The 115,343-nt window shown below is 68.4% G+C and carries 73 protein-coding genes and 1 tRNA gene (2 of these 74 running past the window's edge); 42 read left to right on the forward strand and 32 right to left on the reverse strand.

All coding sequences use genetic code 11. The features are described from left to right. The 3 genes from IEY60_RS23005 to IEY60_RS23015 form a co-directional block, all read left to right on the forward strand. A protein-coding gene (locus IEY60_RS23005) for a serine/threonine-protein kinase (protein WP_189031963.1) crosses the window boundary here: on the forward strand, positions 1-1,408 show its 3' portion. 455 nt of this gene lie to the left of the window's left edge; the window shows 1,408 of its 1,863 coding nt (coding positions 456-1,863); its start codon lies beyond the left edge, outside the window; the stop codon is at positions 1,406-1,408. Continuing rightward, complete coding sequence (locus IEY60_RS23010; protein ID WP_189031972.1) at positions 1,405-3,330, forward strand: protein kinase domain-containing protein; 1,926 nt, start codon at positions 1,405-1,407, stop codon at positions 3,328-3,330. The genes IEY60_RS23005 and IEY60_RS23010 overlap by 4 nt, the downstream gene beginning before the upstream one ends. Positions 3,331-3,397: 67 nt before the next feature. Beyond that, complete coding sequence (locus IEY60_RS23015) at positions 3,398-4,441, forward strand: Gfo/Idh/MocA family protein (RefSeq protein ID WP_189031974.1); 1,044 nt, start codon at positions 3,398-3,400, stop codon at positions 4,439-4,441. A 22-nt stretch (positions 4,442-4,463) separates the two neighbouring features. On the opposite strand, the gene IEY60_RS23020 is transcribed toward IEY60_RS23015, so the two are convergent. Together IEY60_RS23020 and IEY60_RS23025 are read right to left on the reverse strand one after the other, a co-directional pair. After that, on the reverse strand, positions 4,464-5,999 hold the full coding sequence (locus tag IEY60_RS23020; RefSeq protein WP_189031984.1) for a Rieske 2Fe-2S domain-containing protein: 1,536 nt from the start codon (positions 5,997-5,999) through the stop codon (positions 4,464-4,466). Between the two features lie 102 nt (positions 6,000-6,101). Further along, entirely contained in the window at positions 6,102-7,034 is a 933-nt protein-coding gene (locus tag IEY60_RS23025; protein ID WP_229740048.1) for a hypothetical protein, read from the reverse strand. Between the two features lie 199 nt (positions 7,035-7,233). Between IEY60_RS23025 and IEY60_RS23030 the strand changes: the two genes are divergently transcribed. Then, on the forward strand, positions 7,234-7,995 hold the full coding sequence (locus tag IEY60_RS23030; protein WP_189031986.1) for a lysophospholipid acyltransferase family protein: 762 nt from the start codon (positions 7,234-7,236) through the stop codon (positions 7,993-7,995). A gap of 7 nt (positions 7,996-8,002) precedes the next feature. Here IEY60_RS23030 and IEY60_RS23035 read toward each other — a convergent pair whose 3' ends face one another. Further along, positions 8,003-8,800, reverse strand: a complete 798-nt coding sequence (locus tag IEY60_RS23035) for an AraC family transcriptional regulator (protein ID WP_229740049.1) — start codon at positions 8,798-8,800, stop codon at positions 8,003-8,005. 85 nt (positions 8,801-8,885) lie between these two features. On the opposite strand from IEY60_RS23035, the gene IEY60_RS23040 reads away from it, so the two are divergent. Next, positions 8,886-9,749 (forward strand): NAD(P)H-binding protein, encoded by an 864-nt coding sequence (locus IEY60_RS23040; protein WP_189031988.1) that lies wholly within the window; start codon positions 8,886-8,888, stop codon positions 9,747-9,749. Between the two features lie 4 nt (positions 9,750-9,753). Here the strand turns inward: IEY60_RS23040 and IEY60_RS23045 are convergent, their stop codons facing one another. Further along, on the reverse strand, positions 9,754-10,176 hold the full coding sequence (locus tag IEY60_RS23045) for a hypothetical protein (RefSeq protein ID WP_189031990.1): 423 nt from the start codon (positions 10,174-10,176) through the stop codon (positions 9,754-9,756). Between the two features lie 238 nt (positions 10,177-10,414). Here IEY60_RS23045 and IEY60_RS23050 point away from each other — a divergent pair. Continuing rightward, positions 10,415-10,490: transfer RNA gene (locus IEY60_RS23050), tRNA-Gly, on the forward strand. Between the two features lie 43 nt (positions 10,491-10,533). On the opposite strand, the gene IEY60_RS23055 is transcribed toward IEY60_RS23050, so the two are convergent. Further along, the gene (locus IEY60_RS23055) at positions 10,534-11,964 is read right to left on the reverse strand and encodes a lipase maturation factor family protein (RefSeq protein ID WP_189031992.1); all 1,431 of its coding nucleotides are present in this window, start codon (positions 11,962-11,964) and stop codon (positions 10,534-10,536) included. Positions 11,965-12,005: 41 nt separating this feature from the next. Next, on the reverse strand, positions 12,006-12,668 hold the full coding sequence (locus tag IEY60_RS23060; RefSeq protein ID WP_189031994.1) for a histone deacetylase: 663 nt from the start codon (positions 12,666-12,668) through the stop codon (positions 12,006-12,008). Between the two features lie 106 nt (positions 12,669-12,774). Between IEY60_RS23060 and IEY60_RS23065 the strand changes: the two genes are divergently transcribed. Continuing rightward, positions 12,775-13,395: a DUF6636 domain-containing protein gene (locus IEY60_RS23065; protein ID WP_189031996.1), complete on the forward strand. Its 621-nt coding sequence runs from the start codon at positions 12,775-12,777 to the stop codon at positions 13,393-13,395. Here the strand turns inward: IEY60_RS23065 and IEY60_RS23070 are convergent. The 7 genes from IEY60_RS23070 to IEY60_RS23100 all read right to left on the reverse strand — a co-directional run bounded on the left by IEY60_RS23070 (position 13,392) and on the right by IEY60_RS23100 (position 20,715). Continuing rightward, the gene (locus tag IEY60_RS23070) at positions 13,392-14,144 is read right to left on the reverse strand and encodes a hypothetical protein (RefSeq protein WP_189031998.1); all 753 of its coding nucleotides are present in this window, start codon (positions 14,142-14,144) and stop codon (positions 13,392-13,394) included. The genes IEY60_RS23065 and IEY60_RS23070 overlap by 4 nt on opposite strands. A 169-nt stretch (positions 14,145-14,313) precedes the next feature. Next, positions 14,314-14,667 carry a hypothetical protein gene (locus tag IEY60_RS23075; RefSeq protein ID WP_189032000.1) on the reverse strand — a complete coding sequence of 118 codons (354 nt, stop codon included), beginning with the start codon at positions 14,665-14,667 and terminating at the stop codon, positions 14,314-14,316. Positions 14,668-14,869: 202 nt separating this feature from the next. Further along, positions 14,870-17,125, reverse strand: a complete 2,256-nt coding sequence (locus IEY60_RS23080; RefSeq protein WP_189032002.1) for a heavy metal translocating P-type ATPase — start codon at positions 17,123-17,125, stop codon at positions 14,870-14,872. 59 nt (positions 17,126-17,184) lie between these two features. After that, entirely contained in the window at positions 17,185-18,111 is a 927-nt protein-coding gene (locus IEY60_RS23085; protein ID WP_189032004.1) for a DUF8832 domain-containing protein, read from the reverse strand. A 20-nt stretch (positions 18,112-18,131) separates the two neighbouring features. After that, positions 18,132-18,371 carry a heavy-metal-associated domain-containing protein gene (locus tag IEY60_RS23090; RefSeq protein ID WP_229740050.1) on the reverse strand — a complete coding sequence of 80 codons (240 nt, stop codon included), beginning with the start codon at positions 18,369-18,371 and terminating at the stop codon, positions 18,132-18,134. Between the two features lie 19 nt (positions 18,372-18,390). Next, a complete protein-coding gene (locus tag IEY60_RS23095; RefSeq protein WP_189032006.1) occupies positions 18,391-19,806 on the reverse strand; it encodes an MFS transporter in 1,416 nt (471 codons plus the stop codon). Positions 19,807-19,956: 150 nt separating this feature from the next. Next, entirely contained in the window at positions 19,957-20,715 is a 759-nt protein-coding gene (locus IEY60_RS23100; RefSeq protein WP_189032017.1) for a carboxymuconolactone decarboxylase family protein, read from the reverse strand. Between the two features lie 121 nt (positions 20,716-20,836). Between IEY60_RS23100 and IEY60_RS23105 the strand changes: the two genes are divergently transcribed. Beyond that, the gene (locus tag IEY60_RS23105; RefSeq protein WP_189032019.1) at positions 20,837-21,385 is read left to right on the forward strand and encodes a TetR/AcrR family transcriptional regulator; all 549 of its coding nucleotides are present in this window, start codon (positions 20,837-20,839) and stop codon (positions 21,383-21,385) included. Positions 21,386-21,475: 90 nt separating this feature from the next. Here the strand turns inward: IEY60_RS23105 and IEY60_RS23110 are convergent, their stop codons facing one another. The 9 genes from IEY60_RS23110 to IEY60_RS23150 all read right to left on the reverse strand — a co-directional run bounded on the left by IEY60_RS23110 (position 21,476) and on the right by IEY60_RS23150 (position 32,631). Further along, positions 21,476-22,087: a sterol desaturase family protein gene (locus tag IEY60_RS23110; RefSeq protein ID WP_189032520.1), complete on the reverse strand. Its 612-nt coding sequence runs from the start codon at positions 22,085-22,087 to the stop codon at positions 21,476-21,478. Positions 22,088-22,243: 156 nt separating this feature from the next. Next, positions 22,244-22,981 (reverse strand): FadR/GntR family transcriptional regulator, encoded by a 738-nt coding sequence (locus IEY60_RS23115; RefSeq protein ID WP_189032021.1) that lies wholly within the window; start codon positions 22,979-22,981, stop codon positions 22,244-22,246. Positions 22,982-23,077: 96 nt separating this feature from the next. Then, the gene (locus IEY60_RS23120; protein ID WP_189032023.1) at positions 23,078-23,722 is read right to left on the reverse strand and encodes a hypothetical protein; all 645 of its coding nucleotides are present in this window, start codon (positions 23,720-23,722) and stop codon (positions 23,078-23,080) included. Positions 23,723-23,724: 2 nt separating this feature from the next. Then, positions 23,725-25,401, reverse strand: a complete 1,677-nt coding sequence (locus IEY60_RS23125) for an ABC transporter family substrate-binding protein (protein ID WP_189032025.1) — start codon at positions 25,399-25,401, stop codon at positions 23,725-23,727. 49 nt (positions 25,402-25,450) lie between these two features. Then, positions 25,451-27,139 carry an ABC transporter family substrate-binding protein gene (locus IEY60_RS23130; RefSeq protein WP_189032026.1) on the reverse strand — a complete coding sequence of 563 codons (1,689 nt, stop codon included), beginning with the start codon at positions 27,137-27,139 and terminating at the stop codon, positions 25,451-25,453. Continuing rightward, on the reverse strand, positions 27,136-28,830 hold the full coding sequence (locus IEY60_RS23135) for an ABC transporter family substrate-binding protein (protein ID WP_229740051.1): 1,695 nt from the start codon (positions 28,828-28,830) through the stop codon (positions 27,136-27,138). The genes IEY60_RS23130 and IEY60_RS23135 overlap by 4 nt, the downstream gene beginning before the upstream one ends. A gap of 17 nt (positions 28,831-28,847) precedes the next feature. Next, positions 28,848-30,692 (reverse strand): ABC transporter ATP-binding protein, encoded by a 1,845-nt coding sequence (locus IEY60_RS23140; RefSeq protein ID WP_189032028.1) that lies wholly within the window; start codon positions 30,690-30,692, stop codon positions 28,848-28,850. Continuing rightward, a complete protein-coding gene (locus tag IEY60_RS23145) occupies positions 30,689-31,657 on the reverse strand; it encodes an ABC transporter permease subunit (protein ID WP_189032030.1) in 969 nt (322 codons plus the stop codon). The genes IEY60_RS23140 and IEY60_RS23145 overlap by 4 nt, the downstream gene beginning before the upstream one ends. Next, positions 31,654-32,631, reverse strand: coding sequence for an ABC transporter permease (locus IEY60_RS23150; RefSeq protein WP_189032032.1), 978 nt, complete (start codon positions 32,629-32,631; stop codon positions 31,654-31,656). The genes IEY60_RS23145 and IEY60_RS23150 overlap by 4 nt, the downstream gene beginning before the upstream one ends. A 77-nt stretch (positions 32,632-32,708) precedes the next feature. Here IEY60_RS23150 and IEY60_RS23155 point away from each other — a divergent pair, with 77 nt between their 5' ends. Then, positions 32,709-33,545, forward strand: a complete 837-nt coding sequence (locus IEY60_RS23155) for an HAD family hydrolase (protein WP_373291751.1) — start codon at positions 32,709-32,711, stop codon at positions 33,543-33,545. Positions 33,546-33,687: 142 nt separating this feature from the next. Here IEY60_RS23155 and IEY60_RS23160 read toward each other — a convergent pair whose 3' ends face one another. Further along, the gene (locus IEY60_RS23160) at positions 33,688-36,219 is read right to left on the reverse strand and encodes an N-acetylmuramoyl-L-alanine amidase (protein ID WP_229740052.1); all 2,532 of its coding nucleotides are present in this window, start codon (positions 36,217-36,219) and stop codon (positions 33,688-33,690) included. A 238-nt stretch (positions 36,220-36,457) separates the two neighbouring features. On the opposite strand from IEY60_RS23160, the gene IEY60_RS23165 reads away from it, so the two are divergent. Continuing rightward, the gene (locus tag IEY60_RS23165; protein ID WP_189032036.1) at positions 36,458-37,993 is read left to right on the forward strand and encodes a SpoIID/LytB domain-containing protein; all 1,536 of its coding nucleotides are present in this window, start codon (positions 36,458-36,460) and stop codon (positions 37,991-37,993) included. Between the two features lie 5 nt (positions 37,994-37,998). On the opposite strand, the gene IEY60_RS23170 is transcribed toward IEY60_RS23165, so the two are convergent. Continuing rightward, positions 37,999-38,499 carry a MarR family winged helix-turn-helix transcriptional regulator gene (locus tag IEY60_RS23170; RefSeq protein ID WP_189032038.1) on the reverse strand — a complete coding sequence of 167 codons (501 nt, stop codon included), beginning with the start codon at positions 38,497-38,499 and terminating at the stop codon, positions 37,999-38,001. Positions 38,500-38,601: 102 nt separating this feature from the next. On the opposite strand from IEY60_RS23170, the gene IEY60_RS23175 reads away from it, so the two are divergent. Continuing rightward, complete coding sequence (locus tag IEY60_RS23175; protein WP_229740053.1) at positions 38,602-39,600, forward strand: EamA family transporter; 999 nt, start codon at positions 38,602-38,604, stop codon at positions 39,598-39,600. Positions 39,601-39,613: 13 nt separating this feature from the next. On the opposite strand, the gene IEY60_RS35915 is transcribed toward IEY60_RS23175, so the two are convergent. Beyond that, the gene (locus IEY60_RS35915) at positions 39,614-40,120 is read right to left on the reverse strand and encodes an SbtR family transcriptional regulator (protein WP_229740054.1); all 507 of its coding nucleotides are present in this window, start codon (positions 40,118-40,120) and stop codon (positions 39,614-39,616) included. Here IEY60_RS35915 and IEY60_RS23185 point away from each other — a divergent pair. The 23 genes from IEY60_RS23185 to IEY60_RS23295 all read left to right on the forward strand — a co-directional run bounded on the left by IEY60_RS23185 (position 40,092) and on the right by IEY60_RS23295 (position 88,869). Continuing rightward, entirely contained in the window at positions 40,092-40,658 is a 567-nt protein-coding gene (locus IEY60_RS23185) for an SDR family NAD(P)-dependent oxidoreductase (protein ID WP_229740077.1), read from the forward strand. The genes IEY60_RS35915 and IEY60_RS23185 overlap by 29 nt on opposite strands. 68 nt (positions 40,659-40,726) lie before the next feature. After that, entirely contained in the window at positions 40,727-41,485 is a 759-nt protein-coding gene (locus tag IEY60_RS23190; protein ID WP_189032044.1) for a MerR family transcriptional regulator, read from the forward strand. Between the two features lie 138 nt (positions 41,486-41,623). Continuing rightward, complete coding sequence (locus IEY60_RS23195; protein WP_189032046.1) at positions 41,624-42,154, forward strand: hypothetical protein; 531 nt, start codon at positions 41,624-41,626, stop codon at positions 42,152-42,154. A gap of 30 nt (positions 42,155-42,184) precedes the next feature. Continuing rightward, on the forward strand, positions 42,185-42,610 hold the full coding sequence (locus IEY60_RS23200) for a hypothetical protein (protein WP_189032048.1): 426 nt from the start codon (positions 42,185-42,187) through the stop codon (positions 42,608-42,610). A 9-nt stretch (positions 42,611-42,619) separates the two neighbouring features. Continuing rightward, the gene (locus tag IEY60_RS23205; protein ID WP_189032050.1) at positions 42,620-43,165 is read left to right on the forward strand and encodes a hypothetical protein; all 546 of its coding nucleotides are present in this window, start codon (positions 42,620-42,622) and stop codon (positions 43,163-43,165) included. Positions 43,166-43,222: 57 nt separating this feature from the next. Continuing rightward, positions 43,223-43,888, forward strand: a complete 666-nt coding sequence (locus tag IEY60_RS23210; RefSeq protein ID WP_189032052.1) for a hypothetical protein — start codon at positions 43,223-43,225, stop codon at positions 43,886-43,888. A 342-nt stretch (positions 43,889-44,230) separates the two neighbouring features. Further along, positions 44,231-45,469 (forward strand): UDP-galactopyranose mutase, encoded by a 1,239-nt coding sequence (gene glf / locus IEY60_RS23215; protein ID WP_189032054.1) that lies wholly within the window; start codon positions 44,231-44,233, stop codon positions 45,467-45,469. Between the two features lie 76 nt (positions 45,470-45,545). Continuing rightward, positions 45,546-47,480, forward strand: coding sequence for a glycosyltransferase (locus IEY60_RS23220; RefSeq protein ID WP_189032056.1), 1,935 nt, complete (start codon positions 45,546-45,548; stop codon positions 47,478-47,480). Positions 47,481-47,563: 83 nt separating this feature from the next. Further along, positions 47,564-48,076, forward strand: a complete 513-nt coding sequence (locus tag IEY60_RS23225) for a phosphatase PAP2 family protein (protein ID WP_189032526.1) — start codon at positions 47,564-47,566, stop codon at positions 48,074-48,076. Between the two features lie 26 nt (positions 48,077-48,102). Further along, the gene (locus tag IEY60_RS23230; RefSeq protein ID WP_189032058.1) at positions 48,103-49,035 is read left to right on the forward strand and encodes a decaprenyl-phosphate phosphoribosyltransferase; all 933 of its coding nucleotides are present in this window, start codon (positions 48,103-48,105) and stop codon (positions 49,033-49,035) included. Then, complete coding sequence (locus IEY60_RS23235) at positions 49,013-50,944, forward strand: arabinofuranosyltransferase AftB family protein (RefSeq protein WP_308426119.1); 1,932 nt, start codon at positions 49,013-49,015, stop codon at positions 50,942-50,944. Before IEY60_RS23230 ends, IEY60_RS23235 begins: the two co-directional genes overlap by 23 nt. A 239-nt stretch (positions 50,945-51,183) precedes the next feature. Continuing rightward, on the forward strand, positions 51,184-52,254 hold the full coding sequence (locus tag IEY60_RS23240) for an alpha/beta hydrolase (RefSeq protein ID WP_189032060.1): 1,071 nt from the start codon (positions 51,184-51,186) through the stop codon (positions 52,252-52,254). Positions 52,255-52,552: 298 nt separating this feature from the next. Further along, positions 52,553-53,581: an alpha/beta hydrolase gene (locus IEY60_RS23245; protein WP_189032062.1), complete on the forward strand. Its 1,029-nt coding sequence runs from the start codon at positions 52,553-52,555 to the stop codon at positions 53,579-53,581. A 173-nt stretch (positions 53,582-53,754) separates the two neighbouring features. Continuing rightward, positions 53,755-54,771: an alpha/beta hydrolase gene (locus IEY60_RS23250; RefSeq protein WP_189032065.1), complete on the forward strand. Its 1,017-nt coding sequence runs from the start codon at positions 53,755-53,757 to the stop codon at positions 54,769-54,771. A 95-nt stretch (positions 54,772-54,866) separates the two neighbouring features. Further along, complete coding sequence (locus IEY60_RS23255; protein ID WP_189032067.1) at positions 54,867-55,682, forward strand: cupin-like domain-containing protein; 816 nt, start codon at positions 54,867-54,869, stop codon at positions 55,680-55,682. Positions 55,683-55,694: 12 nt separating this feature from the next. Continuing rightward, complete coding sequence (locus IEY60_RS23260) at positions 55,695-56,879, forward strand: FAD-dependent monooxygenase (RefSeq protein ID WP_189032069.1); 1,185 nt, start codon at positions 55,695-55,697, stop codon at positions 56,877-56,879. Between the two features lie 185 nt (positions 56,880-57,064). Next, a complete protein-coding gene (locus IEY60_RS23265; RefSeq protein ID WP_189032071.1) occupies positions 57,065-58,102 on the forward strand; it encodes a MupA/Atu3671 family FMN-dependent luciferase-like monooxygenase in 1,038 nt (345 codons plus the stop codon). 58 nt (positions 58,103-58,160) lie between these two features. After that, entirely contained in the window at positions 58,161-67,634 is a 9,474-nt protein-coding gene (locus tag IEY60_RS23270) for a non-ribosomal peptide synthetase (protein ID WP_189032074.1), read from the forward strand. Positions 67,635-67,639: 5 nt separating this feature from the next. Next, the gene (locus IEY60_RS23275; protein WP_189032076.1) at positions 67,640-77,317 is read left to right on the forward strand and encodes a non-ribosomal peptide synthetase; all 9,678 of its coding nucleotides are present in this window, start codon (positions 67,640-67,642) and stop codon (positions 77,315-77,317) included. Next, entirely contained in the window at positions 77,314-86,115 is an 8,802-nt protein-coding gene (locus IEY60_RS23280; protein ID WP_189032078.1) for a non-ribosomal peptide synthetase, read from the forward strand. The genes IEY60_RS23275 and IEY60_RS23280 overlap by 4 nt, the downstream gene beginning before the upstream one ends. A gap of 41 nt (positions 86,116-86,156) precedes the next feature. Continuing rightward, entirely contained in the window at positions 86,157-86,417 is a 261-nt protein-coding gene (locus IEY60_RS23285; RefSeq protein ID WP_189032080.1) for an acyl carrier protein, read from the forward strand. A 14-nt stretch (positions 86,418-86,431) separates the two neighbouring features. After that, positions 86,432-88,036, forward strand: coding sequence for an AMP-binding protein (locus IEY60_RS23290; protein WP_189032082.1), 1,605 nt, complete (start codon positions 86,432-86,434; stop codon positions 88,034-88,036). Further along, a complete protein-coding gene (locus IEY60_RS23295; protein WP_189032083.1) occupies positions 88,033-88,869 on the forward strand; it encodes an ABC transporter permease in 837 nt (278 codons plus the stop codon). Before IEY60_RS23290 ends, IEY60_RS23295 begins: the two co-directional genes overlap by 4 nt. 17 nt (positions 88,870-88,886) lie before the next feature. On the opposite strand, the gene IEY60_RS23300 is transcribed toward IEY60_RS23295, so the two are convergent. From IEY60_RS23300 to IEY60_RS23310, 3 genes are read right to left on the reverse strand one after another with little or no spacing between them, the layout of a single operon-like run. Beyond that, positions 88,887-91,502: a non-ribosomal peptide synthetase gene (locus IEY60_RS23300; protein WP_189032084.1), complete on the reverse strand. Its 2,616-nt coding sequence runs from the start codon at positions 91,500-91,502 to the stop codon at positions 88,887-88,889. 20 nt (positions 91,503-91,522) lie between these two features. Further along, positions 91,523-92,347, reverse strand: coding sequence for an SDR family oxidoreductase (locus tag IEY60_RS23305; RefSeq protein WP_189032085.1), 825 nt, complete (start codon positions 92,345-92,347; stop codon positions 91,523-91,525). Next, positions 92,340-93,032: a thioesterase II family protein gene (locus IEY60_RS23310; protein ID WP_189032086.1), complete on the reverse strand. Its 693-nt coding sequence runs from the start codon at positions 93,030-93,032 to the stop codon at positions 92,340-92,342. Before IEY60_RS23310 ends, IEY60_RS23305 begins: the two co-directional genes overlap by 8 nt. 112 nt (positions 93,033-93,144) lie before the next feature. Here IEY60_RS23310 and IEY60_RS23315 point away from each other — a divergent pair, with 112 nt between their 5' ends. The 7 genes from IEY60_RS23315 (at position 93,145) to IEY60_RS23345 (ending at position 106,895) form a co-directional block, all read left to right on the forward strand. Continuing rightward, entirely contained in the window at positions 93,145-95,001 is a 1,857-nt protein-coding gene (locus IEY60_RS23315) for an alpha/beta hydrolase-fold protein (protein ID WP_229740055.1), read from the forward strand. A gap of 113 nt (positions 95,002-95,114) precedes the next feature. Next, positions 95,115-95,630 (forward strand): DUF732 domain-containing protein, encoded by a 516-nt coding sequence (locus IEY60_RS23320; protein ID WP_189032087.1) that lies wholly within the window; start codon positions 95,115-95,117, stop codon positions 95,628-95,630. A gap of 41 nt (positions 95,631-95,671) precedes the next feature. After that, a complete protein-coding gene (locus IEY60_RS23325) occupies positions 95,672-96,619 on the forward strand; it encodes a cutinase family protein (protein WP_189032088.1) in 948 nt (315 codons plus the stop codon). A 300-nt stretch (positions 96,620-96,919) separates the two neighbouring features. Beyond that, positions 96,920-97,939 (forward strand): LLM class F420-dependent oxidoreductase, encoded by a 1,020-nt coding sequence (locus tag IEY60_RS23330; protein WP_189032089.1) that lies wholly within the window; start codon positions 96,920-96,922, stop codon positions 97,937-97,939. 211 nt (positions 97,940-98,150) lie between these two features. Beyond that, complete coding sequence (gene fadD32 / locus IEY60_RS23335) at positions 98,151-100,064, forward strand: long-chain-fatty-acid--AMP ligase FadD32 (protein ID WP_189032091.1); 1,914 nt, start codon at positions 98,151-98,153, stop codon at positions 100,062-100,064. A 97-nt stretch (positions 100,065-100,161) separates the two neighbouring features. Next, positions 100,162-105,354 carry a polyketide synthase Pks13 gene (gene pks13, locus IEY60_RS23340; protein ID WP_189032093.1) on the forward strand — a complete coding sequence of 1,731 codons (5,193 nt, stop codon included), beginning with the start codon at positions 100,162-100,164 and terminating at the stop codon, positions 105,352-105,354. Beyond that, positions 105,351-106,895, forward strand: coding sequence for an acyl-CoA carboxylase subunit beta (locus IEY60_RS23345; RefSeq protein WP_189032095.1), 1,545 nt, complete (start codon positions 105,351-105,353; stop codon positions 106,893-106,895). Before pks13 ends, IEY60_RS23345 begins: the two co-directional genes overlap by 4 nt. 107 nt (positions 106,896-107,002) lie before the next feature. On the opposite strand, the gene IEY60_RS23350 is transcribed toward IEY60_RS23345, so the two are convergent. Both IEY60_RS23350 and IEY60_RS23355 read right to left on the reverse strand, forming a co-directional pair. After that, positions 107,003-107,500 carry a peptidylprolyl isomerase gene (locus IEY60_RS23350; RefSeq protein ID WP_189032097.1) on the reverse strand — a complete coding sequence of 166 codons (498 nt, stop codon included), beginning with the start codon at positions 107,498-107,500 and terminating at the stop codon, positions 107,003-107,005. 232 nt (positions 107,501-107,732) lie between these two features. After that, positions 107,733-108,380, reverse strand: a complete 648-nt coding sequence (locus tag IEY60_RS23355; RefSeq protein ID WP_189032099.1) for a hypothetical protein — start codon at positions 108,378-108,380, stop codon at positions 107,733-107,735. Between the two features lie 463 nt (positions 108,381-108,843). Between IEY60_RS23355 and IEY60_RS23360 the strand changes: the two genes are divergently transcribed. Further along, on the forward strand, positions 108,844-112,176 hold the full coding sequence (locus IEY60_RS23360; RefSeq protein WP_189032101.1) for an arabinosyltransferase domain-containing protein: 3,333 nt from the start codon (positions 108,844-108,846) through the stop codon (positions 112,174-112,176). Between the two features lie 74 nt (positions 112,177-112,250). Here IEY60_RS23360 and IEY60_RS23365 read toward each other — a convergent pair whose 3' ends face one another. Together IEY60_RS23365 and IEY60_RS23370 are read right to left on the reverse strand one after the other, a co-directional pair. Continuing rightward, positions 112,251-112,412: a hypothetical protein gene (locus IEY60_RS23365; RefSeq protein ID WP_189032574.1), complete on the reverse strand. Its 162-nt coding sequence runs from the start codon at positions 112,410-112,412 to the stop codon at positions 112,251-112,253. Between the two features lie 151 nt (positions 112,413-112,563). Next, positions 112,564-115,343 carry the 3' portion of an arabinosyltransferase domain-containing protein gene (locus IEY60_RS23370; RefSeq protein ID WP_229740056.1) on the reverse strand. Its footprint extends 589 nt past the window's final position, so 2,780 of the gene's 3,369 nt are visible here — the last part of the coding sequence; its start codon lies beyond the right edge, outside the window; it ends in the stop codon at positions 112,564-112,566.

The following is a 115,343-nucleotide window of genomic DNA, read 5'->3' on the forward strand; positions in this document are numbered from 1 at the left end:
GATCGACTTCGGTATCGCCAGGGCACTCGAGGACGATGTCACGCTCACCGCCACCGGCGCGGTGATCGGCTCGCCCGCCTACATGTCGCCCGAGCAGGCCGAATGCCGTTCGCTCACACCGGCGTCGGATGTGTTCGCGGTCGGGGCGATCCTGGCGATGGCCGCCACCGGCCGGAGTCCGTTCGATGCCGCGTCGACGCCGCAGGTGCTCTACAACGTGCTCTACACGTCCCCGGACACCACCGCCATCCCCGAGCCGATCCGCGGGATGGTCGAGGCGTGTCTGGCGAAGGATCCGGCGGACCGCCCGTCACCCGAGCAGCTGCTCGACGCGGCGAGCGGGATCGCGGCGGAGCCGGTGTGGCCGGTTCGTATCCGAAGGCGAATCGGCGAATACTCCGCCGAGGCGGCGCGCTGGGCCGACGGCACCGCGATGGCCGAACCGGTGGCCGACGAACAGGCCGGGCGGGTGCGGCCGCGCCTGGTCCCCATCGCCGCCGTGGTGGCGGCGGTGGTGCTCGGCGCCGTCGCGATGGTGGGTTTCGGCGTCGAGGGCAACGCGGTCGCGATGGACGACCCGCCGCTGGCGCTGTCCGCCGAGGAGAGCCGCCGGCTCGATGTCTGCGAGCTGATGAAGCCGCCGGTGCTCGGTGAACTCGGCACGGCGGCAGGCGAACTCGTGCCGAAGGGCGTGAGTGGTTGCAGCATCTTCTATCGCGATCCGGCCGGTAGCAAGGTGTACTTCACCCTCGAGACCGGTACCCCGATCGCCGAGATCAAGCGCGGCAAACAACCCATGGGCAGCACCATCGACTGGATGCCGGTGCTCGGCAGGAACAAGGAGGCCCGCATCTGTGATCGCACGGTCGTGACGCAGAGCGGGCTGCCGATGGCGCTGACGATGAGCGCTCAGTCACCGGATGGCGACGCGTGTCCCGCCGCGGAACGCGCACTCGGCGCGGTGGTCCGGCGGCTGGCGGTCAACCCACCGCAGAAGAAGCTCCCGGCGGACTCGGTGCTGTTGCTCGATGCCTGCGCGCTGATGGATAGGCCGGTCACCGCCTCGGTGGTCGGTGATGCGGTCCGCGCCCGCACGGTGCACGGCTGCACGGCCGACGGGCCGGGCGGCTATGCCGCACTCGGCATCGACGATCGCCTCCGCCCGGACAACGTGACCGGTGGCAAGGTGCGACCGACCAGGAAGATCGGGGAGCACCTCGTGTATGTGCAGACCGAGAACGCGAGCTACTGCGAGCTGGTCGTGATGACCCGGCCGAGCCGGGACAACCAGGCCGAACAGGTGAGCGTCATGTTCTCCCCGTACCGGCCCGAGCCCGAGTCGTCGAAGCTGTGCGACACCGCGGCCACGCTGCTCGCCCCCGTTCTCCCGAAGTTGCCCACCTCATGACGATCCGCCGGCGTGGTCCCGGCGAACCCGAAACCATCGGACGCTATCGCGTCCTGGGGGCCCTCGAATCGGCCGTCGGGTTCCACACGCTGCTCGCGGCCGGGCCCGACGACTCCCTGGTCGTCGTGCGGCAGGCCCAGCCGGAGTTGCTCGACGAGCCCGAGTTCCGGATCAGGATGCGGCACAGTGCAGTTGCCGAGATGCGTGTCCGCGGCGCTACCAACACGACGGTGATCGATGTCGACGCCGATGCCGACAAGCCGTGGCTCGCCTCGGCCTTCGTGCCCGGCGTGCGGCTCGACCGCGCGGTCGCCGAACACGGCCCGCTGCCGGTGCCCGCCGTCCGCGCGCTCGCCGCCGCGTTGGCCGCCGCGCTGCGCACCGTGCATGCCGCGGGCCTGGTGCATCAGCGGCTCCGGGCCGATTCGGTGCTGTTGGCGCGCGACAGCGGTCGGCTCGGCGAAATCGGCATCACGCCGGTCGCCGGACCACCGTCGGCCGGGAGCGTGACCACCCTCGGTACTCCGGACTTCCTGTCGCCCGAACAGGCTCTCGGCCTGTCGATCACCCCGGCGGCCGATGTCTTCGCGCTCGGGTCGGTGCTCGCCTTCGCGGCGTCGGGCAGTGCGCCGTTCGCCGCGCCGTCGGTGCCGTACACCCTGTTCAATATCGCTCAGCGAGAACCGGATCTGAGCCAGGTACCCGAACCGCTGTTCGAGCTGATCGCCGCGTGCCTGCGCAAGGACCCCGCGGCCCGGCCGACGCCGGGGCAGATCCTGGACTACCTCGGCGGCCCGCCCGCGGCGCCCGCACCGTGGCCCGCGCCGGTGCTCGACGACATCGGCCGCCAGCAGGACCAGGTGTCGGCCCTGCTCGCCGCGTTACCGCCGATCGTCGCACCGGAGACTCCACCGGCCCGGCCGTGGACCGAAGTCCTCTCCCGCGTCGGGCATACCGCGCTCGAAACCGGCAGGCGCGCAATGCGATCCGGTCGGCAGCGCTGGCGCGCGGCAACGCCGGGCCGTCGGCGCGGGGTGGCAGGCGGGTTGGCGGCATTGCTGCTCGTCGTCGGTGGCATCACCTTTGCCGCCACGCGACCGGAAACCATCCCGCCCCCGGTGACCGGATTGACCCTCGCCCAACTGCGGCAGATCGATGCCTGCGCCTGGCTCGGCTCGGCCCTCGGCGACGCCGTCCCGGTCGCGCCGACTCCGCTGGCAGCCGACACCTGGAAACTACAGCCGTCCTCTTCCTGGGGCTGCCACGCCAGCTCCAACCGCAACATCCTGAGCCTGGCTCTGGGAGCCGAGGACACGTACCTGACGCCCCACCGGAACATCGTCGACGGTGTGCCGATCATCGACGGCAGTTCGGCATCCTGCACGCGGGCCATCGCCAGTCCGGGGGCGGAAAGCCCGGCGGGCATCGTCATCACTCTCTCGCCGGCGAACGGCGGGAAGGAGTGCGACGGCATCGACTACATCGCCGCCAACATCGCCCGATCGCTGTCGACCGCGCCGCGCGCCGAGAACCGGCAGTCGTCCCTGGCACTGGTCGAGCCGTGCCCCCTGCTCGATCGTGACCTCGTCACGGCCAAGATCGGCGAGCTGCCGCCGGAACCCTCGATCGCGGACGCGCACACCTGCCAGTGGGATGCCCGCGTGCAACTCAGCGTGAAACTGGTCAGCAGCAGCAAATACACCTCGGGCGACGACCTGGTGACGATCTCCGTCGACGGTTTCACGATGTTCGTCGACGAGGGCAATGCGAAGGCCATCTGCACCAGGGCCTACCTCGCCCCGAAATCCGAGAAGGAGACGATCGAGGTGTCCGTGCACGGTACCGAAGGCTTCCGCGAGGATTACTGCGCGATCGCCACCGCGGTGTTGCGCTCGGCGGTGGAGCGGTTGCCCACCCGCTGAGGTCCCCGCTCGCCGTCGGTCCGGGGTGGATACTCGTTCCCGGGGAACCCACCACGAAGGGACGGCGATGGACCAGCTCGGGGTAGCGGTAGTCGGATACGGCCTGGCCGGATCGGTGTTCCACGCACCGCTGATCGCGGCCGATCCGCGGTTGCGGGTGGCGGCGGTGGTGACCTCGTCGCAGGAGCGGGCCGAGCAGGCGCGGGCGGAGCATCCCGGTGTGCGGGTGTGGCCGACCACCGACGAGCTGTTCGCCGCAGCCGACGACATCGACCTCGCGGTGATCGCCACGCCCAACCTTTCACACGCGCCCCTGGCGCTGAAGGCGCTGGCCGCCGGGCTGCCGGTCGTCGTCGACAAGCCGTTCGCGGTGACCTCGGCCGACGCCGACGAAGTCGTCAGGGCGGCCGAGCGCGCGGGCTTGCCGTTGAGCGTCTTCCAGAATCGCCGCTGGGACAACGACTTCCTGACAGTGCGCGGTCTGATCGACGCGGGGGAGCTGGGCGAGGTCCGCCGCTTCGAGTCCCGCTTCGAACGCTGGCGCCCGGTCCCCAAGGGCGGCTGGCGTGAACTGGGCGAGGCCGATGCCGGTGCGGGCATTCTGTTCGACCTGGGCAGTCACCTGGTCGACCAGGCGCTGACCCTGTTCGGCCCGGTCACCGAGCTCTACGCCGAACTCGACCGCCGCCGTCCCGGCGTGCAGGCCGACGACGACGCCTTCATCGCCCTCACCCACGCCTCCGGCACCCGCTCACAACTGTGGATGAGTTCCGTCGCACCGCAATTGGGCCCACGCATGCGAGTTGTCGGTTCCACCAACGCCTACACCGTCTTCGGCCTCGACCCGCAGGAAGACGCGTTGCGCGCGGGCCGCCGCCCGGACGATGGACACCCCTGGGGCACAGTCCGATCCGAGAAGTGGGGAATCTTCGGCGCAGGCGACGACCTGCGCCCGATCCCCACAGCTCCCGGCGACTACCCCGCCTTCTACGCGGGCATGGCCGCCGCCCTGCTCGACGACGCCCCCGTCCCCGTCGACCCACGCGACGCAGTGGAAACCCTGCGCATCCTCGAATACGCCCGCCACGTAGCGGGCCCGGCCGAGCCCTGAACCTCGCTCCTCGCCTCCGGGGTCAGAGCTTGCGTGAGCGCAGTTCGTGGCCCTTGGAGGTCTTGCAGCGGCCCGATTCCAGGTCCCACTGCCAGCCGTGCAGGTTGCAGGTGAGGTTGTTGCCTTCCACCACACCGAATTTCGAGAGGTCGGCCTTGAGGTGGGGGCAGCGGCGCTGGACTTCCCAGCCGTCGAGTTCGGTGACGGCGGAGTCGTCGTGCGCCTCGGCGAACCAGCCGTCGGCGTAGGCGATGCGCTCGTCGGTGAGGCACTTGAAGAAGGTGTAGAGGAACTCGTTGTAGCCGCCGATGCGCCACGCCTGGAACCGGGTGGACAGGAAGATCGTGTTGACCCAGTCCGGTTCGTTGTCGCGCAGCACGGTGCGCACCAGCTCGGGCGCGATCCGGAAGCCGTAGCGGTAGCGGCCCTCGCCCTCGAGCGGCTCGCGCACGGTGCGATGCGGGAAGTCCAGCACCACGGTCTCGTCGCCGATGACCAGGCCGACCGGGTAGCCGATACCGTCGCTGATCAGCGCGGACTGCTTCATGATCGGCTCGAACAGCTCACGCAGCGGTTCGAGCAGCGAACCATCGCCGATCTCCCACGACGCCTTCTCCGCCGCGAGGACCGGAGCGAAACGCTCGGCCATCTCGGCGATGTAGGCGGCCTTGTCGCCGTAGATCCGGTCCGGATCGAACGGGTGCTCGAGGTCGAGTTCCTTGCCGCGCACGTCGGCGACCGAACCCGGGATCATCAGGATGCCGCCGGCGTTGCCGTGGATCTCCATCTGCTCGAGGAACACGATCTGGTCGGGGAAGATGTTGCCTTCCTCGCCGCGATCGTCGTTGAGGTAGCGCAGTTCGGGGTCGAGGAACACCGGCGGACCCGCCGATGGCACGACCCAGGTCGCGCCGACCTGCTCGATGTAGGAGCGGGCGCGGTCCATGCCGCGCTGGCGCTTCTGCTTGCCGAAGTTGGCCTTGGTGCGCGCCGGGATGTCGTACACCGCCGGGTACCAGATGGCGCCCGAGTACTGGAGCAGGTGGATGTCGATGTCACCGAACGCGTCGTGGATGACGTCCATGTCCACCGGGCGCGCGTCGTTCATGTTGAAGCAGGTGGTCTCACCGTCGGAGATGAGAATGCCGGAGTCGCCGATCGGACCGTCGGCGGGCGCGCGCAGCGCCACGATCATGATGTCGAGCGAGCCCTTGGGCCCGGTGACGGTGTGCTTGACCGAGTCCTCGGTCTCGAAGAACTTGGTGAAGCCGAGCGCCTCGAGTTCGCGGCGCAGATCCGGCACCGGGTAGTCGGGCAGCAGGATCGTCGCGTCCTTGTTGACGTACTTGCGCAGGTGCGCGGCGTCGAAGTGGTCGCGGTGCAGGTGCGAGACGTACAGGTAGTCGACATCGCCGAGCGACTCCCAATCGAGCTGGGAGTTGTCCGGGAACGGGAACCACGACGCGAAATAGGCGGGATTGACCCAGGGATCGCACAGGATCGTCCCGGCCGTGGTGCGGATATGGAAGCCGGCGTGTCCGACGCTGGTGATCTGCACGAGCTTGGTTCCTCCTACCAGGATCTGATTCGCCGGATCAAGGGCGAGCTACCGCCGCAGGCCCCCTGGCTGCTTCGGCGTACCAGCCAACCAGGGTAGTGGCTATATCGTTACGTCACCGATGCAATAGCCCTCAGCGGTCGCGACAACCGTGAAAGTGCGCGTCCGAGTGCCCCCGGGGGAGGTGGTCACGGGGACGTGAACTTCCAGGTAGTCGCCACGAACCTGCTCGGATCGTAGCTCGTCTCCGGCGTAGGAGGTGACATTGCCTACTTTGGCCGAGTCGCCTGCCAAGGGGGCTGCTACGGGGTTGCCGGAGCCGGTGGGGTCCCAACTCGCGGGCGAGGCCTTGCAGGTCAGTGGATGGTCTGCTTCGATGTCGGCCGGATCGAGTGGTTTGCCGGAGGTGCGCGCGAGGTAGCGGCGCACGGTGTGCCGGGCGTCGGCCTCGTCGTAACCGGGCTCGACACCCGCCGCGAACACCCGCCCGCACGCGTAGCCGGTGGCGACGGACTCGCGCTCCACGGTGACGGTGGTGGTGCGGTTGCGCCAGGTGACGGTGTCGGTGGTCGCGGTGCCCGGCTGGCTGAGCGCGGCCAGGATCGCCTGCGGGTCGGCGTACATGTCGGCGACCGTGCGCGGCGGGATGGTCCAGCACGTGTCCTGCAACTCGGCGATCGTGCCGGTCTGCAGGTCGGCGGCCCAGCGGCGCACCGCGGTCACGGCGTCGGCGGCGCCGGGCACCGCACCTACTTGTGGCGCGTCGGCGGGCAGCGGGGGCAGGCTGGTCGTCGCCCCGTTCGGGGCGGGTTCGCCGGGCGCGATCGCCTGGGTGGCGGTGGGCGTGGTCGACGGCGCCGCCGTTGTCGTCGCGGCAGTGGTGCTAGCCGGGGCCGGATCGTCGCCGGGGATGCCCGAGACGGAGTCGCATCCGGCGATCAGGGCCGCGGTGACGGTGAGGCCGGCGGCCAGCGCGACGGCGCGGTGCGGGCGGGGACGGGGCAGAGCAAGCGGGGTCGGCTGCGCGCGTTCCACTACGACATTCCTCATTCCTAGGCCTGGCACCCGCGGGTTCGTCGCGGGCGGTGACTGTCGGGGCGAGCGGGCTCGCCGGGATAGACCGGTGCGCGCGAAGCGAATTCGCCCACGCGGTAAACGCCGCGATCCGGCGGGGCGGCGTGCGGAGACGGCAGCCCTGCCGGAAGCGGCGATCTGCGACTACGCTAGCTGAATTGTGGAACCCGTCTACCGGTCGATCATCGGCCTGGCCCGAACCGTCTTCTTCCTCGAAGGTCTGAAGTTCACCGTCAAGGGGGCGGAGAACATCCCCGCCTCCGGTGGTGCCGTGGTGGCGATCAACCACACCGGCTACATGGACTTCACCTACGCGGGACTGCCCGCACGCACCCCTGGTCGCTACATCAGGTTCATGGCCAAGCAGGAGGTGTTCGACAACAACATCTCCGGCCCGATCATGCGCGCCCTGAAGCACATCCCGGTCGACCGCACCGCGGGCGCCGACTCCTACAAGTCGGCGGTGAAATACCTGCGCGACGGCGAGCTCGTCGGCGTCTACCCCGAGGCCACGATCAGCCGCAGCTTCGAGATCAAGGAATTCAAGTCCGGCGCGGCCAGGATGGCGCTGGAAGCCGACGTCCCGATCATCCCGATCGTCATCTGGGGCGCCCAGCGCGTCTGGACCAAGGGCTTCCCCAAGCGCCTCGGCCGCACCAACACCCCCATCTCGATCGCCGTCGGCACCCCCATCCAGCCCTACGAACCCGTCGCCGACCTCACCGCCGAGCTCCGCACCACCATGCAGCGACTACTCGCCGAGCTCCAGGAATCCTACGAACACGAGCCCGGCGCCTACTGGGTCCCGCGTCGCCTCGGCGGCAGCGCCCCGACCCTGGAGGAGGCCACCGCCCTCGACGACGCCGAGGCCGCCGAACGCCTCGCCCGCAAGGCCGCGCAGCAGGAGAAGCCGGAAGCCTGATCTCACCTCAGCGTGGTATCCGGCAGCGGGTCGGGGCGGGTAACCGGCCGTGCAGATAGGCCGCGGGCGGGACGCCCATGATGGTGCGGAAATCGGCGGTGAGGTGGGACTGGTCGTAGTAGCCGGAGTCGGCCGCCAGGTGGGACCACGGTGTATTGCCCGCGTAGGCGAGCACGCGGCGAACGCGGTCGATGCGGGCGAAATGCTTGGGAGACAGGCCGATTCCGGTGGCGAACAGGCTGCGCAGCTGGCGTTCGCTGACGGCGAGCCGGGCGGCGAGATCGGGGATCGCGGGAGCATCACCAGCGGTGAGCGCCGAGATGGCCTCGCGCAGCACGATGCGGTGCGCGCGTTCGGTACCGGATTCGGAGACCTGATGCGGGAGAACGTCTTCCAGGTAGGTGATCGCCTCGTCGGCGGGCAGCCGGGTCAGTTCGCTCGCGGCTGAGCTCAGGGGTCCCGGCAGGTCGTCGAGCCGCACGACCCGGTCGGTGAGCTCGCCCGCGGCCACACCGAGCAGCTGGCGGGTCACTCCGGGCGCCAGCCGCAACCGCACGCATCCGGCGGGCTCGTCGGCGCGGGAGTACGACGCCTTCGTCTGCGCGCCGACGACGAAAGCCGCTCTTCTGCCGGACTGTTCGGTGCGCAGCACCACCGTCGTCGACGCCGCGGGCGGGTGGGCGAACGGCTGGGTGATGTCGTCGTAGACGGGCGTGCTGGTCAGCTCGGCGAGCCACGGCCGCAGGGATTGCGGCATCGGCACCGGTGTCTCGAGCTGTGCCGAGGTCAGATACTGCGTGCTCACCCGGTCAACAGTAGGTGCCCCGGCCCGGCCTGTCTGTGCCGGTTTTTCCTATAGTCGCAGGCAGGAGAGTCGCCATGCTCGTCGCATGATCCTGATCACCGGTGCGACAGGCACCATCGGCAGCGCCGTCGTCCGTCAGCTCGTCGCCGAGGGCGTGCCCGTCCGGGCAGCCACCCGCGACCCGCGGAACGCGGTATTTCCCGACGGCGTCGAGGTGGTCCGCGTGGACTACCGCGAGCCGGACACCTTCGCCCCCGCGATGACGGGCATCGAGGCCGCCTTCCTCAACGGCCTCCCCGGCCCCGACGACACCGGCCCCGACGCCGCCCTGGTCGCGGCCGCCCGCGGAGCCGGAGTGCGCCGGGTCGTGAAACTCTCCGCCGTCGGCACCGGCGACCCGCGCCTTGGCATCCCCGGCTCCTGGCACGTGCCCGGTGAGGAAGCCGTACGGAACTCCGGCCTCGAGTGGACGATCCTGCGCCCCAACACTTTCGCGTCCAACACCTTCAGCTGGATCGAACCGCTGACCACCGGCTCCCCGGTACCGAACCTCACCGGCGACGGCAGGCAAGCGGTGGTCGACCCCCGCGATGTCGCCGAGGTCGCCACCGCCGCCCTGCGCACCGGCGCACACGACGGCCGGATCTACACCCTCACCGGCCCCACCCTGCAGACCGGTCGCGACCAGGCCGCCGTCCTCGCCGAGGTCATCGGCCGCCCGATCACCGTCACCGATATCGCCGAAGCCGACGCCCGCGCGTTCCTGACGTCGGCGGGCCTCCCACCCGCCTTCGTCGAAGGCGCCCTGACCGGCCAGACCTTCATCCGCAACGGTCACAACGAGCTGATCTCCGGCGACATCGCCGAGGTCCTCGGCCGCCCGGCCCGCGGCTACGCCGAGTGGGCAGCCGACCACCGCGCCGCCTTCGTGCCTGTCACCGCGGGGTGACCGATCAGTTCATGGTCAACACCCACGACCCGTTGCAACCCTTGCGGTTGTTCAGGTTGTCGTCGTAGACCCAGTTGAACACGATCGGCGGGTTCGTCCGGACGTTCCAGCGTCCGGACGGCGAGGTCACGACCCGGCCGTCGCGGGTGAGCACGCCCACCTCGTCGTGGGAGAACGTCCACTTGCCCTTGCTGGTCGGGTAGTTCAACCGCAGCGTCACCCTGCCGCCCGTGTGGTTCTGGACCACCAGGCACGATCCCGGGTTGTTCCGGTCGATCGCGTACTCGCCGTACTCGCCCTCCTCCACGTTCTCGCCGCTGTCGGTGTACTCCACCGCGTCGGTGAAGTCGGCGTGCGCCGGACCGGCCCCCATGATGGTCACGGTGGTCACAGCGACGCCCGCCGCTATCAGCCCCAGAGTCTTCATCCCGCTCCTCCTGTAGTGCCGGCGGTGCGTGCCGGCCCGCGAAAGAGCTTTCCGGACAAGGGCTTCCGATTCCTTGTCGCGCGCTTAACGCACGGCCCGCCGACGGGGAGCTCCGGCGACCTCACCGCGGCCGTCGAACGGTTGTGCGCACGGATTTCGTTTTTCCGCGGTGACGCGCTAGTGTTTCTTCTCGCACGCCGAAGCCCCCGGTAATCCCGGATCGGGCCTAGAACTGCACGCGGATGTAGCGCAGCTGGTAGCGCATCACCTTGCCAAGGTGAGGGTCGCGAGTTCGAATCTCGTCATCCGCTCCACGAAAAGCCCGGCCGACACCATGTCGCCGGGCTTTTCTGGTTGTCAGCGCCGGGCGATCCGCTCGAGCGTCAGCGGCGGCAGGAATTCGCCGATCAGGGTGCGGCGCCACCATATTCGCTCGCGGAACAGCTGGCGGGGCGTGCTGAAGTGGTACTCGTACAGGCGGGCGCGCAGGTAGTGCGGCGGTTCGTCGGGGAACGGGCAGTGTCGCAGCAGCCGCAGCGTGTCGGGATCGTTGCAGAGCAATCGCGCGGCCAGCGGCAGCGCCCACGACCGCGCATAAGACGGTGACAGCGCGGCGAACCACATCAGCCAGTCCAGCCGCAGGTGATACGGCGCCCACTGGCCGGGGCGATGCCGTGGATCACCCGGTTTGCCCTTGAACTCGTACTCGCGCCACACCGTGTCCGCGGTGAGGTGGGTATCGTCGGTGCCCTCGATCACGATCTCCTCGCGCACCCGGGTGATGCTCCCGAAGGCGCCATAGGTGTTGACCAGGTGCAACGGGTCGAACGAGGCGTTCATGGCCTGCCGCGAGGACAGCAGGTTGTCGATCGGCCAGAAACTCAGCACGGTGACCAGCGCGACGTAGGCGAGCACCGCCCCGATGAACCACGCCGGTGGCGCAGGCACCGGCGGAGCGTCGGGCAGTACCGGGTAGGTCCGCGCGTCGACGGCGGTGGTGGCGAGCAGCAGCGTCACCCAGTTCAGCCAGGCGAAATTGCCGGAGAACACCAGCCACAGCTGGGTGACGATGATGAGGCAGGCGGCCACGCTCGCCACCGGCTGCGGCATGAACAACCCGAACGGCACCACGAGCTGGGCGAAATGATTGGCCGCGACCTCCACCCGGTGCAGCGGGCGGGGCAGATGGTGGAAGAACCAGCTCAGCGGACCCGGCATCGGCTGGGTCTCGTGGTGGTAATACAGGCAGGTCAGGTCACGCCAGCATCGATCGCCGCGCATCTTGATCAGCCCGGCGCCGAACTCCACCCGGAACAGCAGCCAGCGCGCGGCGAACAGCACCAGCAGCGGCGGCGCGACGGTGTCGTTGCCGAGGAAGATCGCCAGAAATCCCGCCTCGAGCAGCAGCGATTCCCAGCCGAAGGAGTACCACGTCTGCCCGACATTGACGATCGACAGATACAGCACCCACAACACGAACCACAGCAGCATCGAAGCCCACAGCGGCACCAGATCCGCGGCCCCCAGCGCGACCGCCACCGCCAGCGCGGCCCCCGACCAGGCCAGGACGGCGAAGAACCGATCGGAATAGTGCAGGTGGAACAGGCTCGGTGACCGGCGGAACGGGGTCCGCGCCAGGTAGCGCGGGATCGGCAGCATCCCGCGCTCGCCGAGGAGCGCGCGGAACTGCAACACCGCCGCCAGGAACGCGAGCGCGTAGACCACCGCCAGGCCACGCTGGAAAATCAGCCTGCCCTGCCAGTACTCCGGTGCCGGGAACCACTCCATGCATCCGCTCCTGGACGCGTCGAATTCTCCAGTTCGATTGTCTACCCGAGTGGCCGTTCGGCGAAACGGTCCCCGGTCAGCGCGCGGCGCAGCTCGCGAGGGTCCCAGTTCCCGGCGACACCGGGCCGCACCCGCAGATAGTCGACGATGCGGTCGGTGTCCCAGCCGTGTGATTCGCGCAGGCCCGCCCCGATCATGGCGAGGTAGCGAGCCGACGGACGTTGCAGCACAACCGTTTCCGGGTCCCACGGCGCGGTGAAGGCCAGGATCGGGATGCCGTCTCTGGTGCCCGCGTGCAGCACGGTCTCGTAGCGGCCGGACCCGAGCCGCAACACGCCCGCGGCGAGCACCCGCGGCAGGTCGAAGCTCGCACCGGGGGTCCGGTACATCTCCTGAGCCAGCAGGTCGGCGAACTGGCCGACGGTGATCAGGTACCCGCGGGCCGCGACACCGGTCGGCCACCCTGGCGCGGGGTGAGCGGCGTAGAACGCGACGCCGCCGGTCCACACCGGGCTCTGCCAGGCGAAATACAGGCTCCCCGGCAGCGTGAGGGCGGCGACGTCCGCCGGTGCGGTGTGGTCGACGAATCCCGGATAGGTGTGCCCGGTCCCCGGTGGCGTGCCGCCGAGGCGGTAGTAGTCGAACCGCGAGGCATGCATGTTGGAGCCGTATGCGGCGTACCAGACATGCGCAGCTGTGGTCACGGGCTCACCTCGGGTGGGTCACGGTTCCATGAGCGAACGAAACGACATCGCTCGCACCACCGATTGTTCCTTCGATGGGGTCGGGAGGACACAGAGGGGACAGATCATGAGATCAGCAATCGTGGTGGCCGCGCTGATTGCGCTAGCCGGGGGACTCGCCGCATGCGACAGCTCGGCCGACGGACCGGTGAGCATCACCCAGCCCGCCGGGCCCCCTACCACTGCGCCGGGCACAGAACCGACGGTCGTACCCGGCTCCACGGATCCGACGCCTGCCCCCGGCCCCGGCCCCAGCCCGACCGGCCTCCCCTCCCGGGACGACGCCACCGTCGACGCCCGCGACTACCAGCAGCGCGACAGCTACTACTTCCAGTCGCCCACCGGCAACATCATGTGCGGGATCATCAGCCAGAGCACGCTCGGTGTCGGCTGCCAGCTGGGCCACGCGAATGTCATCCCGCCCCAGCTACCCGACTGCACCGACGCCCCCAACCGCAAGGTCGCCGTCCACGTCTACGGCAGCAAAGCCGAGTTCCTGTGCACCAGCCAGGGCATCTTCGTCGGCGAACCAGTCGACGGCTCGCGCAAGGGCGGCGGCAAGATCCTGAACTACGGCGACACGATCGTCGTCCTCGGCGCGGCCTGCACCTCCACCCAGCAAGGCATGCGCTGCGACGCGGGCGGCCACGGCTTCCTGATCTCCGCCGACAGCCAATCCCTGTTCTAGCGAACCGGCCGTGCGGCGTTGACCTCGGTGACGCGGCTGATTCCAGCGCACCAGTCGCGTGTCGGCGGCGAGATATACGCGAGCAGGCTCAGACTGTCACTGAGCCGGGCTGGAACGTTCACCTGCAACAGTGACTCCATATGTGCCACTCGGTTGCGCAGGCTGACAAGCCGTTCCATCCGGTCGTAGACGAGGTTCTCGATGGGAGTTCGCAACGACTGGTTTGCGACCGGACCGCCTTGCTGCGGAAACGCCTGCACTAGCGCGTTCGACCACAATTTCTGTCGCCCGGCGTTACCGGGTGCGGCGGGCGGCAACAGCTTCTTCCAGACGCTGAACGACAACTGCGCGAGCACGTCGTCGTGACTGATCGGCGCGTGCAGCCGCTTATGCCCCGGTTCGCGACTCGCCTTCGCCCGTTTTGCGTGCTCGGTGGCAGGACCCAACGCGGTTCGCAGTAGCCCCGACAGTGGCGGGGCGGGGCGCAGTGTCCAGTCTGTGCTGTAGGGCAGGCCGGCCGGGTCCGTTCCGCGGGTCACGTTCCACGCACGAAGTCTTTCGTCGATGGCGTTACGCACGACTACCTCCACCACCGCGAGAACCTCTTGAAAAGCGCTGCCCAACTGCAAGTTCCAGTGGTACAGCGCGAGTGCGTGCGCGGGGTCGCCGCCGACCTCGGCGAGATACGGCGCCAGACGTGGCACGCTCAGGTAGCGGGTGACCTCGACGGTCACCGTGCGCTCAGACATGAAACCGGCCTCCGAACAGATATCGCTGGTGGTGACAACAGGTGCGATCCGGTGAAGCTTCGGCTAGACTTACATCCGATACAGGAGACTCGAGCTCCTGGTAACACATGGGAACGCCCCGGAGCCGACGCGCTGCGGGGCTTCTCTTTTCCTCGGCGAACAACGTCTTTCAGCAGACCAGCTGGCGTATCGCGTCCAAAGTTGCCTGAGCGTCTGATCCTGCCGTTCGGCGCAGGTTGTCGTCACCTGTTGCGCTGGGGTGAAGCACCGCATCGATCACCCCGGCGATCGAGCTCCCGAGTCGGTACAGGCGTACCGACTCGTGCTGGTATGTAGGTAGTAGTTCGGGCAGAGTGCCGATGCCGCGACTGGCAAGCTCGTTCTTGATCGCTGTTCGGATGTGCACACCCAACTTGTTGACGCCGTGCACGTCACGCAATGTCCCCATGTCGACGAGCAGGATCCCTCCTGCATCGTCGATATCTGCGCCGAAGTCGTCGAAGGTCTCGTAGTAGTCACTCATTGCGGCCTCCGGTCATTCGGGCGATATTCTTGTCGCGCAACACCATTGATCACGGTAGTGAAATAGCTGTCGATTTGTGCCAGATCCCGAAAGAAAACTGGTTGGTACGTCCTGGTGTCTTCCGCTGAACGGGTGACCGGCGTCCGCGTACGCGAAAAGGGCGGGGCGGCAATCGCATTGCCGCCCCGCCCGGTCGGAAGGACTACTGTGCCGTCGACTTGAACCGGCGCAGGCGCAGGCTGTTGCTCACCACGAACACCGAGCTGAACGCCATGGCGGCGCCGGCGAGCATCGGGTTGAGCAGGCCCGCCATGGCCAGCGGGATGGCGGCCACGTTGTAGGCGAAGGCCCAGAACAGGTTGCCCTTGATGGTGGCCAGGGTGCGGCGGGACAGGCGGATGGCGTCGGCGGCGGCGCGCAGGTCGCCGCGGACCAGGGTCAGGTCGCTGGCCTCGATGGCGACATCGGTGCCGGTGCCCATCGACAGGCCGAGGTCGGCCTGGGCCAGGGCGGCCGCGTCGTTGACGCCGTCACCGACCATGGCGACGACCTTGCCCTCGGCTTGCAGCCGCTTGACCGTGTCGACCTTGTCCTGCGGCAGCACCTCGGCGATGACCTCGTCGATGCCGACCTCGTCACCGATGGTGCGGGCCGCGCGGGCATTGTCACCGGTGAGCAGGATCGGGGTCAGGCCGAGCGCCCGGAACTGCGCGATGGCCTGCGCCGAGGTCGGTTTCACCGCGTCGGCGACAACCAGCACGCCGCGCGCCTTGCCGTCCCAGCCGATAGCGACCGCGGTCTTGCCCGCCGACTCCGCTTCCGCCATGGCGGTTTCCAGCTTCTCGTCGAGCGGCTGCGACCAGTCGGCCAGCAGGCGCGCCCGGCCCACGATCACCGCGTGCCCGTCGACGACGCCCTGCACGCCGAGGCCCTCGACATTGGCGAAGCCCTCCACCTGCGGCAGCGTGCCGATCTCGTCGCGCGCACCCTTGGCGATCGCCTGCGCGATCGGGTGCTCCGACGAATCCTCCAGCGCACCGGCCAGTTCCAGCACCCGGGTACCGACCTCGCCCTCGGCGGGGATCACGTCGAGCAGGGTCATCTTGCCGGTGGTGACGGTGCCGGTCTTGTCCAGCACGATGGTGTCGACCTTGCGGGTCGATTCCAGCACCTCGGGACCCTTGATCAGGATGCCGAGCTGGGCGCCGCGCCCGGTGCCGACCATCAGCGCGGTCGGGGTGGCCAGGCCAAGGGCGCACGGGCAGGCGATGATCAGCACCGCGACACCCGCGGTGAACGCCGCCGCGATCGCGCCGCCGGTACCGAGCCAGAAGCCGAGGGTGGCCACGGCCAGCGCGATGACGATCGGCACGAAGATGCCGGAGATCTTGTCGGCCAGCCGCTGGGCCTGCGCCTTGCCGGTCTGCGCGTCCTCGACCAGCTGCGCCATCTGGGCGAGCTGGGTATCGGCGCCGATCCTGGTGGCGCGCACCAGGAGTCGTCCGCCGACATTGACGGTCGCGCCGGTGACGACGTCGTCGACGCCGACCTCCACCGGCACCGACTCGCCGGTGAGCATCGAGGCGTCGACGGCCGAGGAACCCTCGGTCACCACACCGTCGGTGGCGATCTTCTCGCCCGGCCGCACGACGAACTCGTCACCGACGACCAACTGCTCCACCGGAATTCGCGTCTCCACGCCACCCCGTACCACCGCGACATCCTTGGCGCCCAGTTCGAGCAGCGCCCGCAGCGCCGCACCGGCCCGCCGCTTGGAGCGGGCCTCGAAGTAGCGCCCGGCCAGGATGAACGTGGTGACGCCCGCCGCGGCCTCCAGGTAGATGCTGCCGGTGCCGTCCATCCGCGCGATGGTGAGTTCGAACGGGTGCGTCATCCCCGGCGTGCCCGCGGTGCCCCAGAACAGGGCGTACAGCGACCAGCCGAAGGCGGCGAGCGTGCCTATCGACACCAGCGTGTCCATGGTGGCGGTGCCGTGCTTCAGGTTGGTCCACGCCGCCTTGTGGAAGGGCAGCGCGCCCCACACCACGACCGGCGCGGCGAGCGTGAGCGAGAGCCACTGCCAGTTGGTGAACTGCAACGCGGGGATCATCGCCATCGCGATGACCGGGACGGTGAGCACCAGCGAGACCAGCAGGCGGGTCCGCAGCGAGGCGGTCGGGTCGGGCTCGACGGCCGTCTCCTCGGTGGGCTCGGCCTGCTTCGGCGCGGGCAGTGCCGCGGTGTAGCCGGCCTGCTCGACGGTGGCGATCAGTTCCTCGGGGGAGACGTCACCGGTGAAGTCGACCCTGGCCTTCTCGGTCGCGTAGTTGACCGTCGCGGTGACCCCGTCGAGCTTGTTGAGCTTCTTCTCGATCCGGTTCGCGCAGGAAGCGCAGGTCATGCCACCGATCACCAGTTCTACCTGGCCGGTGCCCGGTGGTTGCGTCACGGTGGTCATGGGGTGCTCCGTTTCGTTCCTGGTATCGATTCTTGCTGAGGGATTGCTGGTGGGCTACGTCAGTGCCCGTGGCCGGGGGTGCCCTGGTCGGCCGGTGCAGGCGTGCTCGCCCCGGTGGCGTCCGGCTGGGCGACCCGCACCGTGAACTCGGCCGTGCGCACCACGCCCTGGTGCTGGAAGTCGAGGAACAGGCGGTAGTCGCCCGCGCTCGGCGCGTTCACCACGAAGTCGATGCCGGGACCGGCGGGGGTGACCCCGTCACCGGGCGCGCCCTCGGGATGAACGTGCAGGTAGGCGAGGTCGGCGGCGCGCAGTGCGACCAGGTGACCGTAGGCCCCGAGGTAGGGCTGCAGGTCGGTGACCGGCGCGCCGTTGCGGCTGACCGAGAGCGTGACCTTCGACGCCGCACCCGGGCTGACGGTGCCGTTCAGCGCGACCGTGTACTCGCCGACCTGCGCGGTGGCCGCCGGGGCAGGCAGCGCCTGCACGTCGTAGTTGCCCGCGACGCGCAGATCGGCGCCGAGGGTCAGGTTCGACCCGCCCGCCGGGGTGAAGTCGGCGAAGACCCGGTAGTCACCGGCCCTGCTCAGGTTCAGTGGAACAGACCAGGTCCCGGCCGGGTCCAGCACCGGATGCACGTGCTGGAAACCGGCCATGTCGCGCCGGACCACGATCAGGTGCAGGTCCTTGTCGTGGCTGGTCTCGTACTTGGTGACCGGGGCGCCGGTGGCGTCGAGGATGCGGAAGGCGACCGGCGTCTGCGCCGCGGTCGTGGTGTTCGGCTTGTCCAGTGCCAGCGTGTAGCCCTGATCGGTGACCAGCAGGCCACCGGGCAGATCGGCGGACGGTGCCGCGGCGGTCTCGTGCTCGCCGTGCCCGGCCGGTTCGGAAGGTTCCGGACCGACCAGGGCGCCTGCGGCCAGAGCGATCCCGAAGACCGCCGCGAGGCCGAGGGTGAAACCGGCGAACTTGCCTGTTGCGTTCATCGGGATGCTCCGTTTCGAGTTCAGTCTGCGAGCTGGAAACCGGCCGCGGTGACGGCGTCGGCGAGGGCGGTGCGGTCGGGTTCGGTGCCTTCGATGGTCACCGAGCCCGCGGCCAGGTCGACCTCGACACCGGTGACGCCGGGCAGGGCGCCGACCTTGTCGCGCACCTTGTTGGTGCAGCAACCGCAGGTCATGCCGGTGACGGTGACGGTGGTGCTCATGGTGGTGTTCTCCTCGTCGTCGATCTCAATCATTACCATACCCCCCTAGGGTACATTGTCAAACGGTCGCGTCGGCCGTCGCCGCGGCTGGGGTGCGCATGACCGCCGCGGTGATGCCCGCGCCGGCCAGGGCCAGCAGGCCCGCGCCGAGGAAGGCCGCCGAGTAGCCGTCGGTCAGTGCCGTGGCGTCGCCCAGTTCGCCCGCGCCGAATGCCGCGGCCACGGCTGTCATCGCGGCCAGGCCGAGCGCGGAACCGACCTGGTAGCTGACGTTGACGATGCCCGAGGCCAGGCCGCCCTCCTCCGGTCGCGCCGCCGAGATGGCGGTGCCGAGCGAGGGGATGAAGGCCAGCGACATACCGCCTGCGGCCACCAGGGAGGCGGGCAGCACGTCGACCCAGAAGTTGCCGGTGGGCCGAACCAGCGACATGATCCCGAGGCCGAGGCCGAGCACGATCAGACCGGTGACGATCATCGGCTTGGCGCCGAAACGCTGCATGGCCTTCGGAGCGAGCACCACCATGCCGAGCATGATCAGCGTGGTCATCGGCAGCAGTGCGGCGCCCGACGGGAACGCGCTGTAACCGAGCACCTGCTGCAGGTACAGATTCAGGAAGAACCACATCGGCACCCACGCGGCGGCCAGCGCGAACTGGGCGAAGTTGGCGGCGGCGAGATTCGGCGCGCGGAAGATGCTCAGCCGCATCAGCGGTTCACTGCGACGCGACTGGATGAAGACGAAACCGGCCAGCAACGCGGCGGCCAGCGCCAGCACGCCCCAGGTCTGGCCCGAAGCCCAGCCCGCCTCCGGCGCCTGCACGATGGCGTAGACCGCGGCGGCCAAACCGGCTGTCACAGTGACGGACCCGGCGATGTCGATCGAGCCCCTGCGTGCGGGCGCGGCGGGCATCAGCAGCGGAACGGCGATCAACGCGAGCACCGCGATCGGGATGTTGATGTAGAAAACCCAAGGCCAGCTGATGTATTCGGTGATCACGCCGCCGAGGAACACGCCCGCGGTACCACCGGCCGGAGCGGCAGCGCCGTAGACGGCGAGTGCCTTGGTGAGCTCCTGCGGCGAGCCGCCGAACAACATCATCAGCAGGGTGAGCGCCGACGGTGCGATCAATGCCGCGCCGGCGCCTTGGATCGCCCGGCCCGCGAGCTCGAGCCCGACATTGCCCGCGGCGCCCGCGATCACGGAGCCGACCGCGAGAACCAGCCAGCCCGCGCCGAATACCCGGCGCGCGCCGAGCAGGTCGGAGAGCCGGCCGCCGAGCAGGAGCAGGCCGCCGAAGGCGATCACATAGGCGTTGAACACCCAGGTCAGGTTGCCGGGGGTGAAGCCGAGTTCGGCCTGCATCTTGGGCAGCGCGATCCCGATGATCGAGGTGTCCATGATGACCATGAACTGCGCTGCGGCGATCACCGCCAGCGCCCACCACTTCCGGGTGGATTGCGATTGCTTAGTCACGACTTTCGTCCTTTCGAGCGGAGTGCGTCTCGTGCTCGGTACCATACCCCCCTATGGTATCAATCTGTCAAGCCTCCGGCGGGAAAGGATTCGGATAGACGAACGCCCGGCCTGCATCGTGGCGGGCCGGGCGTGTAGGGCTGTGCTGGATCAGGATTCGGGGCGATAGGTGATCAGTGCGACGGCGGGCGCGGACACCATCTGGACCGGTGCGCTCCCGTCGACGGAGATGTGCGCGAAGCCGCCTTCGATGGCGACGCGCACGTTGCGCACCGTCGACGTCGGCTGCCCGTCGGCATCGGTCAGGGTGTAGCCGGCGACCAATGCGACGGTGTCGGCGGCACGCCATTTCGGGGACATCACAGCCTCTTTCGTGGCGGTGGGGACGAGCGGAAAGTCCAGTTCAGGGCGTGCGACGTGGTTGAAGTAGTTCGACAGCACGTTCAACGCCACATGCCCGACGGCCTCGGCCAGCTCGCCGTCGCTGACGCCGCTGTTCCTGGCTGCGGCCAGCTGCTCGTCGCGCACCCGGCCGCCGGTACGCAGCACCTCGCGCGCGAAGCGCAGCACCCCTTCGGCATGCGGGTTGTCGGCGCCGGCCTCGCGCGTCGCCGCGATCGCCGCCGGTGTGAATCCCATCTTCGCCGCCCGCATCGTGTGCGCGGAGACGCAGTACTCGCAACCGTTGTCGCTCGCGATCAAGAGAGCCAGTTGCTCACGGGTCTTCGCGCCGAGCTTGCCCGCGGTCAGCGCGTCCCGCAGGCTCAGATACCCCCGTAGGGTTGCCGGACTGTTGGCCATCGCGGCATAGAGATTCGGCACCCGGCCCAGCTGACGCTGGACTTCGTCGAGTAGTTCGCCCTGTTCTGTATCGGCCGTGTCGATGGTGACGAGAGGAAGTCGGGACATGTGGAGCTCCAAGGTGGTTCGACGACGGTACTGATCGGTACCGAATTGGGACGGTACTGACCGGTTCCGAATTTGTCGAGCAATTCGGTACCGATCGTTTCCGTTCTGGTACCGTGAGCGCATGGCGACACAGGCCAAGCAGCGCTTGCTCACCACCGCGGAAGAGTTGTTCTACGCCGAGGGCATCCGTGCCGTCGGCATCGACCGGCTGCTCCAGGAGTCCGGCGTCGGCCGCGCCTCCTTCTACCGCCACTTCGCGAGCAAGGACGACCTCGTCGTCGCCGTCCTGGAAGACCGCGACCACCGCTGGCTCGACTGGCTGCGCACCTCGGTCGAATCCGTCGACGACTCCGCGGCCCGCCCGCTGGCCGTCTTCACCGCCCTCGCGGAACGTCTCGCCCGCAACGACTTCCGCGGCTGCGCCTTCATCAACACCATGATCGAAATGGCCGACCCCGCTTCCCCTGCCCACCAGGTAGCCGATCGCCACAAACGCCGCGTCATCACCTACCTCACCGAACTCCTCACCGCCGCAGATCAACCCGACCCGGACATCCTCGCCACCGAACTGGCCCTGCTCATCGACGGCGCCATTGTCACCGCCGTCCGTGAGAACTCCCCGGCCGCCGCCGACCGCGCGGCCGCCATCGCGGCCCGTCTGCTCGCCTGAGGCTCGGGACCCGGAGGGGCACCCGGTTGCGCAGTGTGTGTGCAGGCGGACGAGCCCCCGGCGGTGGCGCCGCCGGGGGCTTTCGCGTAGCTACTGCGCGTGCAGGTGACGCGCAGTCGGTGAGGTCGGCACCGTCGCTGGGTCGGGCGCGGTGCCGAGCAATCGGTCGGCCGTGCCGGAGGTCGTCACGGTGAACCAGTAGTGCTCGTTCTTGTAGTGGTGGTGGCGGTGGTTGCGCCAGATCGCCCGGTAGAGCGCGTGCTTGGGCTTGTAGTCGGTGTGGATGAGGTAGTGGGTCCACTCGTAGAGCAGGCCGAGGGTGGTGATCGTCAGCAGGAAGGTCAGGCCGAGGCCGAGGCGTGGGAACGCCAGCAGGCCGATGGCGACCAGCGCGACGATGGTGAGTGTCAGGGACTTGGGTGGGATGAACACCAAGGGGGTGTCGCGCGGATCCGTATGGTGCGCACGGTGTTTGCGTGCCAGCTCGCTGTCGATGGTGACCGGGCCGAGGTGGCGCGGACGCCAGTGCAGCACCGTCACGTGGATGATCCACTCGGTCACCGGGAAGGTGGCGACGACGATCAGGGGGACGAGAGCGTCGGTGAGCTGCCAGTCGCCGACGGCGATGCGGGCCACCAGCGCGGCAACGAAGACCGCGGCGATCATCCAGGGCGACGGATGCCGGACGAACTCCCGCGCCATCTCGCGCAGCGTCGCGCCGCGGCGGATCGCGCGGGGTGTATCGGCTTCGGTCGCGCGGCCGGGATGTCCCGCCGCGGTTGGGGTTTCCCCTGCCGGGGCGGTCTCGTGCGACGTCGTTGTCGGACGGTCTTTCATCATGGCGATTCCTCGGGTGGATCACGCCCCGTCGAGGGCGTGGATGAGAGCGGTGGTCGCCGGCCCGAGCAGTGCCCTGGCAGATTCGGCGGCCCGTTCCGGCTCGCCGGCGGCGATCGCGGCGGCCAGGTCTCGATACGCGCCACCATTGCCCACCTCGGCGGACATGATCGGCGCGAGCGCCGCCAGCGCGGGTTCATAGGCGGCGCGCAGCATGGAATACATCAGCCGGAACGCGATCGAATCGGCGAGATCGAGGACGTGATCCCAGAATTCGAGGGCGATCCGCTGCTGGGTGAGCGGGTCCGATTCGGCGACAAGGGAATCCACGGATTCGTGCAGCAGCGCCAACTCGCCGTCGATCTGGGCCTCCGCGCCACCGCGCGCCCTGACTCGCGCGGCCGCGAGTTCGGCGATCTTCGGACCGTTGTGCAGCCGCGCCTCGAGAATGCTGCGGGCCACCGCCGGGTCGATGGTGTCCCCCCGAAGCAGCAGCCGGGGCAACACTTCCAGCCCCGCGCTCCGCCGATAGTCGAGCACCGTGGTGGCCTCACCCTGCCGCACCGACACCAGCCCCGCCGCCGCGAGCCGCTGCAAAGCCTCCCGGACAGCAGGCCGCGAAACCCCCAGCGCCTCGGCCAACTGCCGCTCACTCGGCAACGTACTCCCCGCCGGCAACTCCCCGCCCAGCACCTCGGCGGCGATCTGCTCGAACACATCACCGGAAACCGAGCGCTTCACCACAGGAGTCCATGCCATACCTCGAGCATGCACCCAACAGGTCAAGAGGTCAAGTGGTCAGACCAGTTTCGGCGGAGAAGTCCAGTTCCGGGTGATCAAGTGTTGAGCCGGGTGTCAGCTCGGGTCGGAGCCGCGGATGGCGGAGAGCCAGGTGAAGGTGGCTGCGGTGACGGTGGTGGCGCCGACGAAGGCGCCGATGCCGCCGTTCATGACGTAGACCCAGAGGAGGCCGGCGAGGGGGGAACCTACGGCGGGCTGGATGTCGAGGATCAGGCGGCGGGGGATGCCGAACGCGGGTACCTCGGTGGGGCGGCTCGGGTTGTCGATCAGTTTTCCCGCGGGCTCGGTGCTGCGGACCCGGCCGGAGGGGTAGAAGCGGGTCTCGCCTGCGCGGATCGTGCGGCCGGTCAATTCCAGGTCGGTGGGAGTCAGCGCGGACAGGCTCGGTTCGTAGAAGACCGGCTGCCAGACCATCCGGTCACCACTGGTGATCTCCAGCCACGACCGGCTCACCAACCTGTGCTGCTGGCGCACGCGACGGCCACCCACCGTGCCGGTCGCCACGAGCCCGGTCGGGATGAGGCCGAAGGCGAGCCCCAGTTGGTAGGTGGTGAAGGCGAGGATCGCCAGGGTGACCGCGGCGAGCGCGCTCAGCTGATCGAGATCGGCGAACGGCACCCACGCGGCGATGACCGCGAGGGTGCCGGACGTGACGAGCAGCGGGTAGGTGAGCGCGCGCGCCGGGCCTGAATTGGTCACGGCTACTTGACGAAGCCGATCTTGGTGTAGTCGAGCGAAGCCAAGCCTGCGGCACCGTAGTTGGCGAGAGTGTCGCGCACCGCGACATTGCCGGGCGACTGCAGCAGCGGAATGGAATGGCCTTCCTCGAAGACCTTCCGGTCGACCTGGTTCGCCAGTTCGATCGCCTTGGCCGGGTCGAGCTCGGAAATCGTCTGCTCGATCAGCGCATTGAGTTCCGGCGAGCCGATGCGGCCGTAGTTGCCCTGCAGATCATCGGGGTAGTAGCCGTAGATCTGGGTCAGGCTGCTGAGCGGGAACGGATCGCCGACCCAGCTCCACTGTCCGACATCGAAATTGCCCGGCTGGATGTTCTCGGTGAAGAACCCCGCGCCCGGCTTGGTCTCGATGTTCAGCTTCACGCCGATCTGGGCGAGGTTCTGCTGGATGATCTGTGCGATCTGTACCCAGACGTCCTGGTTGTACATCACGTCGCGGATCTCGAGCTTGCGGCCGTCCTTCTCCCGGACGTCCCCGTTGAGCTTCCAACCGAGAGCATCGAGCTCTTGGGCGGCGGCGGTCGGATCGAAGCCGAGGCTGTTGTCCTGGTAGCCCTTCTGGCCGGCCAGGAAGACGTGGTTGTTGAGCGGCTTCGGGTCGGCGACCAGGCCGTTCTGAATGGCGTTGGCGATGCCCTGGCGGTCGATCGCCTTCGAGATGGCAACGCGCACACCCTGTTCAGCCAGGATCGAGCCGGGCGCGCCGTTGAATGTCAGGTGCGACCAGCTGTTGCCCGGTGCTCGGCGAATCGCGATTCCGGGAGTGCTGCGTGCGGTCTTCAGCTCGTCGCGGTTGGCGAGACCGACCGCGTCGATCTCGTTGTTCTGCAGCGCGGGCAGGGTGGCCTCACTGGACAGCACGCTGAAAGTGAAGGTGTCCAGCTTCGGGGTATCGCCCCACCACTTGGGGTTACGCGCGAGCACGACCCGGCCCTGCGCGCGGTCGACCGACTGGACGATGAACGGACCCGCCGACAGCCTCAGCGCGTCGACCTGACTCTTGTTGAACGCCTCGGCCGTCGAGGTGGCCGACTTGGGGAACAGGAACGAATTGCCCGCGAACTGGCCACGCCAATCCGCGTAGTGCTCCTTGAACGTGATGATGGCCTGCTTGTCGTCGACGCCACGCTCGACCTTCTCGACCCGATCGAAGCCGGAATTGTTGGCGATCAGATACGCCTTGTCGGCGCCACTGAGCGCTGTGGCCTGGGACTGGATGTCCTCCCAGGAGATCGGCGTGCCGTCGGACCACACCGCCTTGGGATTGATCGTGTACGTCACCTGCTGTGGGTCGGTCCCGGTCAGCTGGATGTCGGTGAAGAAGTCGGTGTTGACCGAGAGATTGGCCGCCGCATCAGTTTTGAACGCCCGCGGCATCGTCGGCCGTAGCAAAGCAGCTGTTTCGGCGTCGTTGCCGTCGTTGTGCAGCGCGTTCCAGTTCTGCGGCAGCGCGCTGATCGCCAGCCGCAGATTTCCGCCGTCGCGCAGCTCGCTGACATCCTTGGGATTGATGTCGCTGGTGGTACCGATCGCGGCGGAGCCGCCGGTTTCGGCATCCTCGTCCGAGGCACAGCCTGCAGCGATCACGCTGACGATGACCAGTGGTATTGCCAGACGGGTGGTCATTGAACGAATCCGCATGGTTCGCTCCTTTCCAGAGGTTCGCTGCACGAATGCGGCACGGTGGTAGCTACTTGACGAAGCCGACCTTGGTGTAGTCGTACGACGCCAGCCCCGGCGCACCGTAGTTCGCGAGGGTGTCCCGCACCGCGACCGTACCCGCGGACTGCACGATGGGCAGGGAGAAGCCTTCCTCGAAGATCATCCGGTCAGCCTTGTTGGCGAGCTCGATCGCCTTCTCCGGATCGAGCTCGGCGATCACTTCCTCGATCAGGGCATTCAGTTCGGGCGAGCCGATGCGGCCCTTGTTGCTCAGCGGGTTCGCCGGGTCGTAGGCGTAGATCTGCGGGAGCGCGCCGAGCGGGAAGATGCTCTTGGACCAGACGAACTGGGCGATGTCGAAATTGCCCGGGTCGATCACGTCGGTGAAAAGGCCGTTGCCGGGATAGGTCTCGATCTTCAGCTTCACGCCGATCGCCGCGAGGTTCTGCTGAGCGATCTGAGCTATCTGCGTCCAGGTGTCGGCCTGGTACATCACGTCGCGGATCTCGAGTTTGCGGCCGTCCTTCTCGCGGACATCACCGTTGAGCTTCCAGCCCAGCTCATCGAGCATGCGGGCGGCCGCGGCCGGGTCGTAGGAGACCGATTCGGCATTGTCCTGGTAGCCCTTCTGGCCGACGAGGAACAGGTGGTTGTTCAGCGGCTTCGGATCGGCGACGATGCCCTGCTGGGTCGCCGTGGCGATCGCCTGGCGGTCGATGCCCTTGGAGATCGCGATCCGCAGCTTCGGGTCTTCCAGGATCGAACCGGGCGCACCGTTGAAGGTGAAGTGCGAGTACCGGTTCGCGGGCGCACGCCGGACCTTGATACCCGGCGCACCCGTCGCCGTTGTCACCTCTTCGATACCGCTGAGGCCGGTGACGTCGAGTTCGTTGTTCTGCAACGCATTCAGTCGCGCTTCGTTGGCGAGGACGCTGTAGGTGACGGTCTCCAGCTTGGGGGCATCACCCCACCATTTGGGATTGCGGCTCAGCACGATCCGCTGCTGCGCACGGTCTACCGAGGTGATCATGAACGGTCCGGACGACAACGGCATGTCGTTGCGGTACATGTCCTCGAACGCCTGCGTGGACTCGGTCATCTGCCGCGGATACAGCGGGTTGAACAGGCCCTTCCATTCCGCGTAGTGCTCGGCGAAAGTGACGATCGCCTGTCGGTCGTCGACACCGCGTTCGACCTTGTCCACGCTGCTGTAGCCCTGGCTGGCGGCGATCTTGAAACCGTTGTCCCGGCCGCTCAGCGCATTGGCCTGTGCACGCAGGTCTTCCCAGGTGATGGGCGAACCGTCCGACCACACGGCCTTCGGGTTGATCGTGTAGACGATCTGCTGTGGGTTGGTATTGGTGAGTTGGACATCGGTGTAGTAGTTGTGATCGACCGTGAGATCGCCCGCGGCATCGGAATTGATCGACCCCGGCAGGGTCCAGCCGGTGATGTCGCTGACTTCGCCGTCGGAGTCGACATGGAGACTGTTGAATGTCGCGGGGAAACTGGTCAGTGCCAGGCGGAGATTGCCGCCGTCGCGCAAAGCGTCACGTTCCTGCGGGTTGATGTCGTTGATCGCACCGATCGAACTCGACCCCGACTCCACCGTGGTATCGGCCCCACAACCACCAAGAACCAACGTCAACGCGACGACAGGCGCCGCGACGCGGAAACCCGCCCGGCGCAGCCGGGAAGCATAAGTAGTAGCGGTCATTTCGTGAATCCGATCTTCGTGTAGTCGTACGATGCCAAGCCCGGCGAACCGATATTGGCGAGGGTGGTGCGGGCGCCGTAGCTGCCGTCGGACTGCATGAGCGGCAGGGAGTGGCCTTCCTCGAAGACCATGCGGTCCACCTGGTTGGCCAGGTCGATGGACTTCTGGGGGTCGAGTTCGGTGAGGGTGCGTTCGATGAGGGCGTTGAGTTCGGGGGAGCCGATGCGGCCGAAATTGCCCTGGAGGTCGTTGGGGTCGTAGTAGTAGATCTGGCGGAGGCTGGCGAGGGGGAACGGGTCGCCCTGGAAGGTGAATTGGGCGGCGTCGAAATCGCCGGGCTGGATGACGTCGGTGAAAAGGCCTGCGGCGGGTTTGGTGTCGATGGTCAGGGCGACGCCGATCGCGGCCAGGTTCTGCTGGATGATCTGGGCGATCTGGACCCAGGTCGGGTCGTTGTACATGACGTCGCGGATGGCGAGTTTGCGGCCGTCCTTCTCGCGGACATCACCGTTGAGCTTCCAGCCGAGTGCGTCGAGTTCCTGGGCGGCGGCGCTGGGATCGAAGCCGAGGCTGTTGTCCTGGTAGCCCTTCTGACCCTGCAGGAAGACGTGGTTGTTCAGCGGTTTGGGGTTCTCGACGAGGCCGTTCTGGATGGCGGAGACGATGCCCTGGCGGTCGATCGCCTTCGAGATCGCCACGCGCACAGCCGGATCGGCGAGGATCGAGCCTGGTGCCCCGTTGAAGGTGATGTGGCGCCAGCGGTTGCCGGGGGCGCGGCGGACGACCAGTCCTTCGGTGCCGCGCACGGTCTTCACGTCGTCGATGGTGGTGAGCAGTGCGAGGTCGAGTTCGTTGTTCTGCAGTGCCTGTACCCACGACGAGCGGTCGAGCACGCTGTAGGTGATGGTGTCGAGCACCGGCTTGTCGCCCCACCATTTGGGGTTGCGGCCCAGGGTGATCCGGCCCTGAGCGCGGTCGGTCCCCGTGATGACGAAGGGGCCCGCGGTGAGGCTGATCGCGTCGACGAGGCTGGTGTTGAACGCCTCGGGCGTGCTGGTCACCGACTTCGGATACAGGGAGCTGTTGCCCGCGAACTGGCCGCGCCAGTCGGCGAACGGGGTGGTGAAGGTGAGGATCGCCTGGCGGTCGTCGACGCCGCGCTCCACCTTCTCGACGAACTCGAAACCGTTGGTGATCGCGATCAGGTAGCGCTTGTCGCGGCCGCTGAGCGCGTTCGCCTGCGCGGCGATGTCCTCCCAGGTGATCGGTGAACCATCCGACCACACCGCTTTCGGGTTGATCGAGTAGGTGACTTGCATCGGATCGGTGCTGGTCAGCGCGATGTCGGTGAAGTAGTCGGTGTTCACGCTGAGCTGCCCGGCCGCGTCGATCTCGAACGAGCGCGGCATCATCGGCCGCAGGATGTCGGCGATCTCCCCCTCGTTGCCGTCGTTGGACAGCGTGTTCCAGTTCGCCGGATACGAGGTGGTGGCCAGTCGCAGATTCCCGCCCTCGCGCAGCGCCTCCAACCCCTGGGGATTGATATCGCTCGTAGTCCCGAGCGCATCGCTGAGACCGGTCGCCGACTCCTCGCCGGCCCCGCACCCCGCCACGATCATCCCGGCCGCCACCACCACGGCGGCGCAACGCAGCCGACCACGGCGGCGGGACTGCATTCCTCGGGATCTCATGGCGTGCCTCCTGGTGCTCAGCCGCTGACGACGGGTTCCGGGACTGCCGCGATCAGCGCGCGGGTGTACTCGTGCTGAGGATTCGCGAAGATCTGCTCGGCCGGGCCGGATTCGACGATCTTGCCGCGCAACATGACGGCGATGTCGTGGGCGAGATTGCGGACGACGGACAGGTCGTGCGACACGAACAGGTAGGACAGTCCACGCTCGGCTTGCAGGTCACGCAGCAGATTCAGCACGCCGGCCTGGATCGAGACGTCCAGCGAGGAGACGGGTTCGTCGAGGACGAGCAGCTGGGGGTCCAGGGCCAAGGCGCGGGCGATGCTGATGCGCTGTTTCTGGCCGCCGGAGAAGTCCGCGGGGTAGCGCTCGGCGTGTTCGGGGCGCAGGCCGACCTGGCGCAGCAGCTCCGGGACCCGGCGGTTGACCTCCTCGCGGGAGCGGCCGTCGATGCGCAGCGGTTCGGCGAGCGCGTCGAAGATCGGCAGGCGCGGGTCGAGGGAGCTGCTGGGGTCCTGAAAAACGATCTGCATCTTGCGGCGGATCTCGCGGGTGCGGTCCCTGGTGAGGCTCGCGACGTCGTTGCCGAGCACCTCGATGCTGCCCGACTGCGGGCGCACCAGGTCCATGATCTGGGACAGGGTCGTCGACTTGCCCGAACCCGATTCGCCGACCAGCGCCAGGGTGCGGCCCGCGCGCACGGCGAAACTGATGCCGTCGACGGCGCGCACTTCGCCGGTCCTGCGGCGCAGCAGCACGCCGGAGGTGAGCGTGAAGGTCTTCACCAGGTCGGTGACCCGCAGGACCACATCGGAATCGGTGACGTCGGGCTGCGCCGGTTCGGGGATCTCCTTGCGGTAGGCATCGAACAGCTGGGACGTGCCGACCTCGGCGGTGCGGATGCAGGCCGCCGAGTGCCGGGGCGCGACCTTCTCCAGCGGCGGTTCGGCGGCGGTGCAGTCGTCGATGGAGATCGGGCAGCGGGGCGCGAACGAGCAGCCACGCGGCAGATCGTGCATGGCGGGCGGCGTGCCGACGATCGGGATCAGCGGCAGGCGCGGCGGGCCGTCCATGCGCGGGATGGAACCGAGCAGGCCGACCGTGTACGGCATCCGTGGCGCTGTGAAAAGCTCGGCGACCGGCGCGGTTTCGACGACCTTGCCCGCGTACATGACCGCGACCCGGTCGGCGATCGTGGCCGCGATGCCCATGTCGTGGGTGATCATGATGACGCCGGCGCCGGTGATGTCGCGGGCCTTGCGCAGCAGGTCCAGGATCTGGCGCTGCACCGTCACGTCGAGCGCGGTGGTCGGCTCGTCGCAGATGATCAGCGCCGGATCGTTGGCGATGGCCATGGCGATCACCACGCGCTGGCGCATACCGCCGGAGAACTCGTGCGGGAACGCCCGCGAGCGCAGCCGCGCGTCGGGGATGCCGACGAGTTCGAGCAGCTCGATCGCGCGTTCGCCCGCTTCCTTGCGGCTCATCGAGCCGTGCGCGAGCAGCGCCTCCGCCACCTGGTCGCCCACCCGGTACACCGGGGTCAGCGCCGAGAGCGGGTCCTGGAAGACCATGCTGATCGAGGAGCCGCGCAGCTTCGACATCTGCTTGTCGCCGAGGCCGAGCAGCTCACGACCGCGCAGCCGGATCGAACCCTGTACGCGCGCCTGTTCGGGCAGCAGGCCGATCACGGCCAGCGAGGACACCGACTTGCCGGAACCGGACTCGCCGACGATCGCGAGCACCTCGCCGTCGGCGACGGTGTAGTTGACCCCGCGCACGGCGTCGACGCGGCCTTCCTCACCGGGGAAGGAAACCCGCAGGTCGGTTACCTCGAGCAGTGGTGCGGTGGACGTGGTCATCGCTTCTCGGCTTTCTTCAACTCCACCTGCGCCTCGTCCTTCTGCTCGGCGACCTCCTTGCGCGCCTTGCGGGCGCCGCGGGCGCCCGGGTCGAAGGCGTCACGCAGGCCGTCGCCGACGAGGTTGGCGCACAGCACGATCGTGATCAGCAGGCCACCGGCGAACAGGAACAGCCACGGGTAGGTCAGCGCGGACTTGGTGCCTGCGGCGATCAGCGACCCCAGCGACACATCGGGCGGCTGGACACCGAAACCCAGGAAGCTCAAACCTGTTTCGGCGCTGATCGCGGCGCCGACGGCCAGCGTGGTGTCGATGATCAGGATCGAGGCGATGTTCGGGATGATGTGGCTGAGGATGACCTTGTGCGTCGGCGCGCCCATATACCGTGCGGCGCGAATGAATTCGCGTTCCCGCAGGCTCAGGGTGAGACCACGGATGATGCGTGCGGAAATCATCCAGCCGAACACGCTGAGCAGCACGATCAGGATCACGATCGAACCAGAACCCTTGGTGCGCGGCGCGAACAGCGCGATGATGATGAAGGCGGGCACGACCAGGAGCAGGTCGACCAGCCACATGATGGCCCGATCGGTCCAGCCGCCGAGCAGCCCGGCCAGCGCGCCTGCGGTGGAGGCGATGATGCTGGAGAAGATCGCCACGCAGAAGCCGATGATCAGCGACTTCTGCAACCCGCGCATGGTCTGGGCGAGTACGTCCTGGCCGATCTGGGTGGTGCCGAACGGATGCTCGAGGCTCGGCGGCTTCAGCAGCGCCTTGTAGTCCATCTGCTGGTAGTCCCACGGCAGCAGCGGTGGCAGCGCGAAACTGACGATCACCAGCAGGAGCAGGATCACCGCGCCGACCACGGCGGGCTTGTTGCGCAGGAAGCGCCGCCAGACGAGCTTGCGGCGCCCGGCCGCGACCGCCTCGGGGGCGCCGACGACGATGAGTTCGGTTTCGGTCATGAGATACGCACCCTCGGGTCGAGCAGGGCCAGTACGACATCGGAGAGCAGACCCGACACCAGCACCACCAGCCCGGCGAAGGTGGCCACCGTGACGACGACATAGAGGTCCTGGGCGTTGACCCCGTCGATGAACCATTCGCCGACGCCGTGCCAGCCGAAGATTCGCTCGACGAACACCGCGCCGGTGATCAAGCCGCCGAGGCTGTAGGCGAACAGGGTGGCCATCGGGATCAGGGCGGTACGCAGGCCGTGCTTGTAGAGGGCGCGATTGCGCGAGAGGCCCTTCGCTCGCGCGGTGCGGATGAAATCGCTTTGCAGCACGTCGAGCATCGCGTTGCGCTGATAGCGGCTGTAGCCGGCCGCGGCGCCGAGCACCAGCACCAGCGTCGGCAGCACGAGATGCTGTGCGCGGTCGACGAATTGGTTCCACAGGCCGACGACCTGGGTGGCCGAGGTCTCGCCGGTGTAGAGGAAGATCTGCGTGCCGGTCGCCGTATTGACCTGCAGCGCACCGTATTTCAGCAAGGTCGCCAGCAAGAACACGGGCGTGGAGATGATCAGCAGGGAGAACACGGTCGTGAGATAGTCGCTGAACCTGTACTGCCGGATCGCGCCCGCCGCGCCGATCAGCACGCCGAGGATGGTGCCGATGACCGAGCCGAGGATCAGCAGCCGCAGGCTCACCGCCACCCGCCTGCCCAGTTCCTCGCTCACCGGCTGACCGGCCAGCGTCGTCCCGAAATCCCCTTGCACGACGCCGCCGAGCCAGGTGAGATAGCGCTGAGGGATCGGCTCGTCGAGGTGCAACTGCTCGGCTTTGGCATCGATCACCGACTGCGGCGGGCGCGGATTGCGCTGCTCGAGACTGTCGAGCGGGCGGAAGGTGAGCGAGGCCAGGCTGAACGTCAGGAACGAGGCCAGCAGCAATAGCACGACGTAGTTGAGCGCGCGCCGCAACAAGAAGCCGGTCATCAGTCCCCTCTGGATCGGGTATTCAGGCCCTGATCATAAGGACAGTCCGGCGTCCCCGCGTGGCGACGTGCGGCAGGATGGAATGGATGACGCCCCTGCACCCGAAACCGAAGTTGGTGGCCACCGATGTCGATGGCACGCTGATCGACGACGCGGACAAGGTATCGGTCCGCACCAAGTCCGCCGTCAACGCGCTCGTCGCCGACGGCGCCACCTTCGTGCTCGCCACCGGCAGGCCGCCGCGCTGGATCAATCCGGTCGTCAGTGAACTCGGGTACGCACCGCTGGCGGTATGCGGCAACGGTGCTGTCATCTACGACAGTGCCAACGATCGGGTTCTGTCCAGCCACACTCTCGATGTCGAGACTCTCGGCTGGCTGGCCGAACTCGCCGAGCACGCGCTACCCGGCTGCGGGCTGGCCACCGAGCGCGTCGGCGCGAGCGCGCACGACGCCGCCACCCCGCAGTTCGTGAGCTCGCCGAACTACGAGCACGCCTGGCTCAACCCCGACGACACCGTCGTCTCGCATGCCGAGGTCATCGACTCGCCCGCGATCAAGATGCTGATCCGGCTGAGTTCGGCGCGCAGTTCCGCGATGCGCGCCGCGCTCGCGCCGCTGATCGGGGACCGAGCCGAGATCACCTACTCCACCGAGAACGGGCTGATCGAGCTGGCGGTGCCGGGGGTGACGAAGGCGTCCGGGCTGGCGGAGGTGGCGCGGCGGGTCGGCGTGGAGGACGCGTCGATCGTCGCGTTCGGGGATATGCCCAACGACGTGCCGATGCTGACGATGGCCGGGCACGGTGTGGCCATGGGCAACGCGCACCCGGAGGCGCGAGCCGCGGCCGACGAGGTCACCGGGAGCAACATCGACAATGGCGTGGCCATGGTCCTCGAACGCTGGTGGTCCTGAACTGGGCGGTTGATCACCACGCTGTCAGATGAGCATCGGCCGGGAGGCCTGCGCCACGACGGCGTGGTGATCTTGATCGGACGTGCAACGGCCGGTGCCCTCGGGTGGAGGGGCACCGGCCGTTCTTCGCCATGACCGGGGGTTAGCCAGCCGGGGCGGGCTCTGCGGTTACCGGAGGTTGGGCCGGGGCCGGATCGACGAGGCCTGGGTCGGCCGGGGCGGGGGCGGCCGGCGCGGGGGCGGCCGGCGCGGGGGCGGCCGGTTCGGTCGTCGGAGCAGCTGGAGCGGCGGGGGTCGCGGGCACCGTCGATGTGGGTGCCGTGGTGGCCGGCGCCTGTTCGGGCTTGGTGCCGTTCATCCCCTCCATCTCTTCCTCGTAGGTCTCGTTGTAGGTCTTCCAGAACGTGGTGACGATGCCGGTGAGCTCGTTGAGCACCAGCGAACCGTTCTGGAAATCGGTGCGCAGACCGTCCGGCACGAGGTACGCGCTGCCGGTCGGCAGGCCGAGCACGCCCGCGTCGCCGCCGAGGCTCAGGTAGCGATCCAGGATCGCGCCGACCACCTCGAAGACCTGGCCGTCCTCGCCGGAGAAGATGTAGCCGTTGGCGAACTTCGCGTACTGACGACCCTGTGCGCCCGACAGCAGATCCGACTGCGGCGCGCCCAGCGGACCGTCCACGCCGCCGCGGCTCACCCAGTGCCTGGCGATCTCGTTCTCGCCGGACAGGCCGAGCAGCTTGTCGACAAGGGCGCCCAGTTCGGCCATGTTGCCCTGCGGTGCGCGGGCCTGCTGACTCGGCGGTCGGGCAGGCGTCGCGGGTGAGGAGTAGGTGCCCGCGTTGCCCGCGGCGATATTGCGGATCCGGTCCATCAGCGCGTAGGCGGCGTCACCGGGGCAGTCGGTGTTGCCGACGTCGCGGTGGGCGAACACCACCGGCAGGTCGACCGCCTCGTCCATGGCGTACGGGGTGAACTCGGTGCCCTCGGAATACATCGTGGTGTAGCCCTTGGGATTCAGCCCGGCGAGCTTGGTCCGCCAGCCGACGAACTTGCCGATCGCGTTGATCGACGCCTCGCTCGGCGACTCGGACTCGTAGTTGCCCATCAGCGCCACACCCGCGGTGTTCTCGTTGAAGCCGCCCGCGTGCGCGCCCTGCACCGCCCGATCCAGGCCGCCGTAGCGACCCTCGAAGATCTGGCCGTACTGGTCGACCAGGGCGTTGTAGCCGATGTCGCACCAGCCGAGGGTTTCGGCGTGATAGGCGTAGATCGCCCGGACGATGCCCGCCGACTCCGCGCGGCTGTAGTCGTTGCGACCGGCCGTGTGGTGCACGGTGACGCCGCCGACGCCGTCGTCGTAGGTGGGTTCCTGGCAGCGGATCGACTCGTCGGCGCCCCACTGCGCGCGGGTGATGACCTTCGGTCCGCCGCCGGGCAGCGCGGCCGCGACGTCGGTGAGTCCGGCATCGATGGCGGCGCGGCCGGGGTTGATCAGGATCGCCTTGAGCGCGGCCTCGGTGATGTGGGCCGGGTCGTGGTCGGGGCCCGCGGTCGGCTTGCGGGTCACCAGCATCTGCACGGCGGTGGTCTCGCCGACGTAGATCGGCTCGGTGCCGGTCGGCGCGTCGGCGGGGGTGTGGTCGGTGGCCCTGGTGTCGAGCGGATCGGCGTCGTACCAGGGGCCCCAGTTGCCGTCCTGCTGACGGGCGCGCAGCTTGGTCGTGGTGTTCACCAGGTCGCGCGCGGTGACCGCGACCATGCTGAACGGGGTGTCCTGGGTGAGCTCCTTGACCTGGGCGCCGACCTGGTCGACGAGGTCGGGGGCGACCGCGCCGGGGGAGAGCGCGGGGGTGTCGGGGGTGGTGCCGGGTTCCAGGTTGGCCGGGTCGGCGATGAACTTGATCCCGGTCGGACGGTGCGGGGAAACCGGGGCGCCCGCGGGGGGAGTGGTCGCGGGTGCGGCCGGTGCCGGGGCGGAAGAGGTCGGCGCTGCGGGAGCCGGAGCTGGCGGCGCCGCAGGAGCTGGCGCCGCTGGTGCGCCGGGCGCTGCCTGCGCTGGTGCCCCGGGTGCGACCGGGGCTGCCGGAGCTGGTGCTGCCGGTGCCGCGGGTGCGACCGGGGCTGGTGCCGCGGGCGCGCCCGGCGCTGCCGGTGCTGGTGCCCCGGGTGCGGCCGGGGCTGGTGCTGGTGCCGCGGGTGCGGCCGGGGCCGCGGCGGGCGGCTGTGTCGGCGGCGCGGTCGGGACAGCGGTGCTCGGCGCCGGTGGACGCGCGGGCGCGCCACCCTGCTGGGCAGGGGCGGGCGCGGCGGTCGTCGTTGTCGGCTGCGCCTTCGTCGGTAAGGGTGGCAGCACGATCTCGGTCGGTAGCGCCACGCCCGGCGGAACGGGTAATCCCGGCGGCACCGGAATCGAGGTCGGCAGCGGCAGCATCTGCAGATCCGACAGGTGCAGATCGGGTAGGTCGAGACCGGTCAGCTCACGGAGCGGGACCGTGATGTCGGGGGCGGAGGTCAGCGCGACCTCCGCCAGCTGCGTCGGCACCGCCGCGAGCTGGTCGTTGGTGCTGCGGTAATCGGTCGAGTCGCTCAGCGCGAAGGCGCCGACAGGAGCGGCGACGGCGAGCGTGGTGACCACCGGGAGCACGTAGGAACGTTTCGGCTTTCGATATCGCACGTGCCTTCTCCAATCAGGGTCGAGCTCGTAGACCTTGGTGATTCAGGGGCGATCACCGGCAAGTGATGCTTGCTTCCTCTTGCCACACACACCACACTAGTTAACATACGTCACACATCTAAACCTCAACTTGAGGATTATGTGATTGCTCGAATGTAGCCTTCGGAACCCGCTCGGCGGCGACGACATGCCGACGCGAGCTTCGCCGGTCGAACCCCCCAAACCGTGGGAGCGCAGGATGAGAGCCGACACTTTGATCAACCGCAGTACCCGTCGAGGGACCCGGCGCCGCAGCGTGCCGATGCTCAGGACAGTGCCGCTGCCGGCCCTGGTCGGCGGCACCGCACTGGCACTGACCGGCGCGATCGGGCTGTGGCAGATCCTGCCCGGCCAGGTCGCGCCGACGGTCGGAGCCGGTCACGGCCGTGGGATGAGTCAGGTCGGCGCGTTCGACAGCGCCAGGGAAGGCCGGACCGCCGAGGAGATCCTCGGGCACTACTACCCGGGCGCCGCCCTCGGTCAGGTCGGGCCGACCGCCATCGGCGTCAGGCTCCAGGCCCAGGACGACGCCACCCTCGACACCTACGCCGCCGCCGGCGCGCAGGTCGCGGGCCGGATGATCGGGCCGGGCGAGGCCGCGCACCTCACTCCGCTGCCGGACGGCGGCGCGAACGTCGTGGTCACCACGGGCTGCGACGGTGAAGTGCTGTGGCAGGCCGCGACCGACGACCCGTTCGTCTACCCCGTCGATGCCGGGCCGGGCAGGCCCGCCGACGAACATCTCACCCTGTGCGGCGGCACGGCCTATCGCGGCGCGCTCGGCGTCGCGCTGGAGGGCGGCGCGTACCGGACCGTCAATCAGGTGGACCTCGACGACTACCTCGCCGGCGTGCTGCCCGCGGAGATGCAGGCGAACTGGGCCGACCAGGGCGCGTTCGAGGCACTGCGCGCGCAGGCGATCGCCGCGCGTTCCTACGCACTAGCGGAGAACCGCTACCCCTACGCGCAGACCTGCGACACCACCGATTGCCAGGTGTATCCCGGGACGGTGAAGGAGGATTCGCGCACCACCGAAGCCGTCGCGGCGACTGTGGGCACGGTGCTGTTACGCGACGGACTGATCCTGCGCTCGGAGTACTCCGCGGCTCCCGACGGCGGCAGGCCCGCCGATATCGAGACCTTCGCGGTCGGCCCGGCACCCGACGAACTCGTCGAAACCGCCCCCGCGCCAACAGCTCCCACCCTGCCGATCGAGCCTGATCCGACGATCGAGGCGCTGGCGGGCGAGAGCGTCATCGACACCGAGTACCGGCGGATCGGCGGTGCGGAGAGCGCGATCGGCGCGCCGATCGGGCCGGAAATGCAGCTGCCGCAACGGGCGGGCACCTATCGGCTGTACACGAACGGTGTCATCGTGGCGACGAAGACGCTCGGCGCGCAGGTCGTCGATTTCTCGACGTTGCTCCAGCTCGTGCCGGATGTGGGCGATCAGCTGCCGCCGTCGGCGTCGGGCGAGCCGAAGGTGACGACGCCGGAGGGTTCGGCGCCGGCTGATGTCGCACCGGGTGCGGGAATGCAGGTCCCGGCGCAACCCGGCGACCCGATGCCGGGTGCGGTCGCGCCGCCGGCCGGTGCGCCGGCACCGGGTGTGCCGCCTGTCGGTGCGCCGACGCAGGCTGCGAGCGGTGCGCCGGTGGCTGTGGTGCCGCTGGAGGAGCCGGTATACGGCCCGGCGAATCCGGCTACCGCACCGGGCGTTCACGGCGGCGAGTAGCCGGGTCAGTCGAGGGCGGTGTCGTCCAGGCCGACAGCCAGGACGCGCAGCAGACCGGCGAGTTGTTCGCGTTCCTCGGTGCCCAGTGACGCGAGCAGCCGCTGCTCGTTCGCCACATGCAGTGGCAGGAGCCGGTCGACCAGCTCCCGGCCCTCGTCGGTGAGCTGGACGAAGACCGAGCGGCGGTCGTCGGCCGACGGGGCACGCCGGACCAGGTTCTTCGCGGCCAGCCGGTCGATCCGGTTGGTGATCGCGCCGGAAGTGACCATGGCCGCCCGGTTGAGCGAGCCTGCGGTCAGGCCGGTGTCGCCGCCGGAGCGGCGCAGTGTGGCGAGCACGTCGAATTCCCAGAATTCCAGCCCGTGACCTGCGAAGAAGCGCTTGAGATCCTGTTCGAGGACGCGCGAGAGCCGGGTGATCCGGCCGACGATCGCCATCGGTGACACGTCGACATCGGGTCGTTCGGCCCGCCAGTGTTCGGTGATCAGATCGATGGCGTCCCGCATGCGCTTCCCTCTCGATTGAAAATCTTAACGTTCATCTACTTGACGCTGAGCCATCCCGCCGGGTAGATATTTCAATGTTGAGATTATCAATCAGGAGCGAACATGACGACCGCAACCCGCCCGACCGGCTACGCGGGCACCCTCGCACTCACCGCCCTCACTCCGATCGTGTGGGGCTCCACCTACGCCGTCACCACCGAATTCCTGCCGCCGGACCGGCCCCTGTTCACCGCCCTGATGCGCGCCCTGCCTGCGGGTCTGGTGCTGCTGGCGCTGACAAGGGTGCTGCCGCGCGGCATCTGGCTGGGCCGCGCCGCGGTGCTCGGCGTGCTCAATATCGGCGCGTTCTTCCCGCTGCTGTTCCTGGCCGCGTACCGGCTGCCCGGCGGCGTGGCCGGGGTGCTCGGCGCGGTGGCGCCGATGATCGCGCTCGGCTTCGCGGCCGTGCTGCTCGCCGAGGCGCCGACCCGGCGCAAGGTGATCGCCGGGGTGATCGGCGTCTTCGGGGTCGCGCTGGTCGTGCTCCGCGGCAATGCCGAGCTGGACACGATCGGTGTCGTCGCCGGACTGGCCGGCGCGGCGTCGATGTCGGCGGGCACCGTGCTGACCAAGAAGTGGGGACGCCCCGACGGCGTCGGTCCGCTGGCGATGACCGGCTGGCAGCTCACCGCGGGCGGACTGTTCATCCTGCCGCTCGCGCTGGTCCTCGAAGGCGCTCCGCCCGCGCTCGACGGTGCCGCCATCGGTGGCTACCTGTACCTCGGCATCATCGGCACCGCGCTCGCCTACTGGCTGTGGTTCCGCGGAATCTCGCGGGTGCCTGCGACTTCGGTGGCGTTCCTCGGTCTGCTGAGCCCGATGTCGGCCGCGGTGATCGGCTGGATCGCGCTCGGTCAGGCGCTCACTCCGTTGCAGATCATCGGCCTCGTCATCGCCCTCGCGGGCACGGTGCTCGGCCAGCTGCCGCCGAAGCCCGCGCCGGTGGTTGCTGAACCGTTCTCGCCCAAGGAGATTGACGACGTGGCTCTTGTAGCGCCCATCGAGGTCGCGGTTCTGACTGCGCCGGAAGCTGTTTCGGTGGCCGAAGCCGCCCGCCGCTGAGTACGCAGACCGCTCAGCCGCGCATCGCCTGCATCAACTGGTCCTCGATGAGGGCCGGAACCGGCAGGGGGTGCGCGGCTTTCGCGCGTAGGCCGTCCAGGATCAGAGCGAGGTTGCGGCGCCATAGCTCGGGGGCGACGTTCGCGGTCGCGGCGACCACGCTCGTATGCGACCAGGTGATGAACGCGATGTCCTCGAGTGTCCAGTCCGGGCGCAGCGCTCCGGCCTCCTGTGCGCGGACGATGATCCGGCGCATCAGCGCGTGACCGTGCTCGCGGGCCCGCTCCAGCGCGGCGCTCGGCGGATTGCGCAGGGCGAGTTCGCCGAGGATGCGGTCGCCGGCCTGGAGTGCGCAGATCCGCTCGACGAGGAAGGTGAACGACTCCCACGGGTCGGTGAGTTCGAGCGCCTGCTCGGCGATCGCGGCGCCCGCCTCGACCCGGTCGGCGACGGCGGCGGCGGAACGTGCCGCGGCTCTGCGTGCGGACGGGATCGAGGCCGAGCCGTTCGCGGCCGACATCACCGATCCGGCGCAGCCGGCCGAGGTGATCGCGCGGGTCGAGGAGAAGCTGGGGCCGATCGAGGTGGCGGTGCACGCGGCCGCGGCGGGGATGTCGATCCGCAGCGCGTCCACCCGTGAGGTCGACCGGTCGGCGCTGGATCTGCCCTTCGCGCTGAAGGTGTATTCGTCGATCGAGCTCAGCCGTGCGCTGCTGCCCGGCATGGTCGCGCGCGGCAGCGGCGCCCTGCTGTTCTCCTCGGGCGCCTCCGAGGCGAATCGGCAGCCCTACCTGGCGAATATGGGCGTCGCGCTCGGCGCCCAGCGCGCGTATGTCCGCCAGCTGGCCGCCGAACTCGACGGCACCGGGGTCTATGTCGGGTTGCTCGCGATCGGCGCGCTCATCGAGAACAGCGCCGTCCAGCAGCAGGTCGACGCCCATCCCGAGCTGATCCCCGCCGGGCTGGAACTGCCGCGGATCGGCAACGACGAACTCGGCGCGCGGTACTGGCGGATGTACACCGAACGCGACACCGTCGAGGTCGAGATCGGGTTCTGACTTTCGGTGTTGACTTTGACGTAGCGTCAACTTGCAGACTGGGGACACCGACGAGAATGGGAGTGGTCATGGCGGGTGAATGGTCCATCCAGGACCTCGCGAAAGCCGCGGGCACCACCAGCCGGACGCTGCGCCACTACGGGCAGCTCGGGCTGCTGGAGCCGAGCCGGACCGGCGCCAACGGCTACCGCTACTACGACCAGAACTCCCTGATCCGCCTGCAGCGCATCCTGCTGCTGCGCGAACTCGGCCTCGGCCTCCCGGTGATCGCCGAGGTCCTCGCCGGTGAACAGGACACCGCGGGCGCCCTGCGCACCCACCTGGAACTGCTTCGGCAGCAACAGGATCGGATCGCACGCCAGATCGAGTCGGTGTCCACCACGTTGCACAAGACCGAAAGAGGTGAACCACTCATGGCCGCAGAGGTTTTCGACGGCTTCGATCACACCCGGTACAAGGACGAGGTCACCGAACGCTGGGGCAAGGATGCCTACGAAAGCGGCGACCGCTGGTGGCGTTCGCTGACCGAAGACGGCAAGAAGGCATTCCTGCAGACCCAGCTCGACATCGCCGCCGACTTCGGAAAGGCCCATGCCGCCGGCCTTCCCGTCGACGGCGAGACCGTCCAGGCGATCGTCGTCAGGCACCGCGCCTGGCTCGGAGACGGAACGCAGGGCCGCCCGGTGACCGACGAGTACCTGCTCGGACTCGGCGAGATGTATGTCGCCGACCCGCGCTTCCGCAAGAACTACGACGTTCACGGTGACGGGACCGCCGAGTACATCCTCGAGGCGTTCCGCGCCTACGTCGCGGGGCGGTCCGCCTGAAGGGTTGGCGGGTGCGCGGCCGGGTAAAGAGGAGAGAACCGCGCTCGGACAGTTTGTGTCCGGGCGCGGTTTCCGGCGGTCACAGTAGGCTGCCGAGAAGCAGTATGGATGCGATGTACGAGGTCGCAAGGGGGAGCGATGAATAGCCAGCCAGCGCCGCGGGAATACGTGCCGCCGCAGACCAAACCGGTGTGGAGTCCGCTGCTCGCCGTCGTCGTCGCCGGCTTCGGAGCCGTCATCCTCGGACTGTTCGGGCTGGGTCGAGCCGTTGCCGCCCTCTCGGGCCTGCGCAGCGCGTACGACCGTTGGGCCTTCCCGGAACCAGTCGAATGGAAGTTCCTCGTCCTGCAGCATCAAGTCGACCTCGCGGTCGGCGCGGTGCTCGCGGTGCTGCTCGGGCTTGGTGGGGCGCTGGTTCTCGCTCGACGCACACGCGGGCTGACGATGGTGATCATCGGTAGCGGGCTGGCGATCTTCGCGCTCTGGGGCGCAGGCGCGATGTCCATCAGCTCCGGCACGCTGGTGACCTATGTTCTGTATTCGCTGGGACCGTGCGGCGTCTTGATCGCGGCCCTGCTTCCCGCCGGTCAGCGATGGGTCGATTCCAGGACGAACACGCAGCCCGCGCCGCCGAACAACCCGCGCCCCGCGGTTCCGCCGTATAACTGACGGCGACGTCGACAAGTAGCGGGGACAGTGGTGGATCAGGTGCGGCCGGAGCGGCCTTCTGGGGCGGTGACCGCGCTGGTCGCGGGATGGCTCGGGGTGCTGGTCGGTGGGGCGGGGATCATCGTCGGCACGGCGACGGCGGTGGTGCTGGCGTTCGGGCGCGAGATCGAGCTCGATTACACGGCGGCGGGGATCATCGGCGGGCTCGGGGTGGTGTATCTGCTGGGCGCGGTGCTGTTGTTGCGGCGGCGGATGGTGGGCAGGCGGGTGTTGCTCACCATGTCGGCGGTGATGGCCGGGGCGACGTTGCTGGTCATCGTGCTCAACGGGTCGAGTCACGGGTGGCGGTGGGGGCCGCTGGATGTCTGGCTCGCGCTCAATATGGTGATCCTCGCGCTCAGCCTGAGTGAGCCGACGCGGCGCTGGGCCACCACGCGGTGGCACGGTACGGGATAGGTTCTGAGCATGGTCGTGCACGAAGCGAAGTCGACAATCGGTGAGGTGACGGCGATTACCGCCGTATGCTGCGCCGCCATGGCCGCCGCGGCGAATCTGCTCGGGGCCGTGATTCTCGTGCGCGCCTTTCTCGCCGATCCCGACCGGCTCGACGACTCGCTGACCCTGTTCGCCACGCTCGGCGCGCTGGTGGCGGCGTTCGCGTTCGGCTACGGCGGGCTGCTGCTCGCACGGCGCGACCAGACCGGCCGGTGGGTGCTGATCGTCGCGGCGGGCGCGCAGGTCGGCCTCGGTGTACTCGGCCTGCTGGCCACGCTCGTGAACTACGACTCCGAGTACGGCATCCGCTGGTTCGCCGAGGAGCCGGTGCTTCGGTCGATTCTCATCGGCTTCGGCGGGGTACCCGGTGCCGTGACGGCGATCGTGAACCACAGCTGGGCGGCCGCGCTGGCCGCCGTCGTCCTCGGCGCGCTGGTGCTGCTGCCCGCGGCCCTCCCGTGGACGGCCGCGTACACGCTCGCTCGCCCGAAAACGGTTGTCGGACCGAACGTATAGTTTCGGCAGGTCAGCATCCGTCGCGGTGCTGCCGTGCCGACGGAGGAGGGGGACACGATGGGGTATCCGTACGGCCCGCAACAGGGCAACGACCCGTACGCGGGCGGCTACGCGCAACCCGGCTACGGCGCAGATCCTTACGCCCAGCAGCAGGGCTACCCCGCGCAACCGTACGGCGCACCGGCCTATGGCGCCCAGCCCTATCCGGCCCCCGGCTACGAATTCGGCTACGGCGCACCGGGTTACGGTCAGCCCCGGGCCGGCGGCGGAACCGCGATCACTGCCGCGGTGATCGCACTGCTGCTGTCGTTGACCTCCCTGGGCGGCCTCGGCCTCGGCTTGGCGTTTCTGCTGAGCACCGATGCCACGAGTGCTCGGGACGAAGCGGGCCGCGAGGAAGTGGCGATCGCCCTCGCGATCGGCTCAGTCCCAGCTCTGCTGTTGCTGCTCGGCTCCGTCCTGCTGTTCCGGCGCAAGACCGCAGGCCGGGTGCTCCTCATCCTCCTTACTTCGATCAGCCTGATCGGCATCGGATTGTCGGCGGCGGCAGCGATCATGGAAAATCGTGCGGGAACCGGCTACGAAACCACTCCGGCCACACTTGTCGGTGCTGCCATCGTCGGAGCGATTCCCCTGCTGATCCTTGTCATGGCCGCAGCCCCGTCCACCGGCCGCTGGATCCGCGCCGCCCGCCAGCCCGCGTACCCTCCCTACCCGTACTGACAGCACACAGGGGGCGGTGGTGCTCACCGGCTCGGCTGCCCCTTCAACGGGCTCGTCCCCGCGTCACTCCACTACGGGACGCAGGACTTCGGGAACGTCTCCGGCTTCGCCGCCGTGCTCTCCATCCCTGGTACCGGGCCCATCGACGAGGACATAGGTGCACGCCCCGCGTTCGGTTCATGGATCTTCTACCCCGATCGACACTCGTCAGTGTCCGCCGTCCACGGCGGTTCACCGCCACCGCACCACCCCTACCGCTGAGGCGGCGCTATCGGCCCAGCTCAGGACCAGGTCGGTGACTCCGCCGGGACAATCTGCGGTCTTCCGATACGCTGGGCACCCGTGACCGTCGCATCGTCCCCGGGTAACTCCGTCAACGCAGATTCCGCCACTTCGGCAAACCAGTACGACCTGATCGTGGTCGGCTCCGGCTTCTTCGGCCTGACCGTCGCCGAGCGTGCCGCGAACCTGCTCGGCAAGCGGGTGCTGGTGATCGACCGCCGCTACCACCTCGGTGGCAACGCCTACTCGGAGCCGGAGCCGGAAACCGGTATCGAGATCCACAAGTACGGCGCGCATCTGTTCCACACCTCGAACAAGAAGGTGTGGGACTACGTCACCCAGTTCACCGAGTTCACCGGGTACCAGCACCGGGTGTTCGCGCTGCACAAGGGCCAGGCCTACCAGTTCCCGATGGGGCTCGGCCTGATCTCGCAGTTCTTCGGCCGCTACTTCACCCCCGAAGAGGCCAAGGCGCTGATCGCCGAGCAGGCCGCCGAGGTGGACACCGCCGACGCGCAGAACCTCGAGGAGAAGGCGATCTCGCTGATCGGCCGCCCGCTCTACGAGGCGTTCGTGCGCGACTACACCGCCAAGCAGTGGCAGACCGACCCGAAGGAACTGCCCGCGGGCAACATCACCCGCCTGCCGGTGCGCTACACCTTCGACAACCGCTACTTCAACGACACCTACGAGGGCCTGCCCAAGGAGGGGTACACGAAGTGGCTGGAGAACATGGCCGCCTCCGAGCTCATCGAGGTGCGCCTGAACACCGACTGGTTCGACGTGCGTGACGAGGTCGTCGCGGCCAGCCCGGACGCGCCGGTCGTCTACACCGGCCCGCTGGACCACTACTTCGACTACGCCGAGGGCGAGCTCGGCTGGCGCACGATCGACTTCGAGACCGAAGTCCTCGAGATCGGCGATTTCCAGGGCACCTCGGTGATGAACTACAACGACGCCGACGCGCCGTACACCCGCATCATCGAGCCGCGCCATTTCCATCCTGAGCGCGACTACCCGACCGACAAGACGGTCATCATGCGCGAGTTCTCCCGCTTCGCCCAGACCGGTGACGAGCCGTACTACCCGATCAACACCCCCGAGGACCGCGCCAAGCTGCTGGCCTACCGCGAGCTCGCCAAGAAGGAGACCGCCGAGAAGAAGGTCCTCTTCGGCGGCCGCCTCGGCACCTACCAGTACCTGGACATGCACATGGCGATCGGTTCGGCGCTGAGCATGTTCGAGAACGTGCTGCGTCCGCATCTGGAGTCCGGCGCGGCTTTGGTGGACGAGGCATGAGCGAGCGAAGCGAGCGACAGATGAGCACAGCCGCTATCGCGGTCATGCTGGAGCCGAGCGCCAGCGAGGTGGAAGCATGAGCGCGCAGCCGGTGCTCGACGACGTGACGACCGAGACGCGCGCGAAGTCGCTGCTGCAGCGGATCATCCTGCCGCGTCCGGGCGAGCCGCTCGACGTGCGGACCCTCTACCTGGAGGAATCCACCACCAACGCGCGCCGCGCGCACGCCACCAGCCGGACCGCGCTCTCGATCGGCGCCGAGTCCGAGGTGTCGTTCTGCACCTACTTCAACGCGCTGCCCGCCAGCTACTGGCGGCGCTGGAGTGTGCTGAACTCGGTGGTGCTCCGCCTGGAGCTGGCCGGACACGGCCGCGTCGACGTCTACCGCTCCAAGGCCGACGGTTCGCGAATCCATGTGCAGGGCAAGGAATTCGCCGTCGCCCAGGGCGCGGATTCGATCACGGTGGAGTTCGAGACCGATCTCGGCCCGTTCGAGGACGGCGGCTGGATCTGGTTCGACATCACCACCGACACGGCGGTCACGCTGCTCGCCGGCGGCTGGTACGCGCCGCGGGAAGCGCCCGGCGCGGGCACCATCGCGGTCGGCATGCCCACCTTCAACCGGCCCACCGACCTGGTCAAGACGCTGGCCGCGCTCGGTTCGGATCCACTGGTGCTCGGCAATGTCACCAAGGTGATCGTGGCCGATCAGGGCAATCGCAAGGTCGTCGACGAGCCCGGCTTCACCGAGGCCGCCGCAACGCTGGGCGATCGGCTCGCCATCCATGACCAGCCCAATCTCGGCGGGTCCGGCGGCTACAGCCGCGTCATGTACGAGGCGCTCAAGACCGACGCCGAGTTCATCGTCTACATGGACGACGACATCGAGATCGAGCCCGACTCGATCCTGCGCGCGCTGGCGTTCTCCCGGTTCGCCAAGTCGCCGCTGCTGGTCGGCGGGCAGATGCTGAACCTGCAGGAGCGCTCGCACCTGCACAGCATGGGCGAGGTTGTCGACCGCGGGATCTTCATGTGGTCCTCCGCGCCCAACGTCGAGTACGACCACGATTTCTCGAAGTACCCGCTCAAGGATCGCGACAACTCCAAGCTGCTGCACCGGCGCATCGACGTCGACTTCAACGGCTGGTGGACCTGCGTGATCCCGCGTCAGGTGGCCGAGCAGATCGGTCAGCCGCTGCCGCTGTTCCTCAAGTGGGACGACGTCGAGTACGGCCTGCGCGCCCGCGAGGCCGGCTACCCGACGATCACCCTGCCGGGTGCGGCCGTGTGGCACATGGCCTGGTCCGACAAGGACGACGCCATCGACTGGCAGGCGTACTTCCACCTGCGCAACCGCTTGGTCGTCGCCTCCCTGCACCTGCCCGGTGACGGCAAGCCGATGATCGTGAACACGGTCAAGGCCACCCTCAAGCACCTGCTGTGCCTGGAGTACTCGACGGTCGCCATCCAGAACGAGGCGATCCGCGACTTCCTGGCCGGGCCGGAGGGCCTGTTCGACCTGCTGCCGAGCGCGCTGGGCAAGATCCACGCGATGCGCAAGCAGTACCCGGACGCCGTGGTGCTGCCGTCCTCGACGGAGCTGCCGCTGGCCAACCGGCACGGCGTCGGCGCGACCGGCGAGCCGGGCAACCCCATCGCGAAGGTCGCGCGCCTGGCCAAGGGCGTCGTGCACAACTTCCGCAAGGCCGACCCGGCCGCGCACGAGACACCGCAGCTGAACGTGCCGACGCTGGACGCGCGCTGGTTCCTGCTGTCCCAGGTCGACGGCGTCACCGTGACGACCGCGGACGGCCGCGGCGTCGTCTACCGCAAGCGCGACCCGCGCAAGGCCGCCGAGCTGCTCAAGGAAGCGATGCGTCTGCGCAAGGAGCTCACCGCGCGCTTCCCGGAGATGCAGCAGCGCTACCGGGCCGCGCACGCCGAGCTGACCAGCACGGCCGCGTGGGAGAAGACCTTCGGCATCAGCCAGAACGGAACCGAGAAGAAGTGAACGCGATCAACCCCGAACTGCCCGAGCTCGAGCTGGCCGAGGAAGGCTGCTGCGGTGAGTGCGCCTGCGGCGACGGCGAGTACGTGGAGGTGCCGGTCGAGGTCGGCATCATCAACGTCGTGCAGACCACCATCGGCACCAACCCGGCCGTCGTCTCGGCCGCGCGCGGGATGTCGCACTTCGGTGAGCACGCGCTGGGCTGGGTCGGCATCGCCGCCGCGGGCTGGCTGGTCGACAAGCCGCGGCGCAGGCAGTGGGCGGGCGTCGCGGTCGGCGCGGTCGGCGCGCACGCCGCCTCGATCGTGATCAAGCGGATCGTCCGGCGCCCGCGCCCGAACGACCCGACGGTGCAGGTCAACGTGTCGACGCCGAGCAAATTGAGCTTCCCGTCCTCGCACGCGACCTCCACCACGGCGGCGGCGGTGTTGCTCGGCAGGCTGACCGGGCTACCCTTGCCTGCGGTGCTCGTGCCGCCGATGCTCCTTTCCCGGGTCGTGCTCGGTGTGCATTACCCTTCCGACGTGCTCGCCGGTTCCGCCTTGGGTGCCGCGTCGGCAGCTGCCGTGCTAGCCGCCGAAAAGAGACTCCGACAGTGACCGCAACCGAAAGAACCTTGGCTGAGATGAGCGAAGAACCGTCCGCCGCCGTCCTCGACGAAGGTGTTGTGAAGGGCCCGCCGAAGACCCTGGTCGGTGGCGTCGTCAAGGCCATGCGCCCGCGTCAGTGGGTGAAGAACGTCCTGGTGCTCGCCGCACCGCTGGCCGTCGGCCCCGAAGCTGTCGGCGACGCGGGCGTGCTGGTGCACGTCGCGATCGCGTTCGTCGTGTTCTGCATGGCGGCCTCCGGCATCTACCTGGTCAACGACTCGCTCGATGTCGAGGCCGACCGGGCGCATCCGACCAAGCGCTTCCGGCCGATCGCCGCCGGCGTCGTCCCGGTCAACCTGGCATACGGGCTCGCCGCGGTTCTGCTGATCGGCTCGATCGCGGGTTCGTTCCTCGCGTCCTGGCACCTCGCCGTGGTGATGGCCATCTACATCGCCATCCAGCTGGCCTACTGCCTCGGCCTCAAGCACCAGGCCGTTCTCGACATCTGCATCGTTTCGTCGGGCTTCCTGCTGCGCGCCGTCGCCGGTGGCGCGGCGGCGAGCATCGCGCTGTCGCAGTGGTTCCTGCTGATCATGGCGTTCGGTTCGCTGTTCATGGCGGCGGGCAAGCGCTACGCCGAACTGCAGATCGCGCTGGAGACCGGCGCCAAGATCCGCAAGTCGCTGCAGTACTACACGCCGACCTACCTGCGCTTCATCTGGACACTCGCGGCCACCGCCGTCGTGATCTTCTACGGCCTCTGGGCGTTCCAGCAGGACGAGCTGCGCGACACCCAGTGGTACTCGATCTCCATGATCCCGTTTACCATCGCAATCCTGCGTTACGCGGTCGACGTCGACGGTGGCGAGGCCGGTGAACCCGAAGAGATCGCGCTGGGGGACCGCATCCTGCAGTTCCTCGCTATTGCCTGGATCGGAGCGGTAGGTGTCGCTGTCTATCTCACCTGACGAGATCGTGGTAGCGGAGCAGGAGACAACCGAATACGAGCGGCTACGCGACGACGAGCAGTCGGCGCGCCCGGCCGCCCGTTTCGCGATTCTGTCCCGCGCCACCTTCGTCGGTGGGGTTGTGCTCGCCGTCGTGTTGTTCGCGGTCGGCGCCTGGCAGCGGCGATGGATCGCCGACGACGGCCTCATCGTCCTGCGGACGGTGCGCAACCTGCTCGCAGGCAACGGCCCCGTCTTCAACATGGGCGAGCGGGTCGAGGCCAACACCAGCACCGCGTGGACGTATGTGGTCTGGTTCTTCAGCTGGCTCACCCAGGCCCGGCTCGAGTACGTGGTGCTCGGCGTCGCGCTGGTGGCCTCGCTGCTGGCGATCGTGTTCGCCATGCTCGGCACGGCCCGGCTGTGGGGCGGAAGCACCGGTCAGCTGCTGATCCCGGCGGGCGTGCTCGTCTATATCGCGCTCCCGCCCGCCCGTGACTACGCCACCTCCGGCTTGGAGAGCGGCCTTGTCATCTGCTGGGTCGGGTTGCTGTGGTGGCTGCTGATCCGCTGGAGCCAGGCCGCGGTGGTTCGCGTTCCGAGCCTGCTCGGGCTGGTCTTCCTCGCCGGTCTCGCGCCGCTGATCCGGCCGGAGGCCACGCTCATCGGCGCGCTCGCGCTCGGCATGATCTTCCTGACCCCGATGCCGCAGTTCCGGTACGGGCCGATCGTGCTGCGCGCGCTGATCGTGTTCGTCGCCGGGATCGTGCCGGTGGCCTACCAGATCTGGCGGATGGGCTACTACGGCCTGCCCTACCCGAACACCGCGGTCGCCAAGGACGCGGGCGGTGCCAAGTGGGGCCAGGGCATGAAGTACCTCTGGGACCTGGTCGGCCCGTACTACCTGTGGATTCCGCTGCTCGTGCTGCTGATCGCCGGCGCGGTCACCGCGGTGGCGCGCGGGGTCGCGGTGCGGCCGAAGTGGTCGGTGGCCGGGTTCCGCACCTGGCTGCGCTCGCCCAGCGCGGTCGTCGTGCTCGTCCTGGTCAGCGGTCTGCTGCTCACCGTCTACGCGATCCGCGTCGGCGGCGACTTCATGCACGGCCGGATGCTGCTGACCCAGCTGTTTCTGCTGCTGTTGCCGGTGGCCGTCGTGCCGATCCGGCTGCGAGCGTTCAGCCCCCGTGACTGGTCGACGGTCGTCGTGCTCGCCGCGTTGCTCGGCACCGCGGGCTGGTCGCTGTACGCGGCGAGTACCACCGCGATCAAGACCGGCACCAAGATCAGCTCGTCTGGCATCGTCGACGAGCGCGTCTACTACGTGCTCAACACCGGCAAGGACCATCCGATCCTGGCCGAGGACTACCTCGACTATCCGCGCATGCGGGCGATGGTCAACGACATCGCGGCCAACCCCAACGGCGGCCTGCTGCTGAACTCGCCTGCGTTCACGTTCTGGTACCTCGACCCGCCGCCGCAACCGATCCCCGAGGGCGGCGCAGGGCACACGGTCTACTTCCTGAACCTCGGCATGACCAGCATGAACGTGCCGCTGGATGTGCGCGTCATCGATCCGATGGGCCTGTCCTACCCGCTGGCAGCGCATTCGGACCGGCTCGCCGACGGCCGCATCGGGCACGACAAGAGCCTGTACCCGGACTGGGTGGTGGTCGACTCGGGCATGGTCGACATCCATCCGTGGATGCCCTGGTACATGGACGAGGAGTGGGTCACCCAGGCGCGCACCGCGATGTCGTGCCCGGAGACGCAGGCGCTGATGATCTCCACCCGCGACCCGCTCACCTTCGACCGGTTCAAGCACAACCTGCGCCATGCGCTGAGTTTCGCGAAGTACCGGATCGACCGGGTGCCGAAGTACGAAATCCAGCGTTGTGGGCTGGTTGATCCCTTCCCCGAGCCTCCCCGCTGAAGTACTCTCCTTGCGTCACACTGGGCTCATGGGTACCCATGAGCCCAGTGGTTACACCCTCTGCTCAGGCTTTTCTTAGTGGCGAACACCATTAAATCTCTTTTCGGTAACGCCCGGCTATCGATGTAGCGATATGGTCAACGAGGAACTCCGTCGGCGCACTGGTGTGCCGGTAGTAAGTCGGCGGTCATTGCAACCGCGGTTCCGCGCGAACCGCACGAGGAAAGGCCAAAAACAGAATGCGTGGCGGACGTCTAAGAGCCCGGGGAACCGGCTGGCTCAAGCGGTCGGTGTTGGTTTCCCTGGCGGTTGTGCTGCCCCTCGGTGCGGGGGTGGCGGGACCCGCTGGTACCGCGACGGCAGCGTTCAACCCCTCGGGATTCGACTTCTGGGTCGACTCGGAAATGGGCCCGATCAAGTCGCGAATCTTCCGTGCGGCCGACGGCAACACCAGTCGCGTTGTCTACGCGCTCGACGGTATGCGTGCCCAGGACGATCTCAACGGCTGGGAGAAGGACACCGAGGTCGTCCGCGGTCTGACCGCGGCCAACATCAACGTCGTCATGCCGGTCGGCGGCCAGTCCAGCTTCTACGCCGACTGGAACGCACCGAGCAACTTCTTCGGCATCGATGCCGGTTCGGGCGGTAGCTCGACCGGCTCGGCCGCCACCGGCTCCGCGATGACGGGTTCGTCGATCGCGCCGGCGCAGGTCGCAGGCAAGAAGAACACCTACAAGTGGGAAAGCTTCCTCACCAACAACCTGCGCAACGCGCTGTCCAGCCGGCTGGGCTTCAACCCCAACCGCAACGGCGTGTTCGGTCTGTCGATGGGCGGCTCGGCCGCGCTGACGCTGGCCGCCTACCACCCCGACCAGTTCAGCTTCGCCGGCTCGTTCTCCGGCTACCTGAACATCTCGGCGCCGGGTATGCGTGAGGCGATGCGCGTCGCGATGATCTCGGCCGGTGGCTTCAACATCGACGCGATGGCGCCGCCGTGGGGCCCGCAGTGGCTGCGCATGGACCCGTTCGTCTTCGCGCCGCGTCTGGTCGCCAACGGCACCCGCGTGTGGGTGTCCTCGGCCAGCGGTATCCCCGGTGCCGGCGATGTGTCCAACCCGATGGAGATCGTCCAGGGCGTGCCGCTCGAGCTGCTCGCGATGGTGAACACCCGTGCCTTCCAGGTCCGGATGGCCACCCTCGGCGGCGGTAACGCGAACTTCGACTTCCCGATCACCGGCGTGCACAACTGGCGCAACTGGGAGACCGAAGTCAACCGCATGATCCCGGATCTGTCGGCCAACATCGGCTAGCTCCACCTGTTCGACGGGCAAACCGCCCGGTGCACACGCACCGGGCGGTTTTCTTTGTCCACGTCACGATCCGAAGGACGCGGGGTGACGAATCATGTGCGGCAGGTCACCGCCGGTTGTGTTGCGGGTCACTTTCCAGCAACATGGAAGCGTTCGTCAGCGGTTGATACACGGTGAGCATGCGTCGAGGTTGAATCGTCCGTTTTGCCCTGGATCGAGTCATTTCGACGTCCGATGAGGGATCCGGTTGCGTAGCTAATGGTTTGCGCACGGGGTCGTGGCGAGAAAGGTCGATCGAATGCGAACACTGCGCTGGAAGCGTGGGCCCGTCGAGGCCCGAGGATCGTGGGCGAAGCGCTGGGCCGCCGGCGTTTCCCTGGCTCTCCTGGTGCCGCTCGGGACGGTTGTCACCGGGACGAGCGCACCGGCGTCGGCCGGATTCCATCCTGGCGCGTTCGATTTCTGGGTCGACTCCGGCATGGGCCCGATCAAGACCCGCATCCTGCGAGCCGCCGACGGCAACACCCAGCGCGTCGTCTACGCCCTCGACGGCATGCGCGCCCCCGAGTCCCTCAACGGCTGGGAGGAAGCCACCGACGTACCCAACGCGCTGGCCGCCGCGAACATCAATGTCGTGATGCCGGTCGGCGGCATGTCGAGTTTCTACGCCGACTGGAACTCGCCGAGTGAGTTCTTCGGCACCGGGTCCGGCGACACCGGCTCCGCCGCGGGCCCCGGCAAGAGCTACCGCTACCAGTGGGAAACCTTCCTGACCGTCGACCTGCGCAACGCGCTGGCGGACCGGCTCGGGTTCCGTCGCGACCGCAACGGCGTATTCGGTCTGTCCATGGGCGGATCGGCCGCCTTGACGCTGGCTGCCTATCACCCTGATCAGTTCTCCTACGCCGGGGCATTCTCCGGTTACCTGAACATCTCGGCCCCCGGAATGCGGGAGGCCATCCGCCTGGCCATGCTCGATGCGGGCGGATACAACGTGGACTCGATGGCGCCGCCGTGGGGCCCGCAGTGGCTGCGGATGGACCCGTTCGTGTTCGCGCCCAACTTGATCGGCAACAACACCCGCCTGTGGATCGGCGCGGCCTCCGGCTTGCCGACGGGCCAGGACGGCCCGTCCATGGATACCGTCAACGGCATGGGCCTGGAAGCCATGGCACTGGCCAACACCCGGGCATTCGAAGTCCGCATGGCCACGCTCGGAGCACGCAATGTCACCTACTCCTACCCGGCGTACGGAATTCACGCGTGGAATACCTGGGGCGCGGAAGCATTCCGCATGATTCCTGACCTCTCGGCAAATATCGGGTGAAACTCCTGGATAGGTTGCACTGACGTCGGTGTATGACTACCCTTCATCGCGGACAGAAGGCCGCGTGCCCTCGCATGAAAAGCCAAGTTTGCGTGGCCAATTGGATAGACGTGATGGTATGCGGTCGGGCGCCTACCGGCGTCGTCAGAACAACTCGGAAAGAGAGCCGCACCATGCGCTTCGGACGGACGCCAGCTTCAGGGCTGAGCGACGCGAGCAGTGATCCTCGGCTGCACCGGCGGTTGCGTGCGCTTGTCGCGATCGCTGCCGCGGTCGCCATGCCCTTTTCCGCCACCGTCGCCGCTTCGGCCGCGCCCGCGACTCCCGTCCTGCGGGCGCCCGCCGGTGGCTACGAGGAGCTGATGGTCCCCTCGGTGATGGGGCCCGTGAAGGTTCAGGTCCAGTGGGCCAAGAACGGCGGTTCCGCCGCGCTGTACCTGCTCGACGGTATGGCGGCGCGCGATGACAAGAACGCGTGGTCGTTCGAGACCAACGCCATGCAGCAGTTCGCCAACGACGATGTCACCCTGGTGATGCCGGTCGGCGGTATGTCGAGCTTCTACGCCGACTGGGTGTCCCCGAGCAGCCTCAACGGGCAGAAGACCACCTACAAGTGGGAAACCTTCCTGACCGAGGAGCTCCCGAACTTCCTGGCGGGCTACGGCGTCTCCAAGACCAACAACGGCATCATCGGCCTGTCGATGAGTGGCAGCGCGGCGCTGTCGCTGGCCGCCATGCACCGTGACCAGTTCAAGTACGCCGGTTCGTTCTCCGGTGCCCTCAACCTCTCGCAGCCGGGCATGCGCGAAGCCGTGCGTGTGGCCATGCTGCGCTGGGGCGCCTACAGCTCCGACTCGCTGGCTCCGCCGTGGAGCCCGCAGTGGCTGCGGATGGACCCCTTCACGGTGGCCGCGCAGCTCAAGGGTCTGCCGATGCGGATCTCCGCGGGCAGCGGCCTGCCGGGTCAGTACAACAACCCGCGTAACCCCGGCGAGGTCTTCGATACCGGCGTCGGTATGGGCATCGAGGCGGTCACCCTGATCAGCACCCGGTCGTTCGAATCGCGGCTGAAGTCGATCGGCGTTCCCGCCACCTTCGACTTCCCTGCCACCGGCACGCACACCTGGAAGTACTGGGAGGACCAGCTCTGGGCCGGTCGCCCACAGATCCTCGCCGCTCTCGGCGTCTGATCCGTATCAACTTCAATATCGACGAAGGCATGGCTGCGGCGACATCGTTCGCAGCCATGCCTTCGCTGTTTCACCGCTCGACTTAATGGGGAATGATGTCGAATATTGTGAAGGTCGTCGACCTGGTCCCGGGCCAGGTCGCCGAGATTCCGCGCCACTCCGCGGCTGACCTGGACGCCGATACCTTCTGGCGTTCCTATGTTGTCGCGCAGCGGCCGGTGGTGATCACCGGAGCCATCGCGGACTGGCCGGCGTTGCAGCGCTGGCAGGACACCGAGTATCTGGCAGCGCACGCGGGGGACACCGAGGTGACCGTTGCCCGCACCTTCAATCCGGTGCCGGCCAAAGCCTTCTTCGACCGAGCCGAGAAGCTGCCACTGGCCGCGTCATTGCGGAATATGGCCGACAGCGAGCCCACCGACGTGTACTCGATGCCAGCGTTCAAGCTTCCCGAGCGCTGGCTCGCCGACCTCGGGCGCTACAGCTTCCTGCCCGAGCGGTACGACCGCAGGCCGATCCTGTTCCCGCGGAACCGGGTCTTCGTCTACCGCAACGCGGGCACGGAGTGGCACCACCACGGGATCGACGAGACACTGACCACGCAGCTGCGTGGACGCAAGCGGGTGTCGGTGTTCGAGCTGGACGCGCAGACCCGTAAGGAGTTCACCAGGATCATCCGGTCGAACCTGCACCACGTCAACGGGGGCGCAAAGTTCTTCCCGCCGGAGTTGTCGATCGTCAAGTACGAGACGATCATCGAGGCGGGCGACGTCGTGTACATCCCGCCGCGGTACTGGCACGGCATCGACCCGTACGACAACGAAATCGGCATCACGTTCGCGCATTGCTTCCGCTCGCCCGCGGAGGGGATCCGGCAGACGCTCCGGTGGGTCGGCAACGGTTTCAAGTAAGTGGGGGCGAACATGCGAGTGCTGGTTTCCGGGGGCGGCATCGCGGGGAATTCCGTGGCACTCCAGCTGGTCCGCGCCGGTGCCGACGTCACCGTCGTCGAGCGGGCGCGGCAACAGCGGGACGGCGGTCAGGCGGTCGGTCTGCGTGGTTCCAGCCCGCGGATCGCCGAGCGGATGGGGTTGATGCCCGGCATCGACCGGCATCGGCTGCACGTGCGCGGCATGGTGGACGTCGACGGGCGGGGCAGGGAGATCCTGCGCACCTCCTTCCACGACGGCACCGGCCCGCTCACCGATATCGAGATCACCCGTGGCGACCTCAATCAGGTCCTGCTGGAGGCGATTTCCGCGAGCGGCGGCGTCACGGACTACCGCTACGGTGACCACGTCGTTTCGCTGGAACAGGACGACACCGGGGTCGAGGTCGCCTTCGATTCCGGCAGCAGCGGCCGGTTCGATCTGGTGATCGCCGCCGACGGCGTGCGCTCGGCGGTGCGCCGGATGGCGTTCGGTCCGGAGGAACAGTTCGTCCGCTACCTGGGCGGCTACATGTCGTTCTTCACGATGCCGACACCCGAGTCCTGGGAGCCGGGATGGATGATGGCGCACGCGGTCCCGAACGCGTCGATCGCGCTGCGTCCTGATTCCGACCCGGCGGCCTGCAATGTCATGATCACGCTGCGCGCGGCGGCCGATCCCGCGCTGCGGGGTGATGTCGCCGCACAGCAGCGGTTCATCCGCCGTATGTTGGCAGGCGCGGGCTGGCTGGCTCCGGCGGCACTCGAGACCATGTCCACCGCAGCCGATTTCGTCTTCGACGAGCTGGTGCGACTCGACCCGCCGAGCCTCAGCAAGGGCCGGGTCGTGCTGCTCGGTGACTCCGGCTTCTGCGGCTCGCCGATGACCGGTCGTGGCACCGCGATGGCGATCGTCGGAGCCTATGTTCTCGCAGGCGAACTCGCTGCCGCGCCCGGGGATCTCGGCGCGGCGCTGTCGCGGTACGAGGCGACGATGATCCCGTTCCTGCAGCGTGCCAAGCGAATTCCCGGTGGTGGCATCAAGTCCAAGGTGCCCGCGACCCAGTTCGGTCTCGGGCTGGCGCATCTGCGGTTGAAAGCCTTTGCCTCGCCGCCGGTTCGGCAGGTACTGCGCCGGTTGTCGGGCGACCAGGTCGAAGAGTTGCCCGTGTATCGGTAGCGCGCGCATCGGCATTGTGACATCGGCCATAGCCGCGATGTCGGGGGGCAGGTTCACGTGGTGGTCCGTGCAGCGCAGCGTGTGGTTCTGTGTGAAAAACCCAGGGCCAGACCATGATGCACACTTTGCGTGACTGTTTCCCCCCGGTACCGTGGGCGGCAGTCTGTTTTTGAGGTGGGGAAAAAGTGGATCTGAGTCTCTTCTATTTCAGTAGTTCGGCGGGGGACGGCGGCAGCTATTCGCTGCTGCTGGATGGCGCGAAATTCGCTGATGCCGAGGGTCTGTCGGCGGTCTGGACGCCGGAGCGCCACTTTCATCGATTCGGTGGCATGTTCCCGAATTCCGCGGTGACCTCGGCGGCCGTGGCCGCGGTGACCGAGCGGGTTTCCGTGCGAGCGGGCAGTGTCATTGCGCCACTGCATCATCCGCTGCGGATCGTGGAGGACTGGTCGATAGTCGACAATCTATCGGGTGGCCGCGCCGGTGTCGCGTTCGCTTCCGGCTGGAACTCGCAGGACTTCCTGCTCGAGCCAGACGCGTACGCCGACCGCCGCACTATCGTGGTCGAGACCGCCGACGAGGTCAGGGCGCTGTGGCGCGGCAAGCCCGCCACCGGTGCCGACGGACTCGGCAATCAGATCGAGGTCGAGCCGTTTCCGCGTCCCGTACAGGGCGATCTCCCGATCTGGCTGACCAGCGGCGGCAGCCCGGAGACCTTCGCCGCCGCGGGCCGCGGCGGGTACGGAGTACTGACCCATCTCATCGGCCAGGACATGGCCGCGCTCGCCGCGAAGATCGAGCTGTACCGCGCGGAACTCGCGAAATCGAGTGCACCGCAACGCAACGAGCACGTCGCCGTCATGCTGCACACGTTCCTCGGTGAGGATCGCGAGCAGATCAAGGACATTGTTCACGAGCCGTTCAGCGGCTACCTGCGTGACTCCGTCGATCTGCTCGCCAAGGCCGCGGAGCTGGCAGGTGGGCCGAGCCTGGAGGCTCTGTCGGAGCAGGACCGCGCCGGCATCGTCGATTTCGCGTTCGAGCGCTACTTCCGGACCAGCGCGCTGTTCGGCACGCTCGAGGACGCGCTGGAGATCTGCGACCAGCTCGCCGACATCGGAGTGGACGAGGTCGCCTGTCTCGTCGACTTCGGGGTGCCCGCGGACCTGGTCCGCGAATCCTTCAGCCACCTGGGTGATCTCAACAAGATCCTCCAGTCCTGACCACATCGTTGGCGGTGGCCGCGGATTCAGGCCGCCGAAGTTCTGAAAGTGGCACAGCGTGACGAGTACCGAGTTCGCGGGTTCTGATCTCTCGGCGCTGCAGCGAGAGATCTGGCTCCGGCAGTACCTGCATCCCGAACCGACCATCGCTATCGCGCAATACGTCGACATCACCGGCGATTTCGAGATAGCGGTGCTGCGGCAGGCATTGGAGCTCGCGAGTCGCGAGTTCGGATCCCTGCGCGCGGCCTTCCTCCCGCCCGAAGAGGGGCAGGTCTTTCCGCGTGCGGTGACCAGGACGACGACCACCTATCGGTTGCGGGAGTTCGATCTTCGCGACGACGACGATCCGATCGCCGCGGCCGAGCAGCTGATGCGTCGTGCCGTCGGCGCATCCCTCGATGTCGCGAGCGATCCGCCGATCGAGATGGCGGCGATCAGAGTCGGTGCTGCCCGCTGGTTCTGGTTCATGCGCGCCCATCACATCGTTCTCGACGGCTACAGCGGCATGACGGTACTCGGGCGCACCGCCGAGCTGTATCGATCCATCGCGTGCGGCACGCCGGTCGAGGTCGAACCCCGCGACGATCTCGCGGTGCTGCTGAAGGCGGAGAAGACCTATCGGGGCTCGCGCGCCTGGGAGCGGGATCGGCGGTACTGGCGGGAACGGGCCGAAGCCCTGCGCAGCGCGAGCTCGTCGCTCCCGGTGGGGGGTTCGGCCGCGGCCGAGACATCCCGTGCGGTCGCCGAATTCGACGCTGCCGCGGTACCGACCCGGGAGGAAGCGGCCGACCGGGGTGTCGTCCTGTTCTCGACCGAATCCGCCCTGGTTTCGGTGATCGCGCTGTACCTCGCGAGCGTGTCCGGCGAGCCTGCCTTCCGGCTGAGCATTCCGGTGACCACCCGGATGACCAAGGACACCAAGCTCGGCTCGGGTGCGGTGTCGAATGTGGTGCCGGTGCTGGTCGAGCGGGATCCCGCGGCCACGCTCGCCGACATGTTCCGCGGCGTGGAGACCGACCTGTTCTCCGCTCTCATGCACCAGCGTCTCCGGTCGACCGAGATCGCCGCCGAAATCGGTGTCGAGACGACGGAATTCGGCTCGGTATTCGGTCCGGTCGTCAACGCGATGCTCATCGAAGCCGGTGTCGATTTCGGCACCGCGTCCGGACGATTCGAGATCCTGACCGCCGGTCCGACCGACGGCCTGTCGGTGCTGATCGTCTACGGCGATCGCAAGGACACCATCCGGCTGGTGTTCGAGGCCGATCCCGCGGTGATCGGCGCGGCGACCTTGCAGACGCTCGCCGACGGCTGCGCGGCGTTCGCCGTGCGGGTCCTGCACGGACTCGTCGCGGACCCGCAGCAGCGGTTCGCCGGGTTCACGCCGCTGACCTCGGCCGATCTTCGCCGGGTACTCGAAGACTGGAACCGGACCGGGCGGGAGCTCCCGGCCATGACGCTTCCAGGGCTGGTGGCCCGCTCGGTGGCCGCCGACCCGGACGCACCCGCCGTCTCCTCCGGCGACCGGACCCTGTCGTACCGGCAGCTCGCGGGGGCGGCGAACCGGCTGGCGCGGGTGCTGATCGAGCGCGGGGTAGGGCCGGACACGTTCGTCGCGGTGGCATTGCCGCGGTCGACGGATCTCGTTGTCGCGCTGCTCGCGATTCTCGAGGCCGGTGGCGCGTACGTGCCGGTCGATCCCGCGTATCCGGTGGAGCGGATCGGCTTCATGCTGGCCGATGCGGCGCCGCTGCTCGTGCTGTCGGATACGGCGACGGCGAGCACGCTCGAGCTCGCGCGCTCGGCGGTCGAATGGCTCCTGCTGGACGACCCGGCGCTGGCCACCGACCTGGCACAGCGCCCGGACACGCCGGTCACCGATCGGGTCGCGTCGACGCTGCCCGATCACGCGGCGTACATGATCTACACCTCGGGGTCGACCGGCAGGCCCAAGGGCGTCGTGATCACCCATCGCGGCATCGTGAACAACCTCGAATGGGCACGAAACACTTTGGGTACGGCCTTTTTTCGGCGTTCGCTGGCCGCGACATCGATCAGTTTCGACATGTCCTCGTTCGAAATCTGGGGCACGCTCGGCGCGGGCGGCTCGACCCGGATGGTCACGAGCATTCTCGCGCTCGGTGACGGTTCACTCGCCGGCGAACAGTTCAGCTTCGTCAATGCGGTGCCGTCGGTGTTCGCCCGGGTGCTCGGCGACGGTATCCGGGTCGGTGGGATCGAGAATTTCGTGTTCGCCGGCGAGGCGCTACCCCGGTCGCTGAGCACGGAGGTGCTGTGCCGATTCCCGGGAACCCGCATCGTCGATGCCTACGGTCCGACCGAAGCTTTCATCGACACGGCCGCGATCACGACCGAGGTGGACGGTGCCGCGCAGGGCATCGGCAGACCTGTCTGGAACACCCGCGCGTATGTGCTCGACCGATGGTTGTGCCCGGTCGCGCCCGGCGTGATCGGTGAGCTGTACATCGGCGGTGCGCAGGTGGCTCGTGGCTATCACGGTCGTCCGGCGCTCACCGCGGGCCGCTTCGTCGCCGACCCTTTCGGCGGCGCGGGCGAAAGGCTCTATCGCACCGGTGATCTCGTGCGCTGGACGGCCGACGGCACACTCGAGTACGCGGGCAGGGCCGACGATCAGGTGAAGATCCGCGGCTTCCGGGTCGAGCTCGGCGAGGTCGAGTCGGCGCTGGTCGACGTCTCCGGTGCGCGGCGCGCCGTCGCGGTCACCCGGCCGGACCACGCGGGCGCGCAGCAGCTGGTCGGCTATCTGTGGGCGGAGGCGGCGGTCGACGCCGCCCAGGTGCGGCGTGATCTCGGCGCGCTGCTGCCCGCGCACATGGTGCCCGCGGTGGTCGTCGTACTCGATCAGCTGCCGCTGACGCCGAACGGGAAGGTCGACCGGAAGGCGCTGCCCGCACCGGATTTCACCCGTATGGTGTCCGCGCGCGGTCCGCGCGACGGCAGGGAAGAAGTCCTGTGCGGCCTGTTCGCCGAGGTGCTCGGGCTGGACCGGGTCGGCATCGACGACTCGTTCTTCGACCTCGGCGGGCATTCGCTGCTCGGCGCGCGGCTGTTGAGCCGGGTGCACGACGTGCTGGGCGCCGACCTGTCGGTGCGTGATCTGTTCGAGGCGCCGACCGCGGGTGAGCTCGCCGCCAGGGCGGCAGCGGCCGCGGGCAGCGCGCGGCCGCCGCTCGTCGCACGCGAGCGGCCGGAGGTGCTGCCGTTGTCGTTCGGCCAGGCACGGTTGTGGTTCCTGAACCGGTTCGAGGCGGGCTCGGCGAACTACAACCTCCCGGTGGTGCTGCGACTGCGTGGCCGCATCGATCCGGCGGTTCTCGACGACGCGCTGTGGGACGTCGTGTGCAGGCACGAGCCATTGCGCACGGTGTTTCCCGAGGTCGACGGTGCCGCGGTGCAGCGGGTACTCACCCCGGAGCAGGCGCGTGCGCGGTGCTCGGTGACCAGGCTGTCCGGTGCGCCGGACGAGGCGGCGATCGGCGAGTTCGGTCGGCGCGGCTTCGACCTGTCCCGTGAATTGCCGGTGCGGGCAGGAGTTCTCGTTGTAGGTGAGGGCGAGATCGTGCTCGCCACCGTTTTCCATCACATCGCCGCCGACGGTTGGTCGCTGGCGCCGTTCGCCCGTGATCTGAGTCGTGCCGTCGCGGCCCGCAATGCCGGTCGCGCACCGGAGTGGGCACCGCTGCCGGTCCAGTACGCGGACTTCGCGCTGTGGCAGCGCGACTATCTGGGCGACTACGCGACCGGCACCGGGAAACTGGCTGAGCAGCTGGACTATTGGCGAAAGACGCTGGCGGGGGCGCCCGCTGAACTGGTGGTGCCGAGCGATCGCGTCCGCCCCGCCGCTCCCACCTATCGGGGCGGCGCCGTAGCGATCGAGCTGTCCGCCGCGGTGCATCGGGGTGTGACCGCGGTGGCGCGATCGTGCGGTGCGAGCGTGTTCATGGTGCTGCACGCGGCGGTCTCGGTATTGCTGTCGAAGCTCGGTGCGGGCACCGATGTCGTCGTGGGAACGCCGGTCGCAGGCCGGTCGCACGCCGTCCTGGACGATATCGTCGGGTTCTTCCTGAACACGGTCGTGTTGCGGCTCGATGTGTCGGGTGACCCCTCGTTCGCCGCGATCGTCGAGCGGGCTCGGGCGGTGGACCTGGGTGCTTTCGAGCACCAGGATGTGCCGTTCGAGGTGCTCGTCGAGGCAGTGAATCCGGAACGGGTGCTGAACCGGCATCCGCTGTTCCAGGTGCTGGTGGTGTTGCAGAACACCGAGCTTCCGGTTATCGAGATACCCGGTGTCGATGTCGCGGTCGAGCCGGTGGGGACGGAGTCGACCAAGGTTGATCTCGAATTCGACTTCACCGAACGCGGGGACGGGTCGGGGATCACGGGCACCCTGCGGTACTCGGCCGACCTGTTCGACGGGCGGTCGGCGCACACGCTTGTCCGGCGGTTCACCCTGTTGCTCGAGTCGCTGGTTGCCGAGCCCGATCGACGTGTATCGGCCCACTCGCTGCTCTCCACCGTAGAGCGGACACAGATTCTGACGGACTGGCAGAGTCCGGAGAGACCGCTGTCGACGGCCACGCTGCCGGAGCTGTTCGAAGCCCAGGTGGCTCGGACACCTACGGCACCCGCCGTCCTCTTCGGGGGACAGGAAACGACGTTCGCCGAGTTGGATGCCGCCGCGAACCGGCTGGCCCGCCACCTCCTGGCGCGCGGTATCGGCCCGGAGTCGACGGTTGCCCTGCTGCTGCCTCGTGGGACAGAGCTGGTGGTCGCGCTGCTCGCCGTGCTCAGGTCCGGCGCAGCCTACGTGCCGGTCGATCCCGGCTATCCGGCCGAACGCATCGCGTTCATGATCGACGATTCGGCGGCGCGGCTGGTCCTCACCGACACTGCGACCGCTGCGAACGTCGCGGTGGGTGCCGATCGGCTGGTGCTCGACGATCCGGACACCGCGGGTGAGATCGCGGCCCTGGCGTCGCTGCACGTCGGCGCTGGTCTTGCCCCTGCGAATCCCGCCTACGTGATCTACACCTCCGGCTCCACCGGCACGCCGAAAGGAGTGATCATCTCCCATGCGGCGCTGGTGAATTTCCTTGTCCGGATGGCGGATTCCCTGCAACTGGCGCCACGGGATCGATGGCTGGCGGTCACGACGATCTCGTTCGACATCGCTGCTCTGGAGCTCTATCTCCCGCTGATCACCGGTGCGGCGGTAGTCCTCGCCTCCGACCTCGCGGCCAAGGACGCCACCGCGCTGGCGGCCGTGGCACGCGCCGCCGAAGCCACTGTGTTGCAGGCGACCCCGTCGATGTGGTCCTCGCTGCTCGCTGTCGACCCGGAAGCGGTGACGGGGTTGCGCGCACTCGTCGGTGGCGAGGCATTGCCCACGGCATTGGCTCGGTCGCTGGTCGCGACGACTGCCTCGGTGCGGAACATGTACGGCCCCACCGAGGCCACGGTCTGGTGCAGCCAGGCCGAGGTAGACCTCGATTGGCTCGACGCACCGACCATCGGTGTGCCGTTCGCCGACACCCGCGCCTACGTCCTCGACGCCGAGCTCGGACTGGTTCCGCCCGGCGTGCCGGGTGAGCTGTACGTCGGTGGCGTCCAGTTGGCGCGTGGTTATCACCGGCAGCCCGCGCTGACCGCGGCCCGGTTCGTCGCCGATCCGTACGGCAAGCCGGGCGAGCGTCTCTATCGCACCGGTGATGTCGTCCGATGGTCGTCGGCGGGCGAACTGGAGTACGTCGGACGCGCCGATGACCAGGTCAAGATCCGCGGGCACCGGATCGAACCCGGTGAGGTCGAAGCGGTGATCGCGCAGGTGGCCGGTGTCGCCAGGGTTGTTGTCGTCGCTCGGCGCGATCACTCCGGAGCACACCAACTCGTCGCCTACGTCGTCCCCGAGCCCGGCGTGACACTGCGTGGACCGGCAGTCAGGGAATCCGCCGCTGCCACGCTGCCCGTGCAGCTGGTTCCCGCCGTGGTCGTCGTCCTGGCCGAGCTCCCGCTGACGCCGAATGGGAAGGTCGACCGAAAGGCATTGCCCGCACCGGATTTCACCGAACTGGTGAGCGCTCGCGCACCCCGCGATCACCGCGAACAGGTCCTGTGCACGGTCTTCGCCGAGGTACTCGAACTCGAGCGGGTCGGCATCGACGACTCGTTCTTCGACCTCGGCGGCCATTCGCTGCTGGGCACGCGGCTGCTGAGCCGGGTGCGGAGCGTGCTCGGTGCGGAACTCACCGTGCGCGACCTGTTCGAGGCGCCCACGGTGGCAGCGCTGAGCGAGCGGGTGAAGTCGGCGTCGGGTCCGTCGCATCCGCCGCTGGTCGCCGCCGAGCGCCCGGCGGTACTGCCGCTGTCGTTCGGGCAGGCGCGCTTGTGGTTCCTGAACCGCTTCGAAGGTGCCTCGGCCAGCTACAACATGCCGATGGTGCTGCGGGTACACGGTGTCGACCGCGAGGTTCTCGAAGCGGCGCTGGGGGATGTGGTGGAACGCCACGAGGCGTTGCGCACGGTGTTCCCGGAGCTCGACGGGACGGCGGTGCAGCGGGTACTGACACCCGAGGAAGCGCGCACTCGTCGCGAATTCGTTTATCGGCGCACCGATTCGGCACAAGCCGATGTCGCGGTGGTCGAGTTGATCGGCCGTGGATTCGACGTGACCCGCGAATTGCCGATGCGGGTGGGGATATTCGAGATCGGCGACGAACTGCTCGTCGTCATCGTCGTGCACCACATCGCCGCCGACGGCTGGTCGATGGCTCCCTTGGCGCGCGACGTCACCGCCGCCGTGACGGCCCGGCTGTCGGGCGATGCCCCGCGCTGGCCCGCGCTGCCGGTGCAGTACGCCGATTACGCACTGTGGCAGCGAGACCGGCTCGGTGCGGCCACCGACGAGAACAGTGTGCTGGGCACGCAGCTGGACTACTGGCGCCGTGCGCTCGACGGCGCCCCCGCCGAACTGTCATTGCCCACCGACCGGGCGCGCCCGGCCCAGCCGAGCTACCGGGGCGGCTCGGTACCGATCGAGATCTCCGCCGACACCCATCGCGCGGTCCACGCGCTGGCACGGTCCGGCGCGGCCAGCGCCTTCATGGTCTTGCACGCCGCGGTCTCGGTGCTGCTGGCGAAACACGGCGCGGGCACCGACATCGTGATCGGTACACCGGTCGCCGGGCGCGCCGATCAGGCGCTGGAAGAGCTGGTCGGCTTCTTCGTCAACACGATGGCACTGCGCGCCGATCTGTCCGGCGACCCAGGATTCACCGAGGTCATCGACCGTGTGCGGACCGGCGACCTCGCGGCCTACGAACATCAGGATCTGCCTTTCGAACTGCTCGTCGAGGCATTGAGTCCCGAGCGGGCACTGAGCAGACACCCGCTGTTCCAGGTGCTCGTCGTCGTGCAGAACGACGCGGGCCCCGACGTGGCGCTGCCCGGCGCCGGCATCACGGTCGAGCAGGTCGACGCCGGGGCGACGAAGTTCGATCTCGAGTTCGTGTTCACCGAACGGCACGATGCCGACGGCGCCGCCGGGATCACGGGCGCACTGCACTTTTCGCGCGATCTGTTCGACGAAGCCACAGCAGACCAGCTGGCCCGGCGGTTCGAGCGACTGCTCGACCAGATGTCTGCCCGGCCGGAGCTGCCGCTCTCGCGGCTGTCGGTGCTCGAACCCGCTGAGCTCGAACAGATCTGCCACACATGGAACGACACCGAGCACGCCGTCGCCTCGACAACGGTCGTGGAACTGTTCGCCGCGCAGGCGCACCGTGACCCCATCGCCGTGGCAGTCCGTGACCAGCACGGATCGATCGCATACGGCGAGATGTCAGCGGCGGTGAACCGGCTCGCCCGACTGCTGATCGCCCGCGGTGTCGGAGCCGAATCGTTCGTCGCCCTCGTCCTGCCTCGATCAACGGACCTGATGGTCGCGCTGCTCGCGGTACAGACCGCGGGTGCGGCCTACGTACCGGTCGACCCCACCTATCCCGCAGAACGAGTGCGGCACATGCTGAGCGACGCGGGTCCGTGCGTGGTGGTGACGACCAGCGCTACCGCGGCGCTGGTGCACGCGGCCGATCCCGCCGCGGAGCCGATCGTGCTGGACGAGCCGGACACCCGTGCGGCGCTCGCGGCACAGCCGAGCGCCGAGGTGAGCGCGGTCCGCGACCTGGATACTCCCGCCTACATGATCTACACCTCCGGCTCGACCGGGCGGCCGAAGGGCGTCGTCGTCACCCACCGGAGCCTGGTGAATCTCGCGTTGACCCAAGCGGATTCGTTCGACATCGGTGCAGGATCGCGAGTCGTCAATGTGCTGTCGCCGGGATTCGACGTGTTCACCGGCATCGCCGCCAGTGCGCTGGTGCGCGGAGCTACGCTCTGTCCGGTCGACATCCAGGACTACCAGGGCGATCTCGGCAGGGTCGCCGTCGAGCTGGAGCCCACCCATGTGGTCGCGACACCAGGGATTCTCGAGCTCGCAAGCGAGGAGCTCTATGCCGCCTCGCGCACGATCATCGTCGGTGGCGAGGCGCCGTCGCGTGAGCTGATCGCCCGGCGCGACCGGGTGCGGGTGTTCAACGCCTACGGACCGACAGAGTGCACCGTCATGGTGACCGCGTCGGGCGCGGGCGACCGCACCACCGTGATCGGCGCCCCGGTCTGGAACACCCGCGTCTACGTGCTCGACGACGCCCTGCGACCGGTCCCGGCCGGTGTCACCGGTGAGCTGTATGTCGGTGGGGTCCAGCTGGCTCGCGGCTATCACCGGGCTCCCGGACTCACCGCGACGCGGTTCGTCGCCGACCCGTTCGGAACACCCGGCCTGCGGCTCTATCGCACCGGCGACCACGTCCGCTGGACCGCGTCCGGCGAACTCGACTTCCTCGGCCGTGCCGACGACCAGGTCAAGGTGCGCGGTTTCCGGGTGGAGCTGGGCGAGATCGAAGCCGCGGTCGGTGCCAGGCCCGCGGTCGCGCAGGCGGCGGTGGTCGTTCGTGCCGATCGCGCAGGTCGTGACCAGCTGGTGGCCTATGTCGTTGCCGCGCCCGGTATGAGTGTGGACAAGCTGCGCAACGAGCTTCGGGCGAGCCTGCCCGCGCACATGGTGCCGCTGGTCGTCGTCACCGAAGCCCTGCCGCTGACGCCCAACGGCAAGGTGGATCGAAAGGCCTTGCCCGCCCCCGATTTCGCCGCCCTGGTGTCCGCGCGCGGACCACGCACCGAGACCGAGACCGCCCTGTGCGCGCTGTTCGCGGAGGTGCTCGAGCTGGAGCGGGTCGGCATCGACGATTCCTTCTTCGACCTCGGTGGCCACTCGCTGTCGGCGACCCGGCTGGTCAGCCGGGTCCGCACGGTGCTCGGGGCCGAGCTGACCATTCGTGACCTGTTCGAGGCCCCGACCGTCGAGTCGCTGGCGGGGCGTGTCCGCACCACGGCAAGGCCGGCCCGGCCCGCGTTGCGGCGAATGAGATGAGAGACATGGACAAGACGCTGTATCCGCTGTCGTTCGGACAGGCGCGGTTGTGGTTCCTCAACCAGTTCGACAGCGCCTCCCCGGTCTACAACCTGCCGATCGTGCTCCGGCTCACCGGCGACCTCGACGCGGGCGTGCTCGAGCGCGCCCTGCTGGACGTGGTCGGCAGGCACGAGTCGCTGCGGACGATCTTTCCCGAGGTCGACGGCGTGCCGACGCAACAGGTGGTCGACCTCGACGAACTGGCGGATCGCTGGGAATTCACCGCTGAGCGGGTGTCCAGGGAGGCGGTAGATGGCAGGGTCGCGCAGTTCGCGGGCCGCGGGTTCGACGTCTCGCGTGAGCTGCCGTTGCGTGCGGCGGTGTTCGAGCTCGGTGGTGCGGAGTTCCTGCTCGTCGCGGTGCTGCACCACATCGCGGGCGACGGCTGGTCCATGGTGCCGTTCGCGCGGGATGTGGCGCTCGCGGTCTCGGCACGACTCGGCGGCGCGGCGCCCGCCTGGGACGAATTGCCGGTCCAATACATCGATTACACGCTGTGGCAGCAGGAAGTGCTCGGCACCGCGGACGACCCGGACAGTGAGCTGTCGCGCCAATCGGCGTACTGGCGGCGCACGCTGGCGGACGCACCGGCCGAGACCAGGCTGCCGATGGACCGACCCCGCCCGGCCGGCGCGAGCTACGACGGCGGTTCGGTCGGCTTCACCGTCCCGCCCGCCGTGCACGCGGGACTGCTCGAACTCGCCAGGGCCGAAAGCGCGACGCCGTTCATGGTCCTGCACGCCGCGGTGGCGGTCCTGCTGTCGAAGCTCGGCGCGGGCCCCGACATCGTGGTCGGGACACCGGTCGCGGGCCGGACCGACGAGGGCCTGCACGAGCTGATCGGCTTCTTCCTCAACACCCTGGCCTTGCGCACCGACCTGTCGGGTGACCCCGCGTTCGTGGAGGTGGTGCGCCGGGCAGGTGCCGCCGATCTGGCCGCCTACGAGAACCAGGATCTGCCGTTCGAGCTGGTCGTGGAGGCGCTGAACCCCGAACGTTCCGCGGCACGGCACCCGATCTTCCAGGTCATGATGGTGCTGCAGAACAACATTCGGCCCCGGCTGGCGCTACCCGGTGTCGAAGTCGCCGTCGAGCCGCTCGACATGCGCACCACCAGGTTCGACCTGGAGTTCACCTTCACCGAGGACTACGACGAGAACCGCGCCGCGCAGGGCATCACGGGATCGATCCAGTTCGCGACCGACGTGTTCGACCGGCAGACGGCAGCCGGGATCGCGGAAATGCTGGTTCGTGTCCTGGAAACCGTTGTCGCCGTGCCGGATACCAGGTTGTCGCGGTTGTCGCTGCTGTCGAGCGCGCAGCGGAAATCGGCAACGGCTCACGCCCCACTGTCCGCGCCGAACCGGACATTGACCGAGGCCTTCACGCGCTCGGCATCGCGGTCGCCCGATGCTCCCGCGGTGCACTACGGAACGCGCACGCTGACCTACCGCGAACTGGAGGCCTCCGCAAACAGGTTGGCCCGCAACCTGATCGCGCAGGGTGTCGGCCCCGACGCCTTCGTGGCGCTGCTGCTGCCACGGTCGGAACAGATGGTCGTCGCCATGCTCGCGGTGCTCGCGGCCGGTGGCGCGTACGTCCCCGTCGACCCGGGCTACCCCGTCGAGCGGATCGAGTACGTGCTGTCCGACGCCGCGCCGCGCCTGGTGCTGACCGACTCCGCGACGGAGCGGTCGGTGCGGGAACGGGCAGGCGAGCGGCTCGGCGCTGCGCCGTGGGTGGCGCTCGACGCGGAGGCGGTGCAGGCCGGCATCGCGGCCGGAAGCGCCGATCCGATCACCGACGGCGAGCGGTTGTCGCCGCTGTCGACCGCGCACGCGGCCTATATGATCTACACCTCGGGATCCACCGGCCGCCCCAAGGGCGTGGTCACTACGCACGGCGGAATCGTGGCGCTGCTCGACAGCGCGTTGGCCGCGGTTGACGCGACCCCGGCCGACGTCTGGGTCTGCCTGCACTCGATCTCGTTCGACTTCTCGGTGTGGGAGATCTTCGGCACGCTCGTCTCGGGCGGCCGGGTGGTCGTCGCGAGCGTCGATGTCGCCCGCACCGCTGCCGAACTCGCCGCACTGATCCGCGCCGAGGGCGTGACCGTGCTGAATATGACGCCCTCGGCGTTCTACGCCTTCCACGGCTCCTGCGACGTCTTGCCGCCATCGCTGACGACCGTGATCTTCGGCGGCGAGAGCCTGAACGCGGCCGCTGTCGGGGAGCTCGTCCGGTCGGGCGCGGGACCGCGGCTGGTGAACATGTACGGCATCACCGAAACCACCGTGCACGTCACCGCCGGACAGCTCACTGCCGCTGAGGTGCGGAATCCGGTGGGTAGCCCCATCGGGATCGGTCTGCCGACGACGCTGGTGCATGTCCTCGACCCCTGGTTGCAGCTCGTACCGCCGGGCGTGAGCGGTGAGTTGTATGTCGGCGGTGCGCAATTGGCGCGCGGCTATCACGGCAAGGTCGATTTGACCGCCGCCCGTTTCGTCGCCGACCCGTTCGGCTCGGGTGAACGGCTCTATCGCACCGGCGATCTGGCGCGCCAGACCGCGGCGGGCACGCTCGAATACCTCGGCCGCGCCGACGACCAGGTGAAAATCCGCGGCTTCCGGATCGAACTCGGTGAGGTGGAATCGGCGCTGGCCGCGGTGCCTGGTGTCGGTCGCGCGGTCGTGACGGCCCGGCCGGACAATGCGGGTGCGCAGCAGCTGGTCGGCTACATCGTCGCGGACTCGACCGGCCCGATCGACGGCCGGTCGGTACGGGACGCGCTCGGCGCCGTGCTGCCCGCGCACCTGATTCCCGCGGTGGTGGTCGTGCTCGACGACATGCCGCTGACCGCGCACGGCAAGGTCGATCGGCGCGCGCTTCCCGCACCGGAATTCGATGTGCTCGTCGGCGATCGCGCTCCCCGTGATGCCAGGGATGTCGTGCTCGCCGAACTGTTCGCCGAGGTCCTCGGCCTGGACCGGGTCGGCATCGACGACTCCTTCTTCGACCTCGGCGGCCACTCGCTGCTCGGTGCGCGGCTACTGAGCCGGATCCGCGCGGTGCTCGACGCCGAGCTCACCGTGCGCGACCTGTTCGAGGCGCCGACCGTCGCCGCGCTGGCCGACCGCGTCGCCGCCGCCACCGGCGCAACCAGGCCGCTGCTGAGCAGACAGCCGTACCCGGAGCGCATTCCGCTCTCCTTCGGGCAGGCGCGCCTGTGGTTCCTCAACCGGTTCGAAGGCGAGTCGGCCTCGTTCAACATCCCCGTCGTCCTGCGCCTGCGCGGCGCGCTGGATCCGGCGGTGGTGGAGCGCGCGCTGCTGGACGTGGTGGCCAGGCACGAGTCGCTGCGCACTGTGTTCCCCGAACGCGACGGCGTCGCCGTGCAGGAGATCATCGATGCGCGTGCGCTCGACGGACGATGGCAGTTCAGCTCGATCGAGGCGACCGAGCAGACAGTCGGCGCGCAGGTCGCGGAACTGGCGCAGCGCGGATTCGATCTGACGCGGGACCTGCCGTTCCGGGCGGCGATCTTCTCGCTCGGTACCGAGAGCGCGGCGGAATGCGTGCTCGCCACGGTGTTTCACCACATCGCGGCCGACGGCTGGTCGATGGCTCCCTTCGCCAGGGATGTCGCCGTCGCTATTGCCGCACGCCTCGAAGGCGGCGCGCCCGCGACTGATGAATTGCCGGTGCAGTACGCGGACTTCGCCCTGTGGCAGCGGGCGGTGCTCGGGTCGATCGCGGACCCGGACAGTGCGCTCTCGCGCCACGCGAACTACTGGCGCGAGGTGCTGGCCGGTGCGCCCGCGGAGCTGGCCTTGCCAGCGGACCGCCCGCGGCGGGCAGCGCCTTCCTATAGCGGTGCGTCGGTGCCGATCGCGCTGTCGGCCGAGGTGCACCGTGGCGTGCTCGCCGTGGCGCGGTCAGGCGGCGCGAGTGTGTTCATGGTGTTGCACGCGGCGGTGTCGGTGCTGCTGTCCAAGCTGGGGGCGGGTACCGATGTCGTGGTGGGTACCCCGGTCGCCGGTCGTCCCGATATCGCCCTCGACGATGTCGTCGGGTTCTTCCTGAACACCGTCGTCCTGCGGATGGACATCACCGGCGATCCCTCGTTCACCGAGGTCGTCGAGCGGGCGCGGTCGGTGGATCTCGGTGCGTTCGAGCATCAGGAACTGCCGTTCGAATCGCTCGTCGAAATCGTGAACCCCGAGCGGGCGTCGAATCGGCATCCGCTGTTCCAGGTGCTGGTCGTGTTGCAGAACACCGAGCAGCCGCTCTTGTCGTTGCCCGGAGTGGATGTGGCCATCGAGCCCGTCGACACCGCGTCCACCAAGGTGGACCTGGAATTCACCTTCGTCGAGCAGTACGACGCGGCGGGCGAGTGCGCCGGACTCACCGGCAGTCTGCGCTTCGCCACCGATCTGTTCGACCAGGCGACCGGTGCGCTGCTGGCCGAACGACTCACCGGATTGCTGGAATCGCTGGTAGCCGCGCCGGATCAGCACCTTTCGCGGGTCTCGCTCGTGTCGGGTGCCGAGCGCGCCGAGCTGGCGTCGTGGAACGACACGACGCGTGAGGTTTCCGCCCTGCCGGTACCGGATCTGTTCGCGCAACGGGTTCGCAGCACGCCCGACGCCACGGCTGTCGTCTTCGGTGCGCGGTCGCTGTCGTATCGGGAACTGGATGCGTCGTCGAATCGATTGGCGCGGTACCTGATCGGTCGTGGAGTCGGACCGGAGTCGTTCGTCGCCGTGATGGTGCCGCGATCGGAGCGGCTGATTGTCACGTTGCTCGCGGTGCTGAAGGCCGGTGGGGCGTATGTGCCGGTGGACGCGGAGTACCCCGCCGAGCGAATCGCGTTCATGCTGGGCGATTCCGGCGCGCGATGGGTGCTGACGGAATCATCGGTGGCGGAATCTGTTCCGGCGGAGTTCGCGGGTCGGCGGATTGTGCTCGACCGGCCCGATCTCGTCGCCGAGGCCGCCGCGTACGCGCCAGAGCCCGTCGACGATGAGGACCGAGTCGCCCCGCTGCTTTCCGGCTGCGCGGCGTATGTGATCTACACGTCCGGTTCGACCGGAAAACCGAAGGGCGTCATCACTTCCCATGGATCGCTCGTCGCGCACCTGGAATGGATGCGCGAGTACGTCGGTGTCGATGCCGATGATCGGGTGTTGCAGAAGACGCCGGTGAGTTTCGACGTGTCGGTGTGGGAGTTGTTCCTGCCGTTGGTCGTCGGTGCTCGGGTTGTCGTCGCCGAGCCGGGTGGACACCGTGATCCGGGATATCTTGCCGAGCTGATTCGTGGTGCACGGGTGTCGGTAGCGCATTTCGTGCCGTCGATGCTCGAGCAGTTCCTGGCGGCGGAGGTGGAGACCGGGGGAACGCTGAACACTGTCGTGTGTAGTGGCGAGCCGCTGCCGGATTCGACGGCCGCCCGCTTCGCTGATCGTTTCGGCACGGCGGTGCTGCGCAATCTCTATGGCCCGACCGAGGCGTCCATCGACGTCACCGCATCGCTGGTGCGCGCAGGTCACCCGGTGACCATCGGTGCACCGGTGTGGAATACGCGGGCGTATGTGCTGGATTCGGGTCTACAGCTCGTACCGCCGGGAGTTCTCGGTGAGTTGTACGTCGGTGGTGTGCAATTGGCGCGTGGCTATCACGGACGCTGTGGCCTCACCGCCGCGCGGTTTGTGGCCGATCCGTTCGACGGTGCCGGGGAGCGGATCTATCGCACCGGTGACCTGGTGCGATGGAACTCCGCAGGCGAGCTGGAGTACGTGGGGCGCGCCGACGATCAGGTGAAGATCAGAGGCTTCCGGATCGAGCTCGGTGAGGTCGAAGCCGCATTGCGGGCATTGCCCGCTGTCGAACAGGCCGTCGTGATCACGCGGCCCGACGGCGATGGCGGCGATCGACTCGTGGGATATGTCGTCACCGCTGAAGCCGCGAGCACCCAGCTTCGCGCCGACCTCGCCGCCACCCTGCCCGCGCACCTGGTGCCCGCTGTCATCGTCGTGCTGGACGAGCTGCCGTTGACGCCCAACGGCAAGGTCGACCGAAAAGCCCTGCCCGACCCGGACTTCGGCACGCTGGTGTCGGCACGCGGGCCGCGCGACGGCCGCGAGGAAGTCCTGTCCGGCCTGTTCGCCGAGGTGCTCGGCCTGCCGCGAGTGGGCATCGACGACTCCTTCTTCGGACTCGGCGGCCATTCGCTGCTCGGCACACAGTTGCTCAGCCGGGTACGGACGGTGCTCGGTGTCGAGTTGTCGGTGCGCGACCTGTTCGAGGCGCCGACGGTGGCGACTCTGAGCGAGCGTGCCGGTACCGCGGCGGGCCGGGTACGTGCGGCATTGGTCGCGATCGAGCGCCCCGCGGTGCTGCCGTTGTCGTCCGGTCAAGCCCGGCTGTGGTTCCTGAACCGGTTCGACGAGGGATCGGCCGGATACAACATGCCGGTGGTCCTGCGCGTGCGTGGCCGCCTGGATCCCGACGCGCTCGAGGCGGCGCTGTGGGATGTGGTGTGCAGGCATGAATCGCTGCGCACCATGTTTCCGGAACTCAACGGCACCGCCGTGCAGCAGGTGCTCACACCCGACAATGCCCGGGAGCATTGGGAATTCACGACCAGTGCGGTTTCCGCGAAGTCGGTCACCAAAGCGGTCACGGAATTCGTGGCCCGTGGGTTCGATCTGCTGAGTGAATTGCCCCTGCGTGCGGCTGTTCTCGAACACGGCGGTGCCGACTCCGGCGAGCGCGAATTCACGCTGGTCACCGTGCTGCACCACATCGTCGCCGACGGCTGGTCGATGGCACCTTTCGCGCGGGATGTCAGTCTGGCACTGGCGGCCCGTGACGCCGGGCGCGCCCCCGAATGGCCGCCGCTGCCCGTCCAGTACGCGGACTACACGCTGTGGCAGGCCCGGTCGCTCGGATCAGCCACCGACCCTGACAGTGAACTCTCGCGTCAGCGGGACTACTGGACCGCGGCGCTGGCGGGTCTGCCGCCCGAACTCGCCCTTCCCACCGATCGGCACCGGCCAACCGACCCCACCGGCGCCGGCGCCCGCGTCGGCTTCACCGTCGGCGCCGACGCCCACGCCGCGCTCCTGCGCCTGACCAGGGCACAGGGCGCGAGTGTCTTCATGGTGCTGCATACCGCGGTCGCGGTCATGCTGTCGAAACTCGGGGCAGGACACGACATCGTCGTCGGCACGCCGATCGCGGGCCGCACCGACGAGAACCTCGCCGACCTGGTCGGCTTCTTCCTCAACACCCTGGTGCTGCGGACCGACCTGTCCGGTGACCCCACCCTCGGCCAGGTGCTCGACCGCATTCGCGCGACGGACCTGGCCGCCTACGACCATCAGGACATTCCGTTCGAAACGCTGGTCGACATCGTCGACCCCGAACGCGTGGTCGGCAGGCATCCGCTCTTCCAGGTGATGCTGGTGCTCCAGAACACCGCAACACCCGAACTGTCACTGCCCGACCTCGACATCACGGTCGAACCCGTCGAGACCACGCGGACGAAGGTCGACCTGGAGTTCACCTTCGCCGAACAGTACGGCCCCGACCGGGCGCCCGAGGGCCTGACCTGCTCGGTGCAGTACGCCACCGAACTGTTCGACACTGACACCGTCGTGCTGCTGACCGAACGCCTCGTCGACATCCTCAGCACGCTGGCCGCGGAACCGGAGCTGCCGCTGTCGGCGCTGTCACTGGTGTCGGCCACGGAACGGGCCGCGCTGACATCGTGGAACGCCACGACGCGCGATGTCACCGCGTCGCCGGTGCCGGAACAGTTCGCCGAGCGCGTCCGCTGCGCGCCCGACGATGTGGCTGTCGTCTTCGGTGAGCAGGTGCTGTCCTACCGCGAACTCGACGCGGCGTCGAATCGCCTGGCGCGGTATCTGATCGGGTGCGGGGTCGGTCCCGAATCCTTTGTCGCCGTGATGATGCCGCGGTCGGAACGGTTGATCGTCGCCCTGCTCGCGGTGTTGAAGGCCGGTGGCGCGTATGTGCCGGTGGATCCGGGGTATCCGACGGACCGGATCGCGTACCTGCTCGCCGACTCCGGTGCGCGCGTACTGCTGACGGAATCCGCAGTGGCCGAGGTGATTCCCGGGGAGTTCACGGGTCGACGTGTCGTGCTGGACGAGCCGGTGGTGGCGGATGAGATCGCGGCAACTGAGGACGAAGGGATCTCCCGGTCGGCCCCCGAGTATGCGGCGTATGTGATCTACACGTCCGGGTCGACCGGAAAGCCGAAGGGAGTTGTCACCTCGCACGCCGCATTGGCGGCGCATCTGGAGTGGATGCGCGAGTACGTCGGTGTCGATGCCGATGATCGGGTGTTGCAGAAGACGCCGGTGAGTTTCGACGTGTCGGTGTGGGAGTTGTTCCTGCCGTTGGTCGTCGGTGCTCGGGTTGTCGTCGCCGAGCCGGGTGGGCATCGCGATCCCGGCTATCTGGCCGAGCTGATCAACTCCGCCGGGGTAACGGTGACGCATTTCGTCCCGTCGATGCTGGATCAATTCCTCGCCGCCGGTGTGGATGCCGGTCCTTCGCTGACCTGTGTCGTGTGCAGCGGGGAAGCACTGATGGATTCGACCGCCGATCGCTTCGCCGATCGCTTCGGCGCCTCGGTCCAGCTGCGCAATCTCTACGGCCCCACCGAGGCATCGATCGATGTGACGGCGTCGCTGGTGGCCGCGGGCAGTCCGGTGACCATCGGCACACCGGTCTGGAACACCCGGGCGCATGTGCTGGATATCGGATTGCAGCTCGTTCCACCGGGTGTCGTCGGTGAGTTGTATGTCGCCGGTGTGCAGTTGGCTCGTGGGTACCACGGGCGTGCGGGTCTGACCGCGGAGCGGTTTGTCGCCGACCCGTTCGGTGCCTCCGGTGAAAGGCTGTATCGCACCGGCGATCTGGTGCGGTGGGCCCGATCCGGCGAACTCGAGTATGTCGGGCGTACCGATGATCAGGTCAAGATCCGTGGCTTCCGGATCGAGCTCGGTGAAGTCGAGACAGCGCTGCGCGCGCTCGACGGCATCGCGCAGGCTGTCGCCGTCGCCCGCACCGATCGCGGCTCCGCGCCACAGCTGGTCGGATACGTGGTCCCCGACGCCGCGGTCGACGTGACGGCCTGCCGCGCCGCGCTGACCGACCGACTGCCCGCCCACCTGATCCCCACCGTGATCGTCGCGCTGACCGAGCTGCCGCTCACACCGAACGGCAAGGTCGACCGCCGCTCGTTGCCTGCCCCTGACTTCACCGCACTGGTGACCGCACGCGCGCCGCGCGACGAACACGAGCAGATCCTGTGCGAGGTGTTCGCCGAAGTTCTCGGCCTAGACCGGGTCGGCATCGATGACTCGTTCTTCGATCTGGGCGGTGACAGCATCCTGTCCATCCGGCTGGTGGCGGCGGCGAAGGAGCGCGGCGCGCAGCTGACCTTGCGCGACATCTTCGTCCACAAGTCCCCGGTCGAGCTGGCCGCCGTCGTCCAGTGGGGGGCCGTCGAGGCGGAGAACGAGCCCGCCGACGACGAACCGCTCGTCGAACTCAGCCAGGACGAACTCGACGACATCGAGAAGTACCTCGAAGGAGATTTTCTGTGACCGCGACGAATTCGAGGCGGGTCGAGAGCATTCTGCCGCTGTCACCGCTGCAGCGCGGCCTGCTGTTCCACCACGAATATTCCGGTGACACCGATGTCGACGTCTACACCGTGCTGACGGTCGCGACGATCGACGGTCCCCTCGATGCCGACCTGCTGCAGACCTGCGTCGACCGGTTGCTCGCGCGGCACGCGAACCTGCGGGTGTTCTTCCGCAGCCGCAACGACAAGGATCCGGTGCAGGTCGTCCTGTCGGCGATTCCGTCCGAGCTCAGCCGCCGATCGCTGACCGGCTTGACCGGTGCGGAGCAGGAAGCGGCCTGGGACAAGGTGTTCCAGGAGATCCGCAATACCCCGTTCGAGTTGTCGCGGCCGCCGCTGATCCGGTTCACGCTGGTCGAACTCGGCGAGCACGAGCGCAAACTCGTCGTCTCCTGCCATCACATCCTGCTCGACGGCTGGTCGATTCCGTTGCTGATGCAGGACCTGTTCGTGCTGTACCGCAACAACGGCACCGACGTCGCGCCGCCGCCGCCCGCCTTCGCGGACTACCTGCGCTGGATGGCCAAGCAGGACCTGGCCGCCTCGGCCGCCCGCTGGGCCGCCTCGCTCCAGGGCGCGGAACCGAGCCTGCTGGCGCCGGACAGCCGAGCCGCGGATCGGGTGGCGCCGTCGGACATCGTGTTCGAGTTGACCGACGAACTCTCGCGTGGCATCGAGACGGTCGGGCGTGCGCTCGGTGTGACGATGAGCAGCGTGGTGCGTGGCGCCTGGGCGATGACGCTGGGCCTGCAGCTGCAGAGCTCGGATGTGGTCATCGGATCGACGGTGTCCGGCAGGCCACCGCACGTCGCGGGCATCGAGCGGATGATCGGTCTGTTCATCAACACCGTGCCGGTCCGGGTGTCGTGGACCGCGGAGCAGACTCTCGCGGATGTCATCGGGGACGTGCAGGCGGCCAAGGCCGACTTCGTCGACGACGAGTACGTCGGCCTGCCCGACATCTACGCCGCCGGAGCGCGCCGCGACCTGTTCGACTCGCTGGTGATCTTCCAGAACTACCCGATCGAGCTCAACGGTGCGCTCATCTCCGAGGATTCCGCGACGTCGGTGCGTGGGCTCTCGGGTTTCGACGGCACGCACTACGCGGTGACGCTGGTCGTGTTTCCCGGGCCTGTGCTGGAGATCCGATTCGCCTACCGGCCCGAGCTGGTCGGCGCCGCCACGGCGGAGAGTCTGGTGCAGCGGTTCGTGCGCGTCCTCGAAGCGATCGTCGAGAGCCCGCAGCGTCGCGTCTCGGACATTCCGCTGCTGTCGGAGCAGGAACGGCACCTCGTCCTGACCGCATGGAACGCGACCGAGCACCCGGTCGGACCTGACCTGCTGCCCGACCTCTTCGCGCGACAGGCACAGAGCACTCCCTCGGCCGTCGCGGTGCGCAGCGGTGCGACGGCGCTGACCTATGCCGAGCTGGATGAGGCAGCGAACCGGCTGGCCCGCTACCTGACCGTCCGTGGCGCCGGGCCCGAATCCTTTGTCGCGCTGATGCTGCCCCGCTCCGGTCAGCTCGTGGTGGCGATGCTGGCGGTGCTGAAGACCGGCGCCGCCTACGTACCGCTCGATCCGGCCTACCCGCAGGACCGGATCGCGTTCATGCTCGCCGACTCCGGCGCACGCTGGGTCATCACCGATTCGGTGACGGCAGCACCGATGGAATCGGCAGCGGGGGCGTCGGAGGCGGAATGGCTGTGCCTGGATGACGCCGAGCTGCGCGCCGAACTCGACGCGCTCCCGGTGACCGATGTCGACCGCCTGGCGCCGCTGAGACCGGACCATCCCGCGTACGCCATCTACACCTCGGGTTCGACCGGTCTGCCCAAGGGCGTAGTCGTCGGCCATGCGGCGCTGGTGAACTTCCTTGCCCAGATGGTCGATTCGCTCGCACTCGGTGCACAGGACTGCTGGCTGGCAGTAACTACCGTCTCCTTCGACATCGCCGCGCTGGAGCTGTACCTGCCGCTGATCTCCGGCGCGACGGTCCGCATCGCCTCCGACGCCGCCGCCCGCGACGCCGCCCTGCTCGCCGCCGACCTCCGTACCTCCGGCGCGACGATCATGCAGGCCACCCCCGCCATGTGGGCGTCTGTGCACACCGTCGACCCGGACTCGTACCACGGCGTGCGGGTCCTGGTCGGCGGCGAAGCGCTCCCGGCCGCACTGGCGAGCGCGCTCGGCGAGCACGCCGCATCGGTGCTGAACCTCTACGGCCCCACCGAGGCGACCATCTGGTGCACTCAGTCGGAGATCGGTGCCGACACCCCGACGATCGGCAAGCCGTTCCACAACACCCGCACCTATGTGCTGGACCGGCAACTGGCCGCGGTCCCGCCCGGCGTGATCGGTGAGCTCTACATCGGCGGAGCGCAGCTGGCTCGTGGCTACCACGGCCGGGCATCGCTGACCGCCTCGCGTTTCGTCGCCGACCCGTTCGGCGGGGACCGGCTCTACCGGACCGGCGACCTGGTGCGCTGGACCACCACCGGCGAACTCGAATACGCGGGCCGGGCCGACGATCAGGTGAAGATCCGCGGCTTCCGGATCGAACTCGGCGAGGTCGAAGCGGCGCTCGGCGAGGTCGCCGGTGTCGGGCGCGGAGTTGTCGTCGTGCGGCCCGACCGCGCCGGCGCCGCACAGCTGGTCGGGTACGTCGTGGCGAAGCCCGGCGCCACCCTCGACAGCGCGCGGGTGCGGTCGGAGCTGGCCGCGGTCTTGCCCGCTCACATGGTGCCGCTGCTCGTCGTCGTGCTCGACGAGCTCCCGCTGACGCCGAACCGCAAGGTGGACCGGCGGGCACTGCCCGCGCCCGACTTCGGTCAGCTCGTCTCCACCCGTGGTCCTCGCGACGCCCGCGAGGAAGTGCTGGGCGGGCTGTTCGCCGAAGTGCTCGGCCTGGAGCGGGTGGGCATCGACGACTCGTTCTTCGACCTCGGCGGGCACTCGCTGTCCGCGCCGCGGCTGGTGAGCCGGGTGCGCGCGGTGCTCGATGTCGAGATCACCGTGCGCGACCTGTTCGACGCGCCGACGGTGGCCCTGCTCAGCGAGCGTGCCGTGGCCGCGCGCACGGCGAAACGGCCGGTGCTGGCCAAGACCGACCGGCCGACGACGGTGCCGCTGTCGTTCGGCCAGGCGCGCCTGTGGTTCCTGAACCGCTTCGAAGGTGCCTCGGCGATCTACAACATCCCGGTCGTGCTGCGGCTGCGCGGTGCGCTCGAGCCCCGTGTGCTCGAACAGGCGCTGCTGGATGTGGTGACCAGGCACGAATCCCTGCGCACAGTCTTCCCCGACCACGACGGCGTGCCGCGCCAGCAGATCCTCGAGGTCGCGGAACTGGCCGAGCGCTGGGACTTCCGCTCCGCCACGGCGACGGCGGAGGAAGTGTCCGGCGCCGTGACCCGGTTCGGCGCACGCGGGTTCGATGTCTCCCGCGAACTGCCCTTGCGTGTCGCGGTATTCGAACTGCCTGCCGAAAAGGCCACGGCCGAGCGCGAATTCGTGCTCGCGGCGGTGCTGCACCACATCGTCGCCGACGGCTGGTCGATGGTGCCGTTCGCGCGCGATGTGGCCGTCGCGGTCTCGGCCCGGCTCGCCGGCTCCGCCCCGGGCTGGCCGGAGCTGCCGGTGCAGTACGCGGACTTCGCGCTGTGGCAGCGCGCGGTCCTCGGATCGACGTCGGATCCCGACAGTGAACTGTCCCGTCAGCTGGGATATTGGCGCGGCGTGCTGGCCGGCGCGCCGGCGGAACTCGCACTGCCGGTGGATCGGTCACGGCCCGCGGTGCCGTCCTACCGGGGCGGTGCCGTGCCGATCGCGCTGTCGGCGCAGGCGCACCAGGGTGTGCTGCGTGTGGCGCGGTCGTGTGGCGCGAGTGTGTTCATGGTGTTGCACGCGGCGGTGTCGGTGCTGCTGTCCAAGCTCGGCGCCGGCACCGATGTGGTGGTCGGCACGCCGATCGCGGGCAGGCCGGACGCGGCGCTCGACGAGGTCGTCGGGTTCTTCCTGAACACGCTGGTGCTGCGGGTGGACGTGTCGGGCGATCCGTCGTTCGCCGCGGTGGTCGAGCGCGCCCGGTCGGTCGATCTCGGCGCGTTCGAGCATCAGGATGTGCCCTTCGAGGTGCTGGTCGAGGCGCTGAATCCGGAGCGGGTGCTGAACCGCCACCCGCTGTTCCAGGTCGCGGTCGTGCTGCAGAACAACGACCGGCCCGAGATGTCGCTGCCCGGCGTGCACATCGCCGCCGAACGGCTTGAGGAAGCGACCAAGTTCGACCTCGAGTTCAACTTCACCGAGCAGCTCGGCGCGGACCGGGTGGCCGAGGGCATCAGTGGTTCGCTGCGGTACTCGACCGACCTGTACGACGAAGCCACGGCCGTCGCGATCGTGCAGCGGTTGGCGACGATGCTGGAAACTGTTGTCGCCGAGCCGGAGCGACGGCTGTCGCAGCTGTCGTTGGTGACGGGTGCCGAGCGGGAACTGGTTCTGGGTTCGTGGAACGACACCGCGCGTGCGGTGTCCGGGACGTCGGTGCTGGAGCGGTTCGCCGAGCAGGTGCGGCGGGCGCCCGATCAGGTGGCCGTCGTGTTCGGTGACCGCACGCTGTCGTATCGGGAGCTGGACCTGGCGTCGAACCGATTGGCGCGCTTGTTGATCGATCGTGGTGTCGGGCCCGAGTCGTTCGTCGCGGTGATGGTGCCGCGTTCGGAGCGATTGGTTGTCACACTGCTGGCGGTGCTCAAGGCCGGCGGTGCGTATGTGCCGGTGGATCCGGAGTACCCCGCCGAGCGGACAGCGTTCATGCTGGCCGACTCGGGTGCGCGGCTTGTGCTGATCGAATCGTCGGCGTCGGTCGAATATGCAGGTGCCGCAGTTGTTCTCGACGCACCAGAGATCGTCGCCGAGATCGCGGCAGCGGATCAACGGGCGGTCGGCGACGAGGATCGCATCACTCGACTGGCGCCTGATTGCCCGGCGTACGTGATCTACACATCCGGATCGACGGGTACGCCGAAGGGCGTCGTCACCTCGCACGCCGCGTTGGCGGCGCATCTGGAGTGGATGCGCGAGTACATCGGTCTCGACGCTGATGATCGGGTGTTGCAGAAGACGCCGGTGAGTTTCGACGTCTCGGTCTGGGAGTTGTTCCTGCCGTTGGTAGTCGGTGCTCGGGTTGTCGTCGCCGAGCCCGGTGGACATCGTGACCCTGGGTACCTCGCTGAGCTGGTTCGTCGCGCGGCCGTGTCGGTGGCGCACTTCGTGCCGTCGATGCTCGACCAGTTCCTGGCGGTGGGCGCCGAGATCGGCGACTCCTTGACGACGGTGGTGTGCAGTGGCGAGGCGCTGCCGGATTCGACGGCAGGCCGGTTCGCCGATCGATTCGGCGCCGCTGTGCCGCTGCGCAATCTCTACGGCCCGACCGAGGCCTCCATCGATGTGACGGGCGCACTGGTCAAGGCGGGCGCACCGGTGACCATCGGTGTGCCGGTGTGGAATACGCGAGCCTATGTGCTGGACGAGGGCTTGCAGCTCGTGCCACCCGCAGTGGTGGGTGAGCTGTATGTCGGTGGCGTCCAGCTGGCTCGTGGCTACCACGGACGGCCAGGCTTGACCGCCTCGCGATTCGTCGCCGACCCGTTCGGCGGGGACCGGCTGTACCGCACCGGCGACCTGGTGCGGTGGACACCCGCCGGTGAACTGGACTACGTCGGCCGGGCCGACGACCAGGTGAAGATCCGCGGTTTCCGCATCGAGCTCGGCGAGATCGAGGCCGCCCTGCGCGCCCTGCCAGGGGTCTCACAGGCAGTCGTCGTGACCTGGCCGGACAGCACGGGCGCACCGCAGCTGGTCGGCTACGTCGTGCCCGAATCGGGGGACATCGCCGACAGCACACGTCTCCGGCGCGACCTGGCGGCGTCGCTACCAGCGCAGATGATCCCGGCGACGATCGTCGGACTCACCGCGCTGCCCCTGACACCCAACGGCAAGCTCGACCGCCGGGCGCTGCCCGAGCCCGCTTTCCTCGGCCACCTGGACTACCGCGCGCCCCGCGACGGCCGCGAGGACGTGCTTTGCGGCCTGTTCGCCGACATCCTCGGCGTCGACCGGGTCGGTATAGACGACTCGTTCTTCGAACTCGGCGGGCATTCGCTGCTCGGCACGAGGCTGCTGAGCCGGGTGCGGACCGTGCTCGGTGCGGAGCTGACCGTGCGGGATCTGTTCGAGGCGCCGACCGTGTCAGCCCTGGGAGTAAGGGTCGGGGAGGCGTCGGGCCGGGCCAGGTTGCCGCTGGTCAGGGCCGAACGCCCCGCGGTCCTGCCGCTGTCGTTCGGTCAGTCGAGACTGTGGTTCCTGAACCGGTTCGAGGGTGGGTCGGCCAGTTACAACATGCCCGTGGTCCTGCGGGTGCGTGGGCGGTTGGACGATGTCGTGCTGCGTGACGCGCTGCGGGATGTTCTCCGCAGGCACGAGACCCTGCGGACGATCTTCCCCGCCGAGCGGGGTGTCCCGCGGCAGGAGATCGTCGCGCCTGCCGATCTCGATGCCTATCCCGGTTGGTTCAGCTCCGCCGCGGTCGATGCGGACGACGCGCACGATGCGGTGGCCGAACTCGCCGGTCGTGGCTTCGACCTCACGCGCGAATTGCCGGTGCGTATCGGCGTATTCGCTGTCGGCGAGACCGGCGACGCACAGGAATTCGTGCTGGCGGCCATCCTGCACCACATCGCCGCCGACGGTTGGTCGATGGCGCCGTTCGCCCGTGACATCGCGGTGGCCGTGGGTGCCCGCCTCGTCGGGGAATCGCCGAACTTGCCCGAATTACCCGTCCAATACGTCGATTTCGTCCTCTGGCAGCAGCAGTTGCTCGGCTCGGAAGCCGACCCAGGAAGCGAGCTGTCACGCCAGCTCGCGTACTGGCAGGCAACCCTCGACGGCGCCCCACTCGAACTGGCACTGCCCGCCGACCGGCCGCGACCGCCGATCGCGAGCTATCAGGGTGCGGGCACGAGCTTCGCGCTGTCGGCGGAGACCCACCGCGGCGTGCTCGAGCTCGCCCGCTCCAGCGGCGCGAGTGTCTTCATGGTGCTGCACGCGGGACTGTCGGTGCTGCTGTCGAAACTCGGTGCGGGAGAGGACATCGTGCTCGGCACCGCCATCGCGGGTCGAACCGACGAAGCACTCGACGATCTCGTCGGCTTCTTCCTGAACACCCTCGTGCTGCGCGCGGACCTGTCCGGCGATCCCACCTTCGGTGAACTGGTACAGCGCATCCGGACGGTCGACCTCGCGGCCTACGAGCATCAGGACGTCCCGTTCGAGGCGCTCGTCGAAGCGGTGAACCCGCAGCGCGCGTTCAACCGGCACCCGCTGTTCCAGGTGATGCTGGTGCTGCAGAACAACGCCATGCCCGAACTCTCGCTGCCGGGCCTGCACATCGACACCGCGACCCTCGACGCCGTGAGCACCAAGTTCGATCTCGAATTCGGTTTCACCGAGCGGTATTCCGACGGCGTGCCGGACGGCATCGACGCCACCCTCCAGTACTCGACCGATCTGTTCGACGCCGAGACCGCGATCCTGCTTGCCCACCGGCTCGGTGAACTGGTGGCGGCACTGGCCGCCGAGCCGCAGCGGCCGATCTCGCGGTTCACCGTCGCGTGGGATCGTGCGATGGCATCCGCACCCGAGCCGGAACCCGCGGCGGAGATCAGCCAGGGGGAGGCGGACGCGCAAACCGTCGCCGTGCTCACCCGCATCGTGCGCGAAGCCCTCGGCGTCGAGGAGATCGGCGTGCACGATGTGTTCTTCGAACACGGCGGCACCTCGATGAAAGCGATCGCGGCGGCCGAGCACATCCGGGCCGCACTCGACCCCGAATTCGAGCTGCGCACGCTGTTCGAAGCGCCGACGGTGGCCGAGCTCGCGCGTCGGGTGCGATCAGGCACGGTGACCGGCACGCCGGATGCGGGACAGGTCTTCGACCCGATCGTCCGCTGGGGTGAGCCGGGCAGGTCGTCGGTGTTCTGCCTGTATCCCAATAGCGGTTTCGCCTGGAGCTACGCGGAGCTGCGTGCCCAGCTGCCCGCCGAGTTCGGGATCTACGGCGTCCAAGCCGATTTCGCGGCAGGCGAGGACACCAGGAACCTCGACGAGGTCGCAGCAGCCGTCGCCGAGCGGATCCGCGCAGTAGACCCGGCGGGACCGTGGCAACTGGTCGGCTGGTCCTTCGGTGCGGTGCTGGCGCACGCGGTGGCGGTGCGGCTCACCGTGCTCGGCGGAACCGTGCCGCCGCCGATCCTGCTCGACGGCTATCCCGCGCAGGCTTTCGACGCGGCCGAACGGGAGGCGTCGAGCATCGACGATCCCGAGTTCAACCGTGGCTTCGCACTCGCCGTCGGCCTCGACCCGACCACGGCGGAGCTGGCCACGCTCGACGACGCGGGCTTGGCCGAGCTGATGACCCGGGAGCGGGGCTGGGCGGTGCCCGCGGAGCGGATCGCCGGTGTTCGCGCGGTCGCGCGCCGCAATCCCGAGCTGTTGCACGACCACACACCCGGACTGCTGGAGGCCGACCTCGTGCTGTTCCGTGCCGCCCGGCGGGAACGGCCGATCGACCCGGCCGTGTGGCAGCCCCACGTCACCGGCTCGATCACCGTCGTCGAGGTCGACCACGGCCACGACGACATGTGCGAACCGGATGTCCTGGCCCAGGTCGCGGCCCGGATCAGGGCCAACACAGCGGAATGAGGCTCGGCGCGGACCGGGCCGACGACAACGATGGGAACACCATGAAGGTCTCGGAAATCGAAAACGAACTGGAAGCGCTACTGCGCGAAGAACTCTCGGTCGACGTCGCCGAGATCGACTCCTCGTCGCGGCTGATCGACGATCTCGGGCTCGACTCGGTGGCCTTCGCCATCTCGATCGTCGCGATCGAGGACCGCCTCGGCGTGCGGGTCTCCGAGCGCGAGCTGCTCGAGTGCACCACGCTCGGCGACATCGCGGCGGCGGTCCACCGTCGTCGGCCCGCCGCCGCGCGGGCGAAATGACGAAGGGCACAGCGATGCAGGTGTCGACGGGCAATGTGCTGCTCGACGCGATCAAGGCGAATCTGGCGGGCAGCGGCACGCTCAGACTGCTGAACAAGGACACGGGCGAATGGGAAGCGCGCACCTGGGCCGCGCTCTACGAGCGCTCCGAGGCGATCGCGGCGCGCTTGCTCGACGAGGACGAGACGCCCGGTGCGCCGATCGCGGTGCTCGGTGAGCCGCGGTTCGACGGCATCGCCGCGCTGTGCGGTGCCTGGCTGGCGGGCCGGGCGGCCACCGTCATCGCCGGGCCCAACCGGTTTGCCGGAGTGGATATCTGGGCGGGGCGAACCCGCTCGCAGCTCGCGTCACTCGGGATCTCGCACCTGTTCGGGCAGGGAACCGGATTGGCCGCGCTGGCCGATGCCGGTGCCGCCGAGAGTGTCCGGCTGATCGGAGCCGAGACGGTGGGGTCATGGCGATCGGCGAGGTCGTCGTTCCAGCCACGGCCGACCGGGTCGGCCGATGTCGCCGTCTACCAGGGCACAGCGGGGTCGACCGGCTCGTCGAAGACGGTGATCCTGTCCGCCGAATCGACACTGAACCACCTCAACGCCGTGGTCGAGCGGCAGAAGTTCGACCGCGGGTCCGACGTGCTGTGCAGCTGGTTGCCGCTCTACCACGATATGGGCCTGACCATGCTGCTCGGCGGACTGCTCACCGGCGCCGACACCTGGCTCGCGCCGACCTCGGCGTTCGCCAAGGCGCCGTTCGACTGGCTGGACTGGCTGACCGAGAGCCGGGCCACCGTCACCGCGGCGCCGAACTTCGCCTACGCCCTGCTCGGGCGCTATGCCCGCGTCGCCAAGAACGCCGACCTCGGTTCGTTGCGGTTCGCCGTCAACGGCGGTGAGCCGATCGACGTCGAGGCCTCCGAGCGATTCGGCAGCGAGCTGGCACGATTCGGCTTTCCCCGGGAATCGATCGCCGCGTCGTACGGTCTCGCCGAAGCGGCGTGCGGAGTAACCATGCCCGCGCCGTCGTCGGGGCTGCGATTCGATGTGCTGGCGGCGACCGCCACCGCACCCGATCGCAAAGTCGCCCTGCTCGGCGAGCCGCTCGACGGCGTCGAGGTGCGGCTGCGGGATTCCGCGCATGCCGAGGGGATCGAGGCCGACCGTGCGGTGGGTGAGGTCGAATTCCGTTCCACCGGACAGATGTCGGGGTATCTCGGCGATCCGGCGATACCCGCGGACGAGTGGATCAGCACCGGCGACCTCGGCTACCTCGTCGACGGGCAGCTGGTGGTGTGTGGACGAAGCAAGGAATTGATCATGATCGGCGGGCGCAATATCTTCCCGCACGATGTGGAGCGGGCGGTCGACACGGTCGCCGGTGTCCGCGCGGGCAATGTGGTGGCGCTCAGTGCGGCCGGTGGGCGGGTGGGGTCGGATCGGCTGATCGTGGTCGCCGAATTCGCCGGCGCGGACCGGGAGGCCGCGCGCGGTGAGATCGCGGCGCGGACGACGGCGGAGTGCGGGATCACGCCCGCGTTGGTCGAGTTGGTCGAACCCAACTCGCTGCCGAAGACGTCGTCCGGGAAGCTGCGCCGCGTCGAAGTCGCCCAGCGTTACCGATGAGGGCCGATGTCATCACGGCGCCGGTTGCCGGCGCCTGGCGGTACGTGGTGGCCGACACGGTGACCATGGTCAAACGCAACGTCATCCGGCTGTCCCGGGAACCGGATGTCCTGCTGTTCTCGGTGGTCTCGCCGATCATGTTCGTCGTGTTGTTCGCCTACGTGTTCGGCGGCGTGATCGAGGTGTCGGAAGCGGCGGGTGGCTACCGGGAGTACCTGGTGGCAGGCGTTTTCGCGCAGACCGCGGTCTCGGCGACGCCGTACACGGGTGCGGCGCTGGTCGAGGACATGCGCCGCGGCATCATCGATCGATTCCGTACCCTGCCGATGGCGCCGGGGGCGGTCCTGATCGGGCGGACCACCAGCGATGTGGTGATCAATGTCGTCGGCCTGGCGGTGATGTCACTGGCCGGGCTGGTGGTGGGCTGGCGAGTCCGTGGCTCGTGGCTCGACGCGATGGCGGCCTTCGCGCTGCTTGTCGTCTTCGCCTACGCGGTCTCGTGGGTCATGGCGCTCATCGGATTGCTGGTGCGCACCGCGGAGGCGTTCCACGGCGCCAGCCTGTTGCTCGTGTTTCCGCTGACCTTCGTCGCCAATACCTACATCCCGGTTCGCGAGTTGCCGACGATCTTGCGGGTCGTCGCCGAGTGGAATCCGGTGTCGGCGTTGACCCAGGCCATCCGGGTGCTGTTCGGGAACATCGATCCCGCGACGGCTTCGCAGGCGTGGCCGATGCAGCATCCGGTGGCGGCGACGCTGCTCTGGGCCGCGCTGCTGCTGGCGATCAGTGTCCCGGCTGCGGTTCGGTTGTACGCGCGCAGCCTCAGCCGCTGAGGTGGGCCGCGGTCGGTTCAGACCGCGGCCGCCGAGCGCTTAACCGCGGCGACGACGGCGAGCAGGTCGCCGAAGGTGGGGTTCTGATACAGCACGGTCAAGGCGAGTGAGATGCCCGCGTTGCCGAGTTCGTTGCAGAAATGGATTGCCGCCAGCGAGTTTCCGCCGGCGAGGAAGAAGTTGTCGTCGGCGGCGGGCTCGGCATCGAGGACGGTGCGCCACGCGGTGGTCAGCGCCTGCACGGCTGTGTCCTGCTGTGCGTCGTTGCTGTCGGTCACCCTCGACTGGTCGGGTGCGGGCAGCGCCGCCTTGTCGACCTTGCCGTTGGTCGTGAGTGGTACGACGGTGAGCTCGGTGAATGTGCTGGGCTGCATGTAGTGCGGCAGGAACCTGGCGAGCGCGGCGCGCAGGTCGGCCGGGTCGATGTCGGCGCCGACATAGAAGGCATCGATCCGGCTCAACGCGTGCTCGCCGTCGGTGTTCGCGCAGACCACGGCGGCATCCAGGATTCCGGGGTATCGCATGATGCAGTCGCGGATCTCGTCGAGTTCGATCCGGTAGCCGTTGACCTTCACCTGGCCGTCGATGCGGCCGAGATGCTCGAGGGTACCGTCGCCGAGCGTGCGGCCCAGATCGCCGCTGCGGTACCAGCGTCGGCCGTCGGGACCGGCGACGAAGCGCGTGGCCGTGAGAACCGGTTTGCCGATGTAGTACTGCGCGAGACCGGCACCGGCGACATAGATCTCGCCCGGGCAGCCGACCGGCGCGGGCCGCAGATCGGCACCGAGCACGGCGAATTCCCAGCCGGAGATCGCGGCGCCGACCGCACCCGGCCTGCGCATCGCCGAGGACTTGGTGACCCGATGAGCGGTGACGTGCACCGTCGTCTCGGTGATGCCATACATGTCGACCACCTGGCAGCTCCGGCGCGGATGCCGGTCGAGCCAGGAACTCACACTGTGCGACTGCATCGCCTCACCACCGAGCACCACCAGACGGACGGCAGCCAGGCGCTCGGAACGGGCGTCGACCGCGTCGAGATGCGCGAAGGCGGACGGTGTCTGGTTGAGCACGGTCACCCGGTGCTCGCGCAGCAGCGTGTGGAATCGGCCGGGATCGCGGGCGACCGGCTTGTCCACCACGACCACGCGGCCGCCGGTGACGAGCGCACCCCAGATCTCCCACACCGAGAAGTCGAACGCGGGGGAATGGAAGGCGCTCCACACATCGGCCGAGGTGAGGGCGAATTCGGTGCGCAGTGCGTCGAACAGTGCGAGCACACTGCGATGCGAGACCACGGTGCCTTTCGGGACGCCGGTGGTGCCCGAGGTGTAGATCGCATAGGCGGGCAGCAGATCCGACAGAGCGTGGTGGGGTCGTTGTGCCGAGGACGCCGCGAGCAGATCGGATGCGGTGGTGGTGTTGTCGGCGAGTTCGGCGGCGATGCGCGGCTCGGCGACGACCAGGCGTGCGTTCGCGTCGGTGGCCACGTGCCGGATGCGCTCGATGGGGAACTCGACGTCGACCGGGACGTAGGCGGCACCGCATTTCCAGATGCCGAGTGCGACGGCGATCAGTTCAGGGCCCCTGTCTATCGCGAGGACGACGAAGTCGCCGGGGCGGATTCCGGTGGCGTGCAGGTGGGCGGCGACCGTGTCGGACAGCTGATCGAGATCGGCGTAGGAGAGCGAGTTGGATTCGTGGACAACGGCTGTCGCGGTCGGCTGGGTGGTGGCTGCGGCGACGATGCGCAGTTCCAGACGATCGCCGGGGGCGCCATTGCTGGGGGCTTCCGGTTGGTGCCGGGTCATGGCCAGATCGCGCAGCAGGGTGTCCGGCCCCTGAATTCCACTGTGCACAAACGCCATCGACTCGGCCAGCGCTGCGGTGAACTCGCTTTCCAGTGCGTTGCCGGAAATGCGCAGGCGCAGCAGGGCGGGGTCGGATGTGGCGGTGAGCGTCAGGACGACATCGTGGCGCGAATCGTCATCCTGGAAGAATCCGCCCGGGGTCGCCGTCGCATCGATCAGCCGGATGGAGCGCAACGCCGAATCGTCCTGTACGGGAACGAGACCGGCGGCGATCTGGGAGACGGAGTGCCCGGGGGTGAGCTCACAACGCAGGAGCTCGCCGAGCGGAGCGGCGTCATCCGCAGGCCGCGGCGCGTGCAGGCGGACCAGATCCACGGCAATCGCGGCGACATCGAGATAGCGGGCGCACACGGCAGCACAGGCGACGACCACGTACTCCGTACGGAAGGAATCCCTGATCGGCAGGTCGACGATCACCGATCCCGCCACCGAATCCTCGATCGGTTCACCGCCCAGCTCACGCAGCAACCTCAGGGCACCGGTGAGATCGGCACACGCCAGCAACACCACATCGACGACCCCATCGCTGTACTGCGTGCAACTGATCCGAGCCGCTCCCGGCCCAGGCAGCGGGTGGGACATCTGCCCGCGCACAAGCTGTTTCGCCGCCGCCGAACCCGCGGCGAACGGCACCGGTTGCAGCCAGGAACGCATCAGAGTGGGGTCGACACCGATCTCGGTGCGAAGCCGATCGACCAGCTCGGTGGGATCGAGCGGCTGATGCAACCGGACGGCGCCGCCGACGGCCTGATGAATATCCATGTCCTGCACTGCTTCCGGATCTATCGAGAGGTGAAGCCACCGTCGACGGTAACCACCGAGCCCACCACACTGCGGCTTCGCTCGGAGGCCAGCCAGACGACTGTTTCGGCGACGTCCTGCGCGCGGACCAACGCGTTGGACGGCTGGTCCCTGACAAAGGTCTGTTCGTGGTCCCCGGCGAGTTCGAGGGCGGCGGCCACCTCGCCGAGCATGATCGACTCCAGCTCCGGGTCGTCGTGCACCGATCCCGGGCACACCGCATTGACCCGCACCCCGTGCGGCGCCAGATCGAGGGCGGCGGCCTTGGTCAACCCGACGAGGCCGTGCTTGGAGGCCACGTACCCGGCGAAATTCCGGTAGCCGACCAACCCCGCCGTCGACGCGATATTGACGATGCTGCCCGAGCCCTGCCGCTTCATGACACGCGCGGCGGCGGACAAGACGCGGAACGGACCGGTGAGGTTGATGTCGAGCATGGTCGCCCAGTCGTCCTCGCTCACCAGGTCGACACTGCGCCCCGACGGCCGGACGATGCCCGCGCAGTTCACCACCGCGTCGAGCCGGCCGAAACGCTGGATCGCCACCTCGATCGCGGCATCCACATCGGCGGCGCTGCGGACGTCACCGAGCACGATCTCGGTGTTCGCGCCTGACTCCAGGCACAGGTCGCGGGTGTATTCGAGCTGGCTCTCGGAGCCGAGCGGGTAGGGCACCTCGGGGGTGTCGGCACCGATGTCGACCAGCACCAGCGAGAAGCCGGACTCGGCCAGTGCCACCGCGCAGGCGCGGCCGATGCCACGCGCCGCGCCGGTGACCAGCGCTACCCCGGAAAGGTCGTCACGCATGCTGGGTGACAGCGGTATCGGCAACGAGCTGCCAGACCTCGTCGAGGTGATCCGCGATGTACATGTGCCCCCCGGCGAAGGTGTGCAGTGCGAACTCGGCGGAGGTCGCTTCCGCCCAGCCTCGCATATCCGACTCGGCGACGAGGGCGTCGTCGCGTCCGCGCAGCGCGGTGATGGGCGCGGCGATCACGGCCCCCGGTTCGGCGAGGTAGTTCTCGTGCATCGCGACATCGGCCCGCAGCGCGGGCAGGACGATTTGGCGCATCTCCGGATGCGCGAGTGCCGGATGGCTGTAACCGGCGAATGTCTCCACCTGCGCGAGGAATTGCTCGTCGGAAAGCTCGGACGCGCGCTCGGACCGCGGATGCCACGGGTCGGGTGAGCCGCTGACGAAAAGGTGCGAAACCCGCGTTCCGAGCAGCCGGGCGACCTCGAATGCCAGCACCGCGCCGAGGCTGTGGCCGAACAACGCGATCGATGTTTCGGCGTCGACCGTCTTCGCGATCGTTTCGGCAACTCCGGCCCGTGCAAGATTCATTTCGCTGTACGGCTTTTCGCCGAATCGTTCTTCGCGACCCGGAAGCTGGATCGGCACCAGATCGACGGCGGCCGATGGTTGTGAGTTTCGGAAGAAAGAGGCGCCGGAACCGGCGAAGGGAAGGCAGACGAGTTGAACGTTCGGCACGAGGTGATGATTGCACAACCGTGCGTTCGGTCAGGTCACAGACCGAAGTGAACCGGTCCTTACTTCCGCGCGCCTGCCGCCTATCTCGCCCCTGGCGAGGTACAACGACCTGATGAGAGTCGCGCAGAAGGAGAGGGACCGCGGCCCGTCCGCCCGGCGGCGCCTTGCGTGTCGACTTGGCGCCCCACTGGCCATGGCGACGGTGATCGCGCTTCCCTTGGGCCAGTCCGTGTTTCCCGCTGTGGCCGCCGCCCGGCCCGGAGCGCCCTCGGCGATCGAACGCATCGAGTGGCTGTCGGATCGGCGGGTGGCGCTGTGGGTGCACTCCGCGGCGATGAATACCGCTATCCAAGTTCAGATGTTGCTTGCCAGGGATTGGCATCTGCGGCCCGACGCGCGTTTTCCGGTGCTGCTCATGCTCGACGGTCTCCGGGCCACCGACGACGAAAACGGCTGGACCAAAGACGCCGACGCGGAGGGATTCTTCGCCGACAAGAATGTGAATGTCGTGCTGCCCGTCGGTGGACAGTCCAGTTTCTATACCGACTGGCTGCAACCGAACAACGGAAAGCACTATCGGTGGGAAACATTCCTGACCAAGGAACTGCCACCGCTGCTCGAACGCGATTGGCGGACCACCGATGTCCGCGGCGTCGCCGGCCTGTCGATGGGCGGCACCGGCGCGATGAATCTGGCCGCCCGGAACCCGGATTTCGTCAAGTTCGCCGCGTCGTATTCCGGACTGCTGACCACCACCACGCTCGGCATGCCGCAGGCGATCGAGTTCGCGATCCGCACCGTGGGTGGCTACGACTCGACGGCGATGTGGGGGCCGCCCGGCGGACCGGAATGGGCGGCGCACGATCCGGAGCGCATGGCCGACAAGCTGCAGGGGATCAGCGTGTACGTGTCCTCGGGCAGCGGGCTGGCAGGCACGCATGACCAGCCCGGTCCGCTGCCGATGACCAGTGACAACTGGTCGGGCGCCGGGCTCGAGATCCTGTCCAGGCTCTCGACGCAGAACTTCGTCACCAAGCTGGGTGAACTCGCGATTCCGGTACAGGTCAACTACCGGCCCTCCGGGACGCACACCTGGCCGTACTGGGACTTCGAGATGCGCCAGTCCTGGCCGCAGGCCGCGGCCGCTCTCGGCGCCGACCCCGACGGCGCCACCTGCGCGACGGCCGGTGCGATCGCCCCGGTGGCGCAGAGCTGGATCGGCAACTGTGTCACCGGCGAGTACACCCAGGGGCCCGCGGTGGTGCAGGACTTCGTGAACGGCCGTGTCTTCTATTCCGCGGCGACCGGCGCGCACCCGGTCGCGGGCCGCATCGGCGGTGCCTACACGGGCGTCGGCGGTCCGCTCTCACCGCTCGGCCTGCCGACCGGCGACGAGCGTGGCCTGCCCGACGGGCGCGGCCGGATGCAGACCTTCGAGGGCGGCTCGATCTATTGGACCCCCGATACCGGCGCCCAGGTGATGCGCGGCGCGATCCTCGAGGAATGGGGCAAGCAGGGCTACGAGCGTGGCCCGGCCGGCTATCCGGTGGCGGCCGAGGCGCCGACGCCCAGCCGCGACGGCGTGGTGCAGGCCTTCGAACACGGCCCCATGTTCTACAGCGCGGCTACCGGCGCCCACCGTGTGCAGGGGTTCATCCTGGACAAGTACGCCACCCTCGGCTTCGAGAACAGCCCGCTCGGCTTCCCGGTGGCCGAGGAGGCGCCGCTGAAGGATCTCGGGCGCTACAGCAGGTTCGAGGGCGGCAACATCTACTGGAGTCCGCTGTCGGGCGCCTGGTCGGTGCGCAACGGCGCGGTCGCCGACGCCTGGGGTGCGCAGGGGTTCGAGAACGGACGGCTGGGGTATCCGGTGTCCGACGAATTCGCCGTCCCCGGCGGAATCCAGCAGAACTTTCAGACCGGGTTCATCGTCGTGCGCGATGGCAAATCCGAAGTTCACGGGGTGTGAGCTCGGGCTGAGAACTCTCTGAGCATCGTCGCGCGGTACCCGGCGGCGCCGAGTGTGCGGCTAGCCTGGTCTGCGACCGCTTCCCTGACGAACGATCGAGGAAAGACATCTTCATGCATCGGATCCCTGGCAAGGTAGCCGGATCGGTCGCGGCCCTGGCTGCCGTCGCCCTGTTGTCCGCCTGTGGCGGCAACGACTCGACCGCTTCGCAGACGCCCACCCTCTCCACCACCGCGAGCGCTGCCGCTTCGGCCACCCAGGCGCCCGCGGAAGGCGGCCACGGCGACCACGCGCCGTCGGCGACCGCCGCACCGGAGACCAGCGCTGCCCCCGAGCAGCCGCAGGCCGCGCCGGAGACCACCTCGGCCGCGGCGGCGCCCGCTGCCGGTAAGGACAAGGCCTTCCTCGACGAGCTGGCCGAGAACGGGATCACCCCGGCCGACCCGGCCAGCGCGCTGACCGCGGCGAGCTACATCTGCTCGACGAAGGCCACCGGCGCGAGTGAATCCGACATGGCGACCTTCGTTGCCGCGATGGCAGGCACCGATCCGGCCTTCGACCCGGCCAAGATGGACGTCAACAAGGCAGCTCAGATCTACATCGCCGCCGCGACCTCCACCTACTGCTAGTGAACCCCCGACCGACGCGACGCACCCGCAGGCTCTGGCCTGTGGGGTGCCTGACCGTGCTGGCGCTGTTCGTCCTGGCGATCATCGTCATCGTGCTGCTCTGGTACCTGCTCGCAGGCCGGTTGCGCGAGCCGGGCCCCACGCCGCCCGGACCGCCGCCACCGACGTCGCAGTCGGCGGACTGTCCCGATGTGATGCTGCTCTCGATCCCCGGCACCTGGGAGTCGGCGAGCACCGACGATCCGTACAACCCCACCGCCAACCCGATCTCGCTGATGCTCAGCGTCAGCGGGCCGTTGCGCGCGCAGTTCCCGGAGAACCGGCTCGAGGTGTACACGGTGCCCTACGTGGCCCAGTTCTCGAACCCGATCGCGATCCCGCCGGACGGCCAGGCCTCCTACAACAACAGCCGCACCGAGGGCACAGCGCGGGCGACCGACATCCTGGCCCAGCGGCACAAGGAATGCCCGCTGACCACCTATGTCATCTCCGGCTTCTCCCAGGGCGCCGTCATCGCCGGTGACCTGGCCGCGCAGATCGGCGCGGGCAACGGTCCCATCCCGGCCGACAAGGTCCTGGGCGTGACGGTCATCGCCGACGGCCGCCGCACCGGCGACCCCGGTCCGGGCCAGCCCACCGAGATCGGCGATCCGCCGCCGGCGGGCCAGGGCGCGGAGGTCGCGCTCAGGGGCATCAACGTGCCCGGCATCAGCATGACCGGTGCCCGTCCCGGCGGTTTCGGCTCGCTGGCGCCGAAGGTGAACTCCATCTGCGCGCCCGGCGACATGATCTGCGACGCGCCACGCCAGGCCCTCAACCCGGCCAACGCGCTGACCAGCCTGGGCGCCCTGATCCGCTCCGCGGGCAACCCGGTCCACGCGCTGTACGCCACCAACACGGTCGACGCGCAGGGCACCACCGCCACCCAGTGGACAGTGAACTGGGCCGCAGGGCTGATCGAGAACGCGCCGCACCCACCGCATTCCTGAGCGGGCGGTGTTCCCGGCGGGCCCGGAGGCGGTATCGAAGCGTGACCACGCAGGGCCCTCGGGGGACACCGCAGATCGGCCCTGCGAGGGCGGAGTTGTCACAGTCACAGCGGGTGTGCAATTGCCATGGATCATGCCTCGCTGTGACATCCGCACTCCCATTCGCCCGCACGCTGTAAAGTGCGCTGGTGATCGCGCCGTCTACCCCCGCTACCGCGGAGTAGGTGGCGAGCCCGAGTACCGAGCCCGAGTACACCGCCTAGTACGCGAGAGCGTGCAACAGCCAGGAGCGATGAGTTCATGACCGAAGCTGCCGCACCCGTCGGTGAGTTGACCGCGCTGGGTACGCCGCTGCGTCCGTTCCGCTTCGGAGCGGCGGGCGAGGGCAACAAGCAGGAGGGCGGCGCACGCAAGTTCGTCCAGACTGCGCAGCAGGCCGAGGAGTACGGGTACGACACCTTCTTCGTGCCCGACCACCTGGGTGACCAGATCGGGCCGATCGCCGCGCTGGGCGCACTGACCCAGGCGACGGAGAAGATCCGGCTCGGCACGTCGGTGCTGGCCAACGGCTTCCGGCACCCCGTCGTGCTCGCCAAGGACCTGGCCACCATCGATGTGCTGTCCAAGGGCAGGCTCGAGGTCGGCGTCGGCGCGGGCTGGATCAAGGAAGAGTTCGAGAACGCGGGCCTTCCCTACGAACGTCCCGGCGTCCGCCTGGAGAAGCTCGACGAGTCGCTGACCATCCTGGACACGCTGCTGCGCGGCCAGGAATGCAACTTCGAGGGCAAGCACTACCAGGTGCGCGGCATCAAGGGCACGCCGCGACCACGGCAGGGCCCGCGTCCGCCGCTGTGCACCGGTGGCGGCGGGCCGAAGATGCTCGCGCTGGCGGCCAAGCACGCCGACATCGTCTCCGTCGTCCCGCAGACCACCAAGAACGGCAAGGGTCTGCTCTCGGGTATCACGCTCGAGAAGACGATCGAGAAGGTCAATATCGTCAAGGCCGCTGCCGGCGACCGGTTCGCCGACATCGAGCTGAATTGGGCGATCACCGCCATCGTCATCACCGACGATCGGGAGAAGACCGCGGAGATGGCGCTGCGCGCGATCGAACGCGGCCTGCACCCCGACCTCGAGGTCGACGTGGAGCTGTCGGTGGAAGACATCCTGAATTCGCCGTACGTCGCGATCGGCAGCTTCGAAGAGATCGCCGAACAGATCAAGCGTGTGCGCGAACTCACGTCGATGTCGTATGTGGGTATCTTCCCCACCCAGATGGACGCTTTCGCGCCTGTCATTCCGCTGCTGCGGGAGGACTGAGCGGGGGTTCTCTGTAACATGACTCTGGTTTGAGAACATCTAGCCGATAAGCGGTCACCGCGCAGACCGCTCGAAAATCCGCAGGTTGTCAGGATGCACGCACGGCGTCGTCCGGGGGCCGGTGGCGATAGCGAGTCGGGGCCTCACAGGTGTCAGCGCCGAAGTGCGTTGGGAAATTCACCGGTGTCTGGGCCTCGGAGGAGAAGAAGGAATGGAAGAGACTTTCGACGACTACCTGGACGAAACCGGGAACCTCATCATTCCCGAGGGTCGGACCCTGGTCGATCACGTCGAGAAGCACACCCGTAACGATGCGAACACGCTCGCGTACCGCTACATCGACTACTCGCGGGAACGCGACGGCGAGGTGCACGAGCTGACCTGGCAGGAGTTCGGAGTTCGGCTGCGCGCGGTGGCCGCTCGCCTGCAGCAGGTGACCAACCCGGGCGACCGGGTCGCGATCCTCGCGCCGCAGGGCCTGGACTACGTGATCTCCTTCTTCGCGGCGATCTACGCGGGCACCATCTCGGTCCCGCTGTTCGACCCGGACGAGCCGGGCCACACCGACCGGCTGCACGCCGTGCTCGGTGACTGTGAGCCCTCGGCGATCCTCACCGCGACCTCCTCGGCCGCCGGTGTCCGCCAGTTCTTCCGCTCGCTGCCCGCCGCGCAGCGTCCGCGCATCATCGCCGTCGACGCCATCCCGGACACCCTCGGTGATTCCTGGGTCCGCCCCGACACCGCGATCGATGACATCGCCTACCTGCAGTACACCTCGGGCTCGACCCGGGTCCCGGCCGGTGTGGAGATCACCCACCGCGCGGTCGGCACCAACCTGCTGCAGATGATCAACTCGCTGAACATGAACGAGAACTCGCGCGGCGTCACCTGGCTGCCGTTGTTCCACGACATGGGCCTGCTGACGGTCATCCTGCCCGCGGTCGGCGGCAAGTTCATCACCATCATGTCGCCGAGCGCGTTCGTGCGCCGCCCCTCGCGCTGGATCAACGAGCTGGCCGCCGTCTCCGACGGTGCGGGCACGTTCGCGGCCGCGCCGAACTTCGCGTTCGAGCACGCCGCGGCGCGTGGTGTGCCGAAGGCGGGCGAGTCGCTCGACCTGTCGAACGTCATCGGCCTGATCAACGGTTCCGAGCCGGTGACGGTCTCGTCGATGAAGAAGTTCAACGAGGCGTTCGCCCCGTACGGCCTGCCCAAGACCGCGATCAAGCCCTGCTACGGCATGGCGGAGGCGACGCTGTTCGTCTCGGCGACCAAGGCCGAGGACGAGGCCAAGTACATCTACGTCGACCGCGACGAGCTCAACAGGGGCCGGATGGTCCGCGTGGAGCAGTCCGCCGAGAACGCCATCGCGCAGGTCTCCTGCGGTTACGTGGGCCTGTCGCAGTGGGCCGCGATCATCGACCCCGAGTCGGTGGAGAGCCCCGACGGCGGCCGCGAGCTGCCCGACGGCCAGGTCGGCGAGATCTGGCTGCACGGCAACAACATGGGCATCGGTTACTGGGGACGCCCCGACGAGTCGACCAAGACCTTCCGCAACCGGGTCACCGAGCGTCAGCCGGGTGGGCACACCGAGGGCACCGCCGCCGACGCGGACTGGATGCGCACCGGCGACTTCGGCGTCTACTTCGAAGGTGAGCTCTACATCACCGGTCGCGTCAAGGACCTGGTGATCGTCGACGGCCGCAACCACTACCCGCAGGATCTGGAGTACTCCGCGCAGGAGGCCTCCAAGGCGCTGCGGCCCGGTTTCGTCGCAGCCTTCGCGGTGCCTGCCAACCAGCTGCCCGCCGAGGTCTTCGCCGCCGACAGCCACTCCGGCCTGAAGTTCGATGCCGACGACGCGTCCGAGCAGCTGGTCATCGTGGCCGAACGTGGTCCCGGCGCGGGCAAGGCCGACCCAGGCCCGATCTCGGACGCGGTGCGCGCTGCGGTCTCGCTGCGCCACGGCGTGACCGCTCGTGACATCCTGCTGGTCCCCGCGGGTTCCATCCCGCGTACCTCCAGTGGAAAGATTGCCCGGCGGGCCTGCAAGGCCGCCTACCTCGAGGGAACGCTGCGCGGTGGTTACACCCAGCAGGCTTTCCCCGATGCACCAGAAGAGTAATCGGCCGACCGGTTCGGTGATGACGCTCGGCGTGCCATACACGCCGGGCGTCATTCCACGGCGCGCCCTGTACGCAGACAGGTAGCTTGAGGAATTGATGGCTGACAACGAGGGCACGCCCAACCAGAACCCCGAAGTTCCCGCGACGAGCACCCCTGCGGGTGACCACTCGGTTGCCGAGGTACGCGACTGGCTGCGGAAATGGGTCGCGGACGCGACCGGACAGGCGGTCGACGCGATCACCGTCGACCGGCCGATGGAGGAGTTCGGGCTGGCCTCGCGCGATGCCCTCGCCCTCGGTGGCGACATCGAGGACTACACCGGTGTCTCGCTTGCTCCCACGGTGATCTACCAGCATCCGACGATCGCGTCGCTGGCCGAGATCATCGTCAACGGTGAGCCGGAGCCCGCCGCGGAGAACGACGAGGACTACACCGCCGCGTTCACGCCGAGCGAGGCGCACGACATCGCGGTCGTCGGTCTGTCGACGCGTCTGCCGGGCGCGGGCGATACGCCCGAGTCGACCTGGGAGTTCATCATCGGTCGCGGTGACGCGATCCGGGAGCTGCCCGAGGGCCGCTGGGCCGAGTTCCTCAGCGACCCCACCGTGGCCGCGGCCGTCGCCGAGGGCAAGACCAGGGGCGGCTACCTCGACCAGGACGTCGTCAAGGGCTTCGACGCCGAGTTCTTCGCGACCTCGCCGGTCGAGGTCGAGCGGATGGATCCGCAGCAGCGCCTGATGATGGAGCTCACCTGGGAGGCGCTCGAGCACGCGCGGATTCCGGCGAGCGACCTCAAGGGCGCGCCGGTCGGCATGTTCATCGGTTCCTCCTCCAGCGACTTCGGGATGATCGCCGCGCTCGCGCTCGGTGAGACCGACCCGGATATCCCCGCGTCGGCCGAGGGCTACGCGATCATGGGCAGCTCCAACGGCATCATCGCCAACCGGGTGTCCTACTTCTACGACTTCCGTGGCCCGTCGGTCACCGTGGACACCGCCTGCTCGTCCACCCTCGTCGCGGTGCACCAGGCGGTGCGCGCGCTGCGGGAGGGCGACGCCGACGTGGCGCTGGCCGGCGGTGTGAACATGCTGCTGATGCCGTTCCCGACGCTCGGTTTCGCGCCGGGCACCTCCGCGGACGGCCGCATCAAGGCGTTCTCCAAGGACGCCGACGGCATGGTTCGCTCCGAGGGCGCAGGCCTGGTGGTGCTCAAGCGGCTCGCCGACGCCGAACGCGACGGCGACCACATCTACGCGGTGGTCAAGGGCTCGGCGGTCAACAACGACGGCCGCTCCAACGGCCTGCTCGCGCCGAACCCGGACGCGCAGGCCGATGTGCTGCGCCGCGCCTACCGCGACGCGGGCATCGTCCCGTCCTCCGTCGACTACATCGAGGCACACGGCACCGGCACCCCCATCGGCGACCCGATCGAAGCCGAGGCGCTCGCTCGCGTCGTCGGCCGTGGCCGTGACGCCGACAAGCCCGCCCTGCTGGGTTCGGTCAAGACCAATTTCGGTCACCTCGAATCCGGCGCGGGCGCGGCGAGCCTCGCCAAGGTGCTGATGTCGTTCCAGCACAACGTGATTCCGCCGAACATCAACTACGCGGGCCCGAGCCCGTACATCCCGTTCGAGCAGGCCAACCTCAAGGTCGTCGACGAGCCGACCGAGTACCCGCGCTACAGCGGCGTCGCGACCGTCGGCATCTCCGGTTTCGGTTTCGGTGGCACCAACGCCCACGTCGTGCTGCAGGAATACGTGCCGACCCCGGTCGTTCCCGATGTCGAGGTGACGCCCGAGCAGGTCGCCGCCCACGAGCTCGCCGACGAAGAGGCCACCGATGTGGTCGCCGAGGCCGCCGCGATCGTCGCCGCCGCCCAGGACGCGGAAGCTGTGCTCGAGTGGGACGGCGAGCGCGCCGAGCCGCTGCCGGTGATCCTGGCCGTGTCCGCCTACCTGCCCTCGCGCCGCAAGCGCGCCGCCGCCGAGCTGGCCGACTGGCTCGAAGGCCCCGGCAAGGACGTGCCGCTGACCGATGTCGCGCGGTCGCTGGCCAAGCGCAGCCATCACCGTTCGCGTGGTGTGGTGCTGGCCAAGACGCACGAAGAGGCCGTCGCCGGTCTGCGCGCCATCGCCGAGGGCAAGCCCGGCGCCGGTGTGTTCACCGCCGATTCCCCGGCCGCCGCCGCGCCGGTCTGGGTGATGTGTGGCTTCGGCGCGCAGCACCGCAAGATGTCCAAGCAGCTCTACAACGAGAACTCGATCTTCCGCAAGACCGTCGACGAGGTCGACGAGCTGGTGCAGGACGAGGCCGGATACTCGATTCGCGAGATGTTCCTCGACGACGAGCAGGACTACGACGTCGGCACCTGCCAGGTCGGCATTTTCACCACCCAGCTGGGTCTGGCCGCGGTGCTGCGCGCACACGGCGCCGAACCCGCCGCGGTGGTCGGTCATTCGATGGGTGAGGTCGCGGGCGCGTACATCGCGGGCGGCCTGAGCCTCGAGGACGCGGTGCGCGTGATCTGCGCCCGTTCGCGCCTGATGGGCGAGGGCGAGCAGATGATCACCGAGGACGACGTGCGCAATATGGCACTCGTCGAGCTCAGCGCACACGACGTCGCCGAGCTGCTGCCGCGCTTCCCCGACGTGGAGTGCGCGGTGTACGCCGCGCCGACCAACACCGTCATCGGTGGTCCCCGCGAGCAGGTCGAGCAGATCGTCGCCGAGGTGGAGGGCATGGGCAAGTTCGCCCGCATCCTGCCCACCCGCGGCGCTGGCCACACCTCGCAGATGGACCCGCTGCTGGGCGAACTCGCCGCCGAACTGGCGGGCATCGAGCCCACCTCGCTGAAGACCGGCCTGTACTCGACCGTGCACGAGGGCCTGTACTTCAGGCCCGGAACCGAGCCGATCCACGACGAGCCCTACTGGGTGAAGAACATGCGCCACTCGGTGTACTTCACCAATGCCATCAAGGCCGCCGTCGACTCCGGGCACACCACGTTCCTGGAGCTGGCGCCCAATTCCGTTGCGCTGATGCAGGTCCTGGGCACCACCTTCGCCGCGGGCGTGCACGACGCGCAGCTCATCCCGACGCTCAAGCGCAAGGAAGACGAGTCCGCCGGTGTCATCGGCGCGCTCGCTCAGCTGTACGTGCACGGCCACGCGGTGAACCTGAGTTCGATCCTGCCGCAGGGTGATTACGCCGATGTGCCGCGAACCGCGTTCGTGCGCAAGGCGTACTGGCCCAAGGCCACCTTCGCCGCGAGCGGCGGCAACAGCCGGGTGCCCGGCGCGCATGTCGCCATGCCGGACGGTCGTCACGCCTGGGAGGTGCAGGCTTCCTCGGTCACCGATCTGGCCGCGCTGGTGCAAGCCGCTGCCGCGCAGGTGCTTTCGGATGTCGCCGTGACGGTGTCGCATCCGCACGCCGCGCTGCCTACCACCGGCACGCTGACCACCACGCTCACCCCACACCTCGGTGGTGCGTCGGTGCAGGTGCACGCGAAGACCCCGGTCGGCTTCACCCTGCTGTTCGACGCGGTCGTCACCTCCGGTGCCGCACTGCCCGAGCCGGTTGCCGCCGTTGCCGTTCCGGCCGCCGCTGCCGTCGCCGAACCGACCGCCGCCGAGGTGGCCGTGGCGACCAGCGACCGCTGGGACCCCAACGGCAGTGAGACCGTCGAGCAGCGACTGTGCATCATCGTCGCCGAGTCGATGGGCTATGCCGTCGAGGATCTCCCGATGGAGATTCCGCTGATGGAGCTCGGCCTGGACTCGCTGATGGCGATGCGGATCAAGAACCGCGTCGAGTACGAGTTCGACATTCCGCAGCTGCAGATCTCCGCCGTTCGCGACGCCAGCCTCCACGAGGTGTCGAAGGTGCTGCGGTACGCGATCGAGCATCGCGACGAGGTCGCGGCGATGGCGGAGAAGCAGGCTGCTGCCAAGGCCGCCGGTGAGGACGTCGAGATCGGCGTCGACGCCAACTTCGTCGAGGCCGCGCGTGCCGCGATTGCCGCGGGCGATGATCCGCTGGCCGCGGCGAAAGCGGCCGGTGCCGAGTTGCCGTCGGAAGCCGCTGCTGCCGAATCGGTTTCGGCTGCCGCTGCCGAAGTGGCTGCTCCTGCCGCTGAAGTCGCGCCTGTCGCCGAGCCGGTCGCGCCGGACGTCGACTACTCGGCCCCGGCCGGTGACGAGGACAACGTTCCGCCACGTGACGCTGCCGAGCGCCTCGCCTACGCCACCTGGGCTGTCGTGACCGGCACCTCTCCGGGCGGCATCTTCAACACCCTCCCGATCCTCGAAGAGGAAGTCGCCGAGAAGATGGCGGCCCGCCTCACCGAGCGGGTCGGTGCGGAGGTCACCGTCGACGACGTGCTCGACTGCGAGACCATCGAGCAGCTCTCCGAGGTCGTGCGCAACCTGCAGGACAGCGGCGCCGACGTGGACGGCTTCATCCGTCCGCTGCGTGCCCGCGTCGAAGGTTCCACCGCCACCCCGGTGTTCGTGTTCCACCCGGCCGGCGGCAACACGCTCGTCTACGAGCCGCTGCTGAAGCGCCTGCCCGCCGACACCCCGATGTACGGCATCGAGCGCGTCGACGGTTCCATCGAGGAACGCGCCCGTCAGTACCTGCCGGAGCTGCGCAAGATCCAGGGTGAAGGCCCGTACGTGCTGTACGGCTGGTCGCTGGGTGCGGTGCTGGCGCTGCAGGTGGGTCAGCTGCTGCGCGAGGAAGGCGCCGACGTGCGCTACGTCGGTCTGATCGACCTCGCGATGACCGTCGAGGACGAGGACAACAGCCCCGAGGAGCGCGTGCGCCGCCTCGAGCGCTACCAGGCCTTCGCCAAGAAGACCTACAACGTCCCCGCCGAGCTCGACCGTGATCAGATCGAGGAACTGGCCGCGGCCTCCGACGCCGAGCAGTTCTCGATGATCAGCGACCTGATCAAGCTGTCCGGAGCGAAGATCCCCGGCGGTGTGCTCGAACACCAGCGCACCTCCTGGATCGAGAACCGCGCGCTGCAGCAGGTGCGCCCGCGCAAGTACGACGGTGACGTGGTGCTCTACCTGGCCGATCGCTACCACGACGGTGCGATCGAGCTCGAGCCCCGCTTCGCCGATCGCAAGCCCAACGGCGGCTGGGACGAATACGTCCCGAACCTGGAGATCGTCCACATCCCGGGCGATCACCTGCAGATCGTCGACGAACCGCGGATCGGCCAGATCGGAGCCGACCTCGCAGCCAAGTTGGCCGCGATTGCCGCCAAGGGAGAGAAGTGAGCACGACCGCCGAAAAGCTTGCCGATCTACATCAGCGCCTCGAGCTCGCCAAAGAGCCCGCGGGTGCGAAGGGGATCGAGAAGCGGGCGCGGAAGGGCATTCCGAGTGCCCGCGACCGGATCAACATGCTGATGGACCCGGGCACCTTCGTCGAGATCGGTGCCCTGGTCCGCAAGCCCGGCGACCCGACCGCGCTCTACGGTGACGGTGTCGTCGTCGGGCACGGCATGGTCGATGGTCGCCCGGTGGCGGTGTTCTCGCACGATCAGACCGTCTACGGCGGTTCGGTCGGTGAGGCGTTCGGCCGCAAGCTGTGCGGCATCATGCAGTACGCGTCCAAGGTCGGGATCCCGCTGGTCGGCATCAACGATTCCGGCGGCGCGCGCGTGCAGGAGGCGATCAGCTCGCTGGCCTGGTACGCCTGGATGGCGACCAATCTCGAGCCGCTGTCCGGCATGGTGCCGCTGGTCTCGCTGATCCTGGGCAACTGCGCCGGTGGCGCGGTGTACGAGCCGATCTGCACCGATGTGGTGGTGGCGACCGAGTCCGCGCACATGTTCGTCACCGGTCCGAAGATCATCAAAGAGGTCACCGGCGAGGACGTCAGCCTCGAGGAACTCGGCGGTGCGCGCACGCAGGCCGAGTACGGCAACATCCACCACGTCGCCAAGGACGAGGAGGCGGCGTTCACCTGGGTGCGCGAGTACCTGAGCTACATGCCGAGCAGCTGCCAGGAACTGCCGCCGGTGGTGAACCCCGGTCTGGAACCGGAGATCACCGACTCCGACCGCGAGCTGAACACGCTCATGCCGGATTCCGACAATGCCGGCTACGACATGCACGAGATCCTGCTGCGCATCTTCGACGACGGTGAGTTCAAGGAGATCAGCGCCGAGACCGGCCCGAACATCATCACCGGTTTCTCCCGCGTCGACGGTCAGACCGTCGGTGTCGTCGCCAACCAGCCGCTGGCCTCGGCCGGTGCCCTCGACGCGCGCGCCTCCGACAAGGCCTCGCATTTCGTGCGCCTGTGCGACGCGTTCGAGATCCCGCTGGTCTTCGTCGTCGACACCCCCGGCTTCCTGCCCGGTGTCGAACAGGAGAAGGTCGGCGTGATCAAGCGTGGTGGCCGCTTCCTGTTCTCCTACGTCGAGGCCTCGGTCCCCAAGATCACCCTCGTCGTCCGCAAGTCCTACGGCGGCGGCTACGCGGTGATGGGCTCCAAGCAGCTCGGCGCCGACATCAACCTCGCCTGGCCGACCGCCCGGCTGGCCGTCATGGGCGCCGAGGGCGCCGTCAGCCTGCTGGGCGCCGCCCAGATCGCCGCCGCCCCCGAGGACCAGCGCGCCGCCATCCGCCAGAACCTCATCGACTTCTACAACACCAACATCGCCACCCCCTGGGTGGCAGCCGAACGCGGTTTCATCGACGCGGTCATCGAACCGGCCACCACCCGCCTCGAAATCCGCCGAGCCCTGAAACTCCTGCAGGACAAGAAGATCCAGCGCAACCCCCGCAAACACCACGTCCTGCCGCTGTAAAACCCCTGCGAAGCGGGCCGCCCCGGAGACTCTCCGTGGCGGCCCGCTCTGCAATCTGTGAAAGGGTCGCCACCCGACGGGTAGCGACCCTTCAGAGCATCGAATAATTAAGCGACGGTGGCGGATTCGATGATGACGTCGTCGACGGGGACGTCCTGGTGGGGGCCAGCGTTGCCGGTGGAGACGGCGGCGATCTTGTCGACGACGTCGGTGCCGTCGGAGACCTTGCCGAAGACGGCGTAGCCCCAGCCCTGGCCCTGGGGGGCGGTGTGGTTGAGGAAGGCGTTGTCGGAGACGTTGATGAAGAACTGGGCGGTGGCCGAGTGCGGGTCGTTGGTGCGGGCCATCGCGACGGTGTACTTGTCGTTCTTGAGGCCGTTGGTCGCCTCGTTCTGGATCGGCGCCTGCGTGGGCTTCTGCTTCAGGCCGGGCTCGAACCCGCCGCCCTGAACCATGAAACCGGGGATGACGCGGTGGAACACGGTGCCGTTGTAATGGCCAGCGTTCACGTAGTTCACGAAGTTGGCGACCGTGTTCGGCGCGGCCTGGTCGTCCAACTCGAGCACGATCGGTCCGTAGTTGGTTTCGAGATTCACCTTGGTCATGGAGTCGAGTCTAGGGAGGGGAGGGGGTCGGAAGGGAGTGGGGTCCGGATCGGTGGGTGCCGAACGAGTTGACGGACATGCGGCGCACGACAAAATCCACCCACCGGCCCGCGGTGTGCGTTTGGTTGATCGGATATAGTTTTTAAGGAACCCGCGTGCCTGAGGCGCACGCGGGTTCTTTACTGCAAAACCATTCGACGCACCGAATTCGAGACGACTTCGGCGCGACGAATCACGGGCCGACGGTAATCGGCACCGACGGGGTGGTGGTGTTGTTCACGGCGTATTTGCCTGTCACCTGCCCGGTCGTCGCACTGGTCGGGCAGCCGAAGCTACCGGTCACCTTGATCGGCGCCGGGGCATTGGTCGCCTGCACGGTCGACGGGCTGCCGTTGGTCCAGGTGCCAGCGAGACTCGCCGCCGCGGTGGGGGCGACGACGATCTTGCAGGAGGCCAGGCCGCTGGTCTGGATGACCATGCCGCCCTGCGGGATATTGATGGTCCCGGCGATCGGCGTGCCGTTCTGGCCCGTGATCGACCAGCTGCCACTGGTGGTCACGGTCGCGCTCACGCCCCACATGCTGGTCGTGCAGCCGGTGAAGGTGGGCGCGCTGATCGGGACGGTGATCGGGCCGCTGGGGTTGGTGTTGTTCGGCGCCGCAGGCACCGCGCCGGTGGCGTTGGAGGTGGTGCAGGTGATGCTGACACCACCGGCGACCGCCTTCACCGTGCCCACATTGGTCGCCGAGACCGCGGCGCCCGCAGGCGCGACGGTGGTCGAGCCCGCCGCCGTCGCCGGGCCGATGCCGAAGGTCGTCGCGGCGACCAGACAGCCGGCGGTGGCCAGTGTCGCCCGTGCGAAGAATTTATTGTCGAACATGCGTACTCCTTGGTGAAATCGACAGTCACGTGATGTGAAGCTGTCGTGTTCAAGAATACGAAAGGCATTTTTCGGTAGTGCATTGTTCGCGCCTACCATTTCGTGCGGAAACCTTCGCGAATCAACTCCCGCTGTCCCGGATCGCCTTTATTATGCGGGGCTGTTACCGCGCGTAACGGTTACTGCATTTTTTATCTATATGCACCGTGCACACTGGTAACATCGAAAAACTCCTGTGCCGTGCCTGGTTGTCCATGGATCACCGGCTCCGGACCTGGATCGATAGCGAATTCGCATCGCTTCGAAACGGCCGGTCGTCGTGGGCCGGCCCGCCGCACGGCATGGCAGGCGCACGTCGCACCCTTAATGAAACGCTTGAACTTCACACCGTAGCGCGAAGCATGTTCACAGGCATGGCGTGCAACCCCTCACAAGTAAGAGGGTGCGGATACCATGGCGAACCGTGCCAGACGCCGCAACTGCTGTTCTCACCAAGCCGCCCGCCGCGCCGGTGGCGTCCGCGAAGGACTTCCGGATCGCGCGATGGATCGCGCTGGTCGCCGGGCTCCTCGGCGCCCTGTTCGCGGTGGCGACGCCGTTCCTGCCGGTCACCCAGACGACCGCCCAGCTGAACTGGCCCCAGAACGGCAAGCTCGGCAATATCCAGGCACCGTTGATGTCGCAGGTGCCGATCGACCTGAACGCCGCCATCCCGTGCTCGGCGGTCGCGACGCTGCCCGAGCAGGGCGGCATGCTGCTGGCCACCGCGCCGCCGCAGGGCGACCGGGCCGCGCTCGAGGCGCTGTTCGTGCGCGTCTCCGACACCTCGGTGGACGTGGTCGACCGCAACGCGGTGGTCGCCTCGGCGGACCGCGCGGCGATGGACCAGTGCTCGGCGATCGTCATCAGCTCCGACCAGAACCGCACGACCGCGGAATTCCGGGGCATGACCAAGGAGGTCGAGCGGCCGATCGCCGGTCAGCCGGGCGCGGTCGAGACCGTGCAGGTGCCGGTGCAGGGCACGCTCGCCGGTGACCTGCGGCCGCAGATCGTCGGTGTGTTCTCCGCTCTCGAGGGCGCGGTCCCGGACGGCCTGTCGCTGACCTCGACGATCGACTCGCGGTTCTCCTCCAGCCCGTCGCTGCTGAAGCTGATCGCGATCATCGCGGCGGTGCTGTGCACCCTGCTGGCGCTCGGCGCGCTGGCCGTGCTCGACGGCAGTGACGGGCGCGGGCACCGCCGGTTCCTGCCGAAGAACTGGCTGAAGCCGACCTGGGCCGACGGCGCGGTCATCGGCACCCTGCTGATCTGGCATTTCGTCGGCGCCAACACCTCCGACGACGGCTACATCCTGTCGATGGTGCGCGTCGCGCCCGACGCGGGCTACACGGCCAACTACTTCCGCTGGTACGGCGTGCCCGAGGCGCCGTTCGGCTGGTACTACTACGTCATCCAGGTCTTCGCCGAGATCTCCACGGCCAGCCCGTGGGTGCGCGTGCCCGCGCTGATCTGCGCGATCCTGTGCTGGATGGTCATCAGCCGCGAGGTGGTGCCCCGCCTCGGCAACGCGGTCAAGCGCTCGCAGGTGGCGCTGTGGACCGGCGGCCTGGTGTTCCTCGCCTTCTGGCTGCCGTTCGACAACGGCCTGCGCTCGGAGCCGATCGTCGCCCTCGGCGCGCTGCTGACCTGGGTCTCGATCGAACGCGCCATCGCCACCGGCAGGCTGTTGCCCGCCGGCATCGCGGTGCTGATCGCGGCGTTCACCCTCGCCGCCGCCCCGACCGGTCTGATGTGTGTGGCCGCGCTGCTGGCCGGCATTCGGCCGCTGGTGCGGATCATCGTGCGCAGGCACCGCCAGTTCGGCACGCTGCCGCTGCTCGCCCCGATCGCCTCGGCGGGTCTGCTTGTGCTCGTCGTCGTCTACGGCGACCAGACCTTCGCCGGCATCCAGGAAGCCAACCGGGTGCGTCAGGCCACCGGCCCGAACCTGGCCTGGTACGAGGACTACCTGCGCTACTACTACATGTTCGTCGAGACCGTCGACGGCTCGCTGGCCCGGCGCTTCGCCTTCCTGGTGATGCTGCTGTGCCTGTTCACGACGCTGCTGGTGCTGCTGCGCCGCCGTCAGGTGCCCGGCATCGCGTCGGGCCCGACCTGGCGGCTGATGGGGATCGTCTTCGGCACGATCTTCTTCATGATGTTCAACCCGACGAAGTGGACCCACCACTTCGGCGCGTACGCGGGCATCGCCGGTTCGCTGGCCGCGGTGACGGCGGTGGCCGTGTCGCAGAGCGCGCTGCGCTCACGCAAGAACCGGGCCATCTTCCTGGCCGGCTTGCTGTTCGTGCTCGCGCTGTCGTTCTCGGGCATCAACGGCTACTGGTACGTCTCCAGCTACGGCGTGCCGTGGTTCGACAAGACCATCTCGCTGCGCGGCGTGCACTCCAACACGGTGATGCTGATCCTGTTCGGCGTGGCATTGGCCCTGGTCGGCTGGTACGCGCTGCGCGAGGACTACGTGAAACCGGTGCCGTCGGTGAAGACCGAGCGCGGCAGGCGGATCCGCAAGTTCGCCGCCATTCCGCTGACCATCGTGGTCGGGCTGATGGTGCTGTTCGAGGTGCTCTCGCTGGTCAAGGGCGCCACCCAGCAGTACCCGGGCTACTCGCTGGCCCGCTCCAATGTCGACGCCATCGGCGGCAATGCCTGCGGTCTGGCCAACGACGTGCTGGTCGAATCCGATCCGAACGGCGGCAGGCTCGACCCGATCGTCGATCCGGCTCGTCCGTTCACCGACCCGAACGATCCGCTCGCGGGCACCGGCGCGGTCGGCTTCACGCCCAACGGCGTGCCGGGTGATCTGTCGGCCGACGCGGTCGAGGTGAAGCCGGGTACCGGCAACACCAGCAACCAGTCGGTCGGCGCGGCCTTCGCCGAGGGCGAGAGCGCGGGCACCGGCGGCGGCGAGGGCGCGCTCGGCGTCAACGGCTCGACCGTCGCGCTGCCGTTCGGGCTCGACCCGGGGCAGACCCCCATCCTGGGCTCCTACCAGGAAGGCGTGCAGCAGCCCGCGCACCTGGAGTCGGCCTGGTACGGGCTGCCCGCCCGCTCGGACAACTCGCCGCTGGTCGTGATCTCGGCGGCGGGCCGCATCGCCTCCAGGGACGACTCCGGCGCCGACAAGTACGGCCAGTCGCTGCTGGTCGAGTACGGTGCCCGCAACCCCGACGGCAGCGTCACCACGCTCGGTACCTACCTGCCGCGCGATATCGGCCCGTTCCCGTCGTGGCGCAACCTGCGCGTTCCGGTGGCCGACCTGCCCGCCGAGGCGAACGCGGTCCGCATCGTCGCCAACGACCCGATCCTGATCGGTGACCAGTGGCTGGCGTTCACCCCGCCGCGTGTGCCGAAGCTGCAGTCCCTGGACACCTTCATCGGCCGCACCCAGCCGGTGCTGCTGGACTGGGCCGTCGGCCTGCAGTTCCCGTGCCAGCGGCCGTTCGCGCACCACAACGGCGTCGCCGAGGTGCCGAACTACCGCATCCTGCCGGACCGTCCGCTGGCGATCTCGTCCACCGACACCTGGCAGGCCCAGGAGTTCGGCGGCCCGCTCGGCTTCTCGCAGATGCTGGCGAGCCGGGTCACCATCCCGACCTACCTGAAGGACGACTGGGCCCGCGACTGGGGTTCGCTGGAACGCTACAACCAGTACCTCAAGGCCGAGCCGGCCCAGCTCGCGACGGACACCGCCTCGCGCAGCGGCCTGTGGACCCCCGGTCCCCTGCGGGTGTTCTGACCTGAGCCAGACAAAGTAAAAGGCGCGGACCACCTAGGTGGTCCGCGCCTTTGGCCGTTGATGGGGTGCAGGAGTCAAACGTTGAGCATGCGACGGTTGAGGTCGCGGCGTAACACCTCTTGCGAAGGCAATCTATCCAGTACCCGCATCACGGCCGGTCGTAGTTCCTTTTTCTCGTCATCGCTGAGCAGCTCGACGAGATCTCCCAGATCCATGTCATCGAAGGCTCCTGTCATACCCACCAGGGTACGTGCTCAAACGCGCAGGGGAAGGGCATTCGGCCGACTTTTACAGTCGTTTCATACACACGAAATACTAACGGCCGCTAGGATTTTCGCGCCGTACATGCGCAACTGCCCGGTCGCTGCCCTTACGCTGCCGCACTATCTACTGCGCCCGGATCGCCGGCTCCTTCGCCCGTCCCGACTGCTCCACGACCCGCACCGAGATCTCGGCGGGCGGCGCGGGCTGATACGGCGTGAACCGCTCCAGCGAGCCCCAGTCCCGGCCCAGATCGTGATCGAGATAGGTGGGGACAGTCTCGGCCTTCAGCAGCAGACCTGTCCAGCCGAGCGGGCCGCCGCCGATGTCGTCCTGCCAGGCGTTGGAGGCGTCCGAACCGACCCGGTCGGGCAGGATCCGCCACTTCGGCGCCTCGGCGACGCCGTCGTGGTGGTCGAACGGGCGCTGGCAGGGGAAGGCCAGGCCGACGTGCCAGTCCAGCAGCACCGGGTCGGTCTGCCCGACGACGGAGTCGAGCGTGGCCAGCTTCGGCAGCCGCGGCGGGGTCACCGCGAGCCACTGCTTGCCGGTGATGTCGTTGTCGGTGGCGACCAGCCGGACCGCGTTCACCCCGTCGGGCAGCCGGTCCAGCGGCACGCGCAGGTTGCGCCACGACGGTGCGGGACCGATGTCGAGTGGCTCGACCGAACCGGTCACCGTCACCTCGCCGTCGGCGGCGCGGGTGCCGTACTCCAGGCGCAGGTCCTGGCCGTAGTGCACGACGCCGTCGGTGTCGACGTAGCGGATGCGGCCGGCGGCGGTGACGACAAGTGCCTGGTAGGCGGGATCGTCACGCAAGCTGCCGGTCAGGTCGAGCCGGTACCACTGCGAGGTCAGCTTCGCCTGCTGCTGTACGCCGTCCTGGTAGGAGCCGAGGACAGGGGTGCGGGCCGGGTCGAGGCCGAAGGGCAGGGCGACGGTGCTGCCGTTGAGGCCGGGCTCGGTGCTGGTGCCGCCGCCGGTGCCGGCGCCGGTGGTGTTGGTCGTCTTGTTGGCCGAGTCGGTGTCGACCGAGTTCGCGCCGCCGACCACGGTTTCGTCGGCATCGGCGGTGAGGTCGGCGGCGACGCCGTTCGGGGTGAAGCCGGTGGATTCGGCGTCCATGCCGTCGGCGGGGGTGCCGGTGTAGGGGGTGAGCAGCGAATCGGCCGTATTCGTCTCCACCAGCACGTCGTTGGCGAGGCCGCACGTGTTGCCGCGCAGCGACTCGATATTCGACTTCGCGATCGAGTAGGCGGGGTACTGGGTGACAGCGCCCTTGGCCATCGACGCCACCTCGAACAGCACGAGCAGCGCGGCCGCGATGGTCAGCGGCATGGTCGCGAAGCGGTCGAAACGCGACGGCGCGGACGGCGTGCGGTAGGGGTCGCGCAGATGGAAATACAGCGCGACCAGCAGCGCGAGCACGGACAGCCCGAGGAAGATGGTCGAGATGCCCTTGCCTGCCACCAGCGGCGCCTTGTCCCAGAACGGCACGCCGAAACTGGACACGTACCACCAGCCGTTGGAGCCGGTGAAGGTGATCGCCAGCACGAACAGCACCGCCGCGGTGAACAGCGCGCGATTGCGCGGTGCGCGAATGCCGTTGGCGCCGACCGCGACCGCCGCCAGCGCGGCCAGTGAACCGGCGAGCCCGGCGTACACGCCGAAGTGGTGGGTCCACTTGGTCGGCGTCCACATCATCAGCAGCAGTGCGCCGAAGACGATGCCGAGGATGCGCACCGACGGCCCGCGCGAGGTGCCGGGGATGCGGCCCTTGCGCAGCACCTGCAGGATGCACACGAGCAGGCACAGCAGCATCACCAGGACGCCGAAGCGCCGGGCCAGCGAGCCGTCGGGGGAGAGCATGAACAGCGAGTCCCAGCGGGTGCGTTCGTCGAACCAGGCGACATTGGGGCCGACGAGGGTGCGGACCCGGGTCGCCTCCATCACGGTGGCCATGGTCTGGTCGGCGAAGACGATGATCAGCACGATCGTGCCTGCGGCCAGGCCGGGGGCCAGGAGCGCGGCGTAGCGGTAGATCTTGGCGCCCAGCGAGAGCCGACGGCCGGATTCGGTACCGCTCATCGTTTCGGCCGCGCTGCCGGTCCTGGCGGTTTCGGCCCCGCGTTCGTCGCTGCCGGTCGCATTCGCGCCGAGTTCGTCGGCGGCGATCCGGCGCGGCAGCACACCCTGGGCCCGCTTGATGATGAGCTGCAGCACCGGTCGCGTACCCGCGATGAGCGCGGCGATGCAGATCAGCCCGGTCGGACCGGCGGCGAGGGAGAAGGCGGCGACCAGGATCGCCAGTGCCGCGGGCAGCAGCCGGGCGGTGGCGATGGCGCGTTCGATCAGGCACCAGGTGAGCAGCGCGCCCGCCGCGATCAGCGGTTCGGGGCGCAGGCCGTTGTCGTAGGGCAGCCAGAACGCCAGGAACACCAGCCCGGCCGTCCACAGCGCCACCTTGTCGCGGCGCACGCGAGCGCCCAAGCGGGGCAGCACCTCCCGGCTGATCACCGCCCAGCACACCAGGCCGGCGGCGAGGGCGGGCAGGCGCATCCAGGGGCTGGCGTCGGAGACCTTGGTCATCCAGGCCAGCAGTTCGTAGGACCAGCCGAACGGCGCCTCGGGGACGCCGAACCAGCGGTAGTAGTTGGCCATGTAGCCGGATGGCCCCGACGCGCGGGCCATATTGAGGATGTAGCCGTCGTCGGAGGTGTTGGCGCCGATGACATGCCAGCCGAGCAGCGTCACGACGACGACCACGTCGGTCGGGGTGACCCGCCACCAGTGCCGGGGCAGGAAACGACGGGCGCGACGGCCGTCGGAGGTGTCGAGCAGGTGCAGCGCGATCAGCGCGATGACGGTGGCGACCGCGGCGGCGATCATCGTCACCAGCTTCAGCG

The sequence above is a fragment of the Nocardia rhizosphaerihabitans genome (assembly GCF_014646295.1).
GTDB classification, from domain to species: Bacteria; Actinomycetota; Actinomycetes; order Mycobacteriales; family Mycobacteriaceae; genus Nocardia; species Nocardia rhizosphaerihabitans.

Bases quoted from the DNA above. Each gene is read 5' to 3' on its own strand.
- IEY60_RS23010 (WP_189031972.1), top strand. From the start codon at position 1,405: ATGACGATCCGCCGGCGTGGTCCCGGCGAACCCGAAACCATCGGACGC.
- IEY60_RS23015 (WP_189031974.1), top strand. From the start codon at position 3,398: ATGGACCAGCTCGGGGTAGCGGTAGTCGGATACGGCCTGGCCGGATCG.
- IEY60_RS23040 (WP_189031988.1), top strand. From the start codon at position 8,886: ATGATCCTGATCACCGGTGCGACAGGCACCATCGGCAGCGCCGTCGTC.
- IEY60_RS23045 (WP_189031990.1), bottom strand. From the start codon at position 10,176: ATGAAGACTCTGGGGCTGATAGCGGCGGGCGTCGCTGTGACCACCGTG.
- IEY60_RS23055 (WP_189031992.1), bottom strand. From the start codon at position 11,964: ATGGAGTGGTTCCCGGCACCGGAGTACTGGCAGGGCAGGCTGATTTTC.
- IEY60_RS23065 (WP_189031996.1), top strand. From the start codon at position 12,775: ATGAGATCAGCAATCGTGGTGGCCGCGCTGATTGCGCTAGCCGGGGGA.
- IEY60_RS23070 (WP_189031998.1), bottom strand. From the start codon at position 14,144: ATGTCTGAGCGCACGGTGACCGTCGAGGTCACCCGCTACCTGAGCGTG.
- IEY60_RS23075 (WP_189032000.1), bottom strand. From the start codon at position 14,667: ATGAGTGACTACTACGAGACCTTCGACGACTTCGGCGCAGATATCGAC.
- IEY60_RS23080 (WP_189032002.1), bottom strand. From the start codon at position 17,125: ATGACCACCGTGACGCAACCACCGGGCACCGGCCAGGTAGAACTGGTG.
- IEY60_RS23085 (WP_189032004.1), bottom strand. From the start codon at position 18,111: ATGAACGCAACAGGCAAGTTCGCCGGTTTCACCCTCGGCCTCGCGGCG.
- IEY60_RS23090 (WP_229740050.1), bottom strand. From the start codon at position 18,371: ATGGTAATGATTGAGATCGACGACGAGGAGAACACCACCATGAGCACC.
- IEY60_RS23100 (WP_189032017.1), bottom strand. From the start codon at position 20,715: ATGTCCCGACTTCCTCTCGTCACCATCGACACGGCCGATACAGAACAG.
- IEY60_RS23105 (WP_189032019.1), top strand. From the start codon at position 20,837: ATGGCGACACAGGCCAAGCAGCGCTTGCTCACCACCGCGGAAGAGTTG.
- IEY60_RS23110 (WP_189032520.1), bottom strand. From the start codon at position 22,087: ATGGCGCGGGAGTTCGTCCGGCATCCGTCGCCCTGGATGATCGCCGCG.
- IEY60_RS23115 (WP_189032021.1), bottom strand. From the start codon at position 22,981: ATGGCATGGACTCCTGTGGTGAAGCGCTCGGTTTCCGGTGATGTGTTC.
- IEY60_RS23125 (WP_189032025.1), bottom strand. From the start codon at position 25,401: ATGCGGATTCGTTCAATGACCACCCGTCTGGCAATACCACTGGTCATC.
- IEY60_RS23130 (WP_189032026.1), bottom strand. From the start codon at position 27,139: ATGACCGCTACTACTTATGCTTCCCGGCTGCGCCGGGCGGGTTTCCGC.
- IEY60_RS23135 (WP_229740051.1), bottom strand. From the start codon at position 28,830: ATGAGATCCCGAGGAATGCAGTCCCGCCGCCGTGGTCGGCTGCGTTGC.
- IEY60_RS23140 (WP_189032028.1), bottom strand. From the start codon at position 30,692: ATGACCACGTCCACCGCACCACTGCTCGAGGTAACCGACCTGCGGGTT.
- IEY60_RS23145 (WP_189032030.1), bottom strand. From the start codon at position 31,657: ATGACCGAAACCGAACTCATCGTCGTCGGCGCCCCCGAGGCGGTCGCG.
- IEY60_RS23150 (WP_189032032.1), bottom strand. From the start codon at position 32,631: ATGACCGGCTTCTTGTTGCGGCGCGCGCTCAACTACGTCGTGCTATTG.
- IEY60_RS23155 (WP_373291751.1), top strand. From the start codon at position 32,709: ATGGAATGGATGACGCCCCTGCACCCGAAACCGAAGTTGGTGGCCACC.
- IEY60_RS23165 (WP_189032036.1), top strand. From the start codon at position 36,458: ATGAGAGCCGACACTTTGATCAACCGCAGTACCCGTCGAGGGACCCGG.
- IEY60_RS23170 (WP_189032038.1), bottom strand. From the start codon at position 38,499: ATGCGGGACGCCATCGATCTGATCACCGAACACTGGCGGGCCGAACGA.
- IEY60_RS23175 (WP_229740053.1), top strand. From the start codon at position 38,602: ATGACGACCGCAACCCGCCCGACCGGCTACGCGGGCACCCTCGCACTC.
- IEY60_RS35915 (WP_229740054.1), bottom strand. From the start codon at position 40,120: ATGTCGGCCGCGAACGGCTCGGCCTCGATCCCGTCCGCACGCAGAGCC.
- IEY60_RS23190 (WP_189032044.1), top strand. From the start codon at position 40,727: ATGGCGGGTGAATGGTCCATCCAGGACCTCGCGAAAGCCGCGGGCACC.
- IEY60_RS23195 (WP_189032046.1), top strand. From the start codon at position 41,624: ATGAATAGCCAGCCAGCGCCGCGGGAATACGTGCCGCCGCAGACCAAA.
- IEY60_RS23205 (WP_189032050.1), top strand. From the start codon at position 42,620: ATGGTCGTGCACGAAGCGAAGTCGACAATCGGTGAGGTGACGGCGATT.
- IEY60_RS23210 (WP_189032052.1), top strand. From the start codon at position 43,223: ATGGGGTATCCGTACGGCCCGCAACAGGGCAACGACCCGTACGCGGGC.
- IEY60_RS23220 (WP_189032056.1), top strand. From the start codon at position 45,546: ATGAGCGCGCAGCCGGTGCTCGACGACGTGACGACCGAGACGCGCGCG.
- IEY60_RS23230 (WP_189032058.1), top strand. From the start codon at position 48,103: ATGAGCGAAGAACCGTCCGCCGCCGTCCTCGACGAAGGTGTTGTGAAG.
- IEY60_RS23240 (WP_189032060.1), top strand. From the start codon at position 51,184: ATGCGTGGCGGACGTCTAAGAGCCCGGGGAACCGGCTGGCTCAAGCGG.
- IEY60_RS23245 (WP_189032062.1), top strand. From the start codon at position 52,553: ATGCGAACACTGCGCTGGAAGCGTGGGCCCGTCGAGGCCCGAGGATCG.
- IEY60_RS23250 (WP_189032065.1), top strand. From the start codon at position 53,755: ATGCGCTTCGGACGGACGCCAGCTTCAGGGCTGAGCGACGCGAGCAGT.
- IEY60_RS23255 (WP_189032067.1), top strand. From the start codon at position 54,867: ATGTCGAATATTGTGAAGGTCGTCGACCTGGTCCCGGGCCAGGTCGCC.
- IEY60_RS23260 (WP_189032069.1), top strand. From the start codon at position 55,695: ATGCGAGTGCTGGTTTCCGGGGGCGGCATCGCGGGGAATTCCGTGGCA.
- IEY60_RS23275 (WP_189032076.1), top strand. From the start codon at position 67,640: ATGGACAAGACGCTGTATCCGCTGTCGTTCGGACAGGCGCGGTTGTGG.
- IEY60_RS23285 (WP_189032080.1), top strand. From the start codon at position 86,157: ATGAAGGTCTCGGAAATCGAAAACGAACTGGAAGCGCTACTGCGCGAA.
- IEY60_RS23290 (WP_189032082.1), top strand. From the start codon at position 86,432: ATGCAGGTGTCGACGGGCAATGTGCTGCTCGACGCGATCAAGGCGAAT.
- IEY60_RS23295 (WP_189032083.1), top strand. From the start codon at position 88,033: ATGAGGGCCGATGTCATCACGGCGCCGGTTGCCGGCGCCTGGCGGTAC.
- IEY60_RS23300 (WP_189032084.1), bottom strand. From the start codon at position 91,502: ATGGATATTCATCAGGCCGTCGGCGGCGCCGTCCGGTTGCATCAGCCG.
- IEY60_RS23305 (WP_189032085.1), bottom strand. From the start codon at position 92,347: ATGCGTGACGACCTTTCCGGGGTAGCGCTGGTCACCGGCGCGGCGCGT.
- IEY60_RS23315 (WP_229740055.1), top strand. From the start codon at position 93,145: ATGAGAGTCGCGCAGAAGGAGAGGGACCGCGGCCCGTCCGCCCGGCGG.
- IEY60_RS23320 (WP_189032087.1), top strand. From the start codon at position 95,115: ATGCATCGGATCCCTGGCAAGGTAGCCGGATCGGTCGCGGCCCTGGCT.
- IEY60_RS23330 (WP_189032089.1), top strand. From the start codon at position 96,920: ATGACCGAAGCTGCCGCACCCGTCGGTGAGTTGACCGCGCTGGGTACG.
- fadD32 (WP_189032091.1), top strand. From the start codon at position 98,151: ATGGAAGAGACTTTCGACGACTACCTGGACGAAACCGGGAACCTCATC.
- pks13 (WP_189032093.1), top strand. From the start codon at position 100,162: ATGGCTGACAACGAGGGCACGCCCAACCAGAACCCCGAAGTTCCCGCG.
- IEY60_RS23350 (WP_189032097.1), bottom strand. From the start codon at position 107,500: ATGACCAAGGTGAATCTCGAAACCAACTACGGACCGATCGTGCTCGAG.
- IEY60_RS23355 (WP_189032099.1), bottom strand. From the start codon at position 108,380: ATGTTCGACAATAAATTCTTCGCACGGGCGACACTGGCCACCGCCGGC.
- IEY60_RS23365 (WP_189032574.1), bottom strand. From the start codon at position 112,412: ATGACAGGAGCCTTCGATGACATGGATCTGGGAGATCTCGTCGAGCTG.